Origin of the sequence: Actinophytocola gossypii, from assembly GCF_025165815.1 — a bacterium.
In the GTDB taxonomy this organism is placed as follows: domain Bacteria; phylum Actinomycetota; class Actinomycetes; order Mycobacteriales; family Pseudonocardiaceae; genus Actinophytocola; species Actinophytocola gossypii.
The window spans coordinates 1-101,889 of the sequence record NZ_JAFFZE010000002.1 but is presented as its reverse complement, the minus strand read 5'-3'; the positions used below and the strand labels follow the sequence as shown (position 1 = coordinate 101,889).

The following is a 101,889-nucleotide window of genomic DNA, read 5'->3' as shown; positions in this document are numbered from 1 at the left end:
GGGGGCGGGCTGCGGGTGGGTCGGTTGCGGGGGCCCGCCGGCACCGGGGTAACCGTCGGCCAAAGACAGCGTGGACCCGGGTCTGCGCCGTCGCGTACCCGTCCATGACACAGGCCCGGTATCTGCCCGGCATCCCTTGCGCCCCGCCGTGCCCCGCGACGGGGTGAACCGGTGCTCGCCGTTCGCCGTGGTGGGGTTCAGCCGGGGTCGAGCAGGGTGGTCAGTAGGCGGGTGCGGAGGTCCTCGTCCGGCGCCGGGTCGAGGAGGGCCTCGCGGAGCCGGGTGGTGTGGCGGGCGAGTTCGGCGGCGTGCCGGGCGGCGGCGTCGGCGAGTCGCTGGTCGTGGGCGGCTTGTTGGGTGCGGAGCTGGGTGGCGAGGTCACGGGTGTGGTCGGTGGCGGCGGCCAGCTCGTCGCGGAGGCGTTCGGTGTCGGCGCGGGCGGCGGCCAGTTCGGCGGTGCGGGTGGCGAGGGTGGCGGTGGCGTCGTTGAGGGCGCGGATCGCCTCGTCGGCCCGGTGGCGTTCGTCGTCGGCGCGGGCATCGGCGGCGATGGTGCGCGTGTCGGCGGCCTCGGCGCGGGACCGTTCGTCGGCGGCCCGGGACCGTTCTTCGGTGGCGCGTTGTTCGGCCGCGTCGGCCCGGGCGCCTTCCTGGGTGGCGCGTTGTTCGGCGGCGTCGGCCCTGGCCCGTTCCTGTTCGGCCTGACGGATGGCGTCCTCGGCGCGGGTGCGTTCGGTGGCGGCGATGCCTTCGGCGCGGGCGGTGGCGAGGTCGGCCTGACGGGCGGTGTCGCGGGCGGCCCGCGCGTCGGCGACGGCCTGGTCGCGGGCGGCGACGTGCCGGCGTAGGTCGGCCTTGGCTTCGGCGATGGTGTCGGCGGCCTTGGCCTCGGCGGCTTCCGCCGCGAGGCGGGCGGCGTGTGCGTCGGCTTCGGCGGCTTCGCGGAGTCCCTGGTCGGTGGCGGCGGCCGTTTCGGCGCGGTCGGCGCGGTCGGCGGCGGCCCGTACCTCTTCGGCCAGGGCGCCTCGCAGGGCGGTGGCGAGGTCCAGCACCTCCCGGACCGGTTCGGCGAGCCGGCCGGCGGCGTCGACGAACGCTGCGGTGGCCTCGGTGATGGTCCCGGTGTGGGGGGTGCCGTCGGTGCCGAGCGCTTCGGTGAGGGCGTCCTGGGCGGCGGCCAGTTGTTTGCAGGTCTTGCCGCCGGGCCAGGCGCGGTCGGGGCAGTAGGCGTACGGGCGGCCGCCTTTCGGGCCCGGGCCGGGCAGCGGGGCTCGGCACCTGCTGAATCCGCAGAGTCCTGACGTTTCGACCTGCACTTCAATCATGATCACTATCGTACTAGACAGTTATATTTCCCATAACCGAGGTTGTGCTTACACAACACGCAAGTGTTCTTAGCTACAGAACTGTGCTTTTGTAGCTAAGATGGTTGGCATGAGGATGGAGGGCCGGAACGCACCGGCGATCGCCGGTGACCAGGGGCCATGGCCGGGTGTCGCGGAGCCACACCGGCTGCTGGACGAGATCACCGACTGGCTCAGTGGCTATGGCAACGCCGGCACTCGACGGACCTATGCGGAAGGGCTCGGTCTACCGACGAGCCTCGCCGACCTTCGCGAGTGGATCACCGCTCCGGTTGAGCGTGGGGCGGAGACTGGAGTCCCAGAGAGCGGACGTCCATACGCCGCACGACCAGGCGCCGGGTCAGGAGCCGGGCGGCCAGGACCTGAGCATCGAGAGACCTGGCGAGGGGGAACAGGACAGCAGGAGGCCACGCACGGGGAAACTGGACGCTGGTACAGCGGGCACCGGGACAGCGGGCACCGGGAGGCCGGGCGCCGGGAGACTCGGCAAGCAGAAGCTGGGCGCCGAGAATCCGGGCCGTCGGCAACCGGGCACCGTGAGGCTGGGCACCGTGAGGCTGGGCAGTGGGTGGCCGGGCAGTGGGTGGCCGGGGAGGTCGAGACCGCGTGGGTCGAGGCTGTCGGTCGGTACGCGGTGCTGCTCGGTGCCGTCCCCGCGGCCGCGTCGACAGGCATGTCCGGTGGGGCTTCGTGGTCACCGGCGTGGCGGGTGGGGAACGGTGACGTGTCGCCGGGCGGTGCCACTTCGTCCGGTGGTTCGTCCGGTGGTTCATCGAGTGGGTCGTCCGCGGGTGGAGTGCCGGGCGGGGTGTCGGCTGGGGTGCGCACTCCTCCCCCGGCCGCGCGTGGGCGGTTCCGGGCTCTGCACTGGTTCCGCTGGTGTGCGAACCGGGGCATCGACCCGCTTGCCGCGACCTCTGCCCACGTCAAGGCCTGGCTCGCCGACCTCGACACCGCCGGGGCCGCGCCGGCCACCCGGGATCGCATGCTCGCCACGGTGAAGGCGCTCTACACGCACCTCGCCGACGTCGGGCTCGCGGCGGGGAACCCGGCGGCGTTGAACCGGCGCCGGCTGGGGCTCGCCACCCCTGCCGGCAACACCACGGGCACCGTCGTGCTCACTACCGCGCAGGTTCGTGCGCTGTTCACGGCGGCGGCGCGGGCTCGGCGGGGGGCGAGCCTGGTGGACACCGCCCGCGCGGCGGCGGTGGTCGGGTTGTTCACGCTGGGGCTGCGGGTCGGGGAGCTCTGCGACCTCGACCGGGGCGACCTGCATGTGACTCGTGGTCGTCGGGCGTTGCGGGTGCGCGGTAAGGGCGGGAAGACCCGGGTGGTGTACCTGCACGAATCCGCCGAGCGGGCGTTGCTCGACTATCTGCGGATTCGGGACAGCGGCGGCACCACGGAGACCAGGCCGGCCAAGCCCGACCCGAACGGCCCGCTGCTGGTGACCCGAACCGGCGGGCGGTACCGCCGGCAGGCTGTCTGGCAACTGCTGCGCCGGCTCGCGACCGCCGCCGGCGAGCCCTTGCGGGACGTCGCCGGGGCGATGCACCCGCACGCTCTGCGGCACTTCTACGTCACCACCGCCGTCGAGGCTGGGGCGCAGCTCGTGCACGTCCAGGCCGACGTCGGGCACACCAGCGTCGACACCACCGAGCAGGTCTACAACAACGCCGCCCGCGATCCCGGTCGCAGCGCGGTCGACCTGGTCGGGGACGCCCTCAGGACGTGACCGGGACCCGCGCGACCGCGTCCAGCTCCACCTCGCACCCGTACGGCAGCTCCGCCACACCGACCACGGTGCGCGCGGGCCTCGGTTCCGGCCACAGGTCCAGGAACTGCTCGTTCGCGGCGTCCCGCAGGCCGATGTCGGTGACGAAGTAGGTCAGCTTCACCACGTCGTCGAGGGTCGCGCCGACGTGCGCCATCCGCTCCCTGAGGCTGTCCACGGCGGCGTCCATGGCCGCGCGCCCACCGGTGACCACGGTGCCGTCGGCGCGCACAGGTAGCGACCCGGACACGAACACCAACCCGCCGGCGACCACCGCGGGACTGTACGGATGTTTGGGATCGTTCACGTCCGACACGGTAACCCGGTCGGTCGGCACCCGCGGACGGCGACACCTCGTTACGCTGCCGGTGTGACGCTCGACAATGAGCTCGCGACGCGGGCCAGGCGCGGTGAGGCGCGGGCCGCCGCCGAGCTGCTCGCCCGCATCCGCCCCGGCGTGCTCCGCTACTGCTGGGCGCACCTGCGCTCCCTCGGCCGCGGGGACGTCTCCCCCGACGACGTCGCCCAGGACATCTGCCTGGCCGTGTTCGAGGCGCTGCCCCGCTACCAGGACCGCGGGCTGCCGTTCACCGCGTTCGTGTACCGGATCGCGGCGAACAAGGTCGCGGACGCGCACCGGGCGCCGGCGTTCCGGCCGATCGACTGCGTGCCGGAACGCGCCGACGACGGCGGGTTCGACCCGGCCGAGCAGGCGGTCCTCGCCGACCTGTCGCGTCGGCTGCTGCCGCTGCTCAACGATCTCACCGACGCCCAGCGCGAGATCATCGTGTTGCGGGTGGCGGCCGGGCTGTCCGCGGAGGAGACCGGCGCGGTGCTCGGCAAGTCCGCGGCCGCGGTGCGGATGGCGCAGTCCAGGGCGCTGGCCCGGCTGCGGGAGTGGGCGCGCGCCGTCGACGGGGTGATCGCATGAGTGTCCGCGGGCCCTTCGGCGACTCCCGGTGGGAGGACGACGAGCTGTTGGACCGGATCGGCCGCGGCGAGCACGGCGACCTCCAGGCCGAGGGTGAGGTGGCGCGGATGCTGGCCGGCTGGCGGGCCGGCATGCCCACGGCGGGCGCCACCGACGAGCGGCTGCTGAACGCGGTCACCGCGGCCGTCGCCCGCCCGCCGCGGCGTCGGCGGTCGACGAAGGTGACGGCGGTCGCGGCCGCGGCGGCCGTGCTCGCCGCGGGCGGGGTCACGGTCGCGGCCGCGCAGGCCCGACCGGGCAGCCCGCTGTGGCCGGTCACCGAGGTGGTGTTCGCCGGGCGGGCGGAGTCCAGGGCCGCGGTCGAGGACGCCGACGACGTGCTCGCCGACGCCCGCACCGCCGTCGACCAGGGCCGCATCCCGGAGGCCACCCGGCTGCTCGACCGCGCGGACGAGTACGCGGCCAAGGTCGACGAGCCCGCCGCCGCGGACCGGCTCCGAGACGACATCGAGTCGATCCGCGACCTGCTCCGCCAGGACAGCGCGCAGACCCGCTCGCACGCGACCCCGCAGCACGCCCCGGCATCGGAAGCCACCCCGGAACCGACGACCGAACCCGTCGAGACCGGGGAACCGACCGAGAAGCTGGCGCCGATCCCGGACACGTCCATCGACACGCCGGCGGACCTGCCACCCAGGTCCGGGCCGGAGCTGCCGGTCGACCCGGGAACCGTGACCGACCGGCAACGGTCCGGCAAGCCGGTCGACCTCCCCGGCCGCGGTGAACCACTGGACCGGATCACTCGCGGGGCGCCCCGTTGACCCGAAAGGGTTAACGGCCTCACCCGGTTGCCGGAACTTTCGGCCGCACCCGTTGCGGACAGCAGGCCCCGGAAGATCCACGTGCGTCCGGCGACCTGGTGACTCCCCCCGCACCGGAGAGCCGGCTGTCGAGCCGCGCGTCCCCATTGCCCCGGCGGGACGGGCTCGACGCCGTGGTGTCCTTCCCGGCCCCCTCCCGGGAAGGACACCACATCTTTTTTCGGCGGACCTGTCGATCCCGGCGCCGGCCGTTCGTGTGAAGGGCGGAACACCCCGCACGAAAGGGAATCGACAGTGAGCAGGATCGTGACCGTGAACAGCGTCTCGCTCGACGGCGTGATGCAGGCACCGGGCCGCCCGGACGAGGACCCCCGCGACGGGTTCGGCCACGGCGGCTGGGCGGTGCCCTACAGCGACGAGACCATCGCCAGGACGATGGGCCCCAGGATGGCCGAGACCGGGTCGCTGCTGCTGGGGCGACGCACCTACGAGGACTTCCACGGCTACTGGCCGCACCAGCCTGCCGACAACCCGTACGTGCCGCTGCTCAACGAGACCATGAAGTACGTCGCCTCCACCACCCTCACCGAGCCGCTGCCGTGGCGGAACTCCACCCTGCTCGCCGGTGACCTCCCCCGCGCGGTCACCGCGCTGAAGGAACGACCCGGCAAGGACATCGTCGTGCTGGGCAGCGGTGACCTGCTGCGCACGCTGATGCGCCACGACCTGGTCGACGAGTACGTGCTGCTCATCCACCCGCTGGTGTTCGGCAGCGGGCGGCGGCTGCTCGGCGACGGTGTCCCACCGGCCCGGTTGCGGCTGGTCGATAGCGTGACGACGGGCACCGGCGTGGTGCTCGCCACCTACCGGCGGGAGGTGACCGGATGACCCAGTACCTGTTGAGCATCTACCAGCCCGACGGCGACCCACCGCCCCCGGAGGTCCTCGACCCGCTGATGCGTGAGCTGGACCGGCTGAACGACGACCTGCGGGCCGAGGACGCGTGGGTGTTCGGCGCGGGACTGCACCCGCCGCACACCGCGACGGTGCTGCGCGCCGCGGACGACGGGGTACTCACCACGGACGGGCCGTTCGTGGAGGGCAGGGAACACCTCGGCGGGTTCACCGTCATCGAGGCCGCCGACCTGGACGAGGCGCTGCGGTGGGGACGTCGACTCGCCGAGGTCACCACGCTCCCGATCGAGGTGCGGCCGCTCCACGGATGACCGAGATCGAGCGGGTGTTCCGGGCCGAGCACGGGCGTGCGGTGGCCGTCCTGGCCCGCGTGTTCGGCGACCTCGACATCGCCGAGGAGGCGGTCCAGGACGCGTTCGCCGAGGCGCTGCGGCGCTGGCCGGAGACAGGGGTGCCGCCGAGCCCGGCCGGATGGATCATCACCACCGCCCGCAACCGGGCGATCGACCGGGTGCGGCGCGAGTCGAGACGCGCCGGCCGGCACGCGGAGGCGGCGCTGCTGCACGCACCCACCGGCCCCGAGGACGAAGACGATGCGGTGCCCGACGTGGTTCCCGATGACCGGCTGCGGCTCGTGTTCACCTGCTGTCATCCGGCGCTCGCGCCGCAGGCGCGGGTCGCGTTGACGTTGCGGCTGCTGGGCGGGTTGACCACCGCGGAGATCGCCCGGGCGTTCCTGGTGCCGGAGCCGACCATGGCGCAGCGGCTGGTGCGGGCGAAGGCGAAGATCCGGGCCGCGCGGATACCCTACCGGGTGCCGCGCGCTGCGGACCTGCCCGAGCGGGTGCGGGCGGTGCTGGCCGTCGTGTACCTGATCTTCACCGAGGGCCACAGCGCGGTGCGGGCGGACCTGTGCGCGGAGGCGGTGCGGCTGGGCAGGCTGCTGGTGGCGCTGCTGCCGGACGAACCGGAGGCGTGGGGCCTGCTGGCGTTGATGCTGCTGACCGAGTCGCGGCGGGCGACCCGCACCGGGCCGGGCGGGGAGTTGGTGCTGCTCGCCGACCAGGACCGCGCCCGGTGGGACCGCCGGCTGATCGTGGAGGGGCAGACGATCGTGCGGGCGTGCCTGCGCCGCGACCGGCCGGGCCCGTACCAGGTGCAGGCGGCGATCAACGCCGTGCACAGCGACGCCCGCACCGCCGCCGACACCGACTGGGCGCAGATCGTGCGGCTGTACGACCAGCTGTACGCGCTGACCCCGACACCGGTGGTGGCGGTGCACCGGGCGGTGGCGGTGGCCGAGACAGCGGGCCCGGCCGCGGCCCTGGACGCGATCGAGGGCCTGGACCTGGCCGGATATCCCCCGTTCCACGCCGCGCGCGCGGACCTGCTGCGGCGGCTGGGTCGCCGCGCGGACGCGGTCGCGGAGTACCGGGCGGCGGCGTCGGCGACGACGAACCCCGCGGAGCGGGCGTTCCTGGAGTCCAGGGCGGCGGACCTGACCTGACCCGCTACCAGCGGGGTGGGGTGGGGTCGAAGTGCGGATGGTGGCGGCGGTAGTAGGCGGTGTCGTCGCGGGCGGTGATCCCGCAGGTCAGGTACTGCTCGTGCAGGCGGGCGAGCGCGTCGCGGTCCAGGTCGACACCGAGACCGGGCGCGGTGGGCACGGTGACCGCGCCGCCGGTGAACCGGAGCGTGCCGGGCTGGACGATGTCGACGACGTCGTCGGCGGGGTCCTTCCACGGCCAGTGCGTGTCGCACGCGTAGGTCAGGTTCGGGGTGGCGGCGGCGAGGTGGGTCATCGCGGCGAGGCTGATGCCGAGGTGGGAGTTGGAGTGCATGGACAGCCCCAGCCCGAACGTCTCGCACGTCGACGCGAGCGCCCTGGACCGGCCGAGGCCGCCCCAGAAGTGGTGGTCGGACAGCACGACCCGCACCGCGTCGGCGGCGACCGCGGGGCGGAGGTGGTCGAACGCGACCACGCACATGTTCGTGGCCAGCGGCATCGGCACCGCACGCGCCACCCGCGCCATGCCGTCGATGCCGGCGACGGGATCCTCCAGGTACTCGAGGATCCCGTCGAGGTCGGCGCCGACCCGGACCGCGGTGGGCACCGACCAGGCGGCGTTGGGGTCGATCCGCAGCGGGTGGCCGGGGAACTCGGCGCGCAGCGCGCGGATCGCCGCGACCTCCTCCTCCGGAGGGAACACACCGGCCTTGAGCTTGATCGCGGTGAACCCGTACTCGTCGACCATCCACCTGGCCTGCGCGACGATCGCGTCCGGGTCCAGCGCCGCGCCCCACCGGTCGTGGTCGGAACCGGGGTGGCCGGGCCATTTGTAGAACAGGTAGGCGCTGTAGTCGACGCGGTCCCGGACGGCACCGCCGAGCAGGTCGGTGACCGGGCGGCCGAGCGCGCGGCCCTGGATGTCCAGACACGCCACCTCGAACGGCGACAGCACCCGGTCGGCGGTACTGGCGGCGACCATGCCACTGGTGCCGTCCCCACCCGCGGAGTCGTCGCGCAGGGCACCGACGCGGCGGGCCAGTTCGTGGGTGTGCCACACGTCGACCCCGACGATCGAGTCGGCGGCACGACGCAGCCGGGTCAGGTGGGTGGCGTCACCGTAGGTCTCGCCGAGGCCGGTGATCCCGCTGTCGGCGACGACCTCGACGATCGCACGCAGCGCGAACGGCTGGTGCACGCCCACCGCGTTGAGCAGCGGCGGGTCCCGGAACGCCACCGGCGTGATCCGCACCTCCCGGACACGATCCCCGTCACTGGGCATGGCGGGGTGCCCTCGCCGGTTCCGACCGCGACACCAGCCGCCAGGCCAGCCAGAACGACCCCACCAACGACACCGCCGCGACCAGCGGCGCCTTCACCTCGGCCGGCGCGGCGATCGGCCGCATCGCGAGCGCCAGCAGGATCAGCACCGGCCCCTGGATGACGAACGCCGGGAACGCGGCCCGCGCGCAACCCTCAGCGAACTTCCCGTCCTGGGTGAGGTGCCGCTGCGCGAGCCCGAGCAGCCACAACGACCCGGACACCACCAGGATCCCCTCGACCAACGCCGTCGCGGCCGCCTGCCAGGTCCAGCCGCCGAGGAACGGGCCGAGGTCGGCGGCCAGGTCGGTGATCCCGACCGCGATCCCCAGGATCGGCACCGCGCAGATCGTGATCACCGCCACCGTCGTCGCGCGCCTGCGGATCCGTTCCGGGACCTCGGCGGCCCAGCCGTGCCGGGCACAGATCAGGCCCAGCACGAACATGAACACGCACTGCGGCCACTGCCACAGGTGCAGGTCGAACACCTGCCCGCTCTTGGCCGGGAACCACAGCCGCACCAGGAACGAGGTGACCGCGATCCCGAGCGCGAGCACCACCAGCAGCCCCATCCCCGGCTCCACCGCGTCCTCGTCCGGCGGCGACACGGTCCGCCACACCGCGTACACCACGGAGAAGATCAGCAACACGAACGCGAACCACAACGACCCGGCGTCGAACAGCGGAGTGCGGTGGGTCATCACCCACCAGATCGAACCGTCGTGCCCGGCCGCGCGGTACGCGAGCCACATGGTCAGCGGCCACACCACGAACGCCGACGCCGCCCACGGCAACCCCAGCCGGTACAGCCGGTCGACGCTGAACCGCCGTAGCCCCTTGCGCCGCAGCGAACCCGGCGTGAACAGCCCGGCGAGGAAGAAGAACCCGCCGATGACGAACAGCCCGGACGGTCCGATGAGCGCGGCGAGCACGAGCTCGACACCGGGCGCGAACGACACCTCGTTGATCTCGTCGTAGGGCCACCCGCCGACCGCGGTGTAGCCGAGCAGGGCATGCGCCCCGATGACCCAGGCCACCAACGCCGTCTTCACGTTGTCGACCTGCGGGAGTCTGCTTCCGTTCACGTTCGCAGCCTCGCCGACGGTGCCCGATCTTGTCCAGACGCCGAGCCGCACCGACTTCACCTGATCGTGTCGGTTCGTGACCCGACTGGCCAATTGTGCCCGTCGCGTCGCTCGGTGAGGCTGGACGCGTTGCGCCCCACCGAAAGGATGAGCCGTGGCGAGTGAGTTGCAGCGACGGAAGGTCACCCGGGTGTTCCGGGCCATGGACGTCAACGGCGACGGGCTGCTGGAGGAAGCCGACTTCGCCGCGCTCACCGAGCGGTGGGCCGGAGTCCGCGGCGCCACACCCGGATCGGCCGACCACAACCGCCTCACCGACATCATGATGGGCTGGTGGCGGACCCTGCTCGCCACCAGCCACCACGGCCCACGCGACACCGTCACCCTCGACGACGTACTCGCGGTCGTCGACCGGCTCGGCGAGCTGCGGCAGCCCGTCGCGGCCACCGCGATGACGATGTTCGAGGCGATCGACGAGGACGCCGACGGGATGATCTCCGCGCCGGAGTACCGGCGCCTCATCGAGAGCTGGAGCGGCCGCCGCACCGACACCGACGAGGTGTTCCCGCTGCTGGACGGCGACGGCGACGGCTACCTTTCCCGCGCCGAGTTCACCGAGCTGTGGACGGAGTTCTGGGCGGGCGACGACCAGGACTCGCCCGGCACCTGGGTGTTCGGCCGGTTCGAACCACCCGCGACGGTGAACGGGTAGCGTCGACGACATGGTCAGCCGTGTGCTCGCCGTCACCGTGGACTGCCGGGACACCGCCGGAATGGTCGCGTTCTGGTGCGCCGCGCTCGGCTACACCGAGACAGCCAGGTGGCGCGACGCCCGCGACGTCGAATACGTGGAGATCGGCCGCGACGGCGAACCGCCCCTGCTGTTCCAGCCGGTCGACGACCCGAAAACCGGCAAGAACCGGCTGCACCTCGACCTCGCACCCACCACCGGCACCCAGGCCGAGGAAGTCGAGCGGCTCACCGGGCTCGGCGCCCGCGTGGTGTCCGACGAACCGGAGTTCCCCTGGGTCGTGCTGACCGACCCGCAGGGCAACGAGTTCTGCGTACTACCGCCCCGCTAGTCCCCCGCGCGGCGAGGTCCGCGGTTGAGCGCGGACGCCACCCGATGCAGATTGCGGCCCATCAGCCCCGCCGTCTGCTCCGCCCAGTCGTGCCCGTGGTCGGTGTCGGTGTAGTTCGGCCCCGGCCCTGGACCCATGTTCCAGTACACCCACGCCTGCCCGGGAATCGTGTACCCCACATCGACCAACGCGCCACTCACCTCGCTGATCACATGATGCGCGCCGTCCTCGTTACCCGTCACCACCACCCCGGCCACCCGGTCGTAGGCCACCGGCCGGTCGTCGTCACCGGTCTCGGACAACATGGCGTCCATCCGCTCCAGGACACGCTGCGCCACCGACGACGGCCGACCCAACCACGTCGGCGTCGCGATGATCAGGATCTCCGACTCGAGCAGCTGGCCGTGGATCGTGGGCCAGTAGTCGGTGGGATCACCCAGGTCGGTCTGCACCCCAGGAGCGATCGTGTGGTCGACGATACGGACCGTGTCGACGGTGACGTCGTGGTTCCGCAACTCGGTGGCGACGATGTCGGCGAGCAGCTGGGTGTTCGACCGCTCCGGCGACTTCTTCAGGCTGCAGTTCAGGATCAACGCTCGCATAGGGGAGGCATAGCCGCGCCACCCCACCCCAAACAGCGGTTCTCCCGCCGGTTTTCGTGCTGGTCGCCATGGGTAGCCCCCGCACAAGGAGGAACACCGATGAGCTCGATAACCGACGTCGGCGCCGACGAGCCGAGCGGGCAGAAGTCGACCGCCGAACTCGTGCACGACCTGACCAACCAGTTCAGCCACCTCGCCCGCACCGAGATCCGGCTCGCCGTACGCGAAGTGCAACACAAGGCCAAACACGCCGGCATCGGCGCCGCCGGATTCGGCGCGGCCGGCGTCCTCGCGCACTTCGGCCTCGGCGTACTGCTCGCCGGCCTCGTACTGCTGCTCGCCATGGCACTGCCCGCCTGGATCGCCGCGATGATCGTCGCCGGCGCCGTGTTCGTCGCCGCCGGAATCGCCGCGCTCGTCGGCCGCCAGCAGCTCCGCAAGGGCGCACCGATGCCCTCGGACGCCGTGGACAGCGCCAAGGAGGACGTGCACACCGTCAAGGAGGCGGCGAAACGATGACCGACCACACCGACCGGATGGTGATGCCCGGCGGCGAGCCGACCGACGAGGACCTTCGCCACGACGTCGAACTGACCCGCGAGGAACTCGCCCACACCGTCGCCGCGCTCGGCGAGAAAGCCGACGTCAAGGGCCGGGTCCGGGCCGAGGCACACCGCCGCGCCGAACACGCCCGCACAAAGGGCGACGAACTGGTCGGCAAACTACCCGACCCCGTCGCCACCAAGGTCGCACCCGCCTGGCACACCGCCTCCCACCGGCCGGCGATCCCACTGGGCACCCTGGCCGCACTGATCGCGGCGCTACTGGTGTGGCTCAAGATCCGCAAACACTGAACCGGGTCAGCGCGCCACCAGCTCGGGGTGCGCGCGCAACCACCGCTTCCCCGCGCGCGCCGCACGCTTGAGCGCCGACCGCTCACCCAGGTAGTCCCCGGCCAACCCCACGACCGGGAGCATCCCCAACGCCTGGTGGTAGAACCGGCCGTGCGGCCGCTTCTCCAACTCCTCGTACACCGCGAACAGCATGCGGCCCTGCCGCCACAACCACCGCGCCGCCTGCTTCAACCCCAGCCGCCCGGACGACACCCGCTCCGCCGACCGCGCCGACTCCGCAGCCGACTCCGCACCGGTCAACCGCGCCACCTCAGCGGCATCGGCGGCGTCACCGGCCGCACCGCCCGGACCGGCCGCGACCACCGGATCCAACTCCCGGTCGAACAACACCGACGCCAGCAGCCGCACCTGCGCCCCCCGGTCCACCACACCATGCTCGGTCGCGATCGCGCACAACAGCAAACCCTGCCCAGCCGACCCCAACACGTCCTGCAACGGCAACCGGTCACCCAACGCCCCGGCCAGCCCGGTGACCGACGCAGCCAACGCCGTCACCCGACCCACCCGGCTCACCCACCAGTGCGTCCGCTCGTCCACATCCAACCGCGACCACCGCGCCGAACCCGGCCACCGCACCTGCTCCAACCGCGCCCGCACCCGAGCCAACACCCCGTGATCGATCTCGCCGTCGTCACCAGCGACGTCCAGGTCGACAGGCTCGTCACCGTCCCGCAACCGACCCAACACCGGCGCACAACCAGCCACGAACCGCCGCAACACCGCCGCGACCCGCTCATCCCCGATCGCCTCACCCACGACACCAACGGTGGCACCGAACCACGCCGGCCGCTCAACGGAACAACTCGGCCACCGGATCCCGCCGCAACCGCTGCGCGTGCTCGAAATCCCGCAACCGCCCCGACGTCAACGTCCGCACCGTGAACCCCGGCCCCAGCCGAGGCGCCTTCACGAACACCCGCGAACCCGCCACCAACACCACCGTCCTCGGCACCAGCACCGCCCGCGCCAACGCCACCACCGCCACCGGATCCACCCCAGCCCCGGCCGGACACCGACGCCGCCACCACCGCCGCCACGGCGACCTCCCCGCCGCCAACCGCTCCACCCCACCCGCGGCATCCGCGAACGCCCGCTCGAACGCCCCCACCACCCCCGGATCCGCCGAGTCGAGAAAGTAGAACCCACGCTCCGCCGCCCCCACCGCCACAACCGCGTCCCGCACCGACTCCAACTCACCGAGCGACCCACCCGCATCCAACAACCCCGACACCGCCGACACCGCCGCCGGCACCCCACCCACCACCCGCACCACCACGTCCACGTCCCCGGCCGGCAACTCCGGCAACACCACCCGCACCAACCGCTCCGCCGCCACCCCCACCAACGGCGCCACCCCCACCACCCGGAACGGCGACGGCCAATCCCCACTCGGCGACGTCACCAGCACGTGCACCAGATCCCGATCCAACAACGCGGGCCACAACGCGTCCCGCACCGACCGGTAGTCCACCGCCCCGTCCACCACCAACAACGACGGACCACGCGGCCGCGTCAACACCGTCAACTGGTCCTCCGCGAACCGCGCGGGCGACGACCACCGCACATGCGTCCATCGCTCCCGATACCGCCGCACGAACCACGCCGCCAACGCCGACGTCCCCACCCCCGACCGACCCGCCACCACCACCGCGGGCCGAGGCACCTCGAACGCGGCCGCCAACCCGGCCAACTCCGCGTCCCGCCCCACCAACTCCACCGGGACCGGCGGCCGGTGCCGCACCCGGTTCGCCCGCACCCGATGCTCCTCCGAGCCGTCCGCCGCGGCCACCAGCCGCCGCTCCGCCTCCTCCAGCGACACCCCCACCAGCTCCACCGCCGCCAGATGCGCCAACACCGCCGGATACGGCACCGGACGCGGATCCACGTGCACCGGCACAACCCGCCTACCGAGCGCGTTCGCCACCGACACCGCCACCCGCAGAAACCCCACCCCCGACCGGGACAGCAGCACCACCACCTGCCCCGCCGCCCGCACCTCCCGCTCGAGCACCTGCCGCACGTCGAGCAGGTCACCCAACCCGTCCTGCAACGCCGCCACCGACCGGCCCGAGCCGCGCAGCACCCCCGCGCACCACACCGCCCACGCCTCGTCCACCCGCGCGTTCACGACCAGCACGTCGTGCCGCCCGGCCGCTGGGTACCCGGGCTCGCTCACGCACGGATCGTGCCACGCGACACGTTCCAGGTGGCCGCCGGAGTGTCCGCCTTGCCGTGCACGCCCCGTTCCGTTTGGGTATCACCCGATCGTGTAAACCCGGTCAGGTGGGAGCGGAACGCGCGAATGAACGTTGACGACCTCGTCGCCGGGCGATACCGGCTGACCGAACGGCTCGGCGCCGGCGGCATGGGCGTGGTCTGGCGAGCCCACGACGAACGCCTCCGCCGCACCGTCGCCATCAAGGAAGTCCTGCTGCCACCCGCACTCGACGACACCCGGCTCGACGAGATCCGCCGCCGCACCATGCGCGAAGGCCGCATCGCCGCCAAACTCCACCACCCACAACTCATCGCCGTCTACGACGTCATCGAGGACGACGGGCGTCCATTCATCGTGATGGAGCACCTGCCCTCCACCAGCCTCTCCCGCGTCCTCGACGACAAAGGCGCCCTCCCACCCCAGGAAGTCGCCCGCATCGGCGCCGAAGCTGCCGCCGCACTCGCCTCCGCACACGCCGCCGGCGTCGTACACCGCGACGTCAAACCCGCCAACATCCTCGTCGGCGACAACGGAACCGTGAAGATCACCGACTTCGGCGTCTCCCGCGTCGTCGAGGACGTCACCGGCACCAGCACCGGCACCTTCGTCGGCAGCCCCGCCTACCTGGCCCCCGAAGTCGCCCAAGGCCGCGACGTCACCTTCCCCGGCGACGTCTACTCCCTCGGCGCCACCCTCTACACCGCCGTCGAAGGCAACCCACCCGCCGGCAAGAGCGACAATCCCATGCTCCTGCTGCACCGCATCGCCTCCGGCTCGGTGGAACCACCCACCAAAGCCGGCCCCCTCACCGACATCCTCCTGCGCCTGCTCCACGCCGACCCCGACCAACGCCCCACCATGGAACAGGCCAGAACCACCCTCGCCGCCATCGCCGACGGCCGCACCGCCGAACCCCCACCCCCGACCGCACCCGTCCCACCACCCGCACCCGCACGGGAAGCGAACCGGCGCCGCGGCCCGCTCGCGCTCGCCGCCCTGTTCGTCGTCGTCGCCGTCGCCACCACCCTCATCGTGCTCGCCACCACCGGCGACGACACCGACAACCCCGCCGCACCCCCCGACCCATCCCCCACCGAGTCCACACCGGACACCAACACGAACACCCAGACCGAGACGACCACCGACTCCGAGACCACGACCACGACCACGACTCAACCCACCCAGAGCAGCCCCACCACCGAGGAACCCCCCGACCAGAACACTCCCCCACCGAACCCCGCGGCCACCCCGGCCGCCGCCGTCAGCAGCTACTACGCCCTGATGCCCGGCAACCCCGAAGAAGGCTGGACCCGGCTCACCCCCAACTTCCAGCAGAACCAGGCCCTCGGCTACGCCAACTACGTCGACTACTGGAGCGGCATCGACGCCGCCCCCGCATCGCAGATCTCCGCCCAGGGCAGCACCGTCGAGGTCACCATCGACTACGACTTCAGCGACGGCCGCCAGGTCCGCGAACGACACCGCTACCAGCTGGTCAACCAGAACGGCCGCTGGCTCTTCGACAGCGTCGCCGTACTCAGCAGTACCGGCTGACCCGTTCCCGTAAGCCTGCCAGCGGCCGGCCACCCCCGCTGGATCGCACCTGACGTTGGCCTGGCAGTGCGTTTTGCCGAGACCGTCGAACCCCGCGACGCGGCGGACCCCTCTCTTCCAGGCCTTCTTTGGTCCGGCAGGCGGCGGGTGGACGGCGCAGCGTCCGTGCGCTATAATCGGACATCAATATAGTTAATAGTAAATTTTTGTGGTCGGAAGGTAGGGTAGAGGTTGTGCTGGACACGGATGAGATTGGGCGGTTGCTGTTCGGTCGTCCGTGTCGGCTGCGCGTCGCGCTGTGGATCAACGCGCGCGGCGGCCGGCGGTTCTACCAGTCCGAGCCGCCGGACGAGGTCATCCCCCAGAGCGCGGCGGGTACCGAGCTACGCCGCTTCGTCCACCTGGGCATGCTGACCGAACACCGGGAGACCGGGAGCCGGCGCGTCTACTACGAGACCACGAGCAGTCCACTGTGGAGCGTTATCGTCGCCGCGGCGCGGGTGATCGGGCCGCCGAAGTAACCCCCGGACATGCGGAAGCCCCGGGCCGGTGGCAAGCCGGCCCGGGGCTCGGGGGCGGACCGGCATCCGCCCCCGTCTCGGGTTACCGCAGGTCGCTGATCACCGCGGCGGCGTCGGAACGGAGCACCGACCGCGCGTCGGCATCGGTCACCAGCAGCGACGTGGTCGCGCGGAACGTGGTGAGCAACCGGATCGCCCGGTCGGTCCGGTCCCGCTGGATCTCCCGGCGCGCCTGGTCGAGCTGGGCCTCCAGCACCAGCCCGGCCAGCCAGCCGACCTTGTTCTCCGCCTCGAACCGGTCGAGCATCGCCTGCAGGTCGGTGATCGACGTGCCGATCGTGAAGACCACCGTCCGCTCCGTCACGTGCCCCGCCACGTCCGGCGCCCGGACCACCAGCGTGTGCTCGCCGAGCGCCATGCCGGGCAGCTCCAGCCGGGTGCCCTTCGCCAGCGGCTCGCCGTCGAGTGTGGCCGTGACCTCGCCCAGGCCGGAGGCCGCGTCGGACGCCGTCCAGTCGACCACCCGGTCCTCGCTGTGGCCGTACGTGACGCCGTCGGCCAGGCCGGTCACCGCCAGCTCGGGTGCCGTGACATCGACCCGAACCTCGACCGAACCGGTCTCGGAGACGTTGCCGGCCCGGTCGGTTGCCCGGTACTCGACGGTGTGCGTGCCATCCTCGCCGACCGTGAACGGCTCGGCGTAGGCGGTCCACTCGCCGTCCCCGACGCGATACTCGGTGGCCGCGACACCCGAACCGTCACCGTCACCGGAGGTGAGGGTCACGGTCGGCGCCTCGGTGTGCCACCCCGACTCCCCCGGCTCGGGCGAGACGGCCGCGGCCACCTCGGGCGCGGTGCTGTCGACACCGGACACCCGGAACCAGTCGAAGTCGACGGTCACCGGGCCCTCGGTCTGCTGCGGGCCGATCGCCATCAGCCCGAACCGCGGATCCGGCACGTCGTTGGTGACCGGCTCACCGAGCGAGACCCACTCGCCGCCGCCGTCGGAGACCCAGCCCGCATAGGAGTTCCCGGTCTTGACCAGCCGCAGGTGCCACCAGCCGGACTCGGGACCGGCGCCCAGGGTCACCGACCGGTTGCCGCCGTTGCCGAACTGACCGTCGTTCTCCGACACCAGCTCCGCCCGCAGGTCCACGGTGGAACCCGGCCCGTTGAACGCGACCACGTCGAACTTCACGTAGTCGTCGTCGTTGCCGTGGACCATGAAGCCGGCCAGCTGGTACCGCTCGGCGAGCGGGGCCCGCATCCGGGTCTCCAGGGTCCAGTCGCCGCCGGGGGCGGTCTGCAGGACGAAGTTCCTCGGGTCGTCGTTCGCGGAGCCGTTGATGTCGCCGGGCAGGGTGTCGATGCTGAGCACCCCGTCGGCCATCCGCATCCCGGTGAGCTCGGGCCGGACCACGGCGTCCCACCGGCAGCCGTCGAGCCGGTCGGACTCGAACTCGTCGTTGCGGTCGACCGCCGCGTCCGGGTCGGCGCACTCGATCGGCGGCATCGGCGGGATCGTGACGACCACCGGCACCGAGGCCGCCTTCGACCGGCCGGTCGCGTCGGTGACCGTCACCTCCGCGGTGTAGGTGCCGGGCTCGGTGTAGGTGTGCGTCGGGTTCGCCTCGGTGGAGGTCGTCCCGTCACCGAGGTCCCAGGCGTAGGTGAACGGCTCGTCGCCCTCCGGATCGGTCACCGTGGTGGTGAACGAGACGTCGAGCGGCGCGCCGCCGCCTGCCGGGTCGGCGTTCACCGCGACGTACGGCGCCGCGTTGACCGACACGCCCTTGCCGACGAAGTGGAACGCGTCCACGGTGAACTGCCCGTCGGTGGTCGGCTTGAACACCGCGTGCAGGTTCGTCGTGCCGCCCGGGTCGGTGACCTCGGCCGGCGGGACCGTCACGTAACTGCCGCCGCCACCGGTGTCCGGCACCGGGATGGTGGCCACCAGGTCACCGGTCGGCGACCCGGCGCGCAGCTCGATCGCTCCCCCGGCACCGTTCGACGACACCCGCGCGGCGACCCCGTCGATCTGGTGCAGGTTCACCGGGTCGAACGCGATCCAGTCGCCGTCGGAGATGTCGCCGACGCGCTTGCCGGACTCCGCGCCCGCCTGCTCCTGCACCGCGATCCCGGACGCCGAGTCGTGGTACTCGGCCTGCTTGTGCTTGGGCTGGAGCTCCGCGAGGTCACGGCCGACCAGTCCGGGCTGGCCGTTCGCACCGCCGTCGGTGTAGCTCGCCTCGGCCGTGTAGAACACGTCCGCGCCGGCGTGACCGTCGTCGGTGATCGTGGTGAACTCGCCCGAGCAGGCGTTGATCGTGTCGGTCAGGTGGTCGTGCGCGTCGTGGCCGAGCGACACCCGGAGCACGGCGTTGGCGCAGTCGGTCTCCTCCTCCGGGTCGGTGATGGTCGTGTCGAACGCGACCTGGTCGCCGAAGTCGAAGAACCCGCCGTTCACCGGGCTGGTCAGCTCCACCGACGGCGCGGTGTTGCCGACGGTGACCGACACGTTCGCCACGCCGGTCTTGCCGGCCGGGTCGGTGACGGTGAGCTGGACGTTGTAGACGCCGTTCTCGGTGAACACGTGGCTCGGCGCCGGCTCGTCGGAGGTGGAGCCGTCACCGAAGTCCCACGAGTAGGTGACGTCCTCGCCCTCCGGGTCCTCGGAGCCCTCGGCCGAGAAGGACACCGACAGGGGTGCGATGCCGCTGGACGGCGTGGCCGACGCGTGGGCGATCGGCCGCCGGTCGCCCTGGGTGTAGTCGATGCGGTAGACGCCGGAGTCCGGGTTGTCCCGGCCGTAGCCGCCGCCCCACTCGACCATGTACATCGCGCCGTCCGGGCCGAACTTCATGTCCATCGGCGCGAGCGGGGTGTTCGAGACGTACCACGGGTCGATGGTCAGCAGGCCGCCCTCGGAGTCCTGGTTGAACAGGAACATCCGGTTGCGCGCCCACTCGTAGAAGAACGGCTTGCCGTCGTAGAACTCGGGGAACTTGGTGTCCGACTCGAGGTTCGGGTCGAACTCGTAGACCGGTCCGGCCATCGGGGCCTCGCCGCCGGTGCCCATCTCCGGGAACTCGTTGCCGTTCGCGCCGTTGCCGTACCAGACCGTCGCCTTCTTCGCGGGCGGCAGTTCGGTGAGGCCGGTGTTGTTCGGCGAGGTGTTGACCGGGTTCTCGCAGTCGAACTTCGGGCCGGAGGTCCCGGCGGCGAAGTCGTAGTCGTTGAACGGGATCCCGTCGGCCACGCAGTACGGCCAGCCGTAGAAGCCGGGTTCGGTGACCACGTTCCACTCGACCAGGCCGGCCGGGCCGCGGTTCGCGTTGTCCGCGCCCGCGTCCGGGCCGTAGTCGGCCATGTAGATCGTGCCGTCCGAGGTGATGGAGAACCGGAACGGGTTCCGGAAACCCATCGCGTAGATCTCCGGGCGGGTCAGCTCGGTGCCCGGAGCGAACATGTTGCCCTCGGGGATCGTGTACGAGCCGTCCGCCTCGGGGTGGATCCGCAGGATCTTGCCGCGCAGGTCGTTGGTGTTGGCGGAGGTCTTCTGCGCGTCGTACAGGTCGCGGCCCTCGCGCTCGTCGATCGGGCTGTACCCGCTCGACTCGAACGGGTTGGTGTCGTCGCCGACGCCGATGTAGAGGTTGCCGTTCGGACCGAACTCGAGGTAACCGCCGGTGTGGCCCGGCTCCTCGCGGCGGGACGCGGGGATGTCCAGCAGCGGGACCTCGCTGTCGGGGAGCACGACGTCGCCCTCGACGGTGAAGCGGGAGACGCGGTTGATCTCCTCGTCACCCGGTGGCGAGTAGTAGAGGTACAGGTGGCCGGTCTCGGCGAAGTCCGGGGAGAGCACCACCGAGGTCAGGCCGTCCTCGCCGCCGGCGTACACCGGCAGGTCCAGCGCGGTGGTGACGGCCCTGGTCTCCGGGTCCCACAGGCGGAGCTGGCCGAGGATCTCGGTGTAGAACACCCGCCCGTCCGGCGCGATGTCCAGTGAGGTCGGGGCCTTGGTGGTGTCGTCGAGGATGATCTTCTCGAAGCCGGCGTCCATGGTGGCGGTGCAGTCGGCGGGGATGGCGCCGGCCGCGGTCTGGATGCCGCCGAGCACGTGCTGCCGGAACAGCGGCTCGGAGTAGGAGGAGATGGAGTGGCCCATGCCGGTGGCCCAGACGCGGCCGCCCTCGGCGTCGCGGCACCAGGAGATCGGGTGGTCGGTGCCCATCGCCTCGGGGCCGGGGTCGTAGGTGTCCTCGTCGACCTCGAGCAGCGAGTGCACGTGCCCGCGCATCGTCGGGTGGAAGTTGTACCACTCCTCCGGCCGCTCCCAGCGGTCCGGCAGGTCCTTGGTGGACGCGTGCACGTCGTCGATGCGGTGCGTGGTGGCGTCGAGTCCGCCGGCGGAGTGCGCGGTCATGTGCGCGCCGCCGTTGACGAAGTCGTCCCACCAGGGGAACTCGGACTCGATGTTCATGTCGGTGGCGTTGTGCACCGCGGCGATGCCGCCGCCGTTGTTGACGTAGGTCTTCACGGCCTGCCGCTGGGCGTCGGTGTCCCAGACCATGCCGCCGTTCTGCATCATGATCACGACGTCGAAGGTGGCGAGGTCGTCGTCGTTGAAGACGGTGGCGTCCTCGCTGTGCACGACCTCGAAGTTGTGCTCGGCGGCGAGGTCGTTGACCATGTCGATGGCCGCGGGGATGGAGTCGTGGCGGTAGGCGCCCTCGGCGACCTTGGTGAACAGCAGGGCGCGGAACTCGGGTTCGGGCTGCGCCGCGGCGGCCGGGACGAGCCCGACCGCCATCGCGCCGGCGGTCAGCACACTGAGGGCAGTTCGCAAAAGGGGTCTGTGCATCGTTGCTTCCGTTTCGCGCAAGAAGTCCGCTTACGGCGTGCCGGCGCCGTGTGTTCTCCGAGCGGGTTCAGCTGCCGCGCATCACCTCCCGCAGGTGGGCCAGCCCGGTGCGGGCGAGGTCGTCCTGGGTCGGGGCCAGCGGCCGCCAGATCGACGCGGCGGTCGCGATGGTGGCGTTCTCACCGGTGAACGACTCGATGCACAGCGGGCCGAGGTACCCGGCGTCGTCGACGGCGGCGAGGATGCCCGGCCAGTCGAGGTGGTCGGCGCCGGGTGCGCCTCGGTCGTTGCCGCACACCTGGACGTGCGCGATCCGGCCGGCCGAGGCGCGGATGGCTCCGGTGAGGTCGGCCTCCTCGATGTTCTGGTGGTAGACGTCGATCGCGACCCCGCAGTGCGGCAGGTCGGCGATCGCCTCGATGGTCTGGCCGAGCGTGTTGAGCACGCTGGTCTCGTACCGGTTCAGCGGCTCCACGGCGATCGTGACCCCCGCGGTGCCGGCGTACGCGGCGACCGGGGCGAGGTTCTCCCGCAGCTCCGCGTAGGCCGACGCCCGCTCGACGTCCGACATCCGCCAGGTCCGCCCGACCGACGCGTACGCCGGCCCGGCGATCACACCCGAGCCGACCGCCGCGGCGGCGTCGACCACCCGGTACAGGTAGTCCTGGGTGGACTTGACGGTGGCCGCGTCCGCCCGGACCAGCTCCCGCCCCGGTGGCATCACCAGGCACACGGTGGCGCCCAGGCCGAGGTCACGCAGCACCCGCGCGGCCTCGGCCGGCGTCCAGTCCCCCGGGTTCTCCATCGGGAGTTCGAGCACGTCGAACCCCCACCCCTTGACCCGGACGGCCAGTTCCGCAAGCACCGCGTCGGTGAGCGGCGAGGTCCACACCCACGTGTTGACCCCGACCGGATGAACGCTCACTTCCACGGCTCCGGGTAGCCGGGCATGTCCTCGCAGCCGCACATGGCGTAGTGCAGGGGCGGCATGTCCTCGGCGACGTACTGGTCGACGTCGGACTGGGTGACGACCGGCTGGGGCAGCACCCACTCGCTGGGCACCTCCTCGCCGTTGAGGATCTTGAGCGCCGCGATGACCGGGGTGCGCCACTGGTAGGTCGGGTACGTCGGCGCGACCGCGGTCAGGCCCTCGTCGACCCACATGCGCAGGAAGTCCTGCTGGTCCTCGCCGACGAACGCAGGGACCTCGACGCCGTTGTCCTGGAACGCCTCGACCGCGGCTACCGCGGTGGCGCCGGCGTCCATCCACACGCCGTCGATCTGGCCCTCGCGCTGGATGTAGTCGGCGACGATGCTCTTGGTCTTGGCGGCGTCGCCGTCGGTGAACTCCACGCCGACGATGTCCAGGTCGCTCTCGGAGAAGATCTCGTTCGCGGCGGCCCAGCGCTGCTCGAGCACGTCCACGCCGGGCAGGATGCGCAGTGCGAGGATCTTGCCGCCGGCGTCGACCTCCTCGGTGAGGAACTCGGCGCCGTTGGCCCCGAACGCGAAGCCGCCGATCGGGTGGATGAACGTCACCGGGCAGTCGGTGTTCACGCCCCGGTCGAACACGATCACCGGCGCTCCGGCCTCGCACGCGGCCTCGACCGCCGGGGTGAGCGTCGCGGTGGTGTTCGGCGAGATGATGATCGCGTCGCAGTTCTGTCCGGCCAACGACTGGATGTCGCTGATCTGCTTGTCGTCCTTGGCCTCCGCGTCGAGCACGGTGAACTTCGTGATCTCCGGGTGCAGCTTCACCTCCTCCTGCATGGTGGTGAACCCGACCTGCCGCCACGGGTTGTTCACCGCGGCGTTGGAGAAGCAGAGGTGGTAGTTCCCGCCCGCCTTCTTGTACTGGGTGGTGTCGACCATCTCCGGCTGGATCATCTGCTCCCACGGCTTGTCCGCCGGTCCCAGCGGCTGCGCGTCGCGGAAGCCGAGCTGGCGCTCGTACTCGGCCTGGTCGAAGAACTCCGACTGGGTCGCGTCCGGTGCCGAGGTGTCGCCGCCCGCCGGCGGGTCCTCCGCGGGCAGCTCGCTGGAGCAGCCGGCGAGCACGAGCGCGGCCGCCGCCACGGCCGCGGCTAGTTTCCTGGTGATCGTCATTGATACCTCTACTGGGTCGGTGCTGGCTGTCTGGACGTGCGGAATCGGGTTCGGGGGCCGAGCGCGGCGTAGGCGACGGCGGCGATGATGATCACGCCCTGCACGGCCGACTCCAGCGCGCCGGCCACGCCGAGCAGGTTGAGCAGGGTGAACAGCGCCTCCAGCGACAGCGCGCCCGCGGTGGCGGCGACCACCGAGCCGCGGCCGCCGCCGAGCAGCACGCCGCCGAGTACGACGGCGGTGATCGCGCGGAACTCCAGCCCCTCGCCGACCTGGGCGGACACGCCGGCGAACCCGCCGAGCAGGATCGCGGCGACCGCGGCGAGCACGCCGGAGAGCACGAACGCCAGCAGCCGCAGCCGGTCGACCCGGCCGCCGGAGAGGCTGACGGCCTGGTCGTTGTCGCCGGTCGCGACCAGCGCCCGCCCGGTGCCGCTGCGCATGAACAGCGCGGCGGCGACGAGGATCACCAGCAGGATCAGCACCGAGTACGGCACCTCGCCGAGCACCGGCACGTCCACCGAGCCGCGACCGAACTGGCGGAAACCCTCGGACAGCGCGCCGCGCGGGGCGCCGCCGGTCCACAGGAACACCGCGCCGTCGAGTACCAGCAGCATGCCGAGGGTGACGATGAACGACGGCACCAGCAGCTTCGTCGCGATCAGCCCGTTGACCAGGCCGACCAGCAGACCGAACGCGAGCACGAGCAGGATCACCCAGGCGGTCGCGGACTCCTGGCCGTCGATCATCCTGGCCGCGATCACCACGCCGGCGGTGACCAGCGCGCCCACCGACAGGTCGAACCCGCCGGAGACGATCACGAAGTACTGCCCGATCGCGAGGATCATCAGCGGCGCGGCCCGTTTGAGCAGCGCCAGGTACCCCTCGACCGAGTCGTACGCGGGCCCGGCGATCGCCAGCCCGACCAGCAGCGCGACGAGCACGACCAGCACCGGCGCCGTGCCCTCGGCGAGGCGGAGCCTCATGGCGACCTCCCAACCATGCGCCGGGCGTAGAGCGCGACCGCGGTGATCAGCACGACGCCGCGGACCACGTCCTTGAAGAACGGGTCGACCGCGAGCGCGTCGAAGGTCGTGTCCAGCGTGGCCAGGATGAACACGCCGCCGATCGTGCCGACGACGCCGCCGCGCCCGCCGGCGAGCAGGGTGCCGCCGAGCACCACCGCGGCGATCGACTCCAGGTCGAACACGGCGTCCGTGCCGACGTAGGGGGCGCCGGAGCCGAGCCGGCTGGCCAGGTAGATCCCGGCGAACCCGGCGGCCACCGAGCACAGCACGTGGGCGGTGAGGATGGTCCGCCGGGTCCGTACCCCCGAAAGGCGGGCGACCTCGATGTCGCCGCCCACGGCGTAGACGTGGTACCCGGGCCGGGAACGGGTGAGGAACCACCAGCAGGCCGCGGCGATCGCGAGCATGAGCAGCGCGGCGACCGGGATCGGCCCGATCCGGTCGTAGCCGAGGTGCTGGAACGTGCGCGGCACGTCGCCGGCCGGGCCGGTGTAGTTGTGCTCGAGGTAGCCGCGCAGGATCAGCGCGACGCCGAGGGTCGCGATGAACGCGTTGGCCTTGAGCACGGTGATGACCAGGCCGTTGACCAGCCCGACGACCGCGGCCACGGCGAGCGCGAGCAGCACGCCGGGCACGATCATGCCGTCCTGCCCGGCCATCGTCTCGGCGGCGACCAGCGAGGTGAGGCCGACCAGGTAGGCCACCGACAGGTCCAGCGAGCCGGTGAGGATCACGATGGTCTGACCGATCGCGACCAGGCCGAGCGCGGTGGCGCGGGTGAAGATGTTCAGCAGGCCCGCCTGGTCGAGCAGCACTCCCCCGCGCAGGCCGACCAGCACGCTGCCGACGATCAGCAGCACCACGAGCGCGAGGTAGACGATCACCGTCGGGGTGAGCGCGAACCGGCGGGTGCGCGGCTCGGGCGGCGTCGCCCGGACCGGTAAGGGCTTCTCCTGCACCGTCACGCGACCTCGCCCACCTCGTGCCCGGTGGCCAGACCCATCACGGCGGCCTCGCTCGCGCCGGCCGGGAGTTCGCCAGCGGGGGTGCCGTCGTGCATGACGACGATCCGGTCGCTCATGCCGATCAGCTCGGGGAGTTCGGAGGAGATCATCAGGATCGCGACGCCGCGGCGGGCGAGCTCGCGCAGCAGGTGGTGCACGGCCTGTTTGGCGCCGACGTCGATGCCCCGGGTCGGCTCGTCGACGATCAGCACCTTCGGGTCGACCGCGAGCCACTTGGCCAGCACGACCTTCTGCTGGTTGCCGCCGGAGAGGAACCGGACCTCCTGGTGTTCACCCCGGGAGACGACGTTGACCGAGTCGAGCAGCGCCCGCAGGTCGTCGGCGACGCGGGACCGTCGCCCGCGGAGCGCGGAGCGGCGCACCAGCAACGCGTTGTCCCGTACCGACTGGCGCAACGCGAGCCCCTCGCCCTTGCGGTCCTCGGTGACGAACGCGATCCCGTGGCGCACCGCCCCGCGCGGGCTGGTGATCCGCCGTGGCACGCCGTCGATCGCGAGCGTGCCCCGGGTGAACGGCTGGACGCCGAACACCGCGCGGGCGATCGCCGAGCGGCCGGCGCCCTGGAGTCCGGCGAGGCCCACGATCTCGCCCGCGCGGACCGCGAGGGTCACGTCGCGGACGCGGGCGTTGCCGGCGTCGGTGAGGTCGAGCCGGACCGCGCCGAGCTCGTCGGGGGCGGCCCGGTCCGGGTAGAGGGTGCTCAGCTCGCGGCCGACCATGTGCCGGACCAGGTCCTCGGAGGTGAGGTCGGCGGTCGGGGCGGAGGCGACGAACGCGCCGTCCTTGAGCACGGTGATCCGGTCGGACAGGTCGAACACCTCCCGCATCCGGTGGGAGACGTAGAGGATCGCGATGCCGCGCTCCCGCAGGCGACGCACCAGGTCGTAGAGCAGTTCGACCTCGTGGTCGGCGAGTGCGGCGGTCGGCTCGTCCATGGCGAGCACGCGGGCGTCGGTGGCGAGCGCCTTGACGATCTCGACGACCTGGCGTTGCGCGACCGAGAGGGTGGACACCGCGGCGGTCGGGTCGATGCCGTCCTCGCCGAGCCAGTCGAGCAGCTCCCGGGTCTCGCGGACCATGCGGCGCCGGTCGACCCGCAGCCGCCGGACCGGCTCGCGGCCGAGGTGGACGTTCTCGGCGACGCTGCGGTGCGGCAGGAGCGTGAACTCCTGGTGGATGATCGCGATGCCGGCGCGCTGGGCGTCGGCGGGGCCGGCGAAGGTGTGCGCGACCCCGTCGATCTCGACGGTGCCCGCGTCCTGGCGGTGCACGCCGGCGAGCACCTTGAGCAGGGTGGACTTGCCGGCGCCGTTCTCCCCCATCAGCGCGTGCACCTCGCCGGCACGCAGCTCGAGGTCGACGTCGCGCAGGACGGTGACCCCGAGGAACGACTTGGTGATGCCGGCAAGCCGAACCGCACTGGTCACCCGCTCACCTCCCGCGCGCACAGGTCCGACCAGTGGTGGCCACAGCCTGTTAGGTGGGTCACAGACATACGGCGAACGTAAACCGTACTTATGGCGAATGTCAATCAAAAGCCGGGTAGTGGTCCGACCATTTGCGACGGTCAACCCGTGGAACAGCGGTTTCGGATGGCAGAAGTGCGCGAGTTGGGTTTAATTGGTGGATGCAGGACGGGCAGATCACCACCGCACCGCTTGGTTCAACGTCGCCAGGCGAGCTGCTTCGCCTGCTTCGGGACGGCCAGGCCCGCACCCGCGCTGAGCTGGCCCTCGAGACCGGACTGGCCCGCTCGACCGTGCGGTCCCGGCTCGACGCGCTGATGGACGCCGGGCTCGTCTCCGACGGGGGCAACGCCGCCACCACCGGCGGGCGGCCGGCCAGCCGGTTCGTGTTCAACGCCGGTGCGCGGCTGGCGCTGGCCGCCGACGTCGGCGCCACGCACGCGACGGTCGCGGTCACCGACCTCACCGGCGAGCCGCTGGTCACCGAGAAACTGGCCCTGGACATCGACGACGGCCCGGACGCCGTGCTCGGGTTGCTCACCGAGACCTGGCGGCGGCTGGTGACCGAACACGGGCTGACCGCACCGGTCGCCGGAGCCGGGATCGGCCTGCCCGGCCCGGTCGAGCACTCGACCGGCAAGCCGACCCATCCGCCGATCATGCCCGGCTGGAACGGCTACGACGTGCCGGCGAAAGTGCGTACGGAGTTCCCGGTGTCGGTGCTGGTCGACAACGAGGTCAACCTGATGGCGCTCGGCGAGCACGCGCGGGGCTTCCCGGCCGAGCAGAACATGATCTTCGTCAAGGTCGCCACCGGCATCGGCTCCGGCCTGATCAGCAACGGCAGGCTGCACCGCGGCGACGTCGGCGCGGCCGGCGACCTCGGCCACATCCTGGCGCCGAGCGCGGGCGACGTGCCCTGCCGCTGCGGCAACAGCGGCTGCCTGGAGGCGGTGGCCAGCGGAACCGCCGTGGCCGCGAAGCTCCGCTCGGCCGGCATCGAGGCCACCACCAGCGCCGACGTGGTCGCGCTCGTGCACGCCGGCAACCTCGCCGCCGGCCAGCAGGTGCGGCAGGCCGGCCGGGACATCGGCGAGGTGCTGGCCGCGAGCGTGAGCCTGTTCAACCCCTCGCTGATCGTCGTCGGCGGCTCACTGGCCCAGGCGGGCGAGATGCTGCTCGCCGGTGTCCGCGAGGCGATCTACCGCCGCTCGCTCCCGCTGGCGACCGAACACCTGCGCATCGTCCCGTCCCAGGCCGGGGCGAACGCGGGCGTGCTCGGTGCGGCCGCGATGGTCGTGCGGCACGCCCTGTCCCCCACCGTGCTGGACCGCGAACTGGCGTGAGGGTCAGCGCCCGCTGAACGCCCCCGCCAGCCGGGGCCGGTTGCCGGCGGCCGGACGCGGCCGGCGGGGCCGCGCGCTCGGGCTCGACACCGCGGCACGGGTACGGCGCCACCGGTCCGACTCCTCGCCCCGGTCGAGTTCCCTGGCCCGGTGCGCCGGCTCGGGCCGGTCGCCGACGACGCAGGCGAGCGCGATCATGCTCGCCGCGAACCAGAGATTCAGCCAGTCGTTCGTGGTGTTCAGCGCGCCGGCCGACCCGCTGGACAGGACGGTGACCGCGCCGTAGTGCCACAGCACGTAGAGCACGCCGCCGCCGATGAGGTACCGCCGCGAACCGCGCGCGCTGCGCACGACCGCGAGCCCGGCCAGCCCGAAACCCAGGTGCACCACGTGGTTCAGGCCGAAGCCGACACCCCGCGCCAGCCCGAACACCCCCGCCACCACGAACACCACCGCGATCACCGCGACCACGAGCCGTCCGGTCTGCTCCCTCATCGGCTACCTCCCCACTCCGGTTGATCATCGGTGCGGCGGGCTTCCCCGTCAGGGCCTTGATCAAACCAGCTCCACGGCCCCCGCCCGGGGCACCACGCCCACCCATACCGACGTTTCGGGGGCCTGCACCGTTCCAGAAGCGCTCAGAGTGATTCGCGGAGCTCCCGGAACGCCGCCGCGAGCGCGGCCGGTTGGTAGTGGGCGTTGAGACCGCTCGGGTTCGGCAGTACCCACAGGCGGGCGGCGGCGATCCGCTCCGGCTGCGGACCGATCACGGCCTTGGGGCGGTCGAACGCCGTGCGGTACGCGGTGATCCCGACGACCGCGACGACCCGGGGCGCGTACCGCTCCACCAGCGCGGTCAGCGTCGCCGCGCCGGTGCGGAGCTCGTCGCGGGTCAGCTCGTCGGCGCGGGCTGTGGCGCGGGCGGCGATGTTGGTGACGCCGAGCCCCAGCGGCAGCAGGGCCTCCTGCTCGGACGGGTGGAACAGCCTCGGCGTGAAGCCGGAGCGGTGCAGGGCGGGCCAGAACCGGTTGCCCGGGCGGGCGAAGTGGTGCCCGGTGGCCGCCGAGTACAGGCCGGGGTTGATTCCGCAGAACAGCACGTCCAGGCCCGGCCCGACGACGTCCGGGATGGTCCGGTCGCGGGCCCACTCGAGATCCGTCACCTCGGCCCCAGCTGGCGGTCGTGTACGCGGCGCAGGAGCAGCTGGGCCGCCAGCGCGCCGCACAGGCACAGGAACATGTCCCACTGGGTGTCCCACTGGTCGCCCTGCATGCCGAGGAAGTCGTCCGCGCCCGCACCGAGGACGAGCGCGGCCGCCCACTCCACCAGCTCGAAGCCGACGCTGACCGACACGCACACCGTCGTGGTCAGCGTGAACGTCCAGCCGCCTTGGCGCAGCGGGGTGAGCCGCAGCAGCAGCTCGCGCACCAGCAGCGCCGGCACGAACCCCTGGACGACGTGCGCGAACCGGTCGTAGTTGTTGCGGTCGGTGTCGAGCAGGTCCTGGAACCACTCGCCGAGCGGGGTCTCGGCGTAGGTGTACTGGCCGCCGTAGCAGAGCACGATCGCGTGTCCGACCAGCAGCCAGCACACCAGGCGGGTCAGCGGGAACCGCCGTCGGTACGCCAGCACGAGCGCCAGGCCCGCGAACACCCAGACCACCTCGAGCGCCCAGGTGCCGAGGCTCCGCGACGCGATCCCGGTCCACGCCAGCACCACGACGACCGCCGCGACGAGCAGGGAGCCCTCACGGCGGGAGACGGTGGTCACCCTGATCAGCGTAGGGCTCTTCGTGCGTGCGCACCTCGTTCGCGGGCGTTGTCCCGTGCCGGCGGCGGTGGTTACCGTCGACGGTGTGGAGCCGACCATCTCGCGCGGTGTGGACGTGGCCGCCGACCAGGACACGGTCTGGGCGCTCGTCACCGACCTGCCGCGGATGGGTGAGCTGAGTCCGGAGAACGTCGGCGGCGAGTGGGTCGGCGGCGCGACCGGGCCCGCGCTCGGCGCCCGGTTCCGCGGCACCAACCGCAACGGCGAGCGGCAGTGGTGGACCAGGGTCCGGGTGGTGGGGTGCGAACCGGGGCGGTGGTTCGCGTTCGACGTGCGCACGCCGTTCGGGGTTCGGGTGTCGCGGTGGGCCTACGAGATCACCCCGACCGCGGCCGGCTGCCGGCTCACCGAGCACTGGTACCGCGTCGGGAACTGGTTCATCCGGCGGTTCATGGGCCCGAGGGTCACCGGCCGGCAGGACCGCCCCGGCTACAACGCCCACTCGATCGAGCACACGCTCGCCGCGGTCAAGGCGCGCGCCGAGACCGCCGTGGCCGCCTGACTCCGCACGATCGGACCGTACAATCGGCACGTGTATGCCGAGGAACGTCAGCAGGTGATCCTCGAACGCGCGCGTGCCCGCGGTCGGGTCGACGTCACCGCGCTGGCCGACGAGTTCGCCGTCACCACCGAGACCATCCGCCGGGACCTCACGATCCTGGAGCGGCACGGTGTGCTGCGCCGGGTGCACGGCGGCGCGATCCCGGTGGAGCGGCTCGGGTTCGAGCCGGCGCTCGCCACCCGCGAGAGCGTGATGACGGCCGAGAAGACCCGGATCGCCAAGGCCGCGCTCGCCGAGCTGCCGGACGAGGGCAGCATCCTGCTCGACGCCGGCTCCACCACCGCCCGGCTCGCCGACGAGCTGCCGACCGACCGCGAGCTGACCGTCGTCACGCACTCGGTGAACATCGCGCTGAGCCTGTCCGCCCGGCCCAACCTGACGATCATGCTGGTCGGCGGCCGGCTGCGCAGCCGCACGCTCGCCACCGTCGACTCGTGGGCCCTGCAGGCACTGCACGAGACGTTCGTGGACGTCGCGTTCATCGCAACCAACGGCATCTCCGCCGAGCGCGGTCTGACCACACCGGACACCGCGGAGGCGATGATCAAGCGCGCGGCGATCGCGAGCAGCAGGCGCGTCGTGCTGCTCGCCGACCACACCAAGGTCGGCAACGACTACTTCACCCGTTTCGCCGAACTGCGCGACATCGACACGGTGATCGTCGACAACGGCGTGGACAGCAAGACGATGGACGAGATCGCCGCCGCCGGACCCCGCGTGGTGCTCGCCTGATGACGCGGACCGAACAGCGGGCGCGGGCCCGCCGCGGGTTCGTCGGGGTCCTGGTCGCAGCGGTACTGCTGCTGTTCGGCGTGCCGTGGGCCACGCTCGTGGCGTTCGGCCCCGGCTGGCCCGGCGGCGTGGTCGCGGCCGGCACGGTGCTGTTCGCCGCCTGCGTGGTCGCGCTGCCGTGGCTGATGATGCTCGGCCACGGCCGAGGCGACGACCGCGCGGCCCGCGTCGGCGACGCGATGCTCGGCGTGGCCTGGGTGCTGTTCGCCTGGTCGGTGCTCGGGCTGCTGGCGCGGGGCGTGCTCGCGCTCGCCGGCGTCGACGGCGCGGCCCGGCCGGTGACGATCGCGGTGGTCGCCGTGACCGCCGTGCTCGTCGCCTGGGGCGTCACCGAGGCGATGCGGGTGCCCCGGGTGCGGCGGGTGGACGTGCGGATCCCGCGCCTCGGGCCCGGCCTGGACGGCACGCGCGTCGTGCTGCTGGCCGACACCCACTACGGCCCGATCGACCGGACGCGCTGGTCGCGGCGGACCGCCGCGTCGGTCACCGCGCTCGACCCGGACATCGTCTGCCACGCCGGCGACATCGCCGACGGGACCGTGGAGCAGCGGCGTGCGCAGGCGGCACCGCTCGGCGAGATCCGCGCAAGGCTCGCCCGCGTGTACGTCACCGGCAACCACGAGTACTTCGGCGAGGCCCAGGGCTGGCTCGACCACATGCGCGAGCTGGGCTGGGAGCCGCTGCACAACCGGCACGTCACCGTCGAACGCGGCGGCGACCGGCTCGTCGTGGCCGGCATCGACGACGACACCGCCCGCGCGTCCGGCGAACCGGGCCACGACGCCGACCTGACCGCCGCGCTCACCGGCGCCGACGAGGACCTGCCGGTGCTGCTGCTGGCCCACCAGCCCCGCCAGGTCGCCCAGACCGCGGGCCGGGTCGACCTGCAGGTGTCCGGGCACACCCACGGCGGCCAGATCTGGCCGTTCCACTACCTGGTCCGCGTCGACCAGCCCACGGTCCACGGCCTCACCCGGCACGGCGACCGCACCCAGCTGTACACCACCCGCGGCGCCGGGTTCTGGGGTCCGCCGCTCCGGGTCTTCGCACCGAGCGAGATCAGCCTGCTGACCCTGCGCTCCGGCTGACGTCCACCAAGCTCAGCCCAACCTCACCTGCCCGTCGAACGTCTTGCCGGGGTACCACGGTCGCGACTGGAGCTCGCGGAACCCGTCCACCAGCTCCATCTCCCGGATCATGTCCCGTCGCGCCCGGCGGTCCGGCAGCGGTCCGCGCATGGCGCCCAGGTTGTCGACCACGTGGTCGGGGTTGGTGGTGGCCGGCAGGACCGCGGTCACCGCGGGATGCGCGAGCACGTACTTGAGGAAGAACTGCGCCCACGACTCGGCCCCGATCTCCTCGGCCACCTTGGGCAGCCGGCGGCCGTGGACGATGTCGTGCAACCGGGCCTTCTCCAGGGGCATGTTCACCAGGACCGCGGTGCCGTGGTCGGCGGCGAGCGGCAGCAGTCGCTTCTCGGCCTCCCGCATCTGGATCGAGTAGTGCACCTGGACGAAGTCGAGGTCGCCGGTGCGGATCCAGTGCTCGAGGATCGGGAAGTACATCGGGTCGTGGTGGGTGACGCCCAGCATCCGGATCCTCCCCTCGGCCTTCCACCGCCGCAGGATCGGGAGGTGCATCTCCACGGCGGTCAGGCTGTGCACCTGCACGACGTCGAGCCGCTCGCGGTCCAGCCGGGTGAACGACTGGTCCCGCTGCGCGACGGCGTGGCTGTCGTCGTTCAGGAAGGGCCCGGTCGTCCACAGCTTGTTCGCGCAGAACATGGCGCGGTTGACGCCGAGGTCCCGGCTGAACTCGCCGATGTTCCCCTCCGACAGCCCGTACAGCGGCGAGGTGTCGACGACCCGTCCGCCGCCGGTCCAGAACCGGCGGAACACCTCCCGGATCGCCGTCCGAGGCTCGGACGGCCACTGGTCGAACGTCATGAACGTGCCGAGTCCGACCGCCGGCACCCGCTCGCCGGTGCTCGGGATCCTCCTGGTGAGCAGCCTGCCGTGCGGGGTGGCGGCGGCGGGTGTGGTGCTCGCCGCGGCCGTCGCCGCGAGCACCGCGCCCGCTCCGGCCGCCTTGATCACCGTGCGGCGGGCCGGCCGGGCCGGTTGGTTGTGGTCGGACATCGTCGACTCCCTCGGTCTCGATCTCGGAACGCCGTGATCGTCGCGAGGGAGTGCGCGGAACGTCTTCCAGATTCGTGGCCGCCGTTGCGGAATCGTGCGTCAGCCCCGCCGCGCCTTCCGGTACGCCAGCGGGGTGTCGCCGACCGTGCGGCGGAACACCGTGGTCAGGTGGCTCTGGCTGGACATCCCGACGGCGACCGCGATCTCCGCGATCGGCAGGTCGGTGCGCGCGAGGAGTTCGGTGGCGCGGTGCACCCGACGCTCGACCACGTACCGGTGCGGCGCGGTCCCCGTCGCCTGTTTGAACGCGCGGCTGAACTGGTACCGGTCCATTCCGGCCACCTCCGCGAGCCGCACGAGCCGCAGATCGCCGGCGAGGTGGGCGGCGATGTGCTCGATCACCCGGTGCAGCCGCGCACCGGCGAGTCCCGGTGCCGACGCTGGGGGGTGGTCGGCGAGGTTGGAGTAACGGCGGACCAGGTGCAGTGCGAGGGTGGCGGCGACGTTGTCGACGAACAGCTGCCCGGCGACGCCGCCGTCGGCCGCCTCGGCCCGCAGCGCCAGCGCGAGCTGGCGGACCAGCGGATCGGGGCCGTTGGTGAACCCGGTGAACTCGACCCGCTCCGGCTCGACCTCGGCCGGCAGCCCGGCCGGATCGAGCCGGATGGTCACGTAGTCGATCACCCCGCGCCCGTGCCACGCCACCCGGCGCCGGTCGGCCGGGATGAACGTGACCGCTCCGGGGAAGTCGGCGCCGGCGTACCGGTGACCGTTCTCGATCCGCGCCTCCGTACGCGCCGTGTGGCCGCCGAGGGTGACGAACAACAGGTGCTCCGGCACGTGGCACAGACCCTCGGTCGCCGGCCCCGCCCGCCACCGCGCCAGCTCCAGTCCGAGACCGGGCCACCGGTGCTCCCGATGCCGCAGATAGCGCCCACCCGGTTCCCGCACCGCCACTCCGCCAGTATTCGACCGCCCTCGTGCGGTCCCCGTGAGGCGCGGCACTCGCCAGGAGGTGCCGGTCGGGCCATAGTCGACGACCATGACCGACTACCTGCTGCCCACCGCCACCTCAGTCGAGGAGCGGGTGCGGGACGCCGAGATCGCGCTGTTGCCCGTCGGGAGCTTCGAGCAGCACGGGGCGATCCTGCCGCTGGCCACCGACACCGTGATCGCGGTGACGGTGGCGCGGGCGGTCGCGGAGCGCCATGACGTGTTGCAGCTGCCGCCGGTGACGATCTCGTGCTCGCACGAGCACGCGGCCTGGCGGGGCACGGTGAGCATCTCGGCGACCACGCTGCACGCGATCGTCACCGAGGTCGCGGAGTCGTTGCGCACGCAGGGGATTCGCAAGCTCGTGGTGGTCAGCGGGCACGGCGGGAACTACGTGCTCGGCAACGTCGTGCAGGAGGCGAGCGCGCGCGGGCACAAGATGGCGCTGTTCCCCACCGAGAACGACTGGGCAGCCGCGCGCCGGGACGGCGGGGTCGAACTGACCTCGGTCAGCGACATGCACGCGGGCGAGCTGGAGACCTCGATCCTGCTGCACGCGCACCCGTCGCTGGTCCGGCCCGACTACGCCGAGCACGACCACCTCGCCGACGACCGGGAGCGGTTCCTGACCCGCGGGCTGGCCGCCTACACCGCGTCCGGCGTGATCGGGCGGCCGTCCCTCGCGTCGGCGGCGAAGGGCAGGGGTGCGCTGACGAGTCTGGCCGCCTCCTTCGCGGACGTGGTGGCGGCGCTGGACAGCTGAGGCAGGTGGTGGCCGAGGCGCTCCCGCTTCGTCGACAGGTAGGCGAGGTTCTCCTGGCACGGCTCGACCAGCAGGGGAACCCGTTCGGTGATGCGGATGCCCTTGGCCCGCAACGACTCCACCTTCCTCGGGTTGTTCGACAGGAGGCGGATCTCGGCCACTCCGAGGTCGTCGAGGATCTCGGCGGCGGCGTCGAAGCTGCGTGCGTCGACGGGCAGACCGAGCGCCACGTTCGCCTCGACGGTGTCCAGGCCCTCCTCCTGCAGGCGCATGGCCTTGAGCTTGGCGACCAGGCCGATGCCGCGGCCCTCGTGGCCCTTGAGGTAGATCACCAGGCCGGCGCCGGCCGTCGCGATCTCGCGCAGCGCGGCGGAGAGCTGCTCGCCGCACTCGCAGCGGGTGGAGGCGAACACGTCGCCGGTCAGGCACTCCGAGTGCACCCGGGTGAGCGGGGCGAACCCGGTCACGTCGCCGTGCACCACCGCCAGGTGCTCGTCGCCGTGCCGGTCGAGGTAGCCGACCGCACGGAACTCCCCGTACCTGGTCGGCAACCGGGTCTCACCGGCCCGAACGATCGTGTTCTGCCGCCCGATGTCGGCCAGTCCAGTCATGCGACCATCTCCCGTGAACCCGTCGAACCCCGTCGAACCAGCAGCAGCGCGCCCGGCAGGCTGGCGACCAGCCCGAGCAGCCCGTACGCCACCGCGGCGGTCAGGCCCTGCGCGGCGCCGAGCCCGGCCGCGGCGAACATCAGCGCGGTCACGCCCTCGCGCGGACCCCAGCCTCCGACGTTGACCGGCAGGCCCATCGCGAGCAGCGCGACCACGACGATCGGCAGCAGCTGCTCCAGCGACTGGGTGGCGCCGGCCGCGCGCATCGCGATCACGAACAGCGTCCCGTGCCCGGCGAGCGCCAGCGCGGACAGCAGCGCCACGCCTGGCCACGCGTCGCGCGCCAGCAGCCCCGTGCGCACGTCGTCGATGGTGCGGCGCCAGCGGGAGCCGGTGCCGGTCCAGCGGCGGGCGGCGAGGTAGCCGGCCACGACCACCGCGGCCGCGGCCAGCACGACCAGGCCGACGTCGCGGGCCGGGGACATCAGCAGGACCACCACGCCGGCGGCGATCACCACGGCCTGGCCGGCCATCCGTTCGAGGACGACCGCGCGCACGCCGGCGCCCAGGTCGCCCGACTCCCGGCCGTGCCGCACCGCGCGCTGCACGTCGCCGAGTACGCCGGCGGGCAGCACGGAGTTCAGGAACAGCGCGCGGTAGTAGTCGCCGACCGCGCGGGGCAGTGGCAGCCGAAGGCCGAGCCGGCGGGCGACCAGGGACCAGCGCCACGCGCAGAGCACGGTGGTGGCGAGCCCGATCGCGAGCGCGGCGGCCACCTCGGCGGCGGAGATCACCCGCAGGCCGTCGACGAACCCGTCGGCGCCGACCTTCCAGACCAGCGCGGCGACGATCCCGACGCCGACGAGCAGTTTCGCCCACGCCCACAGGCGTTTCGGGTCGGCGGCGGGGGCCTCGACGACCGGTACGAGCCGGTCAAGGACGGCGGTCACCAGGGCTCACCCCGCATCCGGTCGAGCACGTCGGCCAGCCGGGTGGCGGCGGTGTCCCAGTCGTCGAGCTCGCGTTTGAGCGCGCGTTCGCGGAGCCGGTCGCGCAGCCGGGGCTCGGTGAGCCAGCGGCGCAGCGCCTCGGCGAGGGCGGGGGCGTCGCCCGGCGGGACGAGGATGCCGGGGACGCCGCCGCCGGGTGCCTGGCCGAGGGTGTCCGGGAGCGCGTCGACGGCGGTGGTCAGCACCGGGATGCCGCGGGCCAGGGCCTCGGTGACGACCATGCCGTAGGTCTCGCGGCGGGAGGGCAGCACGAGCAGGTCGGTCTCGCTGAACGACCGCTCCAGCTCGGCGTCGGGGAGCGGGCCGGTGAGGGTCATCCGGCCGGTGAGGCCGTGCCGGTCGATGAGGGCGCGGACCTCGTCGACGTGCGCGGGGTCGCGGCGCACCGAGCCGACGCATGCGCAGGTCCACGGCAGGTCGGCGACCTCGGCGAGAGCCTCGGCGAGCAGGTCGTGACCCTTGCGCGGGGTGACCGAGGCCAGGCAGAGGAGCCTCGAGCCGTCACCGCCGGCGGCGCGCGGGGCCGGGTCGGTGCCGGGCTCGACGACGTGCACGCGGTCGGGATCGAGCCGGTGCAGGCCGATCAGCCTGCGGCGGGCCCACGGGCTGGTCGCGACCACGGCGAACGCTTCGCGCAGCGTCTCCCGCTCCAGCGCGTCCAGTTCGGCGGCGCGGTCGGAGGTGAGCCCGGTCTCGTCGCCGAGCGGGAGGTGCAGCAGGACCGCGAGCCGCAGCCGCCGCGCGTGCGGGACGACGACCGCCGGGACCCCGCAGGCGACGAGGCCGTCGACCAGCACGACGTCGCCGTCCGGCACGTCGGCGAGGGCCCGGTCCAGCGCGGCGCTGGCGGCCGTGTCGGGAGTGGGCCAGGTGCCGGCGACCGGGACCTGGCGCAGGCCGAGGACCGCGCACATCCGCCGGTCGTAGGTGTTGCCGCCGCTGGCGAACGACACGTCGTCCACGTCGGCGGGCAGGAGGAAGTCGGTCACAACAGCCGCCGGTAGCTCGCGGAGGCGACGTGCGACTCGTGCAGCGTCACCTCGATCTCCGCCAGCCCGCGGGCGCCGTCGCCCAGCTGTCCGTCGTGGACCCGCTCGGCGAGCCGGTCGGCGACGTGCTTGGCGAGGAACTCGGTGGAGGTGTTGACGCCCGCGAACTCCGGCAGCTCGTCGAGGTTGCGGTAGTTGAGGGCACCGAGGACCTCCCCCAGCCGCGCGGTCGCGAGTCCGATGTCGACGACGAGGTTGTCCCGGTCGAGTTCGGCCCGGCGGAACGTGGCGTCGACGACGAAGGTGGCGCCGTGCAGCCGTTGCGCGGGGCCGAACACCTCGCCGGTGAAGCTGTGCGCGACCATCATGTGGTCCCGGACGGTGAGGCTGAACACCCGGCGCCTCCCTGGTGTCGGTCAGGTGCTGTCGTAGCTAACACGCACGCAGAGGGCACTCAGTTCAATCTTGTTCAGCCGGGGCAGCAGGTCCGGGAGCTCGGTGAAGCGGCACTCGCCGGTGACCAGTGCGTCGAAGGTGTCGTCGGCGAGCAGGTCCATGGCGACGGCCAGCCGCTCGGCGTACCCGCGGCGGCCGCGCTGGTTCGGCGAGACGGTGCCGACCTGGCTGGCGCGCAGGGTGAGCCGGTGGGAGTGGAACCACTCCCCCAGCGGCACCCGCACCCGCCGGTCGCCGTACCAGCTCAGCTCGACCAGGACACCCTCTGGCGCGAGCAGGTCGAGCGAGCGGGCGAGCCCGGCCTCCGACGCGCTGGCGTGCACGACGAGGTCACAGCCGTCCCGGGCCTGGTCGGGGGTGGCGAACTCGACGCCAAGGGCGGCGGCGAGCGCGGCCCGGCCCGGGTCGACGTCGACCAGTTGGACCCGCGCTGCCGGCATTCCGGCGAGCACGGCAGCGACCGACGCGCCGACCATCCCGGCACCGACGACCGCGATCCGGTCCCCGACCAGCGGCGCGGCGTCCCAGGCGGCGTTGACGGCGGTCTCCACCGTGCCGGCGAGCACGGCGCGTTCGGCCGGCACGGTGTCCGGCACGACGGTGACCGCGGTGGCCGGGACGACGTAGCGGGTCTGGTGCGGGTACAGGCAGAAGACGGTGCGCCCGCGCAGTTCGGCCGGTCCGTCCTCGACGACGCCGACGTTGAGGTAGCCGTACTTGACCGGGGCGGGGAAGTCGCCGTCCTGGAAGGGGGCGCGCATGATCCCGTGCTGGCTCTCCGGGACGTCGCCGCGGAACACGAGGGTCTCGGTGCCTCGGCTGACCGCGGAGTACCGGGTACGGACGAGGACCTCGCCGGGGCCGGGTGGCGGCACGTCGACCGGTCGGATCTCCCCCCGGCCCGGTTCGGCCAGCCAGAACGCGTGGTCCGCCATGGAACTCCCTCCGCCTCGTGGATCTAGAATCGCACCTCATGCGAGCCGTACGTGGTGCCGGCGCCATGGTCGTCCTGGCCCTGTTCGGCGTGGTCCTGTGGGGCGGACCCGTGACGACCCTGTGGGCACGCACCTTCGCGCAACCGTGCCCGGCGGCGAGTCCCGCCCCGGATTGTCTCCGAACAGCCGAGGTCCGGGTCGACAGGTTCGACGACCGTGCCGAGGGAGACGTCGTGCTTTCGCTGACGTTGTCGGGTACCGGCGACGCGGTTCTCACTCCCGAGGCCGCCGACCGGATCGGCGTCCCCTGGGGCGGCCACGACGTGCCGGCGACGGTGACGCTGTTCGACAACGAGGTCACGGCGATCACCGGGCCCACCGGGGTGACGGAGGAGCCGAGGGCGGGGGTGGCCCAGGCGTTCCTCATGGTCCTGGTGACGAGCGCGGCGGCGGTCCTCGTGGTCGCCGGCGCGGGCCTGCTGTGGCGGCGGGCCCGGGGCGGTGAGCCCGGCTGGATCCGGCGGGCGGCGGTGTGCGCGACGGTCGGCACGCTGGTCGGGGTCGGCGCCGGTAGCGCCTTCGGAGCGCTGGGCGTCGCCTGGATCATGCCCGCCACGTTCGCCGCCACGGTCCTCGTGAGCCTGGCCGCCGCGTTCGTGCGGCTGCCCCGCGCGTGGACACCGCGACCTGTCGGCGGTGAGGCGTTGCCCAGCGCGGGGCGCACCGGCTAGCATCCGTCGAAGCGGTTCGACACTTCGGCCAGAAGGCGGCGACGTGGCGAAGATCGAGGACGTGGCGCGACACGCGGGGGTGGCCCCGAGCACCGTCTCGTACGTCCTCAGTGGCAAGCGGTCGATCACCGAGCGGACCCGTCAGCGGGTCCTGCGCAGCATCGAGGTTCTCGGCTACCAGCCGCACGCCGGCGCCCGTGCGCTCGCCAGCAACCGCTCCAACGTGGTCGCGCTCGTCGTGCCGCTGCGGACCGGGATCCACGTTCCGGTCATCATGCGGTTCGCCACCTCGGTGGTCATCGCGGCCCGGGAGCACGACCACGACGTGTTGCTGCTGACCCAGAACGAGGGGGTCGGCGGGTTGCGGCGGGTCGCCGGTACCTCGTTGGTCGACGCGATCATCGTGATGGACGTGGAGCTGCGGGACGAGCGGGTGCCCGTGCTGCGGGAGCTGCGGCTGCCGTCCGTGCTGATCGGGTTCCCGGCCGACGCGGACGGGCTCACCTGCATCGACCTGGACTTCACCGCCGCCGGTGCGGCCTGTGTGGACCACCTGGCGGAGCTGGGGCACCGGCGGGTCGCGTTGATCGGGTCGCCACCGGAGGTGTACGCGCGGGGCACCGGGTTCGCCACCCGCACCACCGCCGGGTTCACCGACGCCGCCGCCCGGCACGGGGTCGCGGCGAGCGTGCACCCGTGCGAGGCGACCTCGGCGGCGGCGCACCGGGTGGTGTCCGAGTTGCTGCGGGAGCACCCGGACCTCACCGGCGTCGTCGTGCACAACGAACCGCTGATCGGGCCGGTGCTCGCCGCGTTCCGGGAGGCCGGGCGCTCGGTTCCCGACGACCTGTCCGTCGTGGCGATCTGCCCGGACGAACTCGCCGAGCACGCCATGCCAGCACTCACGTCCGTCTCGATCCCCGCCGAGGAGGTCGGCCGGCAGGCGGTCGGCCTGCTGATGGCCAAGCTCGCCGGCGACCCCGTCCCCGACGCCACCCTGATCGACGCCCGACTCACCGTCCGGGACTCCACCCGCTCCCGGTAGTCCGACAACTCAACAACGCACCTCCCAGCGGCACATCGTCGAAGCGATTCGATGATCGACCGAATCCCCACTGGTTGGAGGAACAACGATGTTCAAGCCAGCACGACTCGTGGCGGCCCTGGTCGCCGGCGCGACGGTCCTCACCGCCTGCGGTGGCGACGACGACGCGGGCGCGGGCAACGTGCTCACGCTCTGGCACTACGAGGGCCCGGACAGCGCGATGGGCGTCGCCTGGGCCAAGGCCATCGAGGAGTTCGAACGCACGCACGAGGGCATCACGGTGGAGTTCGAGGAGAAGGGCTTCGAACAGATCCAGCAGAACGCCCAGATGGTGCTCAACTCCGACGAGGCACCCGACCTCATGGAGTACAACAAGGGCAACGCCACCGCCGGCCTGCTGTCCAGGCAGGGCCTGCTCACCGACATCTCCGCCGAGGTCGCCGAACGCGGCTGGGACGACCTGCTCTCCCCCGGCCTGCGCACCACCTGCCAGTACGACGAGCGCGGCGTGATGGGCGGCGACCGCTGGTACGGCGTGCCGAACTACGCCGAGTACACGATGGTCTACTACAACGCCGACCTGTTCGCCGCGCACGGAATCGCGGTGCCGACGACGTTCGGCGAGCTGACCGCCGCCATGGACGCGTTCGTCCGAAAAGGAGTGACGCCGCTCGCGGTGGGCGGCAAGGAGTACCCGGCCCAACAGCTGCTCTACCAGCTGGCGCTGACCGAGGCGGACACCGAGTGGGTCCGGGACTTCCAGCAGTACACCGGTGACGTCGACTTCCACGACGAAGCGTGGACCCACGGCGCGGAGACCTTCGCCGACTGGGTGGCGAAGGGCTACCTCGACTCCGACGCCGCCGGCATCGACGCCGAGAGCATGGGGACGTCGTTCATGGCCGGCGAGTTCCCGATGATGGTGTCCGGCAGCTGGTGGTACGGCCGCGTCCAGTCCACGGTCACCGACTTCGAGTGGGGCACGTTCCTGTTCCCCGGCAGCGACCTGACGCTCGGCTCCAGCGGAAACCTCTGGGTCGTGCCGGAGAACTCGCCGAACAAGGAGCTCGCCTACGACTTCATCGACATCACCATGCGGCAGGCGAACCAGGAGCTGCTCGGCAACTCCGGCGGCATCCCGGTGGCCGCCGACCCGGAGGCGATCACCGACCCGAAGAGCAGGACGCTGATCGAGGACTACCAGACCCTCGTCGAGCGCGACGGTCTCGCCTACTACCCGGACTGGCCGGTGCCCGGCTACTACGACGTACTGGTCTCCGCGACGCAGAAGCTGATCAACGGCAGCGCGTCCCCGGACGAGGTCCTCGACGAGCTGGCCGACCCCTACCAGCAGCACGTCGACGGCATCGGCTCCTGAGATGGCGTTGCTGACGAAGGCGCCGCCGAGGCCACCGGCCGCGCCACCGGGCCGGGCGCGGCGACGGGACCGCGGGTACCTGCCGTACCTGATCCCCGGGGTGCTGCTGTTCGTGGTGGTGATCGCGATCCCGCTGGGGATGAACGTCGCGATCAGCTTCACCGAGTGGCAGGGCGTCGGGTCGCCGGACTGGGTCGGGCTGGAGCAGTACCGGACGCTGTTCGCCGACGAGACGTTCTGGATCTCGTTCCGCAACAACCTGGCGCTGATCGTGGCCATGGCGGTCGTCCCGACGTTCCTCGGGCTGCTGCTCGCCACCGCGCTGTTCGACGTGGTGTCCAAGCGGCATCCACGCACGACCAGCACACTGCGCGCGGCGTTCTACCTGCCGCAGGTGCTGCCCGCGGTGGTGGCGGGAGTGGTGTGGGGGTGGATCCTGCATCCCGAGTACGGCTCGGCGAACGCGCTGCTGCGGTTCCTCGGGTTGGACTCGTGGACGCAGAACTGGCTCGGCGACGAGAACACCGCGCTGCTGTCGGTGATGGCGGTGCTGGTGTGGATCCAGCTCGGCTACCCGCTGGTGATCTTCATGGCCGGCCTGCAGCGGGTCGACCCGGAGCTGTACGAGGCGGCCGAGCTGGACGGGGCGTCGTGGTGGCAGCGGCTGTGGTCGGTGACCGTGCCGCAGATCCGGCCCGAGGTGTTCGTGGTGCTGCTGACGTGCACGATCGCCGCGCTGAAGTCGTTCGACAAGATCTTCGTGCTGACCAGGGGCGGGCCAGGTGGGTCGACGAACACGCCGTCGTACTTCTCGTTCCAGAACTTCTTCGAGAAGGCCAACGTGGGCTACGGCGCGGCCATCGCGACGGTGCTGACCGCGATCATCGTGGGCCTCACGTTCCTGTTCCTGCGCGCCCAGAGCAGGAGGGAACCGTGACCCTGCGCCGGAACCTGGTGCTGGCCCTGCTGGTGGTGCTCGCGCTGGTGACGCTGTTCCCGTTCCTGCTGGTGGCGCTGAACGCGGTGAAGTCGCCGGCCGACTACGCCGCGAACGGGCCGCTGGGGCTGCCGGAAAGCCTGCACCTGCAAGGGATCGTGGACTTCTGGAACCGGGTGGACTTCGGGCTCAAGCTCGCGAACAGCACGGTCATCGCCGGCTCGGTGGCCGTGCTCGCGGTCGGGGTGTCGATCGTGACCGCCTACGCGCTCGGCATCGGGCGGATCCGGGGGCGGCTGTGGATCGTCGCGGTGTTCCTGCTGGCGAACCTGATGCCGCAGGAGGTGCTGGTCTACCCGTTGTACTACCTGGCCAAGGAGGTCGGCCTGTACGACACGAAGCTCGCGGTGATCATCATCTTCACCGCGGTCCAGAGCGCGTTCGGGACCTACCTGCTGGCCTCGGTGCTCGCCACGTTCCCGCGCGAGATCCTGGAGGCGGCGCGGATCGACGGCGCGAGCCGGTGGCAGGTGCTGTGGCGGGTGGTGGTGCCGATCAGCTGGCCGACGCTGTCGGTGCTGCTGGTCTTCTTCTTCATCTGGACGTGGAACGAGTTCTTCATCCCGATGATCATGCTGATCTCCAACGACAACCAGACGGTCCCGGTCGCGCTCGGCGTGCTCCAGGGCCAGCGGTTGATGGACGCCACCGCGCAGAGCGCGTCGGCGCTGCTCGGCATCCTGCCGGCGGTGGTGTTCTTCCTGATCTTCCAACGGACACTGACCCGGGGCATCGCGGTGGGAGCGATCAGATGAAGTTCACCGACGGTCACTGGCTGATGCGCGAGGGCGTCGTCCCGGCCTATCCGGCCGAGGTACTGGACGCCGCCGCGACCGCGGAGGGCCTGCGGGTCCTCGCGCCGACCTTCCCGATCCACGAACGGGTCGACCTGCAACGCGGTCCGGTGCTCACCGTGGACCTGACCGCACCGATGCCGGGCGTGATCGGGGTGCGGCTCACGCACTTCGCCGGTGCGGCGAACCCCGGGCCGCGGTTCGAGGTCGCCGAGGAGAACGGCGGCGGGACGGTGTCGGTCGACGAGGACGTCGCGGTACTGACGTCGGGTGCGCTGTCGGTGCGGGTCGCGCGCGGACGGCCGTGGCGGGTGGAGTTCGTCGCGGACGGCCGGGTGCTGACCACGAGCGGGCCGGAGGACATGGCCATCATGTCCACTCCGGACGGTCACTTCCTGCGTGAGCGGCTCGCGCTCGGCGTCGGGGACGCGGTGTACGGGCTGGGCGAGCGGTTCGGCCCGCTGGTCCGCAACGGCCAGGTGGTCGACGTCTGGAACGCCGACGGCGGCTCGAGCAGCGAGCAGGCGTACAAGAACGTGCCGTTCTTCCTGACCAACGCCGGCTACGGGGTGTTCGTCGATCATCCGGGGCTGGTGTCGTACGAGGTCGGCTCGGAGGACGTGTCCAGGGTGCAGTTCTCGGTGCGGGCGCAGTCGATGCGGTACTTCCTGATCCACGGGCCGTCGCCGAAGGAGATCCTGGCCAGGTACACCGCGCTGACCGGGCGGCCCGCGCTGCCGCCGGCGTGGTCGTTCGGCCTGTGGCTGTCGACGTCGTGGAACACCGACTACGACGAGCGGACCGTGACCTCGTTCGTGGAGGGCATGGCCGAGCGGGACCTGCCGCTGTCGGTGTTCCACTTCGACTGCTTCTGGATGCGGGAGATCAGCTGGTGCGACTTCGAGTGGGATCCTCGGGTGTTCCCCGACCCGCGCGGGATGCTCGCCCGGCTCAAGGCCCGCGGGCTGCGGGTGTGCGTGTGGATCAACCCGTACATCGCGCAGCGGTCGCCGCTGTTCGCCGAGGGGATGGCGCGCGGGTACCTGCTGCGCCGGCCCAACGGGGACGTGTGGCAGTGGGACCGCTGGCAACCGGGGATGGGGATCGTCGACTTCACCAACCCGGAGGCCAGGGAGTGGTACGCGGCGAAGCTGGACGCGCTGCTCGACCTGGGGGTGGACTGCTTCAAGTCCGACTTCGGCGAGCGGATCCCGACCGACGTGGCCTACTTCGACGGCTCGGACCCGGAGCTGATGCACAACTACTACACGTTCCTCTACAACCGCACGGTGTTCGACCTGCTGCGCAAGCGGCGCGGCGAACGGGACGCGGTGGTGTTCGCCCGCTCGGCGACCGTGGGCAGCCAGCGGTTCCCGGTGCACTGGGGCGGGGACAACCTGTCCACGTTCCCGTCGATGGCCGAGACGCTGCGCGGCGGGCTGTCGCTGGCGATGTCCGGGTTCGGGTTCTGGAGCCACGACATCGGCGGGTTCGAGGGCACCCCGGACCCGGCGCTGTTCAAGCGGTGGATCCCGTTCGGGCTGCTGTCCTCGCACAGCCGGCTGCACGGCAACCACTCCTACCGGGTGCCGTGGGCGTTCGACGAGGAGTCCGTGGACGTGCTGCGGCGGTTCACGAAGCTCAAGGCGTCGCTGATGCCGTACCTGTACCAGGCGGCGCGGGTCGCGCACCTGGACGGGGTGCCGACGTTGCGCGCGATGGTCGTCGAGTTCCCGGACGACCCGGCCTGCACGTACCTGGACCGGCAGTACCTGCTCGGCGGCGACCTGCTGGTGGCGCCGGTGTTCACCGCGGACGGCACGGTGGAGTTCTACGTGCCCGACGGCGTCTGGACACACGTGCTGACCGGCGAGCGGGTCACCGGGCCGCGGTGGGTGCGGGAGCGGCACGGGTTCGACAGCGTGCCGCTGCTCGCGCGGCCCGGCTCGGTGGTCCCGGTCGGCGCGGTCGACGACCGGCCGGAGTACGACTACGCCGACGGCGTCACGCTGCGGATCTTCGAGCCGGTGGACGGCGACACGGTCACCACGGTGATCCCGACCGTGGCCGGCGAGGTCGCCTGCGTGTTCACCACCACCCGGCGCGGCGACACCGTCCGCGTCGAGGTCGACCACCCGCCCGCGCGCTGGCGGGTCCAGCTGAACGGCGCCCAGCCCGTGGACGCCACCGGATCGTCCATCACCGTCCCCGCCTGACGAGGAGTCCCCTCATGTCGATCAGCAGACGCGTGTTCCTCACCGCCGCCGGCGCGGTCACCGCGATCAGCGCCGCCCCCGGCATCGCCACCGCCACCCGGCACCGGTTCCGCGACCCGCGGTTGCCGCTGGAGCGGCGGATCGACGACCTGCTCGGCCGGCTCACCCTGGACGAGAAGGTGTCCCTGCTGCACCAGTACCAGCCGCCGGTCCCCCGGCTCGGCATCGGCCGGTTCAAGACCGGCACCGAGGCCCTGCACGGCCTCGCCTGGTCCACCGACATCCACTCCACACCGGAACCGGGCGCCGTGCGGACCGCGACGGCGACCGTGTTCCCGCAGGCGGTCGGGCTCGGGTCGACGTGGGACCGGGAGCTGATCCGCGAGGTCGGCACCGCGGTGGGCGTCGAGGCAAGGGGCTACCACTCGGCGAACCCGGACGTGTGGGGGCTGAACCTGTGGGCGCCGGTGGTGAACCTGCTGCGCGACCCGAGGTGGGGCCGCAACGAGGAAGGCTACGCCGAGGACCCGCACCTCACGGGCGTGATCTCCACCGCGTACGCGCGCGGGATGCGCGGCGACCACCCGCACCACCTGCGGACCGCGCCCACGCTGAAGCACTACCTGGCCAACAACAACGAGATCCGCCGCGACCGCACCTCGTCGAACCTGCGGCCGCGCGTGAAGCACGAGTACGACGAGCTGGCGTTCCGCCCGGCGATCGCGAGCGACGCGGCGACCGGGGTGATGGCGGCCTACAACCTGGTCAACGGCCGCCCGATGACCGCGCACGCCGACCACGACGACGTGGTCCGCTCGTGGACCGACCAGACGCTGATGAACGTGACCGACGCGGGCGGACCCAACAACCTGATCGGCTCGCAGGCCTACTACCCCACGCTCACCGAGGGCAACGCGGCCACGCTCAAGGCCGGGCTGGACAGCTTCACCGTCGACAACACCGACGCCGGGCCGACGACCGCGTCGGTGCGCGCCGCGCTCGCCGCCGGCCTGCTCGCCGAGTCCGACGTGGACCGGGCGGTGCGCCGCATCCTGTCGATCCGGTTCCGGCTCGGCGAGTTCGACCCGGACGGCGGCCCGTACGCGGGGATCACGATGGACGCGGTGGACAGCCCGGCACACCGGCGGCTCGCGCGCCGGGCCGCGGGGGCGGCGGCGGTGCTGCTGAAGAACGACGGGGTGCTGCCGCTGCCCGCGCACGGACGGGTCGCGGTGGTGGGCCCGCTCGCGGACACGCTCTACACCGACTGGTACTCCGGCGGGATGCCGTACCGGGTCACGCCGCGGGCCGGGATCGCGGCCCGGCTGGGCGAGCACGGCACGGTGACCGGTGGCGAGGCGGTGGACCGGGTCGCGCTCCGGTCGGTCGACACCGGGCGGTACGTGACCGCCGGCGTCGGGGAGGGCGCGCCGCTGGCGGTGACCGGGGCGTCGGCCGGGACCACCGAGTGGTTCGACGTGTTCGGCTGGGGCCAGGGCGTGGTGACGCTGCGCAGTGCCGCCAACGGCAGGTACGTAGAACGCGACGGGTTCGGCGCCACCAGCGGGTTCGTGAACCGGGCGCCGCAGCCGAGGGACTGGTTCGTGCACCAGCAGTTCACGTTCGAGGACGTCGGTGCCGCGGTCGTGGTGAAGTACGTCGGCTACGAGACGGTGAACGACTGGGAGGGCCCGAACAACTACCTGACCGTCGCCGCCGACGGCACGCTCGTCCTCGGCTCCCCCGACGCGGCCGGCGCCGCGCGGTTCGTGGTGGAGACGGTCAGCAGCGGCGTGGACGGCGCGGTGGCCGCCGCGAGCGACGCCGACGCCGCGGTGGTGGTGGTCGGGAGCATGCCGTTCATCAACGGCCGCGAGGACCACGACCGCACCACGATGGCGCTCGCGGAGAGCCAGTCCGCGCTGGTCCGGGCGGTGCACGCGGCGAACCCGAACACGGTCGTGGTGGTGGAGAACAGCTACCCGACCACGCTGACCTGGGAGCAGGAGCACGTGCCGGCGATCCTGTGGACCAGCCACGCGGGCCAGGAGACCGGCAACGCGATCGCCGACGTGCTGTTCGGCGACGTCAACCCGGCCGGGCGGCTCACCCAGACCTGGTACCGGTCCGACGACGACCTGCCGAGCATCCTCGACTACGACATCATCAAGGCCAGGCGGACCTACCTGTACTTCGACGGCGACCCGCTCTACCCGTTCGGTCACGGCCTGTCCTACAGCACGTTCGACTACGGCCGGCCGAGGGTGACCGAACACGTCGGCCCGCACGGGACGGTCCGGGTCACGGTCGAGGTCACGAACACGAGCGGGGTCGACGGCGACGAGGTCGTGCAGGTCTACACCCGCCAGCGCGAGTCGAGGAACCCGCAGCCGAGGCGCCGGCTGCGGGCGTTCGAGCGGGTGCACGTGCCCGCGGGGCGGACCAGGACCGTGCGGCTGTCGTTCCCGGCGCGCGACCTCGGGCACTGGGACGTGACCAGGGGCCGGTGGGTGGTCGAGCGGGCCACGCACGACGTGCTGGTCGGCGCGTCGTCGGCCGACGTGCGCCGCCGGGAGTCGGTGCGGGTGCACGGCGAAACGATTCCGGCGCGGGACCTGTCCCGGCCCACCCGGGGCGTGGACTTCGACGACTACGCCGGGGTCGAGCTGGTCGACACCTCGAAGGAACGCGGGGACGCCGTCGGCGCGGGTGCCGGCGACTGGCTCCGGTTCGCCGACTGCGACCTCGACCGGGCCGAGACGTTCACCGCGCGGGTGGCCAGGGCCGAGCCGGGTACGGCGGGCATCGAGGTCCGGCTGGACGACCCGGCCGGGCAGTTGGCCGGCACCGCGGTGGTCGAGTCCACTGGCGACGTCTACGCGTACGCCACGACCACCGCCCGGGTGCGGGGCGTGCGGGGCAGGCGGGACGTGTACCTGGTGTTCACCGGCCAGGTTCGGCTCGATTCGTTCACGCTGCGTTGATCGTTACCCCGCTCGGCTTCCTACTTTAGTCGGATCCGATCGTCCGAACGGATGCACGTGATCACGGGGTGAAACGACAGGACATCCCGGATCGAACCTCTCAGGTACGGAAACACGCACGACCCGCGCTCGCATGCGCGTCTCCCTGCGATGCGGCGCTCGGAGCGAAAGGGATTCAATGCGAAGAAGCCGATTAGCCTCGGCCGCAGTGGCGGTGCTGCTCGTTCCCCTGGTGCAGGTCCTGCCGGCGTCCACCGCGGGCGCCGCCCCGGAGGCCGCGCCGGCGACGCCGGTCGACGACACCAGGGAGCTGACCCGCAAGAGCTTCAGTCTGGACGGCGAGCCCGTCCAGACGCCGTCGAGCTACCAGCCGAAGGCCGCCAAGAGCCGCACCGCGGCCGCGGCGACGCCTCCGGTCGGCACCGTCCGGCAGTGGTTGGGCCTGGACGACCTCAACGGCACGCTCTACCGCAAGGACTACACGCTGCGGGGCGTCGGCGAGCACATCGAGGTCTGGGTCGCGAACGACATCGCGTTCCCGGAAGGGGACTGCCGACGGCAGATCCCGAACTCCACCGAGGTCACCGACGCGCAGGTCGCCGACCTCGTCAACGAGTTCGACAACAACATGTACCCGAAGGAGACGGCGACCTTCTCGACCCCGCCGGATCGCGACGGGACCAACGCGCAGCTCGACGGCGACTACACCGGCGACGGCGACAACACCGTCGCGCTCATCGACAACGTCCGGGACGACAACTACTACGACTTCCCGGCCGCGCCGACCTACATCGCCGGTTTCTTCTCCGGGCAGTTCAACGAGCTGTTCGACCGCAACGTGATGACCATCGACGCGTACGACTGGGCGCACCGCACGGGGGCCGCTCCCCCGGACGAGCCCACGGACGACCTGTGCACCAGCCGCCCGGGCCGGCCGCGCCTGTACGAGGGCACGTTCGCGCACGAGTGGCAGCACCTGCTGATGTACTACACCGACCCGTTCGAGGGGAACTGGATCAACGAGGGCCTGTCCGACTTCGCCCAGACGCTCGTGGGCTACGTCGACACCCGGTTGACCGTGTTCGACGAGGGCGGCGACAGTCACCTGTACTGCTTCCAGGGCTTCGGCACGGTGGAGACGCCGTTCAACCAGAACCCGAGGGACTGCGGCGGTCCGGAGAACTCGCTCACCCTGTGGGGTGACGGGGACAGCCCGAACGCCGTGCTCGCGGACTACGGCAACGCGTACTCGATCATGCAGTTCCTGTACGACCGGTACGGCGCGGACTTCATGTCCAGGCTGCACCAGGACGGCGAGCACCAGGGGCTGGCCAGCCTCGACGCCGCGCTGGAGGCCGAGGGCGTGTCGGACATGTGGCAGGTGCTGCACGACCACCAGTCGATGGTGTTGCTGGACAAGGTCGTCGGTGAGCGGCGGGGCATCATGCTCGGCACGCGCAAGAGCAGGGTGACCACGCCGAGCCTGCGCTCGACGGTGAACCTGGACAACCCGCAGTCCTACGACGACCCGGGCGCCGCGCCGAACGGCGCGGACTACGTGCGGCTCCAGCGTGCCAACGGCACGCAGCTGCGCGGCCACGACCTGCGGTCGCTGAGGTTCGAGGGTGCCGCGCAGCTGCCCGCGCAACCCCTCGAGTGGACGACGGTGTCGGACGATCCGGACAGCCCGGGCGACTCGGTGCTGTGGTCGGGCAACGGCAACAACATCAACGCCACCGCGGTGGCCGAGGTGGCGGTGCCGTCGGCCGACCCGACGCTGCGTTTCGACGCGAAGTACGGCGCCGAGCTGGGTTACGACTACGGCTACGTCGTCGTGTCGACCGACGGTGGGGAGACCTACACCGCGGTCGCCGGCGACAAGACCGTCGCGGGTCCCGGTGGCCCGAGCCTGAACGGCACCACCGACGGGTTCGAGCCGCATGCGTTCGACCTGTCGGCGTACGCGGGGCAGACCGTGCTGGTGGGTCTGCGGTACGTGAGCGACGGCGGCGTCAACGAGGGCGGCATCCTGGTGGATGACGTCACCGTGGGCGGCGACGTGCTCAGCGACGGTTCGAGCCTGGAGCCGTTCGACTCGCCGACCGAGATCAACCCGGTCGAGGTCGACAACTGGAACGTCAAGATCGTCGGTTTCGACGAGCGCAACCGGATCGGCCTGCAGGCCGAGTTCGACGGCCGGGAGTCGTTGCGGCTCGGCACCCTGCAGCTGATCCCGTTCATGCTCTTCAAGACCGTCGTCGTGACGGTCGCCTACGACGAGCCGACGGAGACGGTGCAGCAGTACGCCCCGTACACCCTGACGGCGAACGGCGTGACCCAACCGGGCGGCGCGTAACCCGGTGCGACAGCCCCCGCGCCCACGCGCGTCGGGGGCTGTCGCGTGTCGGCATGCGAACGAGCCGGCCCTGACGAGCTGCTGGCGACTTACCGCATCACGTTCGTCTTGCTTCTTCTCATGTTCGCGCTCGTCGTGCTCGATCTGATCTTCGACTTCGCGTGACGTACCCGGCGCGAGCGTCCCCGGGTTCAGACCAGGAAGGTGAACAGCGGGCTGTCCGGCGGCACCCGCTCGATCCGGTGCGGGGCGGCCGCCATCCGCTTGAGGATGGGTTCCAGGCCGTCCGGGGTGCCGAGTTCGATGCCGACCAGCGCGGGGCCGGTCTCGCGGTTGTTGCGCTTGACGTACTCGAACAGCGTGATGTCGTCGTCCGGGCCGAGGACGTCGTCGAGGAAGCGGCGCAGGGCTCCGGGCTCCTGGGGGAACTCGACCAGGAAGTAGTGCTTGCGGCCCTCGAACACCAGCGCCCGCTCGACGATCTCCGCGTACCGGCTGACGTCGTTGTTGCCGCCGGACAGCACGCACACGACGGTCGAGCCCGCGGGTAGGTCGAGGTCGCCGAGGGCGGCGGGAGCCAGGGCGCCCGCCGGCTCGCTGATGATGCCGTCGGACTGGTACAGGTCGAGCATCTCGACGCAGATCCGTCCCTCCGGTACCGCCGTGAGCCGGGGGTGGTGCTCGGCGACCAGTGCGAACGTGTGCCGACCGACCGTGCGCACGGCGGCGCCGTCGACGAACGGGTCCAGGTGCTCCAGCGGCACCGGGCGGCCCGCGGTCAGTGCGGCTGCCATGCTGGCGGCGCCGTGGGGCTCGGCGCCGATGACGTTCACGGTGTCGCCGAGCCAGGCCAGGGTGCCGGCGAGCAGACCACCGCCGCCGACCGGCACGACGAGTGTGTCCGGTGCGCGGCCCAGTTGCTCGACGATCTCCTTGGCGACCGTTCCCTGGCCGGCGATCGTGCGCGGGTCGTCGAACGCGGGGATCAGGGTCATGCCGGTGGCTTCGGCGTGCGCGCGGGCGGCGGCGGCCGCGTCGTCGTAGGTGTCGCCCTCGACGACGATCTCGACATGCCGGCCGCCGAGGTGGGCGACGCGGTCGCGTTTCTGGCGGGGGGTCGTGCGCGGGAGGTAGACCCGTGCCCGGACGCCGAGCGCGGCGCAGGCGAAGGCGACGCCCTGGCCGTGGTTGCCGGCGCTGGCGCACACGACCCCACGGGCTCGCTGGTCGTCGGCGAGCGTGTGGACGAAGGTGAACGCGCCTCGGCCCTTGTAGGAGCGGACGGCGTTCAGGTCCTCACGTTTGAGCCAGACGTCGAGGTCGTGCCGCGCGGACAACCGGTCGTTGCGCTGCAACGGGCTCGGCGGGATCACCCCGGCGAACCGCTCCCCCGCCGCGGCGACGTCCGCGTCGGTCACCATTCCCGCACACGCTCCACAAAGGCCGTCCACTGCGGACCGGGGACACCGATCACAAGCCGTCCGTCCGCACGGTTCTTGCTGTCCCGCACCAGAACCACGTCGTGGTCGAACCTGACCTCGACACAGCTTCCCGCCGCACTCGAGTAGCTACTGGTGAACCAATCACGTCGGGTCCTGACGCTCAAGCTAGCTCCTTTGTAGATCGATGTATGAGACTCAACGAATCCTCACGGTTGAGGGTATGCCTACGAGCCTCGTCGAACGAGATCGCGATGTCGCGCACCTGAGTCACACTGTCGATGATTCCCCACGACGACACGGTTTCCTGCCACACCACGGTCGGCAGGTTGACGTTGGCGAAGTCGAGCAAATGTATCGTCGCCGCCCCGAACAATCCACAGGAGACCGCGGTGAACGGGATCACCAGGACTTCGATGTTGTCCGCGCGCTCTTCGATCGTCCGAGCGAGATGGTCGAGCTGCGCACGGAGGACGACCGGGCCACCGATCTGTTGCCGGAGCGCCGCCTCGCTGATGATCGCCGTCAATCGCAACGGATTCTCGCCGGTGAGGCGTTCCTGACGGCGCAGGCGAACCTCGACCCGCTGGTCGACCTCGACCCTCCGCACGGTGACGCTGGGCGTCATGATCGCGCGTGCGTAGTCCGCGGTCTGCAGGAGGCCGGGGATCAGGAGGCTTTCGTAGCCGCGGATGCTCTCGGCGCCGTGTTCCAGACCGAACAGGCGCTGCAGGTCCGTGTCGAACAGGCTCGAGTACCGGGTCCACCAGCCCCGCTGCCTGGACGCGTCCCGGAGCGCCAGCAGCTCCCGCGTGTCGTCCTCGTCGAACTCCAGTAGTTCGAGTAGCCGGACGAGACTCTCCTCCGACAGCGTCTTGCGCTCGTTCTCGACCGCGGACCAGTAGTTCCGGGAGAAGCCGAGGGCGTCGGTAATCTTCCTGACCTCGACGCCCAGCTGCTCCCGGCGTTCCCGCAGCCGGAGCACGAGTTCCCAGCCGGCGACCGTTGGCGATGACGATGGCACCGGTGCATCTAACCATAGATGCACGAGTGATATAACCAGGACCGTTGACTGGTTACGGTAACCGATTTATGGTTCAGGCATGTGACCGAGGAGGTGCCCGCCATGAACCCCGCCTTCGCCGTCAGCATCGGCGACAGTTGCCGGATCAGCTCCCGGGTCAGCTGTGGTGCCGAGATCGACATCTCGTGTGACGGGCTCACGTTGACCTTCCACCCCGACGCGCTGCGCGAGGTGCTGCGCCACGGCATCGCTGCTCTGAACGAGGTCGAGTCGAGGCATGCGGCCATCCGGACCCGGACCACCTGAGGGGTTGCTAGCGTTCCCCCGTGGAACCGGGTGAGATCGTCGGCGGCCGCTACCGGCTCGTGTCGTTGGTCGGCCGTGGGGCCATGGGGATCGTGTGGCTCGCGCGGGACCAGCGGCTCGACCGGGACGTCGCGGTGAAGCAGCTGCTCATCGATGGTTCGGCGTGGGCACAGGAGGCCACCGCGCGGGCGATGCGGGAGGGACGCATCGCCGGGCGGCTGCGGCACCCGAACGCGATCGCCGTGTACGACGTGGTGGAGCATCAGGGCTGGCCGTGCCTGGTGATGGAGTACCTGCCGTCGGAGAGCCTGGCCAACCGGGTCGGACTGCGGCCGAGGCAACTCGCCGCGATCGGTGCGCAGCTGGCGTCGGCGCTGGCCGCCGCGCACGAGGCCGGCATCGTGCACCGGGACGTCAAGCCGGACAACGTGCTGATCACCCCCGACGGCACCGCCAAGATCACCGACTTCGGCGTGTCCCGCGCCAAGGGCGACACGTCGGTCACCGCGACCGGGATCCTGGCCGGCACCCCGGCCTACCTGGCCCCCGAGGTCGCCCGCGGCGCCGAGGCGGACTCCCGCTCCGACGTGTTCTCCCTCGGCGCCACGCTCTACGCGATGCTGGAGGGCGAACCCCCGTTCGGCGTCGACGGCAACGCGATCGCCCTGCTGCACAAGGTCGCCAAGGGCACGATGAACCCGCCGCGCCGCGCGGGCGAGCTGACCGGCGCGCTGCTGTGGCTGTTGCACCGCGACCCGACGGCCCGCCCGACGATGGCCCAGGCCGAGGAGATCCTGGCCGCGGCCGCCGACGGCCGGTCGGTGGCGCCGCCGTCGCCGAAGACGCCGACGCTGATGCTGCCCGCTCCACGCCGGTTCTCCCGGCGGGCGGTGGTGGCCGGGGTGTCGGCCGCGGCCCTGGTCGCGGCCGGGATCGTGGTGGGCGTACTGGTCAGCGACTCCGGCGAAACGACCGGGTCGCTGGGGACGCCCTTACCAGCGACGTCGGTGCCCACCTCGGCACCGCCGCCGGCGGCGCCCGCGTGCACGGCGGCGTTCGCGGTGGGCAACACCTGGCCGGACGGTTACGAGGCGGCGGTGACCGTGCGCAACGAGAGCGACCAGGACGTGACCGGCTGGGAGCTGACCTGGACCATGCCCGAGGGTCACGAGATCAACAACCTGTGGGGTGGCAAGGACACCCAGGACGGCACCTCCGTCACCGTCACCAACGACGACTACAACGTCACCATCGCGCCGGGTGCGTCGGCCGAGGTCGGCATGACCGTCGACGCGTCCGACGAGTCGAGGAACGCGCCGACTGTCGAGTGTCGGGAGCAGTGACCATGCGGACAGTCCGATCCGGACTGTCCAGACGGGATCACAGATTCCACGCTAGGTGACCGCGGGGTTACCGTGGTAGGAACAGTTGTATGCGATCTCGGACGGCACGCGGGTGGCAGGCCCTGGCGCTGGGTGCGACGCTGGTGGCGACGATGGTCTCGATTCCCGAACCCGGCGCGGCGGCGCCGGGCGAGGACCGGGCCTACACGGTCGACGGACTGAACGAACCGGTCGACATCCTGGTCGACGACAACGGCGTCCCGCACATCTACGCGGACGAGCACTACGACGCCTTCTTCGCGCAGGGTTTCAACGCGGCACGGGACCGCCTGTGGCAGATCGACCTGTGGCGGCGCAAGGGCCTCGGCCAGCTGTCCGAGGTGCTGGGACCGGCCTACGTCGCACAGGACCGGGCCAACCGGATGTTCTCCTACCGAGGCGACATCGAGGCCGAGTGGCGCTCCTACGGCCGCGACGCCAAGCGGCTCACCGAGTCCTACACCGCCGGCATCAACGCCTACATCGAGCTCGCCAGGGAGAACGACGAGCTGATGCCGTGGGAGTTCGAGTTCCTGCGGTACCAACCGGACGAGTGGGCGGCGGAGGACGTGGTCCGGCTGCGCACGCACGCGCTGGTCGGGAACCTGACCAGCGAGGTCGACCGCGCCTACATGGCCCGTGACTTCGGGCTGCGGTACGAGAACATCCGCCAGCCGCTCGACGCGGGCTGGAAGACCAAGGTCCCGAAGGGCCTCGACCTCGACCTGCTGCCGGAGGACCCCGAGGAGCTGCTGGAGGTCTACGACCTGGCGACCCAGGGCGTGACGTTCTCCCAGGAGAACCTGGCGGCGCTCGGCGGTTTCGGCAGCCCGACGCTCGACGGGCAGGCAGTCCGGCCGGCGGCCGACGGTGACCGGCCGGGTGACCGGGCGTACCACGGCGAGAGCGAGGAGGGCTCCAACTCGTTCGCGGTGGCACCGGGGCGGACGGCGGTCGACGGGCCGCTGATCGCCAGCGACCCGCACCGGACGCAGGCGGTGCCGTCGCTGCGCTACGTCGCCCACCTCAACGCGCCGGGGATGGACGTGATCGGCGCGGGCGAGCCGGGGCTGCCCGGGGTCTCGCTCGGTCACAACCAGGACATCGCGTTCGGACTGACGGTCTTCGACATCGACCAGGAGGACCTCTACGTCTACCGCACCCGGCCGGGTCACCCGAACGAGTACCGCTACCGGGGCCGCTGGGTTCCGATGGACGTGCGGACCGAGGAGATCCCGGTCCGGGGCGGCGGGTCGGAGACGGCCGCGATGAAGTTCACCAAGCACGGACCGGTGATCTACGAGGACCCGGAGCGGAACGTCGCGTTCGGCGTCCGGACGGTGTGGAGCGGGCCGGGGACGAGCGCCTACTTCGCCAGCATCGGCTACATCCGCGAGGACGACTGGGGCGGCTTCCTCGACGCGCTGGACCGTTGGGGCACGCCGGGCGAGAACCAGCAGTACGCCGACGCCGCCGGCAACATCGGTTGGAAGCCGGCCGGCCGCACGCCGGTGCGCCGGAACTGGGACGGGCTGCTGCCGGTGCCCGGCGACGGCCGGTACGAATGGAAGGGCTTCTACGACGCGGACAAGCTGCCGGTCAGCTACAACCCCGACCGCGGGTGGCTGCAGACCAACAACGAGTCGCGGCTGTTCGACGAACACGAGACCGGACCGCTGCCGAAGTACGTCAACCGCAAGATCGGCTTCGAGGCCGCCAACCCGTGGCGCTCGCTGCGTACCCGCGAGGTGCTCGCCGAGATGGACGAGGCGACGCAGGAGTCGATGCTGGAGCTGCAGACCGACCACGTGTCGATCCCCGGGCGGCGGATCACCGCCGCCATCGAGAACGTGCGCTCCGACGACCCGGCCGTGCGCCAGGCACTCGACATCCTGCGGAAGTGGGACCACGAGATGTCGCTCGACTCGTCAGCGGCCGCGATCTTCGACGTGTGGACCGACCTGCACGGCGCCCCGGGCACCGACGACGGGTTCCTCGGGCAGGCGTTGCTGGCGGCGGCGGTCGACGACCGCGCGGCCGTGGAGGCGATCGGCAAACCGGCGAGCACCACGACCGTGGACATGGTCGAGCACCCCGACCGGTGGTTCGGCGGGAAGGCGGTCGCGGTCCGGGACGCGGCGATCGAGTCGAGCCTGGCGGCCGCGGTGCGGAAGCTGACCGAGGACCAGGGCGCGGACCCGAACGCCTGGCGCTACGGGTTCTACAACCGGCAGGAGCTGATCCATCCGCTCTCCGAGCTGGTCGACCCGCACACCAGGGGCGTCATCGACATCGAGCCGAGGGAGAAGGGCCCGGTCAACGAGACGGTCGGCGACGAGGGCGCGTCGTGGCGCTACATCGCCGAACCGGGCAACTGGGACGAGGCGCTGGCCATGAACAACCCCGGCCAGTCCGGCGACCCGGAGAGCCCGTTCTACGAGAACCTGTTCGTGCCGTGGTCCGAGGACCAGATGTTCACGCTCCACTACAGCCGGGAGGACGTCGAGGCGAACACCGCGCTGCGGATCCGGCTCGAGCCGTCGAGCTGAGACCGCACGTGACCGGTGGGCGGCCGGGGCCGGACCGGCGATGATCGGTGCATGTACGTTCGGGTGAACGCCGGAACCGCGTCGGTCGAGGACGTCCGGAACCTGCGCCAGCTGCACGTCGAGCTGGCCGGTATCGACGACCGAGCCGCGGCCGAGGCACTCGCCGGCGCCGGGCTGGGCGAACTGGACGGCGACCACGCGTGGCTGCGGATCGCGGCGCTGCGGGCGGCCGGCGAGGACGCCTGGCGGGCCGAGTTCGACGCGATGATCGAATACGCGCGGACCAAGGGCTGGGTGGACGGCGAGCGCGTGCGCGCGCACGTGGTGCGGGCGTGATGTGATCTCCGCCGAGCCGGGATGGGCGGGGCGACGGGTGGCGTTGTGCCGGGTATGGGGCACGCGGACGTCGTGGTGATCGGGGCCGGGCAGGCTGGGCTGTCCAGCGCGTACTTCCTGCGCCGCAGCGGGTTCGACTTCGTCGTGCTCGACGCGAACCCGGGCCCCGGTGGGGCGTGGCGACACCGGTGGCCGACCCTGCGGATGGCCACCGTGCACGGGATCTTCGACCTGCCGGGGATGCGGTTCGCCCCGCCCGCGCCGGAGGAGCGCGCGTCGGACGCCGTGCCGGCCTACTTCGCGGCCCACGAGCGGGAGTTCGGGTTCGACGTGCGCCGGCCGGTGCGGGTCGACGCCGTCCGGTACGGGCCGGACGACCTGCTCACCGTGGCGACCGCCGAGGAGGACTGGACGGCGCGCGCGGTGGTCAACGCGACCGGGACCTGGACCAGGCCGTTCCGGCCGTACTACCCGGGCCAGGGCGAGTTCCGCGGGTGGCAGCCGCACACGGTCGACTACCGGGGGCCGGCGGACTTCCGAGGGCGCCGGGTGGTCGTGGTCGGCGGCGGGACGTCGGCCGTGCAGTTGTTGCTGGAGATCGCCGGTGTCGCCGAGGAGACGACCTGGGTGACCCGGCGGCCGCCGGTGTTCCGCTCGGGGCCGTTCACCGAGGACTACGGGCGGCAGGTCGTCGCGCGGGTCGACGAGCGGGTCCGGGCCGGTCTGCCGCCGGAGTCCGTGGCGCGGGCGACCGAGCTGCAGCTCACCCCGGAGGTCGCGGCGGCCCGGTCGGCGGGGGTGCTGGACCGGCTGCCGATGTTCGAGCGGATCACGCCGGACGGGGTGGCGTGGGCGGACGGCACCGAGCGGCCGGCCGACGTGATCCTGTGGTGCACCGGCTGGCGCGCGGCGCTCGACCACCTGGCACCCCTGGAGCTGCGCGGCCCTGGCGGAGGGATCACCATGGACGGCACCCGGGTCGTCGCCGAACCCCGGGTCCACCTGGTCGGCTACGGCCCGTCGGCGAGCACCGTCGGGGCGAACCGGGCCGGCCGGGCCGCCGTGCGGGACCTGCGGGAGCTGCTGGGAGAGGAACGCCTTGAAGATCGACGAGTTGCTAGCCGGGGCGCGTGAGGCTCTCACCGCGCGGCTGGTCTACGCCGAACCGTACGAGAAGGACGGGGTCGCCGTGATCCCCGCCGCCCGCGTCGTCGGTGGCGGGGGCGGCGGGGCGGGACGGGACAAGGCGGGCCGGCGGGGCGACGGCGGCGGCCTCGGGCTGGTCGCCAGGCCCGTCGGCGCGTTCGTGGTGAAGGACGGCGACGTGCGGTGGGTGCCGGCGGTGGACGTGCGGGGCGTGCTGGCCACGGTCGCCGGGGTGGCGCTCGGGGCGCTGGTCATCCGGCGTGGTCGAGGATCGGGATCAGCTGTTCCTCCTCGTAGCGCAGGTGCGCCTCCAGCTCGTCGACGAGCCGTTCGACCCTGGGCTGGGCGTCGGTTCCCTGTTTGACGGCGTCGTTCAGCTCATCGATCAGGGCCGCGATGGTCTCGTGCTCGGCGCGCAGCCGGGTCAGCACCGGCTCCAGCTCGGGGTGGCTCTCGTCGAGTTGGGGGAACAGGCCGCTGTCCTCCATCCGGTGGTGGTGGTGCAGGCCCTGGCAGACGCTCAGGCAGTTCACCCGGAGCTGGACGCCGATCCCTGGCCCGGACGCGGCGAACTCGGTGCGGATGATGGCCAGTTCGCGGCGGAACGCGTCGTGGATCATCCGCAGCATCTGGCCGAACGAGGTGCTCTCCGACGGGGCGAAGGCCACCTGGCGGAGCGCGACCACGGGCAGGATGCGGCCGGACCTGGTCTCGTAGTCGGCCCAGCCGGGGTCGGCCTCGACCGCGCGGGCGAAGACGTCGTCGCGCTCGGTGCCGGTGAGGACGTTGGCCTCGGCCTCGTAGGTGAAGGGTCCGTTCTCGACGGTGACCTTCGGGTTGGCGACGAGGTTGTGGAACCACGCGGGGTGTCGCGGCGAGCCGCCTGCCGAGGCGATGACGATGATGCGCTCGGCGTCCTCGTCGGGCAGGTAGCCGAGTGGGGTGGTGTGCTCGGCGCCGGTGCGGGCGCCGGTGGTGGTGAGCAGGATCAGCCTGGCGTTCTCGAACGGGCCGCCGACACGGCCGGTGTTCGCGCGGAACTCGTCGATGACCTGCTGGTTGAAGTCGTGCAACTAACTCTCCCAAAGTTCTTCGGTGACAACGAAAGCTGAAGAACGGGAGAGCGGGCGGGGCGCGGGCCCGCCGGGCGGTCACGCCACCGCCGGAAACCTCACTCGTGCGTGGCCCATGGCCGACCCGGCAGTCACGGAACAGACCCTAACAGGAAAACGGTCGCCCGAGGCATGCCCCGCCCCGGGCGACCGCGTCCCTAGCCGACGGTGATCGTCCCGTCGGACCCCCTGGTGCAGGCGACCGAACGCGCGCCGGTCGTCGCGGCGCCGGCCAGGCACCGACCGAGCACCGCGTAGCCGTCGGCGTTCGGGTGCCAGGACTCCTGACACGTCTGGAAGTAGTCCACGCAGGTGTCGGCGATCCGCTTGATCGCGATCTTGTCGCGGCCGGACAGGCTCGTCACCGGAACACCGCTCGGCCCGTCCTGCAGCCGGATCGGGGTCGCCAGGGCGTTGCCGGGGCTGCCGTCGGCCTCGCACAGCCGGGCGCCGTCGAAGGCGTGCTGCACGTTCAGGTACACGAGGTCCGCGCCGGGGAACTCCGCGGACAGGGTCGAGTGCGCGGAGGAGACGAGCCGGCCGAGGCCCTGGGAGAACAGGTGGCCGGCGGCGAGGCTCGCGCGGTGCGCCGGGCAGCCGGCCGCGTACCGCTCGGCGCCGAGCGCGCGGAACTTGTCGCGGTCGTCGGCCCGGTTGTCCTCCTCGTGGTAGCGGGCGGCGTAGTCCTGCGGGAGGGGGTTCGTGTAGTCCTGGAACACCACCCGGTGCTGGCCGTCGGCGTCGACCTCGGCGAGCGTGGTCAGCAGCACGCGGAGCGCGTTCGTGGTCTCCGTGGTGCCGGCCGCCAGCTCGGCGTCGGTGGCGAGGTCGGAGATGGTGCACGGGTCCTGCGGCGGGTCACCCGCCCAGAACTCCCACCAGCCGGTCCACGCGTCCGCGATGAACCGGTTGGCGCACACCGACGCGGCGTCGCCGAAGGTGAACGAGGCGTTGTTGGAGCCGAGGCCGACGAGTACGAGGTCGATGTCGTGGGTGGCGGCGACGTTCCGGAGCTGGTCGAGCTGCGCGGGGACTTCGCGGCCCTTCTCCCTGGCGGCCGACGGGTTCAGCAGGTCGTGCGGTTGGCCGCCGGAGCAGGCGAGGTTGAACCGGTCCTGGATGCCCGGCAGCGTGGCCTGGAACAGGGACGCGTTGGGCGAGCGGTGACAGAAGAACGCGTTGCTGTTCGGCGCCGACCAGCCGGGGAAGCCCTGGCTGACCCCGTTGAGGTCGGTGACCGGCTGGTAGTCGCCGCCGCCCTCGCCGCTGACGAAGCTGTCGCCGAGCGCGACGGCGGCAGTGGGCAGGGCTGTGGTTTCGGCTGTGGTTTCGGCGGTGGGTTCGGCGGCGGAGGCCGGTAGGGCGACGGCGGTGCCGACGGTCGCCGCCACGGACAGCGCGGCGATCAGGGTTCGACGGAGCAGGGACATCACGGCCTCCCGACTGGCCACGACAACGGAACATGAAATTGTTTCGCGATGATGACAGCACGTCGGGAGGCACGCGTCAAGGCGTCACACCCGGCGGACGACGTGCAGCAGGTACTCCCTCCGGTTGAGCGGATCGTGGTCGGTGCGCGCTCGGGACGGGACCGCACCGCGCACCGGCGCGTGGTGGTCGAAGGCGGCCTCCAGCACCCCTTCTCCCCTGGTCAGGCCCGGCAGCCGCTGTTCGAGCCCGTGCACGCCGGCGGCCGGGATCTCGCCGGTCAGCACGGCCGTCGCGCCACGCACGTCGGTGCCGCGGGGCACCGCGCGCAGCCGGGCCAGCACGGGCAGCACCGCGCCGACCGTGTCGGCCGGCAGCTCGAGGGTGAAGCGGTGCAGAGGCTCGTGCACCACGGTGCCGGCCCGGCGCAGGGCGGTCATCAGCACCAGCGGGGTCAGGTTGCGGAAGTCGCCCGCGGTGCTGGACATGCTCTTGTCGAACGTGCCGTGGGAGTGGCTCTGCCGCGCCCAGTACCCGGAGTGGGTCATGGTGACCGCGCAGTCCAGCACCGCCCAGCCGTGCAGGCCCTGCCGCAGGGTCTCGGTGACCGTCTCCTCGACGGCGGCGAAGAACGCGTACGGCATCGACCCGAGCTCCACGCCGAGCCGGAACGAGCTGCCGGCACCCACCGGCGCCGGCTCGACCCGCAGGCCGACGGTGGCGAGGAACGGGTTGGGCTCCACGCCGATCAGCTCGACCGCCTCGCCCACGCCGGCCGGCCGTTCCACGTGGACGGTCGTGGTCTCCCGGAACGTGACGTCGAGGCCGAACTCGGCGGCCAGGGTGGCCTGGATGACCTCCTTCTGCACCTCCCCGTACAGCGAGACCAGGATCTCCCGGCGCGTCTGGTCCTGCCGCAGGTCGATCAACGGGTCCTGCTCGGCGAGCCGGGTGAGCGCCGCGTGCATCGCGCCGACGTCCGCCGGGTCGACCGGCTCGACGACGGTCTCCAGCGTCGGCGGGGCGAAGTGGTGCGCGACGCCTTCGCGCGGGATGCCGACGGCGTCGCCGATCCGGACGTCCGGGAGGCCCCACAGCTTGCCGATCCGGCCTGCGGTGACCTCGCCGGTCCGCTGCGCACCGCCGTGGTCGATGGTCTCGACGGCGGTGACCTTGCGTTCGGTGGCGCCGACGCGCACCCGGTCGCGGACGCGGACGGTGCCGGAGAACATCCGGACGTAGGCGACCTTCTCGCCGGCCGGCCCGCGCTCGATGGTGAACACGGTGCCGGAGACCGGCCCGTCCGGGTCGCCGCCCGCGGCGGGCAGCAGGTCCACCAGGCCTTCGGTCAGCTCGGCGACGCCGGCGCCGGTGACCGCGGATCCGAAGTAGACCGGGTGCACCAGCCCGCGCCGGCTCTGCGTGACGAGCGCGTCCCGCAGGGGAACGTCGGCGCCGTCGACGTAGGCGGCGAGCAGGGCGTCGTCGTGCTCGGCGAGGACTTCCACGGCGGCATCGTCCACACCGGACACGAACGAGGCGGCCCGGGTGCCGAGCGCGGTCACCGTGCCCATCGGCACGATCGCCGGGGTGAGCTTCGCCGCGAGGTCGGCGAGCAGGCCGGCGTGCCGGGCGCCGGCGCGGTCGACCTTGTTGACGAAGACCAGCGCCGGGATCCGCAGCCGGCGCAGGGTGCGCATCAGCAGGCGGGTCTGCGCCTGCACGCCCTCGACCGCGGAGACCACCAGGACCGCGCCGTCGAGCACGCCAAGGACGCGTTCCACCTCGGCGATGAAGTCCGGATGGCCGGGGGTGTCGATCAGGTTGACCGCGACGTCGCCCACGCGGAACGAGGCCACCGCGGAACGGATCGTGATGCCGCGCTGGCGTTCGAGCGCGAGCGTGTCGGTGCGGGTGCTGCCGGCGTCGACGCTGCCGAGTTCGTCGATGACGCCGGCCTCGAACAGGAGCCGTTCGGTGAGGCTGGTCTTACCGGCGTCGACGTGTGCCAGGATCCCGAGGTTGAGCGTGCGCAAGCGTCATGTCCTTCGGCTGGGTGAACGTGCCTTCCTGGTTGGACATGAACGCTGCTCGCATCGGGGCTCCTTCGGCTTGGGGTCGTGCACAGAACAGCAGGCGGGCGCGCGGACCGGCAACCGAATATCGCTCCGAGCGGTTCTCGAGCGCCCTTCGACCCGCGCGACCGAGTCTGTGGCCGTCCACGAGCCGAAGGGGAGCCAGATGGCCAAGCGTGCGCGGATCCTCGTGCTGACCGACGACGAGCGCAACCACCGCCACGCGCGGCGGCTGGTGGACACGGGTGTGCTGCCGCTGCGCGGTCCGTGGCTGCTCGGCCCGGCCGACCTGGAGTCGCTGGCCGTGTCGCCGGACCTGGTGGTGGCGCTCGGTCCGTCGGCGGTGCTGCCGGCGGCCAGGCTGCGCGAGCGGCTCGGCCTGCCCGGACCGCGCCCGGCGGACGTGTTTCCGTTGCTGGACCGGGAGGTCATGCACCACCGGGCACGCGCGGCCGGGCTGCTGACGACCCGGCGGGTGTCGGCGATCGGCGTCAGGAACTGGGACTTCCGCGTTCCGCTCGCGGTTCGCTCGGACGGCGAGGTGCGCAAGGTGACCGCCGCGGCCGACCTGCCGACCGGCGAAGCGCGCTACGAGGCGTGGGTCGACGCCGACGTGTGCCATGTGGACGGTGTGGTGGTCGGCGGTCGGGTGGTGTTCGCCGTGGCGTCCCGCTACCTGCGCACCCGCCACGACTTCGCCACCGGCAGCGGCATGGGCGGCATCACGCTGGACGGCCCCGAGGCGGACCCGCTGCTGGCCGCCGCGGCCGCCGCGGTCTCCCGGCTGGGGGTGCCGGACGGCGCGTTCCACGTCGAGCTGTTCGACACCCGGCCGGTGCCGGTGCTGCTCGCCGTGGCGCCGCATCCGCCGCCCGCGCTGCAACGCGCGACCGTCCAGGCCGCGACCGGCGTCGACCTGCTGGCCGAGCACATCCGCGCCGGCGTCGGCCAGCCCACGTTCCCGCGCCGGACCCGCGGTGGGGTGGCCGGCTACTGGCGGGTGCCGCCGGAGAAGGCGCCCCGGCCCCGGCCGGCGCTGCCGGCGGTGCACAGCGCCGTGGTGCTGGCAGACCTGCCCGGGCCGGACCGCCACGCGCCGACGGAGGTCGTGGTGCGCGGCGACCACGCGCCGGTGGTGCTGACCGATCTGATCGCGCTGCGCGAGCGCCTCGACGAGTCGGTCAGTCCTCGATCGTGACGTGCACGGGGGTGCCGAGCTCGACCGTGCGGCTCACCGTGCACAGGCGGTCGTGGGAGAGCGCGACCGCGCGGGGCAGGACCGTGCGGGCGTGGTCGCCTTCTGGTCCGTCCGGGACGCGGACCTGAAAGGTGACGGCGAGGTTCTCCATCCGGTTGCCGTCCTCGTCCTGGATCTTGTCGCCGCTCACGGTGACCGTGAAGGACTCCGGCTCGACCCGCCGGCTGACGACGACGTCCGCGTCGGTGGCCGTACAGCCCCCGATCGCGGCGAGCAGTAGTTCGACCGGGGTGAAGTCGTCTCCGCCGATGGGCAGGGTGCCGCCGCGCGCGTTCCGGGCGAGGTAACGCCCGGTGTCGACCCGCTCGACCTGGACCGATCTGTGTGTGTCCTCAGCCATGGCGGTGACCTTAGCGGTGACCGCCGCGACGGCAGTTACATAAGCAAGTGATATACATGTCTTATGCATCTTCCGGCTGCCGAGGTGTCGGTCGTGATCGAGGAGCTGACCAGGGTTCTGCTCCGCCAGGTCGCCCCGGTTCGCGGGTTGTCCCTCACCGCGGCGGCCACGCTCGCGCGGCTGGACCGGGACGGGCCGGCCCGGCTGACCGAGCTCGCCGCCAGTGAGGGGGTCAGCCAGCCGGCGATGTCGCAGCTGGTCAACCGCCTGCAGGAGCTCGGGCTGGCCGAGCGCCGCCCCGACCCGGACGACGGGCGGGTGGTGCTCGTGCACGTCACCGACGACGGGCGGGCCCAGGTCGCCCACCGGCGGGCGGTGCGCGCCGAACGGCTCGCCGCGCTGCTCGACCGGCTCGGCGACGACGACCGGCGTGCGCTCGCCGACGCCCTGCCCGCGCTCACCGCCCTCACCCGGCTGGCCGCCGAACCACCAGAGAACACCCGGAGCGAGCCATGAGCCAAGCCGCCGCGACCAGTCCCTTCAAGCAGCCGAAGGCCGTGTTCGCCGTGGCGTTCGCCTGTGTCGTGTCCTTCATGGGCATCGGCCTGGTCGACCCGATCCTGCCCGCGATCTCCGAGGACCTGAACGCGACGCCCAGCCAGGTCACGCTGCTGTTCACCAGCTACCTGGTCATCACCGCGGTGGCGATGCTGATCACCGGGTGGGTGTCCAGCCGGATCGGGGCCAAGCGCACGCTGCTCGCCGGGCTCGCGATCATCGTGGTGTTCAGCGCCCTCGCCGGCGCCTCGGACAGCATCGGCGGGATCGTCGGGTTCCGGGCCGGTTGGGGCGTGGGGAACGCGCTGTTCATCGCGACCTCGCTCGCGGTCATCGTGGCGTCGGCGTCCGGCGGGTTCGTCGGGGCGATCGTGCTGTACGAGACCGCACTGGGGCTCGGCATCGCGGTCGGGCCACTGCTGGGCGGGCTGCTGGGCGACATCAGCTGGCGCGGGCCGTTCTTCGGGGTGGCCGCACTGATGGCGGTCGCGCTGATCGCGACCTGGGTGTTGGTCGAGCCGCTGCCCAGACCGGACCACCGGACGAGCATCGCCGAGCCGTTGCGGGCGCTGCGGCACCGCGGGCTGGCCACGATGTCGCTGACCGCGCTCTGCTACAACTGGGCCTTCTTCACGGTCCTGGGGTACGCGCCGTTCCCGATGGGGCTCGGCGCGATCCAGCTGGGCCTGGTGTTCACCGCGTGGGGCGCGCTGGTGGCGCTCTTCTCGGTGTTCGGCGCGCCGTGGCTGCAGGCCCGGCTGGGGATCGCGCGGACGCTGTACCTGAACCTGTTCCTGTTCGCGATGGTCGTGCTGGTCATCGCGATCTGGACCACGACGACGGCGGTGCTCGTCACCGCGGTGATCGTCGCGGGGGTGTTCATCGGGGTGAACAACACGGTGACCACGCAGGCGGTGATGACGATCGCGCCGGTGGAACGGCCGGTGGCGTCGGCTGCGTACGGGTTCGTCCGGTTCATCGGCGGCGGGCTCGCACCGTTCGCGGCGGGCAAGCTGGTCGAGGCGACGAACGTGCACGTGCCGTTCTTCATCGGCGCCGGGGCGCTGCTGCTGGGCATCCTCATCCTGCGCACCGCGCACGCCGAGTTGGGCGAGGCCGAGCGGGTGCAGGCGGAGAGCGTGCGCGGCACCGAGCCGTCGCTGTCGGCGGTGGAGATCGGGCCGGCCGGTGACGGCGTGATCGTGGCCGCGGTCGACGACTCCCCCGCCGCCGCGCTGGTCGCCGACACGGCCGGCCGGCTGGCGACGATCAACGGCCGGGCCGTGCACGTGCTGCACGCCCGGGAACACGCGAACAGCAGCGAGTCCTCCGCCGGCGGCGAGAACCTCGACGCCGCGCGGCACGTGGTCCGCGGGCACCTGCGGCGGCTCGCGGAGGCGGGTGTGCCGGCGACCGGGTACGTCGTACTCAACGCCGCCGACCACGGAGCCGCCGGTCGGATGATCAGCCAGCACACCAACGACACCGGCGCGCGGGCCGTGATCATCGGCGCGCCCACCCACGGCGGTCTCCCCGCACTGATGGACGCCAGCGCGAGCCGCGAGATCCTGCGCGGTGTGCGCTGCGACGTGGTACTGGTGAACCCGGCGTCTAGGGTGTCGGCTGGTCAGGGCGGTCCAGGCGGAGCATCCTCGTGAGGTCGCGCAGGCATTCCTCGAAGACCGGTTCCAGGTCGGTGTAGGCGAAGTCCAGTTGGTGCAGGACTTCCATGCACAGCAAGCCGTACAGCCGGATCCAGCAGGACAGGAAGACGTGGGCGGCCGCTGGGGGCAGTACGCCGTCGATGGCGTCGGAGTAGGCGGTCGACTGCTCGCGTAGCGCCGGGGGCAGATCGGCCACGTCGGGCACCGGGAACGGCTGGGTTCGTCCAGCAGGACCTGCTCGAAACGTTGCCCGGCCTGATGACGCGGCGAGTCGGGCTGTCGGTCGCGCGGGGGGATCGGGCTGGCGAAGATCAAGCCGAACTCGGCCGGATGGGCGACCGCCCAGGCACGCATGGCCCGGCAGGCGGCCAGGATGCGCTCCCCGACCGGGCGTCGGCGCGGGCGTCGCGGGCCTGTTCCATCGCGGCGGTCAGCTCACGGAAACGGTCGGTGCGTGCTCGCCGACCTGGTCGTCCCCGGCACCGCCACCTACGACCCGGAGTTCGCCGACCAGACCCTGTTCGTCCTCGGCCTGCACGGCCAGGTCTTCCTGGCGATCGTCCTGCTCCTCACCCTGTCGGGCGCGGTAGTGGCGACCCTGCGCATGCCCGCGGCTCCGCTCGTCGGCACCACGGCGTCAGGACCCGGTCCGGACGCGGCCGAGCACCTCCCGGGCGGCGCGCACCACGGCGGGGTCGAGTAGCCGGCCGTCGTCGTCGACCGCGACGCCGTTGTCGCCGAGGCGGGCCAGGGCGCGGTGGGCGGCGGCGATCTCCTCCTCGGTGGGGGTGAAGACCGCGTTGATCGTGGGGAGCTGGGCCGGGGTGATCGCGGTGCGGGCGCGGAAGCCCTGGCGCAGCAACCGTTCGGTGGTGTCGGCCAGGGCGCTCAGGTCGCGGACGGCGGTGTGCACCGGACCGACCGGCGGGAGCAGGCCGGCCGCGGCGGAGGCCACGACGACGTCCGAGCGGATCGGCCACAGTTCCTCGCGGTCCGGGCCCGGGCGGAGGTTCAGTTCGCCGGCCAGGTCGGCCTCGCCGATGCCGAGGCGGACCACGCGAGGGGAATCGGCAACGGCGTCGAGGCGGCGCAGGCCGCGGGCGGTCTCCAGGAGGGCCAGGACCGGGACGTCGACGCCCGCGAGGGCGTGGTCGACCTCGGCCAGGAGTTCCGGCTCGGCCTTGGGCACCACGATGCCGGCCAGGCCGGGAGTGCCGGCGACCGCGGCCAGGTCGTCGGCGACCGCGTCGGCGTTGATCCGGACCCAGGCGGTACCGGTCGCCAGGTGGGCGGCGACCGCGGCGCGGGCGGCCGGCCTGTGCCGGGGCGCGACGGCGTCCTCGAGGTCGGCGATCAGCGCGTCGGCGCCTCGGCCGGCCGCGCGGGCGAGCTTGTCCGGTTGGTCGCCCGGAACATAGAGGTAGCTGCGCGGGATCATGTGCCGGTCGGGCGCTTCAGGTACTGGCCGACCGGGTCGCCGACGACCTTGCCGGAGTCCAGTACACGGTGGCCGCGGACGAACGTGTCGGTGACCGCGGCGGTCATCGCGAAGCCCTCGAACGGGGTGTACTCCTGGGTGGACTCCGAGTCGGCGGCGCGGACGGTCCAGTCGGCGCCGGGATCGACGAGGGCGAAGTCGGCGTCGAAGCCGACACCGACGGCGCCCTTGGTGCGCAGGCCGAAGCGGACGGCCGGGTTCCACGCGGTGAGCCGGGCGATCTCGCCGAGCGGCAGGCCGCGCTTCGTGCCCTCGGTGACCATGCCGGGCAGCAGGTACTCGGCGCCACCGAACCCGGACTTGGCCAGGAACACGTCCTCGCGCGGGTCGCCGAACTTCTGCTCGTCGCGGCAGCAGGCGTGGTCGGACACGACCCAGTCGACGTCGCCGGCGAGCAGGTGGCCCCACAGGGCCTCGACGTCCTCGCGCGGGCGGATCGGGGGGTTGACCTTGCCACCGATGCCGGACGCGGTGTCGATGTCGGCGAGCAGGTGCCCGACGGTCACCTCGCGGCGGAACCTGATGTGCGGGAACGCCTTCGCCATCCGCAGCGCTGCGTCCAGGGCCTTCGCCGAGGACAGGTGCAACAGGTTGATCGTCGGCAGGCCGGTCTCGTGCGCCAGGTAGGAGGCGATCGAGACGGCGAGGCCCTCGGAGTGCTGCGGGCGGGACGCGCTGTAGGCGGCGAGGCCGGTGAGCGTGCCGTCCTGCTCGACGAGCTTGGTGTAGGCGGTCATGATCTCGGCGGTCTCGCAGTGCAGGGACAGCGAGATCTCGTCGGCCAGCTCGGGGAACCTCTCGCGGGCGGCCTGGATGCCGCGCATCACGAACTCGAAGTGCGCGTAGTCGTAGCGCTCGCCCTCGGGGATCATCAGGAACGAGTTCTGGTCGGCCGAACGACCGTGCAGGCCGTGGCTGCCGTAGAACATGAACACCTTGAACGAGGTCACGCCGTGGTCGCGGACCAGGGACGGGATCTCGTCGATGTGCTCGCGCATCATCGGCGCAAGGTGGTAGGCGTAGTCCACATAGGAGCGGCCGGCGCTCTGCGCGAGGACCTCGGGGAAGACCTCGGCGTACGGGCCGCCTCGGTTCAGGTAGTACTGGCCGGTGCGCATGTAGTTGAGCGCGGTGGTGACGCCGCCCTGCGCGCACGCGCGGCTCTCGGTGCCGGTGTCGACCGGTAGCGGGTTGTAGATGCCCCAGTGCTGGTGGGCGTCCACCACGCCGGGGAAGGCGAGCTTGCCGCCGCCGTCGACGACCGCGGCGTCGCCGGGGTCGATGCCGGGCGCGACCCGGACGATCTTCCCTCCCGCCACGGCGATGTCGGCGCGCACGGGCTCCGGGCGGTCGTGGTGGACGACGCGGACTCCGGTGACGAGCAGGTCGAACGGTTCGGTCATCGGTCGTCTCCTGTCGACTCGAGGCGGGTGAGGGGGCGCAGCAGGGCGCCGACGTCGGTGACGGTGTCGAGGGTGAGCGCGTGTTCGCGGACCGAGGCGGCGTCGTCGGGCGTCAGGCGGCCGGTGACGTTGTCGGCGAACTTGGCGGCCAGTTCCGGTTCGGAGAGCGGGCGCTCCGGGCCGCCCCGGTTGGCGAGCACCTCGGCCGTCCACTCGCGACCGTCGGCGCCGCGGACGGCGACGATCGCCGGGAACTGGTAGGGGAAGATGGCGTCGCAGCGCTGGTCGGGGACGACGGTCACCTTGGCCATCAGTGCGCGGCGGTGCGGGTCGGTGGCGAGGGCGTCGGTGAAGTCGGCGAGGCCCGCGCCGAGGCCCGAGCCGCCGAGCAGGCCGGTCACCACGGCGTAGGGGCCGGAGAACTGGGCCTGGTAGCCGGTGTCCGGGGCGCGTTTGGTCTCGATGGGCTGGCCGATGGTGCGGATGACGGCGCTCGGCACGCGCAGTTCGATCGCGTCGATCTTGGCCGGGTCGGCCGGCACGCCGTCGGCGCGCAGCCGCAGGCCGGCGTCGATGGCGGTGTGGGTGAAGTGGTTGGCCGGGTAGGGCTTGAAGAAGATGCCCGGCACCGCCCAGGTGTCACCGAGGCCGGTGACGACCTGGTCCAGGTCGGTCTGGTCGCGCAGGAACGCCTGGAAGAAGCCGAACCGGCCCTCCAGGACGGTCGGCGGGCCGGTGAAGCCGCGGCGCACCAGGCCGGCGGCGGTGACCGCGGACTGGGCGGCCCAGCCGCAGTGCAGCCGCTTGACCGTGCCGCCGGTGCGGTTGGCCTCGATGACCCCGGACGCGAACGACGCGGTGACGCCGAGCGCGTGCAGCACGCCCTCCTCCCCCAGCCCGTGCAGGAGAGCGGTGGAGGCGGCGGCGCCCATCGCACCGCAGATGGAGGTGGCGTGCTGGCCGTGTTCGAAGTAGACGGAGTTGCCGAGGTCGCGGTCGTAGCCGGCCATGCCGAGCCGGACGGCGACCTCCAGGCCGACGGCGATCGCGGCGACGGTGTCCCGGCCGGTGGCGCCGGCGGCCTCGGCGGCGGCGAGCGCGGCGGGGACGACGCTCGCGCTGGGGTGCAGAACCGAGGGCAGGTGGGTGTCGTCGTAGTCGAGGGAGTGCGCGAGCACGCCGTTGACGAGCGCGGCGCCGGCGGCCGGCACGGGTTCGGCGAGGCCGACGGCGGTGGACTCGGGGCGGCCGCCCTGGTCGGCGACGTGGTCGGCGATGGCGCGGCTGGTCGGCAGCGAACGGGCGGCGACGCAGAGGCCGAGGATGTCGAGGACGCGCTGCCGGACGCTGGCGGCGACGTCCTCGGGGACACCGTCGGCGAGGGTGCCGGCGGCGAAGGCGGCGAGCCGTTGGGCGAGAGTCATCCGCCGACCACCGCCAGGGGGCGTACCGGGGAGCCGGTGGCGCCGAACAGGGGCAGTGGGGAGAGCACGAAGAGGAACTCGTGCACGCCGGCGGCCGCGACGCCTTCGAGGTTCAGTGCCTCGATGATGTAGACGCCGCGTTCGACCAGGAGGACCCGGTGCGCGGGCAGGACCGAGTGTCCGCTGCCGGGGGCGAGGCGTTCGAACGCGATGGTGTCGGCGCCGGCGGCGTGCACGTCGCGGTCGGCGAGCCAGGTCGCGCCCGGGGCGCCGACTCCTGGCACGCCGGAGTCCTTGCCCTGGTATACGGCCGGGTCGGGATCGTCGAACAGGCGACCCCAGCCGCTGCGGACCAGGACCACGTCGCCGGGGCGGATCTCGGTGTCCTGGCGGGACTCGGTGGCGGCCAGGTCGTCGGGGGTGATCTCGTAGCCGGGCGGGCAGCCATCCGGAGTGCCGAGGGCGGCCGGGACGTCGAGCAGTACGCCTCGGCGCACCATGGGCGCGATGGTGTGGGCGCCGAGCTCGACGAACTTGCCGCCCCGGCCAGCGGCGACCGCGTCGGAGCCGTCGAGGAGGCGGCCGTCGTGGGAGACGTGGGCGAACGCGTCGATGTGCGTGCCGACGTGGGTGCCCATGGTGATCATGTCGTTGGCGGCCGAGCCGCCGTCGGCGCGGACCACGTCGCCGTGCCGGCGAGGCAGCGCGTGCCAGAACGCCGGGTGGTTGGGCGACTGGGGCATGCCGACCTTCAGCTCCCGGCCCAGGTCGTGCACGGTGAGGCCGTCGGCGACTGCGGTGAGGAGGGCTTTGGTCGTCATCAGGCCACGACCCGTTCCGCGCGCAGCCGCGCCACCTCGTGTTCGTCCACGCCGAGTTCGGCCAGCACCTCGTCGGTGTCGGCGCCGAGGGCGCGGCCGGTGAACCGGATGCGGCCGGGGGCGCCGGTGGACCGCCACATGACGTTGTGCATGAGCAGTGGGCCGAAGTCGTCGTCGGGGACGGTGGTGAGCATGCCGGTGGAGCGCACGTGCTCGTCCTCGACGAGGTCGCGGGCGCTGTAGACCGGGGCGACGGCGGCGCCCGCCGTCTCGAACGCGGCGGTCACCTCGGCCTCGGTGCGCTCGCCGATCCAGCCGCCGACGTACGCGTCGAGCAGGTCGGCGTGCGCGGCGCGACCGTGGCCGGTGGCGAACCAGGGCTCGGCGACCACCTCTGGGTGGCCGACGAGCTCCATCACCCGTTCGGCGATGCGCTGGGCGCTGGTGGAGACGGCTACCCAGCGGCCGTCCTTGGTGCGGTAGGTGTTGCGCGGCGCGTTGTTGGTGGACCGGTTGCCGTGCCGCTCCCCCACGATCCCGAGCTGGTCGTAGACCATCGGGCCGGGGCCGACCGCGTCCATGATCGGCTCCAGCAGGTTCATGTCGACGATCTCGCCGCGGCCGCCGTTGCGCTCGCGGGCGTAGAGGGCCATGGTCGCCGCGCTGGAGGCGGCGATGCCGCAGATGCTGTCGGCGAGCCCGAACGCGGGCAGGGTCGGCGGCCCGCCCGCCTCGCCGGTGAGGTGCGCGAAGCCGCTCATCGCCTCGGCGAGGGTGCCGAAGCCGGCGCGGGCGGCGTACGGCCCGGTCTGGCCGAAGCCGGTGATGCGCACGATCACCAGGCCGGGGTTGACCTCGTGCAGGCGTTCCGGGCCGATCCCCCAGCGTTCCAGGGTGCCGGGGCGGAAGTTCTCCACGAGCACGTCGGCGTCGGCGGCCAGGCGCAGCAACAGGTCCGCACCGTCCGGTGTGGACAGCTTGAGCCCGACGGCGCGCTTGTTCCGGGAGATCTCCTTCCACCACAACGGGACGCCGTCCTTGGCGGCGCCGTGCCCGCGCATCCCGTCGCCCGCCTCCGGGTGCTCGATCTTGATCACGTCGGCGCCGTGGTCGCCGAGGATCCGGCAGCACAGCGGGCCGGCGAGGATCGTCGAGACGTCCAGTACCCGTATCCCGGTCAGCGGTCCGTTCTCCACCGCAACCCCCTTGGTTGTTCCGCTATAGCTAACGCCGGTCCGCTCAGAGGTTAGGCTTGTGCCTGTCCGAGGGTCAACACCCTGTGAGATCCACCGCCAGATGCCGCCGTTCGCTGCCGCCACCAGGCCCGCGAGCGCGGCGAGTCCGGCCAGCACGAGCCAGCCGGCCGGATAGCCGGCGTGCTCGACGAGCGCACCCATCAGCAGCGGACCGGCGATCCCACCGGCACAACCGCCGGCCTGCACGAGCGCGGTCGACGCGCCGGGAGCGTCCGGATGGGACTGCACGACCGCGAGCCCGAGCACACCGGTCCAGCCCCAGCCGGCCGCGCCGGCGAGCAGCGCCCCGGCCCACGCGGCGGCGGCCGACGGCACGGCGAGCAGCGCGAACCCGGCCGCTCCGACGAGCAGCAGGGCCGCCGACGTGGCCCGGCCCGGCACCCGGACCCCGAGCAGGCCCAACGTCATCCGCACGGCGATGGTGGCCGCGCTGGTGGCCGCGAGCGCGATCCCGGCGGTGCCCGCGCCGAGGCCGATGCCGGCGCCGTAGCCGACCAGGAACGTGCTCAGCGCGGTCGCCGCCGCCGATCCGAGCACGAACATCGCGGTCACCAGGAGCAGCGGGGTCAGCGGCCGCAGCGGTGCCCGGTCCTGGCGCGCCACCACCTCGGCCAGGCGGGGCACCGGGACGAGCAAAATCGCCGCGACCAGCACCGCGCCGACCGCGAACACGACCCGCCAGTGCACCACCGCGGCCAGGGTCGGCACGGAAGCGCCGGCCAGCAGGGTGGCGGCCGGGATCGACGAGCGTTCCATGGCGAACGCGAGCGGGCGCCGTCCCGGTGGCACCGCGCGGGCGATCAGCATGCCGCCGACCGGGGCCGCGACCGTCGAGCCGACGCCGCCGATCGCCATCGCCGCCAGCAGGCCCGGGTAGGAGCCGCCGAGGACCGCGACCGCGAGCAGGCACGCCGCGGCGCCGGCCACCGCGAGCCGGGCCGAGAGACGCGGCCCGATCCGGTCCACGACCCGGCCACCGACCGGCAGCAGCACCGCGCCGACCGCGAAGAACGTGGACACGACCGCGCCGAGCTGGGTCCCGGTCAGGCCGAGGTCGGCCCGTATCGCGACCCCGACCGCGCCGGCCAGGTACAGCGGGAACATGTAGCCCGCGCCGACCAGGACGGCGAGGAACACCGCCCGGCGGGCCGGGTCCCGCGTCACCCCCAGATCTCGTCGGCATAGGTGATGTTGACGTCGGTGCGCCAGCCGGTCTCCGGGTCCGAACCCCACTTCGCCCGCCAGTTCGCGGCGTGGTCGAGCACGGCCGGGTCGCCGTGGTGCAGCTTGCCGTCGGCGTGGAAGGCGTCCAGGTCGTCGACGAACATCAGGTCGAGGTGGCGGAACCACTCCTGGCCACGCGCGTTCTGCCGGACGACGTAGTTGGCGTAGTTCTGGATGCCGGGGTGGCGGCGGAACACCGGGTAGTCGACGGTGCGCGTGTACTCGGCGTACTCCTCCAGCGGGACACCGGGCTTGATGTTGTAGGTCAGCAGCACGAGCTTGCGGGCCACGTTCTCTCCTCTCTACAGGGCACGACCGACGGCATGGGCCTCGGCCATCGCCTCCAGCAGGGTTCTCGGTGCCACCGCGTCCCCGATGACGTGCACGGCGAGCCCGGCGTCGGCGAGCGGGGCGGCCAGGGCGTCCTGGGCGGTGGGCGGGTCGAGGGCGACGACGTCGGTCACGCCCGGAACGATCGTGGTGGTGTCGACGAGGGTGCTGGCGATCCGCGCGGTGCCGGCGGCCAGCTCGGCGCGCGCGGAGGTCCAGAGCTGGACGCCGAGGTCGCGGAGGCGTTCCACGGCCGTCATCCGGCTGTACTCCGTGACGCCCCACAGCGGGGTGCCGGCCGCGGCGACCAGGTGCACGGCGCCGCCGCCGCGGGCGACCGTCTCGGCGACCGACGCGGAGGTCCAGCCGCCGTCGTCGTCCAGGACGAGCACCGTTCGGCCGGTCCAGGAGCGGCCGGCGAGGACGTCGGCAGCGGCCAGTGCCGGGCCCCAACCGGGGACGTCGCGGGTCGCGTGGGTGGCGCCGGTGGCGAGGACGACGGTGTCGGGGGTCTCGGCGAGGACGTCGTCGGCGGTGGCGGTGCGGTTGACGCGTACCGGGACGGCCAGCTCGGTGAGGCGGCGCTGCTGGTGGGCACGTAGCCGGTCGAGGTGGCCACGGCCCGCGCCGCGGCGGCCGGTGCGGAGCTGTCCGCCGGGTTCGGCGGCGCGCTCCCAGACCTCGACGGTGTGGCCACGTTCGGCGGCGAGACGGGCGGTCTCCAGGCCGGCCGGGCCCGCGCCGACGACCAGGACGCGGCCGGGGTCGGGGGCCGCGGCGGGGTGTTCCGGCCACTCGGCCTCGCGGCCGACGGTGGGGTTCATCATGCAGGTGATCGGGCGGTGGCCGGCGATCTCGCCGATGCAGAAGTTGCAGGACACGCAGGGGCGGATGCGTTCCGGTTCGCCGGCGGCGGCCTTGGCGAGCAGGTGCGGGTCGGCGATGTGCGCGCGGGTCATCGCGACCGCGGCGAGCAGGCCGGTGGCCAGGCCGCGTTCGGCGTCGTCGAGGTCGACGAAGCGGCACGCGGCGAGCACCGGGACGCGGGTGCACTCGCGGGCGACCGCGAGGGTCTGGGCGAGGTAGGGGGTGTGGCCCTCGCTCATGTCGGCGACGTGGTGGCCGATCGAGGGCACGGTGTAGGAGGCGAGGGAGACGTTGAGGAAGCCGATCGGGCGCGTGCTGTCGAGCAGGTGCGCGATGCGGCGGCCGGCGTCGAGGTCCTGACCGCCGGGAACGAGCTCCTCGGCGCTCAGCCGGACGCCGACGACGAGCTGGTCGCCGACGGCGTCGAGGACGGCGTCGAGCACCTCCAGCGGGTACCGGAGGCGGTTGGTCTCGCTGCCGCCGTAGGCGTCGGCGCGGTCGTTGGACGCGGGCGAGATGAACTGGTGCAACAGGTGCCCGTGGCCGAAGTGGATCTCGACGCCCTGGAAGCCGGCGGCGACCGCGAGCCGGGCGGCGCCGGCATAGGCGTCGCGGACCTCGGTCAGGTCGCGGCGGGTCATGGCGTGCGGGACGGCGCCGGAAGCGGTCCAGCGGCGGGTGGTGGGTCCCCAGGCGGCGGCGCGGCGGAACACGTTCTCGCTGTGCCGGCCGGCGTGCGTGATCTGGGTGAACACGGCGGCGCCCTCGGCGCGGACGGCGGCGGTGATCTTCTCCAGGCCGGGCAGGGCGGCCGGGTCGGCGGCGAGCCCGCCGGCGCGGCCGAGACTGGTGGGGTGCACGCGCAGCGGCTCGGTGACGATCAGGCCGGCGCCGCCGCGGGCGCGTTCGGCGTGGTAGGCGACGTGCCGGTCGGTGGGCAGGAAGTCGACGCCGAAGTTGGTGGTGTGGGCGGACACGAACACGCGGTTGCGCAGGGTGATCCCGCCGAGGTCGACCGGGGAGAAGACGCGGGGGTAGGCGCTCATGGGCGCCACTCCCGCGCCAGGTCGGCGGGGGTGCGGGCGGTGAGCACGCCGGTCTCGGCGAGGTCGTTCCACACCCACTGCTCGACGATCCGGTCGTCGCGCAGGCGGAACCGGTCGACGTAGCGGACGCCGTCGAACCGCACGCCGTGCGCGTTCTCGCCGAACAGGCGGCCGATCGAGTAGACCACCACGTCGCCGTCCGGTGTGGACAGTGTCTCGTAGCTGTCCCGGTGCTTGTCGACGAACCGGTACCGGCCGGCCGACGCCTCGGTCAGCTCGACGAGCCCGTGGTAGCGGCGGCCGCCGGGGAAGACCAACTCCGGTTCGGGTGCGAGGTGCCGGGTGGCGTCGTCGATGCGGCCGGCGCCCATCGCGGCGAGGAAGTCCTCGACGACGGCGATCGCGGTGGCGGTGTTCACGCCGGCTCCTGGGCGGCGCGGCGGACGGCGGCGACGATCGTGTTGTAGCCGGTGCAGCGGCACAGGTTCCCGTTGAGCGCGCGGAGGATCTCCTCGTCGTCGGGGTCCGGGGTGGACTCCAGCAGTTCCCTGGCGGTGAGCAGCATGCCGGGCAGGCAGAACCCGCACTGGAACGCGAACTCGTCCCAGAACGCGCGCTGTACCGGGTGCAGGTCGTCGCCGTCGGCGAGGGACTCGACGGTCTCGACGCGGGCACCGTCGGCGCTGTGGGCGAGCACGGAGCAGGACTTGGTGGTCCGCCCGTCGACGACGACCGTGCAGGCACCGCAGTCGCCGGTGAGGCAGCCGACGTGGGTGCCGGTGAGGCCGGCCTGTTCGCGGATGGCGTGCACGAGCAGGGTGCGCGGGTCAACGTCGACCGCGTGCTCGACGCCGTTGACGGTCAACCGGATCTCGGTCATCGGCTCTCCTCGTCCAGTGCGCGGGCCACGGAGCGCGCGGCGATCACGGGTGCGATCCGCGCCCGGTACTCCCCCGGCGCGAGTACGTCGTCCCACGGGCCGCCGGCGATCTCGATTCCCTCGGTGACGGCGGTTCGGACGTGGTCGCGCCAGGCCGGATCGGCGGTGCCGGCCGAAGGGAGGTCGAGCGTGACGGCGGCCGGGACGGGCGCGGCGCCGCCGAGCACGACCCGCAGCGAGTCCGCGCGGACGACCGTGGCGGCGGTGACGATCGGCCAGCTTCCCTCGACGAGCTTGAACTTCACGTAGCCGAAGGTGGTCACGTCGGGCACCGTGATCGCGGCCAGGACCTCGTCCGGCTCGCGGACGGTGCGGAACGCGCCGAGGAAGAAGTCGGCCGCGGCGACCTCGCGCACTCCCCCGGCCCAGGCCAGCAGGAGCCGCGCGTCGAGGGCGACCAGGCAGGCCGGCACGTCGGACGACGGGTTGGCGTAGCTCGCCGAGCCGCCGACCGTGCCCCGGTGGCGGATCTGCGGGCCGCCCGTGATGCCGTGGGCCATCGTGGCCAGCAGCGGCACGGCCGAGTGTTCCAGCTCGGTGTACGTGGTCATCGCGCCGACCACGGTGGTGCCGGCGGCGGTCGTGACGCCGGCGAGCCCGGCGCGACCGAGGTCGACCAGCGCCGAGGGCCGGATCCGGCCATGGGTCAGCTCCGGCACGACCATGGTGCCGCCGCCGACGATCAGGGCGTCCCCGTCGGAGAGGGCGGCGGTGACGCCGTCCAGGTCGGCCGGGCGGATGAACGTGGGGGCCGTGCTCACGATGACCCCTTGCGAGCCTCGTCGATCAGCGCGAGCACGGCCGGTGGGGTCAACGGCACCCCGCGAACCGTGACCCCGAGCGGCGCCAGCGCGTCCTCCACCGCGTTGGCGACCGCGGCCTGCGCGCCCCCGACCCCGGCCTCACCGGCGCCCTTGTTGCCGTGCATGGTGAACGGGCTCGGCGTGACCTGGTGCACCATCCGCAGCAGCGGGACGTCGCCGGCCCGGGGCAGCAGGTAGGACTTGAAGCGGTCGGTGGCCAGCCGGCCGTCGGCGTCGAACCGCAGGCGTTCGGACAGAGCGCTGCCCAGCCCCATGGTGACCGCGCCACGGGCCTGGCCCTCCACCAGCGACGGGTTGATCATCGTGCCGCAGTCGTGCGCCATCACGTAGTCGACCAGGGTGACCTTGCCGGTCTCGGCGTCGACGTCCACGACGGCGGCGTGCAGGCTCGACGAGTAGGTCGGGTACGGCTGGATGCGGCCGAACTCGTCCGGCACGTGGTCGATGTTGCCCGGCTTGTAGGCACGGGTGGACTCCAGCACCGGTTCGATGTCGCCGATCGCGAACGCCCTGGTGAGCAGTGCCCGCGCGACCTCGGGCACCGGCAGCTCCCGCCCACCGCCGGTCGCGACGCCGTCGCGGAGTTCGACGTCGTCGGTGTCGAGCAGGCGGGCGGCGACCGCGAGGAGCTTGGCCCGGACGTCCCGGGCGGCGAGCGTCGCGGAGCCGCCGCCGACGACCATGCTGCGGCCGCTGAAGTTGCCGAACCCGTTGGGGCAGCGGTCGGTGTCGCCCTGCACCAGCTCCACCCAGGCCAGCGGCACGCCCAGCTCGGCGGCGACGATCTGGGCGATCCCGGTGTCGTTGCCGCCGCCCGGCGAGGTGACGCCGGTGAGCACGGTGACCATGCCGGTGACGCTCATCCGCACGGTCGTGGTGTCGAAGCCGGACACGAACGTGCCCGGGCTGTCCGACGACTCGGGGGTCAGCTCGAAGCCGAGGCCGACACCGAGGTAGCGGCCACGCTCACGCAGCTCGGCCTGCCGGCGGCGGACGCCGGGATGGTCGACCGCGTCGAGGGTCTTGTCCAGTAGGCCCTCGAAGTCGCCGCTGTCGATGTTGAGGCCGGTGGACGTGCGGTACGGGAACGCGTCCGAGGGGACGAAGTTGCGCCGGCGCACCTCGGCGGGGTCCAGGCCGAGGTCGCGGGCCACCAGGTCCACCGCGCGCTCCATCACGAAGTGCGCGGCGTCCTTGCCGAAGCCGCGCGCGGCGGCCAGCGGTGGCTTGTTGGTGACGACGATGTCCAGCTCGATCCGGCAGTCCGGGATCGCGTAGCCGGACGGCAGCGTGGTGGCCGACATGTTCGGCATCGCCCAACCGGCCTGCGCGGTCAGCGCGCCGATGTCGGCGACGATCTCGTCGACCAGGGCCACGATGCGGCCGTCGGCCATCGCGCCGACGCGGAAGCGGTGCGTCTGCTCGCGGGCGCCGGCGAGCAGGGCCTCGCGGCGGTCCTCGACCCATTTGACCGGGGCGCCGGCGAGCCTGCTGAGCAGGGCGACGAGGGTCTCCTCGGGGTGGCCCTGCATCTTGAGGCCGAACGAGCCGCCGACCTTGGCGGTGACGATCCGGATGCGACCCTCGTCGACGCCGAGGGTGGTGGCGAGCATCCAGCGCAGCTGGTGCGGGTTCTGACAGGACGCGTGCACGGTCAGCGTGTCGCCGTGCCAGGACGCGAGGTAGCCGCGCGGCTCCATCGGCGCGGTGGTGGTGCGCGCGATCCGGATCTCGCCGGAGACCACGGTGTCGGCCTCGGCGAGCCGGGCGTCCGGGTCGCCGGTGCCGTAGCGGTTGTGCATGACGACGTTGCCGGGCCAGTCCTCGTACAGGCGGGGCGCGTCCTGCGCCAGCGCGGCCTCGGCGTCGAGTACGTGCGGGAGTACCTCGTAGTCCACGCGGACCAGGTCGGCGGCGTCGTGCGCCTCGTGCCGGGTGCGGGCGACGACGGCGGCGACCGGCTGGCCGGCGTGGGTGACCTTGCCGACCGCGAGGCAGCGGAGGTCGGCGCGGTTGCCGCCGCGGGCGGCGGGGTCGATGAAGTACGGCACCGGGCCGGCGTGCCGTGCGGCCTGCTCGCCGGTCAGTACGAGGGCCACGCCGGGTGCGGACTCGGCGGCGGTGGTGTCGATCGAGCGGATCCGTCCGTGCGCGACCTCGCTGCGCACGACGACCGCGTGCAGCATCCCCTCGGGACGGTGGTCGTCGAGGAACGTCGCGCGGCCGGTCAGCAGCTCGGCGCCGTCACGGCGGCGCGGCGAGGAGCCGATCCCGGTGGCGGCCGCTGTCATCGGGGCATCTCCACGCGGAGGCGGCGGCCGGTGCGGTACACCGGGTTTCGCTTGTCCACGTCGAGCTTGTGCACCTCGCCGTTGTCGTCGACCGAGGTCTGGAGGCCGCCGGTGACCCCGGGAGTGCTGGTGATGAAGAACTTCTGGCCGTCGCGGGTCGGGAACGGCGGCTCGTGCCAGGTGCCCCGGTGGATGTTCAGGATGACGTCGCCGGGGACCAGGAACGCGCGGATCGCGGCGAAGTCGGGGAAGCCGTCGACCAGTGGGACGTCCGGCGGGGCGACGACGGAGACGTACGGGTCGCCGTTGAGCGGGATGAACGTCTGGGTCATCCCGTGGTGGCGCTCCAGGTAGCGGATGTCGCCGCCTCGGTAGCCGACGCGGAACAGGATGAACTCGGGCGGCTCGTCGACCTGGAGGACGACCGGGCCGTGCACGGCGTTCAGGCCGGAGTACAGGTTGATCGGCAGCTTCGGGGTGTCCTCGAGCGACACCACCTCGCCGAACGGTGCGAACGCCTCGGCGGTGACCGGCTCGGGGACGATGGTGTGCACCATGGTGTCTACGTCGGACATGCGTGCTCCTGCGGTCGGGTGGCCAGCTGGCCGGTGAGGTCGCGGACGGGCGCGCCGGCCGGCGGGGCGAGCAGCAGCTCGGCGGTACCGGCGGCGATCCGTTCGCCGAAGGCGGATCCCACGTAGCCGGCGAACTTGGCCAGCAGCTGGTCGCGGGTGAGCGGGGCGCGGCTGTCGCCGGCGGGGACGTCGACGGTGCGGGTGTGCGCGGCGCCGTCGTCGGTGGTGATGGTGACGCGGGTGGCGGTGTACTCGGGGTACCGGGCCTCCAGGTCGGCGGCGGGCCGCAGCCGGACGAGGTCGGCGACGCGCAGGACGCGGGGGTCCGTGCGGGTGGCCTGGCCGTACTGGGCGCCGCCGACGTCCCGGTCGGCGACCGCGGCGCCGACGACGTACGGGAGGCTCAGCGTGCAGGCGACCGTGGACGGGTCGGGGCCGACCGGGCGGTCCACGAGCAGCAGGGCGATGTCGTAGGTCTCCACGTCGACGGCGGTGATCCGCTCGGGGTCCAGGTCGTGTTCGACGGCGAGTTCCACGGCGGCCTGGGCGGCGCCGTGGGTGTGCCGGCAGCCGGCGAACCGCTTCTGGTGCACGTCCAGGATCGTCCACTCGGAACCGAGGCCGTCGAGGCCGTCGTCGGTCGCGGCCGGCGGGGTGCCGCCGAGCACGGCGACCAGACCACGCGGGTGCTCGACGACCTCGCGCCAGCCGGTGAGCCCGGCGGCGGCGTGCTGGGCGCCCTCGACGCCGGCGCGGGCGAGCTGTCCGGCGAACGCGGGCTTGGCCGACGGACCGGCGAAGATGGACTCGATGAGCACGGCCGGCGCGAAGAACGCGGCCGCGCCGACGGCGTCGGCGATCCGTTCCTCGGGCAGGCCGAGGAGCTTCGCGCAGCCGGCGGCCGCGCCGAACGTCGCCGCGATCGGGAACCAGCCGGCCCGGGTGGCGTTCGGGTGCACCGCGCGGCCGATCCGGTCGGACACCTCGTAGGCGACGACCGCGGCGGTCAGCAGGGCGCGCAGGTCGGCGTCGGTCTCCTCGGCGACCGCGAGCAGCGCCGGCAGCGTGTGCGAGGGGTGGAAGCCGCCGAAGCGGTAGCCGTCCTGGTGCTCGAACACGTCGGCGGCGGCGCCGTTGCAGTAGGCCGCGTCGGCGGCCGGCGCGGCGAACCCGGCGCCGAGCACGGTCGCCGTCGGTGCGCCGCCTCTGGCACGGACCAGGTCGGTGAGCGTGGACACCTCGGCGGTGGTTGCGCCGCCGACGGCCGCACCGACGAAGTCCACGAGCAGCGCGCCGGCCTTGGCGACGACGGCGTCCGGGAGGTCCGGGTAGGACAGTCCGGCGGCGAACGCGGCGAGCGCGCGGGTGGTCGGGGTTGCTGTCACGCGTGGCCGCCGAGCTGCTTGCGCAGGCCGCCGACCATGTCCGCGAACCGGGTGTCGCCGGAGACGGCCAGGTCGCGCGGGCGTTCGAAGTCGACCTCGACGACGTCCTGCACCCGGCCGGGGCGCTGGGACAGCAGCACCACGCGGTCGGCGAGGAACACCGCCTCGGAGATCGAGTGGGTGACCAGGACGACGGTCTTGCCGGTGTCCAGCCAGAGCCGCTGCAGCAGCAGGTTCATGGTGTCGCGGGTCATCGCGTCCAGGGCGCCGAACGGCTCGTCCATCAGCAGGATCGACGGGCGGTGGATCAGTGCGCGGGCGATCGCGACCCGCTGCTGCATGCCGCCGGAGAGCGCCTTGGGGTAGTGGTCGAGGAACTCGCCGAGCCCGACCAGCTCGGCCAGCTCGACCGCCCGCCGCTTGCGTTCGGCGCGGCCGATCCCCTTGGCCTCCAGGGGAAGCGCGATGTTGCGCCAGACCTTGCGCCACGGCATCAGGTTCGGCGCCTGGAACACGAAGCCCAGCGAGCCGAGCGTGTCCCTGGCGGGCTTGTTGTCCTTGCCGGTGAACAGCGGGCGGCCGCCGATCTCGATGGTGCCCTCGGTCGGCGAGATCAGCCCGGCGAGCATCCGCAGCAGCGTGGTCTTGCCGCAGCCGGACGGGCCGAGCAGCACCACGAACTCGCCCGGCCTGACCTCCAGGTCGGTGGGCATGAGCGCGCGCACCGGCCCGGCGGCCGCGTCGTAGGTCTTGCCGACGCCGCGGACGGAGATCGCCTCGCCGGACAGCTCCGGTGCGGTGCCGTGGTCGGTGGTCTCGGTCATCGCACTCTCCCGGATGGTGCTCTCAGTCGACATAGGCCTGCCTCGCCAGCTCGTGCCACGCACCGCCGGGCGCGGGGTCTCGGTACTCGGTGGTGGTGGCCGCGTCGGACCGGATGAACGACATGGTTCCGCCGCGCGAGTACAGCGGCCCGTGGAAGACGCCGGGCGAGCGGAAGAAGTACGCGCCCTCGCGCATCACGCCGCGGGCGCCCATCAGGACGTCGCCGTAGACCTTGAACGACTCCTCGTAGACCGGGTGCGCCTCCTCGGACTCCGAGCGCCAGCCCGGCATCATCGCGGCGAGGTAGATGTAGGCGCGGTCGTCGGCACGCAGGGTCTTGAGCATCGCCCCCGGCTTGAGCTCGACGTCGCCGCTCCAGGTCGCGGGCGTCCAGTCCAGGCGTTCGGTGTCGGTGACCGTCACGACGTCCTGGCCGTCACCGGCGGCGAAGGCCGGGGTGGACCAGAAGCCGCAGTACAGCACGAGGCCGCGCACGCCGGGCCGCAGGTCGAGTGCGGTGCCGGCGGGGACGTGCAGGTAGTGGTTGACGTCGATGGGCCGGCCGTTGAGGACGCCGCCACCGGAGAGCACGTACAGGTCGGCCTCGGCGGCGAGCACGCCGACCTGCGGGTCGACCACGCGGTGCACGGCGGTCTCCGCGCCGTCGCCGGGGTCGCGGCTGAGCAGCCGTTTGCGGCCGCCGCCGGCGAAGCCGAACTCACCGTCGTTCGGGCGTTCCCACGGCAGGTCGCCGCTGTGCACGAAGTCGACGTCGGGCCGGTTCCACATCAGGCATCCTCCTCGACGCCAGCGAGCCGGCGGCCGAGCAGGCGACCGAACGACAACGCGGGCGTGACGCTCATGCCGCTGACGAACGACTTGCCCGACAGCGTGCTGCCGCCGAGCACCTCCCCCGCGGCGTACAGGTTCTCGATGGGACCGCCGGCGCCGACCACCCGCAGGTGCTCGTCGACGACCAGGCCGGCCGGGCTCTTCAGGGTCGTGCCGTGGTTGCGGATCGCGTAGAACGGCGGCCGCTCGATCGGCAGCGGCAGGTGCGTGCGGCCGAGGTGGTCGCGGCCGGCGGTGACGGCGGCGTTGTACTCGTCGACCGTGCGGCGCAGGCCGGCCGGGTCGACGCCGGCGTGTTCGGCGAGCGCCTCGACGGTGTCGGCGACGCTGAACGACGGGTGGGTGGCGAACGCGTCCGCGAGGTCGTCTTCGGCCCAGGTCGGCAGGAGCGCGGGGGCCTTCTGCCGGACGGCGTCGTCGTAGACCACCCAGAACGTCAGGTCCGGCTGGTCGAGCAGGGCGTTCTCCCGGACGTCCACGCTGTCCGCGTCCTCGGCGACGAACCGCTCGCCGCGCGCGTTGACGTGGATCTCCCACGGCGGGCGGGACTGCGGGGTCAGCTGGGGGTAGTCGTCGAGCGCGATCGTCCTGGAGGGACTGTCCGGGAGCAGGACGCCGCCGTAGGTTGGCAGGAACTTGTCGCCGCCGTGGGTCCGGGCGCCGACGTCCAGCGCGGCCAGCAGGCCGGTGCCGGTCGAGGTTGGCGCACCGGGGCCGGCGAGCGGGGCGCCGCCGGTCAGCTCACCGAACAGGTCCGCGTTGCCGGAGTAGCCGCCGCTGGTGAGGACGACGGCGTCGGCGTCGACGTCGAGGCGGACGCCGTCGGGGCCGAGCGCGCTCACGCCGGTCACCCGGTTCCCGTCGGTGCGCAGGGCGGTCATCGTGGTGTTCAGGTGCGCGGTGACCGTGCCGTCCTCGCGGGCCCGGTCGAAACGGGGCAGCAGGACCTCCAGCACGGACCGGCCACCGCGCCTGCCCCAGTAGGTGCGCGGCAGCGAGTACGGCTCGTGGAAGTACAGGATCGCCGGTGCCTCGGGGTCCATGTCGAACCCGGCGGACATCAGCCAGTCGACGGTCTCCGGCGCGTGCCGGACCGCCAGGCGGACCAGGGCCGGGTCGGCGGTGCCCTTGCTGATCCGCATCACGTCGTCGTAGTGCAGTTCGGGGCTGTCGTGGATGCCGCGCGAGCGCTGCAGGGCGGTGCCACCGGCGGACAGCTGGGCCCAGGACCGCCAGAGGGTGCCGCCGACCTGGTCGGCCTGTTCGAGCACGGTCACCCGCAGGCCGTGCCGGGCGGCCTCGATGGCGGCCGGCAGACCGGCGGTGCCCGCGCCGACGATGACGACGTCGGTCCGTTCCGGTGCGGCCACGTCAGATCTGGTCCACGAACTCGGTGGTGACGAAGTCCTCGACCGGGCGCTTGGTGTCCTTCATGATCCCGGACTTGCGCATCAGCTCCACGGCGGACTCCCAGGCGGCCAGGTCGATCGCGAGGTAGTCGCCGGAGGCCGGCTTGCACAAGTCGGCCTGCGCCTCGACCTTGAGCGTGGCCAGTTCCTCGTCGCTGACCTCGACCTCGTTGTAGGCGCCGACCGCGCTGAGCACCTTGTCGAGGTTGGCCGGGTCCTCCAGGAACTGGTAACCCTTGCGGGACGCGCGGAGGAAGCCGGTGATCGCCTCGCCCTCCTGCTGGGCGTCCTTGGCCTTCACGAAGTAGGAGTCGCCCGGCATCGGGGCGAACTCGTCGGTGTTGAGGTAGTTCAGCTCGATGCCGCGCTGCTCGAACGCGGTCTCCGAGCCGAGGTAGGTGATGAACCCGTCGACCTCGCCGCGCTTGAGGAACTCCAGCGAGCCGACGTCGCCGCCGGTGACGACCTTGCGCACCTTCTTCGGGTCGAGTCCTCCGCGACGGACATGGCGTCGAGCAGCAGTTCGGTCGTGCCGCCCTTGGAGATGACGCCGATCGTCTTGTTCTGCCACTGGTCCGGGTGGGTGAGCGGGTTGTCCGGCATGGACGCGACGCTGTACTGGCTCTTCTGGTCACCCTGCGCGACGGTGACGATCGTGGCGCCGGTGTCGGCGATCAGCGGGCAGGTGATCACCGCGGCGGCCTTGCCGAACATGCCCTGTCCGGCGGAGACCTGGGAGACCGAGCTGGCCGTGCCGCTGCCGCCGATCGGTTCGATCCGCAGGCCCTCCTCCTCGAAGAAGCCCTCCTGGATCGCCACGTACACGTCGGCGTAGTTGATGATGTGCTGGAACGGCGTGACGAACACCAGGTTCCGCAGGCTGGGGTCGGACGGGTTGTTGCTGGCCGCGTCGTTCCCGGTCGACGGCGCGCAGGCCATCAGGAACGAGCTGCCGGCGGCGGTGGTGACCGCGAACAGGCCGCCGGTGCGGAGGAAAGAGCGTCGGTCCATCTTCTTGCAGCTCCTGGTGTTCCGGGGGATCAGAGGGAGGTGGCACGCCCCGACGACTCGTGCCAGGGGATCGCGAACCGCCGGATGGTGGCCACCACGGCGTAGAGCAGGAAGCCGAGCACGGTCATGATGATCACGACGGCGAACAGCTGGTCGGTGCGCAGCGCGGCGAGCATGACCGTGGCCAGCGCGCCGAGTCCTTCGTCGCCGCCGAGGTACTCACCGACGATGGCGCCGGTGATGGCGAAGACGATGCCCAGTTCGATGCCGGTGAGCACGGCCGGCAGGGACGAGGGGATGTCCAGGGAGATGACCCGCTTCCACCACGGCGCCTGGATCACCCGCATCAGGTCGCGGTGGCCCGGCTCGATGGAGCGGATGCCGAGGATCGTGTTCTGCATCATCACGAAGAACGAGATGATCGCCGCCATGAAGATCTTCGACGAGATGCCGAAACCGAACCACAGCAACAACAACGGCACGATCGCGACCTTCGGCACGACCTGGGTGGCGACCAGGAACGGGGACAGCACCCGCTCCACCGACCGCATCTTGCCGAGCACGATGCCGAGCACCACGCCGACCACGACGGCGATGCCGAAGCCGACGATCGTCTCGTAGAACGTGACGTAGGTGGCCTCGTAGATCATCGAGTCGCCGAGCAGGTCGACCAGCGCGGTCCACACCATCTCCGGCGGCGGCAGGATCAGCTCGCCGACGCCGAACACCACCGTGTAGAGCTTCCAGGCGCCGATGAGGGCGGCCAGGATCAGCGGCGTCGTCACCCACAGCAGCCACCGCGGCCCCGATCGCCGCTTGGCGGTCGACGACTCGGGCGCGGGCTGGGGCGGGGCTGGGGCCTGGGTCGCACTCACCATGTGGCGTCCTCCACGGGTGCCCTGGAACGTTCCGTGTAACGCTTAGCGGAACGCCGTACCGGATTTCGGTATGCTAGGCAGGCGTTCGAGTGACGGTCAAGGCATCGGCGGACTGAATCGAGGGTGAATTCGCGGCTCGCTGCACACCGTCACGAGCCGGACCGGTTCGGTGGCCTGTGGACAGTCCGGATCGGACTGTTGAAGCGTGAACGAAACCTGACCGTTACCCGAAGCGGTTGCGGGACAGGGATCAGGCGCCGGCGGCGCGGTATCCGAGTCCGGTTGAGACGGCGGCGGCGGCCTCGGTGATGAGCGCGCCGTACTCGTCGATCTTGTCGTCGCTGATCCTGGCCACCGGGCCGCAGATCGACAACGCTCCGTACACGCGGCCGGTCGCGTCGAACACCGGGGCGGCGACCGAGCCCGCGTCGACCTGACGCTCGCCCCGGCTGACCGCGTACCCGCGGCGGCGGATCCGGCGCAGTTCGTCCGCCAGCTCCTCCCGGCTGGTCACCGACACCGTTCCGGTGAGCGTGCGGTCGAGGTAGCCGGCCAGCTCGTCGGCGTCGAGCGAGGCGAGGATGGCCTTGGACGACCCGCCGACGTGCAGCGGGAACAGCTGCCCGAGCGGCACGGCCATCCGGATCTCCTGCGGCGAGAGCACCTGGGTGAGGTACATCCGCTGGTCGCCGTAGCGGGCCGAGAGCGTCGCGGTCTCCGCGGTACGCGCGACCAGCCGCTCCATGTGCGGCTGCGCGATCCGCGGCACCTCCATCCTGGCCAGCGCGGCCAGGCCGACACTCACCGCGCCCGGGCCGAGCCGGTAGCGCCGGGTGCGCTCGTCGACCACGAAGAACCCGGCGGCGACGAGCGTGCGAACCACGCGGTGCACGACGGTCTTGCTGAACCCGAGGATGCGCGCGAGTTCGGAGACGCCGAGGTCGGGCTCCGGCGACTCGGCGACCGCGAAGATGACCCGCAGCGCGCGGGTGATGCCGCTGCTGGTCTCACCCTCCTCGGACTCAGGCCCCCGCGTGGTCATGGCGCGAAATACTAGTGCCCCGTCAAGGCGGGCGTTCCGCGTGCTAGAAAGCGGACATGGCCCGAACCGCACTGGTCGTCGGCGGCGCCGGCGGGATCGGCGCCGCCTGCGCCGACTGGTTCCGCGCGAACGGGGACGACGTGCTCGTCCTGGACCGGGCGCACGGCCACGACGCCACCGACCCGGACGCCGTGGCCGAGGCACTGGCCGGCACGCCGGTGCTCGACGCCGTGGTGCACGCGGCCGGCTCGGTCGGCAGCGGCGGCATCGAGGACCTGGACCTGGCCGAGTGGCACCGGGTCATCGACGACAACCTGACCTCCGCGGCCGTGGTGACCAGCCAGGCGCTGCCTCGGGTCGCCGAGGGCGGCTCGGTCGTGCTGTTCAGCTCGGTCAACGGCCGGCACGGCGGCAACGAGCTGTCCGGGCCGGCGTACGCGGTGGCCAAGGCCGGGATCATCGGTCTGACCCGGCACCTGGCCAAACACCAGGCGCGCCGGCGGGTCCGGGTGAACTGCCTGGCGCCCGGGCCGGTCGCCACGCCGATGCTCGACCGGCTGAGCGACGAGGAGCTGACCACGCTGCGCGCCGGCGTTCCGCTCGACCACATCACCGCCCCGGCCGAGATCGCCGGAACCGTCGGCTGGCTCTGCTCCCCCGCCGCCGCGTCCGTCACCGGCGCCACGATCGACGTCAACGGCGGGATGTGGATGGGATGAGGAGATGACGTGTTGCTCGCCGTCCGGCCCTGGACGGACCACGGCCGTGGACGACGAACCCCTGCCACAGGACGGGGACACCGAGGGCATGGTGCGGCTGCCGGGCGGCGAGTTCCTGATGGGCACCGACGACGCCGAGGGCTTCCCCGCGGACGGGGAGGGGCCGGTGCGGCGCGTGACGGTGGACCCGTTCTGGGTCGACGCCACGGCCGTGTCCAACGCGCGGTTCGCCGCGTTCGCCGAGGCCACCGGGTACGTCACCGAGGCGGAGCGGTTCGGCTGGTCGTACGTGTTCGCGTCGTTCCTGCCGGCGGCGCTGCGGCGCGGAGCACCCCGGCCGGAGGGGGCGCCGTGGTGGTGCGGGGTGCGCGGCGCGTACTGGCGGGCACCGGAGGGTCCGGGCAGCGACCTCGACGGCCGGGACGACCACCCGGCGGTGCACGTGTCCTGGCACGACGCGCTCGCCTACTGCCGGTGGGCGGGCGTCCGGCTGCCGACCGAGGCGGAGTGGGAGTACGCCGCGCGCGGCGGGCTGGAGCGGCGGCGCTACCCGTGGGGCGACGAGCTGACGCCGGGCGGCGAGCACCGGGCGAACATCTGGCAGGGCCGCTTCCCGACGAGCAACACCGTCGAGGACGGGTTCCGCGGCACGGCGCCGGTCGACGCGTTCGCGCCGAACGGGTTCGGCCTGTTCAACGTCGCGGGCAACGTGTGGGAGTGGTGCTCGGACGCCTGGCGCGTCGACCACACCGCGCCGGCGCCGGAGGGGGCGCCGAAGGTCCAGCGCGGCGGGTCGTACCTGTGCCACCACTCGTACTGCAACCGGTACCGGGTCGCCGCGCGCACGTCGAACACCCCGGACAGCACCGCGGGCAACGTCGGGTTCCGGTGCGTGCGGGACGCCTGATTATTTTTCCGGGACGTTGACATAAATGAGTGCCGGTCGTCACACTGACCGGCATGCAGCGTCGTTCCGGTCCCCTGTCGCAGCTCCGACGCGGGCACGAGGAGCTCGTGCTCGGGCTGCTGCGCCGGCACGGACCACTCAGCCGAGGCGCGCTCGGCACCCGCTCCGGCCTCTCCCGCACGACTCTGCACGACATCCTCGGCGCGCTGCAGGCCAGCGGCGCCGTGGTCACCGTCGCCCAGGACGGGACGGCGCCGCGCGGTCGCGGCCGGCCGGCGGAGACCCTCACCCTCAACCCGGACGCCGGGCAGGCCATCGGCATCGACTTCGCCCGGCGCGCGGTGCACGTGGCGATCGTCAACGTCGCGCACGAGGTCGTCGGTTCGGCCAGTGAGCCGCACGGCGCCGACCTGGCCTTGGCCGACCGGGTGGAGCTGGCCGAGCGGCTGGTCGGCTCGCTGGTCGAGGGCACGCTGCGGCTCGGGGCGCTCAGCGCGGTCGGGGTCGGGATCGTCGGCCCGGTGGCCGACTCGGGTGCGGACCGGGAGGACCTGCCGAGGCTGCTGCGCAAGCGGTTCGGGGTGCCGGTACTGCTGGACAACAACACCCGCCTCGCCGCGCTCGCCGAGTCGATCTGGGGCGCGGCCGCGGGCGGACAGGACGTGCTGTACCTGCGCCTGTCGCACGGGGTCGGCGGCGGGCTCGTCGTCGGCGGCGCCCTGCACCGGGGCGCGCACGGGCTGTCCGGCGAGTTCGGGCACATCACCGTCGACGAGAACGGCGCCCGCTGCGGCTGCGGCGGCACCGGATGTCTGGAGACGGTGGCGTCGGTCCGGGCGGTGCTCGACGCGCACCGGACGGCGGGCGGGCACGCCGAGGACGTGGCCGGGCTGGTGGCCGCCCTGGAGGCGGGTGAGCCGGCGGCGCGGGACGTGCTGCGCTCGGTCGGCACCCGCGTCGGCGCGGTGCTGGCGGCGCTGTGCAACGCGGTCGGTCCTGGCGTGATCGTGGTCGGCGGTGAGCTGGCGGAGACCGGGCCGGCACTGCTCGGCCCGATCGAGGCGGCGCTGTCCGCGCACATCCTGCCGATCTCCCGGCACAAGGTCAGCCTGCGCCGGGCGACGCTCGGCGATGTCGGCGGCGCGCTCGGCGGCATCGCCCTGGTTCTGCACGAGTCCCCGCTGCTGTCCCACTACCCCGCCGAACCGGAACCCGGGGAGGAGTCGCCATGACTGTCGTCGCGGCACCGGAGAACGCCGTGCCAGCGCGGTCCACGCCAAGGCGCGCGCGGCGCCGGGGGGTCCGGCCGCTCGTGCTGAACCTGGTCGCCGTCGCGCTCGGCATCGGCGTGTGGTCGCTGCTGTCGGCGATCGGCGTGCAGGGCCTGCCCGGCCCGGTCACGGTGGCCGACCGGGCAGGCGAGCTGATCGCGGACGGGACGCTCGCCGAGGACGTGCTGGCGAGCCTGCGACGGGTCCTGATCGGGTTCGCGCTCGGCACCGCGCTCGCCGTTCCGGTGGGATTCCTGATGGGGTGGTACGCCACCGCGCGCGGCCTGCTGGAGCCCTACATCCAGTTCTTCCGCACGATCCCGCCGCTGGCGATCATCCCGCTGGCGATCGTGCTGCTGGGCATCGGCGAGGTGCCGAAGGTCTTCGTGATCTTCCTGGCCGCGTTCCTGTCCAGCGTGGTGGCCGCCTTCCAGGGCGTGGTCGACGTCGACCGCACGCTGATCAACGCCGCCCGGGTGCTCGGCGCGTCGGACCGGACGATCTTCGCCAAGGTCGTGGTGCCGGCGTCGACGCCGTTCATCCTGGTCGGCATGCGGATCGGGCTCGGCTCGGCGTGGGCGACGCTGGTCGCCGCCGAGCTGATCGCCGCCCAGGAGGGACTGGGCTACCGGATGCAGCAGGCCCAGCTCTACTACGACCTGCCGACCATCTTCGTCGGCCTCATCACGATCGGCGTGCTCGGCCTGCTGATGGACCGCCTGCTGCTGCTCGCCGACCGCCGCCTCACCAGCTGGCAGGAGCGCCGATGATTCCCAAGATCACCTTCCGGGACGTGGTCCGGACGTTCCCGGTGAAGGGCGGCACGTTCACCGCGCTCGACGGGGTGTCGCTGGACATCGCCGACGAGGAGTTCGTGACCGTGGTCGGACCGTCCGGGTGCGGCAAGAGCACCCTGCTCGGCATGGCCGCCGGGCTCGACGAGCCGACCGGGGGCGAGGTGCTGGTGGACGGTGCGCCGGTGACCGGGCCGGGGCCGGAGCGCGGGGTGATCTTCCAGCAGTACGCGCTGTTCCCGTGGCTGACCGTGCGCCGCAACGTCGAGTTCGGGCTCCGGCTCGCCGACCTGCCGGCCGAGGAACGCCGCACGCGGGCACAGCGCGCGATCGACCTGGTCGGGCTCACCGACTTCGCCGACGCCCTGCCCAAGACCCTGTCCGGCGGGATGAAACAGCGGTGCGCGATCGCCCGCGCCTACGCGGTCGACCCGACCGTGCTGCTGATGGACGAGCCGTTCGGCGCGCTGGACGCGCTGACCCGCGTACAGCTGCAGGACCAGCTGCTCGACACCTGGAGCCAGGACCGGCGCACGGTCCTGTTCATCACCCACGACGTCGACGAAGCGGTGTACCTGGCCCGGCGGGTGGTCGTGATGGCCGCCCGGCCAGGCCGGATCCACAAGATCGTCGATGTGGACCTGCCCTATCCGCGCACCGAGGAGATCCGGCTCTCCCCCGAGTTCAGCCGGATCCGCAACGAGGTCTGGCACTCCGTCTACCACCAGTCCCCCGCCGCTGTCTGATCACCCGGAAGGACGTTCGCATGCGTGTGTTCCGTCGCGCCCTGTTGGCCGCACTGTCCGCGATCGTGTTGACACTGTCCGTGACATCCTGTTCGGACTCCGGGGACGGGTCGACGGTCCGCTTCGGCTACATCGGCGACTACAACGGCGTCAGCCTGCTGGCCATCGCCAACGAGCAGGGTTTGTGGGCCGAGGAGGGCCTGACCCCGGAGCTGAAGGTGTTCACCAACGGCCCGCTGCAGATCCAGGCGCTCGGCGCGGGCGACCTCGACTTCGGCTACATCGGCCCGGGCGCGTTCTGGCTGCCCGCCTCCGGGCAGTCGAAGATCGTCGCGATCAACACGCTGACCTTCGCCGACCGGGTCATCGCCCAGCCCGGGATCGACTCGGTCGCCGACCTGAAGGGCAGGCGGGTCGGCGTGCCGGAGGGCACCTCCGGCGACATGGTGCTGAACCTGGCGCTGCGCGAGGCCGGGATGAGCCAGGACGACGTGGAGAAGGTGCCGATGGACCCGGCGACCGTGGTGTCCGCGTTCGTGTCCGGGCAGATCGACGCGGCCGGCATCTGGTACCCGCTGATCGGCACCTCGATCAAGCCGAAGGTGCCGGACCTGGTGGAGGTGGCGAGCACCCGGGACTTCGCCGACAGCTCCTTCCCCACCGCGTTCGTCGGCGGTCGCCAGGTGGACGACGAGCTGACCCGCAAGGTCCTCGCCGTGCTGCGCAAGGCCAACGACTGGCGAGTCGAGCATCCCGATGAGACGATCGGCCTGTCCGCGAAGATGCTGAAGATCGACGAGGAGACCGTCCGGGCCGACGCGGCGAACGTGGAGACGATGACCACCAACGACCTGGTGGCCGGGACCGAGGACGGCACCGTCGACGGCTGGCTGAACGGGCTCGCCGACTTCTTCGTCAGCACCGGACAGCTCGAGTCCACACCGGACCCGGCGAGCTACTACACCGGTGACCTCTACACGGAGGCGTCCGGCACGTGAACCTGCTGTTCCTGATGACCGACCAGCACCGGGTGGACACCCTTGGCTGCTACGGCAACCCGCACGTGGCCACGCCGAACCTGGACCGGCTCGCCGCCACCGGCACCCGCTTCGACCGGTTCTACACCCCGACCGCGATCTGCACGCCGGCCAGGGCGAGCCTGCTCACCGGGCAGGCACCGTTCCGGCACCGGCTGCTCGCCAACTACGAGCGCAACGTCGGCTACCTGGAGGACCTGCGCGACGACGCGTTCACGTTCTCCGCCGCGCTCGCCGAGCGGGACTACCGGCTCGGCCTGATCGGCAAGTGGCACGGCGGGGTGGCACGCAACGCGGCGTCCTACGGCTTCGAGGGACCGGACCTGCCCGGCTGGCACAACCCGGTCGACCACCCGGACTACCTGGCCTACCTGGACGAGCGCGGGCTGCCGCCGTACCGGATCTCCGAGCCGATCCGCGGCACCACGCCCAACGGCAACCCGGGCAACCTGCTCGCCGCGCGGCTGCACCAGCCGGTGGCGGCGACGTTCGAGCACTACCTGGCCACCCGGGCGATCGAGCACCTGGACCGGTACGCCGATCGGTACCGCACGGAGGGGAAGCCGTTCTTCCTGGCCACCCACTTCTTCGGCCCGCACCTGCCCTACCTGCTGCCGGACGCCTACTTCGACCGGTACGACCCGGACCTGGTGGAGCTGCCGCCGTCGGTGGCGGAGACGTTCGAGGGCAAGCCGCCGGTACAGCGCAACTACAGCGACCACTGGACGTTCGACACGATCCCGATCGAGGTCACGCGCAAGCTGATCGCGGTGTACTGGGGCTACGTCACCCTGGTCGACGAGCAGATCGGGCGGATCCTCGACCGGCTCGACGAGCTGGGCCTGACCGACGAGACCTCGGTCCTCTTCACCGCCGACCACGGGGAGTTCACCGGGGCGCACCGGTTGCACGACAAGGGCCCGGCGATGTACGAGGACATCTACCGGATCCCCGGCATCGTGCGGGTGCCCGGCGAGGCGCCCGGGGTGCGGCACGAGTTCGCCACGCTGACCGACTGCACGGCGACCATCCTGGAGCTGGCCGGCTGTGACCCGACACCCGCGGTGGACAGCGCGAGCCTGCTGCCGCTGGTCCGGGGCGAGCACCCGGAGTGGCGGGCGGAGCTGGTCGCGGAGTTCCACGGGCACCACTTCCCGTACCCGCAGCGGATGATCCGGGACGAGCGGTACAAGCTCGTGGTCAACCCGGAGTCGGTCAACGAGCTGTACGACCTGTTCGACGACCCGCACGAGCTGCACAACCGGTACCCCCATCCGGAGCTGGCCCCCGTACGCCGGCGGCTGATGCGCCGGCTGTACGACCTGCTCCGCGAGCGGGGCGACAACTTCTACCACTGGATGACGCCGATGTACGACATCGGTGCGTCCGACCACGATCCGAGCCTGAGCGTGTTCGAACTGGAGGAGTCGCAGTGAGACCGACAGTCCTGGCCGCCGCCGTCGCCGTCCTGAGTGGACTCGTCCTGGCGCCGGCACCCGCCGTCGCCGAGGCACCCGCGCCGGCCACCTACACGAACCCGGTCGCCGGCGACGTGGTCGACACGTTCCCGGACCCCGTCACGATCCGCGCCAGGGACGGCTTCTGGTACGCCTACGGCACGCAGAACCCGGTGTTCCAGTCGCGCGGCGAGACCGGCGAGCGGATGCTGCCGATCCTGCGCTCGGCCGACCTGGTGAACTGGGAGTACGCCGGGGAGGTGTTCACCCAGGAGACGCAACCCGCGTGGCACGACGGATCGCGGCTGTGGGCGCCGGACGTCCGGTACGTCGACGGCCGGTACTACCTGTACTACTCGGTGCCCGGGCGGAACACCGTCGGCCTCGCCACCGCGCCGACCCCGACCGGCCCGTGGACCGACGAGGGCCCGACGCTGCCCGAACCGAGCGGCTGCCCCACCGGCGGCATCGACCAGGCCCTGTTCACCGACACCGACGGCACCCACTGGCTCTACTGGGGCAGCTACGACACCATCTGCGTGGCCAGGACCAACGCCGACGCCACGCACATCGAGGGCCCGGTCACCCAGGTCGCCCGGGGCAGGCGGATGGAGGGCGCGTTCGTCGTCCGGCACGAGGAGTTCTACTACCTGTTCTACTCCGACGCCGGCTGCTGCGACGGCGCCTACAGCGGGTACCAGGTCAAGGCGGGCCGCTCGACCAGCCCGACCGGGCCGTTCACCGACGACGAGGGCGTCGACCTGATGGCGCTCACCAGCAAGGGCGCGATCGTCGCCGGGGCGAACGGGAACCGGTGGATCGGGCCGGGGCACAACGGGTTCCTCACCGACCTCGCCGGCCAGGACTGGCTGGTGTACCACGGCATTCCGGCGCGGGACCCGGACCTGGCACGGGTGCCCGGCATCGACCGGCAGCTGACCAGGCGGCCGATGCTGCTGGACCGGCTCGACTGGATCGACGGCTGGCCGGTGCTGCGGGCGGGCGCCGGGCCGTCGGAGGGTCCGCAGCGCGCACCCGTGACCGCGCCGGTCGCCGGGAGCACGTTCAACGAGAACGGTCTGGCCGGCATGCACCCGGTCGGCCGCGGCTGGTCGGTCGAGCACGAGCCGGACGCACGCGGGTACGCCACCCACGCGGGCGGGCACCGGACGTCGTACCTGCTGTCCACCGGGCGCGCGCCGGCGGACGTGCGGGCCGAGGCCGACCTGCGGGTGACCGACGGGGCCGCCGGGCTGGTGGTCGGCCACCGCGACCGGAACCACCAGGTGGTCGCCTGGCTGGACCGCGACCGGCACGCGCTGGTCACCGAGCTGGGGCGCGGGCACGCCGAGGAGGTCACGCCGCTGCCGGCCGGGTTCCGGTTCGACAGCTGGCACAACGTCGCGGTCGAGGTGCGCGGCACCCGGCTGACCGTCGAGGTGACCGAGGACCGGATGGGTGACCCGGTCGCGCTGCAGGAGCGCCATGTCCCCCGGTCGGCCGCGCGGCGCGGTGCCGTCGGGGTCGCCGCGCGGGGCGCCGGGGTCGACGCGGACAACGTGAGCGCGGTGCCGCTGTACCGGCCGGTCACCGAGCGGGTGCCGGAGCCGGAGGTCGGCGAGCTGCTGTTCGGTGACGAGTTCGACGGGGCCGAGGTGCCGGGCACCACGCCGGACTCGCCGTGGCGGTGGGTGCGCGGGCCGGCGGCCGGGCTGACGATGACCGGCGACGAGTTGTCCTGGCCGACTGGGAACAACGAGCTGCACCTGGGGAACAACACCGCGCCGGTGCTGCTGCGGGACGCGCCGGCGGGTGACTTCACCGTCGAGACCAGGATCGAGTTCGCGCCGGACCAGGTCGCCCAGCAGGCCGGGATCCTGCTGTACGAGAACGACGACCGGTACTTCAAGCTGGTGCACTCGGTGCTCCCGCTGCACCGGGGCGGCGGTGCGCTGTTGCACGTCAGCGAGTTCGGCAAGGAGGGCGAGCGGCCGACCACCACGCCGCCGACCCCGGTGGCGAACGCCCCGATGTTCGGCGGGCCGGCGGCGGACACCATGTGGCTGCGGCTCAGCTTCCACGCCGACACCGAGCACGGCGAGAACGAGGTGCGCGCGGCGACGAGCCGGGACGGCCGGCACTGGGTGCACAACGGCGTGTGGACGTTGCCGACCCGCGACGACCTGGACATCGGACTGGTCTCGATGAACCGGACCGGGGCCGTCGCGGAGTTCGACTACGTCCGCGTGTACCGGGCCGGGTTCAGCCACACACGTTGAGGCTCGAGTTCACCAGGGTGTTGTTCCGGAAGGTGGTGTTCACCCCGCACGGGTTCTCGGTGATCGCCGAGTCGGTCACGGTGAGGTTCTGGATGGTGATGTCGGAGCTGTTCGCGAACTCCGACCGCGCGGCGAGGCGGATGTCGCCCGGGCCGGCGACCCTGCCGGTCTGGGCGGCGATGGTCACGTTGTGGCAGTTCTCCACCAGGATCGCGTTGTTGCCGGTGTCGGCGATGTCGACCCGGTCGATCACCGCTCCCCCGCTCTCCGAGACGCAGAAGATCCCTCGGCCGCCGCCCCGGGCGATCACCTCGCCGACGCGGATGTTGGTCGGGTAGCCGCCGCCGACCCGGCCGTTGCGGTTGGCCATCCGGAACGCGGCGTAGCCGGTGCCCGCGCCGGTGTTCCAGCCGTCCACCTTGGACACGGTGGCGTTGGTGGTGTCGTTGAGCAGCAGGCCGGAGTGGCCGGTGTCGCGGGCGGTGACGGTGCCGATGGTCAGGTTGTCGACGCCGTAGGTCTCGACGCCGTGGGTGCTGGTGCCGGACACGTAGACGTCGTCGATGCGGATGTCGCGGCTGCGCTGGCTGGTGTCGCCGTGGTTGTCGATCCGGACGCCGAGACCGCCGGACAGGCGCAGGTCGAGCTGCCCGAGGACCACGTTCGAGACGTTGCGCAGGAAGACGCCGTAGAGCGGGGAGCCGGCGAGGGACAGGTGCTGCACCTCGATGTCGGTGGTGCCCCGGGAGTAGACCGGGGCCTGGTCGCCCGAGCCCGACCCGGTGACGGTGATGGTGCCGCACGCGTCGAGCACGGTGTGGCTGGGCAGGGAGATCCGAGAACCGGCGCTGATCGTGCCGGCGCTCCACACCACGACCCGTTCCTTCCAGGTGCGGCCGGGGGTGAGGCTGTTCACCGCGGCCTGCACGGCGGCGCGCATGTCGGATCCGGTGTAGACGGTGGAGCCGTCGCGGCGGGCGGTCCAGGTGCCGCCGTTGGCGTAGGCCTCCGCGTGGAAGGTGCCGCTGCCGCACTCGGCGGCGTTCGCGGTGGCGGGCGCGACGAGGAGACCGGCCAGGACGGCGATGGTGGCGAGGAGCGCTCTCATGCTCGTGACCTTCCGACGTAGACGTTGCGGGCGCGGTAGAGCGTCTCGCCCGACGGTCCCGGGGAGCCGGACGAGCCCTCCATCTGGAGGTTGCAGATGATCCACATCGGACGGCCGACGAAGTCCGCGCCGCGGTGCTGACCGACCCAGCGGCCGTCCAGGTAGTAGTGGATGTCGACGTCGGTGGCGCCGGCCTTGGTGATCCAGGCGCGGTACTCGTGCCAGGCACCCGGATCGGGGACGCCGACGATCGTGTTCGACCAGCCGCCGCTCGCGTTCCGATAGGTGTTGAACCAGTTCCTGTTGTCTCCCTTGAACTCCAGGATGTCGCTCTCCGGCGGCCAGGAGTTGACGCCGGTGAGCCAGAAGGCCGGCCAGGCGCCGCGCGTGGCCGGGGCCTGGAACTCGCCCTTGACCTCCCAGTTGGGGAACTGGTCGCTGACCACGACGTGCTGGCGGGCGTGCACCGCGCCGGAGTGGTAGCGGATCGGCAGGTGCGGATCGCTGCCGCTGTTGCCCTCGTCCCAGTCGATCCTGGTCGCCCTGATCGCCAGGACGCCGGGGCGTTCCAGGAAGACGTGGTTGTGGTCGGACGCGCTCGCGTACATCCTGGCGCTGCCGTTGTGGTCCGAACCCCACGGGTACCGGTAGCCCCAGGCCGCCTCGAGCGTCGAATAGCTGTCGAACGAGCCGCTGACGACGGTCTCCCAGGCCGCCGCCCTGGCCGGGGTGGCGATCGCCGCGGCCGTCACCCCGGCGCCGGCGGTCAGGAAGAACCTTCGCGTTCGCTTCATCGCAGGGACCCTCTTTCGTCGGGAGCATCGCGCTCGACCAGGAAAGCGGTTGCCTTCGACGTTAGAACCGCTTTCGCGCTTCGTCAACCGGTTCAGAAAAGGGAAAGTTGACAGGTTCGCGGTAGGGGTGCCACCATTTCCGTGCGGGAATTGGGAGCGCTCCCATAGTAGCGGGGGCGCGCGGCCCGGACCCGCCACCCGGGCGCGCGGCCCCCCGCGAAACGCAGGAACGAAC

Annotated in this window: 94 protein-coding genes and 2 pseudogenes; 42 read left to right on the top strand and 54 right to left on the bottom strand. The window is 72.2% G+C overall.

What is annotated here, in order from left to right:
- Positions 1-197: 197 nt before the first annotated feature.
- Complete coding sequence (locus JT362_RS00800; RefSeq protein ID WP_260189012.1) at positions 198-1,325, bottom strand: coiled-coil domain-containing protein; 1,128 nt, start codon at positions 1,323-1,325, stop codon at positions 198-200.
- Between the two features lie 859 nt (positions 1,326-2,184).
- On the opposite strand from JT362_RS00800, the gene JT362_RS00795 reads away from it, so the two are divergent.
- Positions 2,185-3,099 (top strand): tyrosine-type recombinase/integrase, encoded by a 915-nt coding sequence (locus JT362_RS00795; protein WP_260189011.1) that lies wholly within the window; start codon positions 2,185-2,187, stop codon positions 3,097-3,099.
- On the opposite strand, the gene JT362_RS00790 is transcribed toward JT362_RS00795, so the two are convergent.
- Complete coding sequence (locus JT362_RS00790; RefSeq protein ID WP_260189010.1) at positions 3,089-3,445, bottom strand: RidA family protein; 357 nt, start codon at positions 3,443-3,445, stop codon at positions 3,089-3,091. The two genes, JT362_RS00795 and JT362_RS00790, sit on opposite strands and share 11 nt — an antisense overlap.
- 63 nt (positions 3,446-3,508) lie before the next feature.
- Here JT362_RS00790 and JT362_RS00785 point away from each other — a divergent pair, with 63 nt between their 5' ends.
- The 5 genes from JT362_RS00785 to JT362_RS00765 all read left to right on the top strand — a co-directional run bounded on the left by JT362_RS00785 (position 3,509) and on the right by JT362_RS00765 (position 7,312).
- Positions 3,509-4,069, top strand: a complete 561-nt coding sequence (locus JT362_RS00785; protein WP_260189009.1) for a sigma-70 family RNA polymerase sigma factor — start codon at positions 3,509-3,511, stop codon at positions 4,067-4,069.
- Positions 4,066-4,890: a hypothetical protein gene (locus tag JT362_RS00780; protein WP_260189008.1), complete on the top strand. Its 825-nt coding sequence runs from the start codon at positions 4,066-4,068 to the stop codon at positions 4,888-4,890. The genes JT362_RS00785 and JT362_RS00780 overlap by 4 nt, the downstream gene beginning before the upstream one ends.
- A gap of 294 nt (positions 4,891-5,184) precedes the next feature.
- Complete coding sequence (locus tag JT362_RS00775) at positions 5,185-5,778, top strand: dihydrofolate reductase family protein (RefSeq protein ID WP_260189007.1); 594 nt, start codon at positions 5,185-5,187, stop codon at positions 5,776-5,778.
- The gene (locus JT362_RS00770; protein WP_260189006.1) at positions 5,775-6,116 is read left to right on the top strand and encodes a YciI family protein; all 342 of its coding nucleotides are present in this window, start codon (positions 5,775-5,777) and stop codon (positions 6,114-6,116) included. The genes JT362_RS00775 and JT362_RS00770 overlap by 4 nt, the downstream gene beginning before the upstream one ends.
- On the top strand, positions 6,113-7,312 hold the full coding sequence (locus tag JT362_RS00765; protein ID WP_260189005.1) for an RNA polymerase sigma factor: 1,200 nt from the start codon (positions 6,113-6,115) through the stop codon (positions 7,310-7,312). The genes JT362_RS00770 and JT362_RS00765 overlap by 4 nt, the downstream gene beginning before the upstream one ends.
- A 4-nt stretch (positions 7,313-7,316) precedes the next feature.
- Here JT362_RS00765 and JT362_RS00760 read toward each other — a convergent pair whose 3' ends face one another.
- Positions 7,317-8,594 (bottom strand): glucarate dehydratase family protein, encoded by a 1,278-nt coding sequence (locus JT362_RS00760; RefSeq protein ID WP_260189004.1) that lies wholly within the window; start codon positions 8,592-8,594, stop codon positions 7,317-7,319.
- Positions 8,584-9,717 carry an acyltransferase family protein gene (locus tag JT362_RS00755; RefSeq protein ID WP_260189003.1) on the bottom strand — a complete coding sequence of 378 codons (1,134 nt, stop codon included), beginning with the start codon at positions 9,715-9,717 and terminating at the stop codon, positions 8,584-8,586. The genes JT362_RS00760 and JT362_RS00755 overlap by 11 nt, the downstream gene beginning before the upstream one ends.
- A gap of 154 nt (positions 9,718-9,871) precedes the next feature.
- Here JT362_RS00755 and JT362_RS00750 point away from each other — a divergent pair, with 154 nt between their 5' ends.
- Positions 9,872-10,429, top strand: coding sequence for an EF-hand domain-containing protein (locus JT362_RS00750; protein ID WP_260189002.1), 558 nt, complete (start codon positions 9,872-9,874; stop codon positions 10,427-10,429).
- 10 nt (positions 10,430-10,439) lie between these two features.
- Positions 10,440-10,799: a VOC family protein gene (locus JT362_RS00745; RefSeq protein WP_260189001.1), complete on the top strand. Its 360-nt coding sequence runs from the start codon at positions 10,440-10,442 to the stop codon at positions 10,797-10,799.
- Here the strand turns inward: JT362_RS00745 and JT362_RS00740 are convergent.
- A complete protein-coding gene (locus JT362_RS00740) occupies positions 10,796-11,401 on the bottom strand; it encodes a flavodoxin family protein (RefSeq protein ID WP_260189000.1) in 606 nt (201 codons plus the stop codon). The genes JT362_RS00745 and JT362_RS00740 overlap by 4 nt on opposite strands.
- Before the next feature lie 99 nt (positions 11,402-11,500).
- Here JT362_RS00740 and JT362_RS00735 point away from each other — a divergent pair, with 99 nt between their 5' ends.
- Entirely contained in the window at positions 11,501-11,920 is a 420-nt protein-coding gene (locus JT362_RS00735) for a phage holin family protein (protein ID WP_260188999.1), read from the top strand.
- Positions 11,917-12,255, top strand: a complete 339-nt coding sequence (locus tag JT362_RS00730; RefSeq protein WP_260188998.1) for a DUF3618 domain-containing protein — start codon at positions 11,917-11,919, stop codon at positions 12,253-12,255. Before JT362_RS00735 ends, JT362_RS00730 begins: the two co-directional genes overlap by 4 nt.
- 6 nt (positions 12,256-12,261) lie before the next feature.
- On the opposite strand, the gene JT362_RS00725 is transcribed toward JT362_RS00730, so the two are convergent.
- The gene (locus JT362_RS00725; RefSeq protein WP_260188997.1) at positions 12,262-13,071 is read right to left on the bottom strand and encodes a hypothetical protein; all 810 of its coding nucleotides are present in this window, start codon (positions 13,069-13,071) and stop codon (positions 12,262-12,264) included.
- A 34-nt stretch (positions 13,072-13,105) separates the two neighbouring features.
- Positions 13,106-14,491: a TIR domain-containing protein gene (locus JT362_RS00720; protein WP_260188996.1), complete on the bottom strand. Its 1,386-nt coding sequence runs from the start codon at positions 14,489-14,491 to the stop codon at positions 13,106-13,108.
- Positions 14,492-14,617: 126 nt separating this feature from the next.
- On the opposite strand from JT362_RS00720, the gene JT362_RS00715 reads away from it, so the two are divergent.
- Positions 14,618-16,087 carry a serine/threonine-protein kinase gene (locus JT362_RS00715; protein ID WP_260188995.1) on the top strand — a complete coding sequence of 490 codons (1,470 nt, stop codon included), beginning with the start codon at positions 14,618-14,620 and terminating at the stop codon, positions 16,085-16,087.
- A gap of 233 nt (positions 16,088-16,320) precedes the next feature.
- Positions 16,321-16,608 carry a hypothetical protein gene (locus JT362_RS00710; protein WP_260188994.1) on the top strand — a complete coding sequence of 96 codons (288 nt, stop codon included), beginning with the start codon at positions 16,321-16,323 and terminating at the stop codon, positions 16,606-16,608.
- Positions 16,609-16,690: 82 nt separating this feature from the next.
- Here JT362_RS00710 and JT362_RS00700 read toward each other — a convergent pair whose 3' ends face one another.
- From JT362_RS00700 to JT362_RS00675, 6 genes are all read right to left on the bottom strand, one after another.
- Positions 16,691-21,457, bottom strand: coding sequence for a ThuA domain-containing protein (locus JT362_RS00700; RefSeq protein ID WP_375546424.1), 4,767 nt, complete (start codon positions 21,455-21,457; stop codon positions 16,691-16,693).
- Between the two features lie 82 nt (positions 21,458-21,539).
- The gene (locus JT362_RS00695) at positions 21,540-22,397 is read right to left on the bottom strand and encodes a sugar phosphate isomerase/epimerase family protein (RefSeq protein WP_260188993.1); all 858 of its coding nucleotides are present in this window, start codon (positions 22,395-22,397) and stop codon (positions 21,540-21,542) included.
- A complete protein-coding gene (locus JT362_RS00690; RefSeq protein ID WP_260188992.1) occupies positions 22,394-23,578 on the bottom strand; it encodes an ABC transporter substrate-binding protein in 1,185 nt (394 codons plus the stop codon). Before JT362_RS00690 ends, JT362_RS00695 begins: the two co-directional genes overlap by 4 nt.
- An 8-nt stretch (positions 23,579-23,586) precedes the next feature.
- Complete coding sequence (locus JT362_RS00685) at positions 23,587-24,564, bottom strand: ABC transporter permease (RefSeq protein ID WP_260188991.1); 978 nt, start codon at positions 24,562-24,564, stop codon at positions 23,587-23,589.
- Positions 24,561-25,490: an ABC transporter permease gene (locus tag JT362_RS00680; RefSeq protein ID WP_260189015.1), complete on the bottom strand. Its 930-nt coding sequence runs from the start codon at positions 25,488-25,490 to the stop codon at positions 24,561-24,563. Before JT362_RS00680 ends, JT362_RS00685 begins: the two co-directional genes overlap by 4 nt.
- Positions 25,491-25,567: 77 nt before the next feature.
- Positions 25,568-27,058, bottom strand: a complete 1,491-nt coding sequence (locus tag JT362_RS00675) for a sugar ABC transporter ATP-binding protein (protein WP_260188990.1) — start codon at positions 27,056-27,058, stop codon at positions 25,568-25,570.
- 200 nt (positions 27,059-27,258) lie between these two features.
- Between JT362_RS00675 and JT362_RS00670 the strand changes: the two genes are divergently transcribed.
- Entirely contained in the window at positions 27,259-28,443 is a 1,185-nt protein-coding gene (locus JT362_RS00670; protein ID WP_260188989.1) for an ROK family transcriptional regulator, read from the top strand.
- A 3-nt stretch (positions 28,444-28,446) separates the two neighbouring features.
- Here JT362_RS00670 and JT362_RS00665 read toward each other — a convergent pair whose 3' ends face one another.
- The 3 genes from JT362_RS00665 to JT362_RS00655 all read right to left on the bottom strand — a co-directional run bounded on the left by JT362_RS00665 (position 28,447) and on the right by JT362_RS00655 (position 30,214).
- Complete coding sequence (locus JT362_RS00665) at positions 28,447-28,938, bottom strand: DUF4383 domain-containing protein (RefSeq protein WP_260188988.1); 492 nt, start codon at positions 28,936-28,938, stop codon at positions 28,447-28,449.
- A 143-nt stretch (positions 28,939-29,081) separates the two neighbouring features.
- Positions 29,082-29,606 carry a G/U mismatch-specific DNA glycosylase gene (gene mug, locus JT362_RS00660; RefSeq protein WP_260188987.1) on the bottom strand — a complete coding sequence of 175 codons (525 nt, stop codon included), beginning with the start codon at positions 29,604-29,606 and terminating at the stop codon, positions 29,082-29,084.
- Positions 29,603-30,214, bottom strand: coding sequence for a DUF2238 domain-containing protein (locus tag JT362_RS00655; RefSeq protein WP_260188986.1), 612 nt, complete (start codon positions 30,212-30,214; stop codon positions 29,603-29,605). The genes mug and JT362_RS00655 overlap by 4 nt, the downstream gene beginning before the upstream one ends.
- Before the next feature lie 85 nt (positions 30,215-30,299).
- Here JT362_RS00655 and JT362_RS00650 point away from each other — a divergent pair, with 85 nt between their 5' ends.
- Genes JT362_RS00650 through JT362_RS00640 form a run of 3 tightly spaced genes read left to right on the top strand, consistent with a single transcriptional unit; the run spans position 30,300 to position 32,716 of the window.
- Complete coding sequence (locus JT362_RS00650) at positions 30,300-30,776, top strand: SRPBCC family protein (RefSeq protein WP_260188985.1); 477 nt, start codon at positions 30,300-30,302, stop codon at positions 30,774-30,776.
- 30 nt (positions 30,777-30,806) lie between these two features.
- On the top strand, positions 30,807-31,568 hold the full coding sequence (locus JT362_RS00645; RefSeq protein WP_260188984.1) for a DeoR/GlpR family DNA-binding transcription regulator: 762 nt from the start codon (positions 30,807-30,809) through the stop codon (positions 31,566-31,568).
- A complete protein-coding gene (locus tag JT362_RS00640) occupies positions 31,568-32,716 on the top strand; it encodes a metallophosphoesterase (RefSeq protein ID WP_260188983.1) in 1,149 nt (382 codons plus the stop codon). The genes JT362_RS00645 and JT362_RS00640 overlap by 1 nt, the downstream gene beginning before the upstream one ends.
- 12 nt (positions 32,717-32,728) lie before the next feature.
- Here JT362_RS00640 and JT362_RS00635 read toward each other — a convergent pair whose 3' ends face one another.
- Together JT362_RS00635 and JT362_RS00630 are read right to left on the bottom strand one after the other, a co-directional pair.
- A complete protein-coding gene (locus tag JT362_RS00635) occupies positions 32,729-33,766 on the bottom strand; it encodes an aldo/keto reductase (protein WP_260188982.1) in 1,038 nt (345 codons plus the stop codon).
- 99 nt (positions 33,767-33,865) lie between these two features.
- Complete coding sequence (locus tag JT362_RS00630; protein WP_260188981.1) at positions 33,866-34,717, bottom strand: helix-turn-helix domain-containing protein; 852 nt, start codon at positions 34,715-34,717, stop codon at positions 33,866-33,868.
- 91 nt (positions 34,718-34,808) lie between these two features.
- Between JT362_RS00630 and JT362_RS00625 the strand changes: the two genes are divergently transcribed.
- Positions 34,809-35,522, top strand: coding sequence for a creatininase family protein (locus JT362_RS00625; RefSeq protein ID WP_260188980.1), 714 nt, complete (start codon positions 34,809-34,811; stop codon positions 35,520-35,522).
- On the opposite strand, the gene ribA is transcribed toward JT362_RS00625, so the two are convergent.
- From ribA to JT362_RS00600, 5 genes are read right to left on the bottom strand one after another with little or no spacing between them, the layout of a single operon-like run.
- On the bottom strand, positions 35,405-36,133 hold the full coding sequence (gene ribA, locus JT362_RS00620) for a GTP cyclohydrolase II (protein WP_260188979.1): 729 nt from the start codon (positions 36,131-36,133) through the stop codon (positions 35,405-35,407). The two genes, JT362_RS00625 and ribA, sit on opposite strands and share 118 nt — an antisense overlap.
- A complete protein-coding gene (locus tag JT362_RS00615; protein ID WP_260188978.1) occupies positions 36,130-37,083 on the bottom strand; it encodes a lysylphosphatidylglycerol synthase transmembrane domain-containing protein in 954 nt (317 codons plus the stop codon). Before JT362_RS00615 ends, ribA begins: the two co-directional genes overlap by 4 nt.
- A complete protein-coding gene (locus tag JT362_RS00610) occupies positions 37,080-38,132 on the bottom strand; it encodes a glycosyltransferase family 4 protein (protein ID WP_260188977.1) in 1,053 nt (350 codons plus the stop codon). Before JT362_RS00610 ends, JT362_RS00615 begins: the two co-directional genes overlap by 4 nt.
- A complete protein-coding gene (locus JT362_RS00605; protein ID WP_260188976.1) occupies positions 38,129-38,527 on the bottom strand; it encodes a 6-pyruvoyl trahydropterin synthase family protein in 399 nt (132 codons plus the stop codon). Before JT362_RS00605 ends, JT362_RS00610 begins: the two co-directional genes overlap by 4 nt.
- Positions 38,528-38,548: 21 nt before the next feature.
- Entirely contained in the window at positions 38,549-39,523 is a 975-nt protein-coding gene (locus JT362_RS00600) for a zinc-dependent alcohol dehydrogenase (protein WP_260188975.1), read from the bottom strand.
- Between the two features lie 38 nt (positions 39,524-39,561).
- On the opposite strand from JT362_RS00600, the gene JT362_RS00595 reads away from it, so the two are divergent.
- The 8 genes from JT362_RS00595 to JT362_RS00560 all read left to right on the top strand — a co-directional run bounded on the left by JT362_RS00595 (position 39,562) and on the right by JT362_RS00560 (position 52,024).
- Positions 39,562-40,254, top strand: coding sequence for a hypothetical protein (locus tag JT362_RS00595; RefSeq protein WP_260188974.1), 693 nt, complete (start codon positions 39,562-39,564; stop codon positions 40,252-40,254).
- A 43-nt stretch (positions 40,255-40,297) separates the two neighbouring features.
- The gene (locus JT362_RS00590) at positions 40,298-41,299 is read left to right on the top strand and encodes a LacI family DNA-binding transcriptional regulator (RefSeq protein WP_260188973.1); all 1,002 of its coding nucleotides are present in this window, start codon (positions 40,298-40,300) and stop codon (positions 41,297-41,299) included.
- Between the two features lie 88 nt (positions 41,300-41,387).
- A complete protein-coding gene (locus JT362_RS00585) occupies positions 41,388-42,677 on the top strand; it encodes an ABC transporter substrate-binding protein (RefSeq protein ID WP_260188972.1) in 1,290 nt (429 codons plus the stop codon).
- A gap of 1 nt (position 42,678) precedes the next feature.
- The gene (locus JT362_RS00580) at positions 42,679-43,614 is read left to right on the top strand and encodes a carbohydrate ABC transporter permease (protein ID WP_260188971.1); all 936 of its coding nucleotides are present in this window, start codon (positions 42,679-42,681) and stop codon (positions 43,612-43,614) included.
- Complete coding sequence (locus tag JT362_RS00575) at positions 43,611-44,429, top strand: carbohydrate ABC transporter permease (RefSeq protein ID WP_260188970.1); 819 nt, start codon at positions 43,611-43,613, stop codon at positions 44,427-44,429. The genes JT362_RS00580 and JT362_RS00575 overlap by 4 nt, the downstream gene beginning before the upstream one ends.
- On the top strand, positions 44,426-46,684 hold the full coding sequence (yicI, locus tag JT362_RS00570) for an alpha-xylosidase (protein ID WP_260188969.1): 2,259 nt from the start codon (positions 44,426-44,428) through the stop codon (positions 46,682-46,684). The genes JT362_RS00575 and yicI overlap by 4 nt, the downstream gene beginning before the upstream one ends.
- Before the next feature lie 14 nt (positions 46,685-46,698).
- Complete coding sequence (locus JT362_RS00565) at positions 46,699-49,668, top strand: glycoside hydrolase family 3 protein (protein ID WP_260188968.1); 2,970 nt, start codon at positions 46,699-46,701, stop codon at positions 49,666-49,668.
- A 208-nt stretch (positions 49,669-49,876) separates the two neighbouring features.
- Positions 49,877-52,024 carry an immune inhibitor A domain-containing protein gene (locus tag JT362_RS00560; RefSeq protein ID WP_260188967.1) on the top strand — a complete coding sequence of 716 codons (2,148 nt, stop codon included), beginning with the start codon at positions 49,877-49,879 and terminating at the stop codon, positions 52,022-52,024.
- Positions 52,025-52,215: 191 nt separating this feature from the next.
- Here the strand turns inward: JT362_RS00560 and ilvA are convergent, their stop codons facing one another.
- The 3 genes from ilvA to JT362_RS00545 are packed head-to-tail and all read right to left on the bottom strand — an operon-like array spanning position 52,216 to position 54,487.
- Positions 52,216-53,445 carry a threonine ammonia-lyase IlvA gene (ilvA, locus tag JT362_RS00555; protein WP_260188966.1) on the bottom strand — a complete coding sequence of 410 codons (1,230 nt, stop codon included), beginning with the start codon at positions 53,443-53,445 and terminating at the stop codon, positions 52,216-52,218.
- Positions 53,439-53,630 (bottom strand): DUF397 domain-containing protein, encoded by a 192-nt coding sequence (locus tag JT362_RS00550; RefSeq protein WP_260188965.1) that lies wholly within the window; start codon positions 53,628-53,630, stop codon positions 53,439-53,441. The genes ilvA and JT362_RS00550 overlap by 7 nt, the downstream gene beginning before the upstream one ends.
- A complete protein-coding gene (locus JT362_RS00545) occupies positions 53,627-54,487 on the bottom strand; it encodes a Scr1 family TA system antitoxin-like transcriptional regulator (protein ID WP_260188964.1) in 861 nt (286 codons plus the stop codon). Before JT362_RS00545 ends, JT362_RS00550 begins: the two co-directional genes overlap by 4 nt.
- Before the next feature lie 81 nt (positions 54,488-54,568).
- Here JT362_RS00545 and JT362_RS00540 point away from each other — a divergent pair, with 81 nt between their 5' ends.
- The 5 genes from JT362_RS00540 (at position 54,569) to JT362_RS00520 (ending at position 60,194) form a co-directional block, all read left to right on the top strand.
- Complete coding sequence (locus tag JT362_RS00540) at positions 54,569-54,793, top strand: hypothetical protein (protein WP_260188963.1); 225 nt, start codon at positions 54,569-54,571, stop codon at positions 54,791-54,793.
- 20 nt (positions 54,794-54,813) lie between these two features.
- Positions 54,814-56,136, top strand: a complete 1,323-nt coding sequence (locus tag JT362_RS00535) for a protein kinase domain-containing protein (RefSeq protein ID WP_260188962.1) — start codon at positions 54,814-54,816, stop codon at positions 56,134-56,136.
- 89 nt (positions 56,137-56,225) lie between these two features.
- On the top strand, positions 56,226-58,724 hold the full coding sequence (locus JT362_RS00530; RefSeq protein WP_260188961.1) for a penicillin acylase family protein: 2,499 nt from the start codon (positions 56,226-56,228) through the stop codon (positions 58,722-58,724).
- 51 nt (positions 58,725-58,775) lie between these two features.
- Complete coding sequence (locus JT362_RS00525) at positions 58,776-59,060, top strand: hypothetical protein (protein ID WP_260188960.1); 285 nt, start codon at positions 58,776-58,778, stop codon at positions 59,058-59,060.
- A gap of 54 nt (positions 59,061-59,114) precedes the next feature.
- On the top strand, positions 59,115-60,194 hold the full coding sequence (locus JT362_RS00520) for a flavin-containing monooxygenase (protein WP_260188959.1): 1,080 nt from the start codon (positions 59,115-59,117) through the stop codon (positions 60,192-60,194).
- Positions 60,195-60,215: 21 nt separating this feature from the next.
- Here the strand turns inward: JT362_RS00520 and JT362_RS35335 are convergent, their stop codons facing one another.
- From JT362_RS35335 to JT362_RS00500, 4 genes are all read right to left on the bottom strand, one after another.
- Positions 60,216-60,461: a hypothetical protein gene (locus JT362_RS35335; RefSeq protein ID WP_311202649.1), complete on the bottom strand. Its 246-nt coding sequence runs from the start codon at positions 60,459-60,461 to the stop codon at positions 60,216-60,218.
- Entirely contained in the window at positions 60,458-61,279 is an 822-nt protein-coding gene (locus JT362_RS00510) for a nitroreductase/quinone reductase family protein (RefSeq protein ID WP_260188957.1), read from the bottom strand. Before JT362_RS00510 ends, JT362_RS35335 begins: the two co-directional genes overlap by 4 nt.
- A gap of 197 nt (positions 61,280-61,476) precedes the next feature.
- Positions 61,477-62,748: an SGNH/GDSL hydrolase family protein gene (locus JT362_RS00505; protein ID WP_260188956.1), complete on the bottom strand. Its 1,272-nt coding sequence runs from the start codon at positions 62,746-62,748 to the stop codon at positions 61,477-61,479.
- An 84-nt stretch (positions 62,749-62,832) separates the two neighbouring features.
- On the bottom strand, positions 62,833-64,782 hold the full coding sequence (locus JT362_RS00500) for an elongation factor G (RefSeq protein ID WP_260188955.1): 1,950 nt from the start codon (positions 64,780-64,782) through the stop codon (positions 62,833-62,835).
- A gap of 205 nt (positions 64,783-64,987) precedes the next feature.
- On the opposite strand from JT362_RS00500, the gene JT362_RS00495 reads away from it, so the two are divergent.
- Positions 64,988-66,019 carry an ATP-grasp domain-containing protein gene (locus tag JT362_RS00495; protein WP_260188954.1) on the top strand — a complete coding sequence of 344 codons (1,032 nt, stop codon included), beginning with the start codon at positions 64,988-64,990 and terminating at the stop codon, positions 66,017-66,019.
- Here the strand turns inward: JT362_RS00495 and JT362_RS00490 are convergent.
- Positions 66,003-66,419 carry an OsmC family protein gene (locus tag JT362_RS00490; RefSeq protein ID WP_260188953.1) on the bottom strand — a complete coding sequence of 139 codons (417 nt, stop codon included), beginning with the start codon at positions 66,417-66,419 and terminating at the stop codon, positions 66,003-66,005. The two genes, JT362_RS00495 and JT362_RS00490, sit on opposite strands and share 17 nt — an antisense overlap.
- Before the next feature lie 63 nt (positions 66,420-66,482).
- On the opposite strand from JT362_RS00490, the gene JT362_RS00485 reads away from it, so the two are divergent.
- Both JT362_RS00485 and JT362_RS00480 read left to right on the top strand, forming a co-directional pair.
- Positions 66,483-66,935: a MarR family winged helix-turn-helix transcriptional regulator gene (locus JT362_RS00485; RefSeq protein WP_260188952.1), complete on the top strand. Its 453-nt coding sequence runs from the start codon at positions 66,483-66,485 to the stop codon at positions 66,933-66,935.
- A complete protein-coding gene (locus JT362_RS00480) occupies positions 66,932-68,635 on the top strand; it encodes an MFS transporter (protein WP_260188951.1) in 1,704 nt (567 codons plus the stop codon). The genes JT362_RS00485 and JT362_RS00480 overlap by 4 nt, the downstream gene beginning before the upstream one ends.
- On the opposite strand, the gene JT362_RS00475 is transcribed toward JT362_RS00480, so the two are convergent.
- Together JT362_RS00475 and JT362_RS35520 are read right to left on the bottom strand one after the other, a co-directional pair.
- On the bottom strand, positions 68,589-68,837 hold the full coding sequence (locus JT362_RS00475; protein WP_260188950.1) for a hypothetical protein: 249 nt from the start codon (positions 68,835-68,837) through the stop codon (positions 68,589-68,591). The genes JT362_RS00480 and JT362_RS00475 overlap by 47 nt on opposite strands.
- Before the next feature lie 86 nt (positions 68,838-68,923).
- Positions 68,924-68,995: pseudogene (locus JT362_RS35520) on the bottom strand (TetR/AcrR family transcriptional regulator); the annotation flags it as partial.
- A gap of 100 nt (positions 68,996-69,095) precedes the next feature.
- Between JT362_RS35520 and JT362_RS00470 the strand changes: the two are divergent.
- Positions 69,096-69,344: a hypothetical protein gene (locus JT362_RS00470; protein ID WP_260188949.1), complete on the top strand. Its 249-nt coding sequence runs from the start codon at positions 69,096-69,098 to the stop codon at positions 69,342-69,344.
- On the opposite strand, the gene JT362_RS00465 is transcribed toward JT362_RS00470, so the two are convergent.
- From JT362_RS00465 to JT362_RS00370, 19 genes and pseudogenes are all read right to left on the bottom strand, one after another.
- Positions 69,279-70,079, bottom strand: coding sequence for an HpcH/HpaI aldolase/citrate lyase family protein (locus tag JT362_RS00465; RefSeq protein ID WP_260188948.1), 801 nt, complete (start codon positions 70,077-70,079; stop codon positions 69,279-69,281). The two genes, JT362_RS00470 and JT362_RS00465, sit on opposite strands and share 66 nt — an antisense overlap.
- Entirely contained in the window at positions 70,076-71,542 is a 1,467-nt protein-coding gene (locus JT362_RS00460; RefSeq protein WP_260188947.1) for a dihydroorotase, read from the bottom strand. The genes JT362_RS00465 and JT362_RS00460 overlap by 4 nt, the downstream gene beginning before the upstream one ends.
- Entirely contained in the window at positions 71,539-72,966 is a 1,428-nt protein-coding gene (locus JT362_RS00455) for an MmgE/PrpD family protein (RefSeq protein ID WP_260188946.1), read from the bottom strand. The genes JT362_RS00460 and JT362_RS00455 overlap by 4 nt, the downstream gene beginning before the upstream one ends.
- Entirely contained in the window at positions 72,963-73,787 is an 825-nt protein-coding gene (locus JT362_RS00450; protein ID WP_260188945.1) for a cyclase family protein, read from the bottom strand. The genes JT362_RS00455 and JT362_RS00450 overlap by 4 nt, the downstream gene beginning before the upstream one ends.
- Positions 73,787-76,207 carry an MFS transporter gene (locus JT362_RS35330; RefSeq protein ID WP_311202648.1) on the bottom strand — a complete coding sequence of 807 codons (2,421 nt, stop codon included), beginning with the start codon at positions 76,205-76,207 and terminating at the stop codon, positions 73,787-73,789. Before JT362_RS35330 ends, JT362_RS00450 begins: the two co-directional genes overlap by 1 nt.
- Entirely contained in the window at positions 76,204-76,557 is a 354-nt protein-coding gene (locus tag JT362_RS00435; protein ID WP_260188944.1) for a RedY/HapK family protein, read from the bottom strand. Before JT362_RS00435 ends, JT362_RS35330 begins: the two co-directional genes overlap by 4 nt.
- 12 nt (positions 76,558-76,569) lie before the next feature.
- Positions 76,570-78,510, bottom strand: coding sequence for an oxidoreductase (locus tag JT362_RS00430; RefSeq protein WP_260188943.1), 1,941 nt, complete (start codon positions 78,508-78,510; stop codon positions 76,570-76,572).
- Positions 78,507-78,929 carry a nuclear transport factor 2 family protein gene (locus JT362_RS00425; RefSeq protein WP_260188942.1) on the bottom strand — a complete coding sequence of 141 codons (423 nt, stop codon included), beginning with the start codon at positions 78,927-78,929 and terminating at the stop codon, positions 78,507-78,509. The genes JT362_RS00430 and JT362_RS00425 overlap by 4 nt, the downstream gene beginning before the upstream one ends.
- Positions 78,926-79,390 carry a (2Fe-2S)-binding protein gene (locus JT362_RS00420; protein WP_260188941.1) on the bottom strand — a complete coding sequence of 155 codons (465 nt, stop codon included), beginning with the start codon at positions 79,388-79,390 and terminating at the stop codon, positions 78,926-78,928. The genes JT362_RS00425 and JT362_RS00420 overlap by 4 nt, the downstream gene beginning before the upstream one ends.
- Positions 79,387-80,211: an FAD binding domain-containing protein gene (locus tag JT362_RS00415; protein ID WP_260188940.1), complete on the bottom strand. Its 825-nt coding sequence runs from the start codon at positions 80,209-80,211 to the stop codon at positions 79,387-79,389. The genes JT362_RS00420 and JT362_RS00415 overlap by 4 nt, the downstream gene beginning before the upstream one ends.
- On the bottom strand, positions 80,208-82,565 hold the full coding sequence (locus JT362_RS00410; RefSeq protein WP_260188939.1) for a xanthine dehydrogenase family protein molybdopterin-binding subunit: 2,358 nt from the start codon (positions 82,563-82,565) through the stop codon (positions 80,208-80,210). The genes JT362_RS00415 and JT362_RS00410 overlap by 4 nt, the downstream gene beginning before the upstream one ends.
- Complete coding sequence (locus JT362_RS00405) at positions 82,562-83,140, bottom strand: ureidoglycolate lyase (RefSeq protein ID WP_260188938.1); 579 nt, start codon at positions 83,138-83,140, stop codon at positions 82,562-82,564. Before JT362_RS00405 ends, JT362_RS00410 begins: the two co-directional genes overlap by 4 nt.
- The gene (locus JT362_RS00400; RefSeq protein ID WP_260188937.1) at positions 83,128-84,525 is read right to left on the bottom strand and encodes an MmgE/PrpD family protein; all 1,398 of its coding nucleotides are present in this window, start codon (positions 84,523-84,525) and stop codon (positions 83,128-83,130) included. The genes JT362_RS00405 and JT362_RS00400 overlap by 13 nt, the downstream gene beginning before the upstream one ends.
- The gene (locus JT362_RS00395) at positions 84,522-85,349 is read right to left on the bottom strand and encodes an ABC transporter ATP-binding protein (protein WP_260188936.1); all 828 of its coding nucleotides are present in this window, start codon (positions 85,347-85,349) and stop codon (positions 84,522-84,524) included. The genes JT362_RS00400 and JT362_RS00395 overlap by 4 nt, the downstream gene beginning before the upstream one ends.
- A gap of 22 nt (positions 85,350-85,371) precedes the next feature.
- A complete protein-coding gene (locus JT362_RS00390) occupies positions 85,372-86,139 on the bottom strand; it encodes a DUF4437 domain-containing protein (RefSeq protein WP_260188935.1) in 768 nt (255 codons plus the stop codon).
- Positions 86,139-87,572 carry an FAD-dependent oxidoreductase gene (locus JT362_RS00385; RefSeq protein WP_260188934.1) on the bottom strand — a complete coding sequence of 478 codons (1,434 nt, stop codon included), beginning with the start codon at positions 87,570-87,572 and terminating at the stop codon, positions 86,139-86,141. The genes JT362_RS00390 and JT362_RS00385 overlap by 1 nt, the downstream gene beginning before the upstream one ends.
- A gap of 1 nt (position 87,573) precedes the next feature.
- A pseudogene (locus tag JT362_RS00380) lies at positions 87,574-88,550 on the bottom strand (ABC transporter substrate-binding protein).
- Between the two features lie 101 nt (positions 88,551-88,651).
- The gene (locus JT362_RS00375) at positions 88,652-89,500 is read right to left on the bottom strand and encodes an ABC transporter permease (protein WP_260188933.1); all 849 of its coding nucleotides are present in this window, start codon (positions 89,498-89,500) and stop codon (positions 88,652-88,654) included.
- A gap of 250 nt (positions 89,501-89,750) precedes the next feature.
- Positions 89,751-90,542 carry an IclR family transcriptional regulator gene (locus JT362_RS00370; RefSeq protein WP_260188932.1) on the bottom strand — a complete coding sequence of 264 codons (792 nt, stop codon included), beginning with the start codon at positions 90,540-90,542 and terminating at the stop codon, positions 89,751-89,753.
- 56 nt (positions 90,543-90,598) lie between these two features.
- Between JT362_RS00370 and JT362_RS00365 the strand changes: the two genes are divergently transcribed.
- Genes JT362_RS00365 through JT362_RS00330 form a run of 8 tightly spaced genes read left to right on the top strand, consistent with a single transcriptional unit; the run spans position 90,599 to position 99,752 of the window.
- Entirely contained in the window at positions 90,599-91,261 is a 663-nt protein-coding gene (locus JT362_RS00365) for an SDR family NAD(P)-dependent oxidoreductase (protein ID WP_260188931.1), read from the top strand.
- Positions 91,262-91,265: 4 nt separating this feature from the next.
- Positions 91,266-92,168, top strand: coding sequence for a formylglycine-generating enzyme family protein (locus tag JT362_RS00360; RefSeq protein ID WP_375546423.1), 903 nt, complete (start codon positions 91,266-91,268; stop codon positions 92,166-92,168).
- A gap of 53 nt (positions 92,169-92,221) precedes the next feature.
- Positions 92,222-93,400 (top strand): ROK family transcriptional regulator, encoded by a 1,179-nt coding sequence (locus JT362_RS00355; protein WP_260188930.1) that lies wholly within the window; start codon positions 92,222-92,224, stop codon positions 93,398-93,400.
- Entirely contained in the window at positions 93,397-94,209 is an 813-nt protein-coding gene (locus JT362_RS00350) for an ABC transporter permease (protein WP_260188929.1), read from the top strand. The genes JT362_RS00355 and JT362_RS00350 overlap by 4 nt, the downstream gene beginning before the upstream one ends.
- Positions 94,206-94,979, top strand: coding sequence for an ABC transporter ATP-binding protein (locus tag JT362_RS00345; RefSeq protein ID WP_260188928.1), 774 nt, complete (start codon positions 94,206-94,208; stop codon positions 94,977-94,979). The genes JT362_RS00350 and JT362_RS00345 overlap by 4 nt, the downstream gene beginning before the upstream one ends.
- A gap of 20 nt (positions 94,980-94,999) precedes the next feature.
- Entirely contained in the window at positions 95,000-95,977 is a 978-nt protein-coding gene (locus tag JT362_RS00340) for an aliphatic sulfonate ABC transporter substrate-binding protein (protein ID WP_260188927.1), read from the top strand.
- Positions 95,974-97,452 (top strand): sulfatase family protein, encoded by a 1,479-nt coding sequence (locus JT362_RS00335; protein ID WP_260188926.1) that lies wholly within the window; start codon positions 95,974-95,976, stop codon positions 97,450-97,452. Before JT362_RS00340 ends, JT362_RS00335 begins: the two co-directional genes overlap by 4 nt.
- Entirely contained in the window at positions 97,449-99,752 is a 2,304-nt protein-coding gene (locus JT362_RS00330) for a glycoside hydrolase family 43 protein (protein ID WP_260188925.1), read from the top strand. Before JT362_RS00335 ends, JT362_RS00330 begins: the two co-directional genes overlap by 4 nt.
- Here JT362_RS00330 and JT362_RS00325 read toward each other — a convergent pair.
- Together JT362_RS00325 and JT362_RS00320 are read right to left on the bottom strand one after the other, a co-directional pair.
- The gene (locus JT362_RS00325; protein ID WP_260188924.1) at positions 99,736-100,860 is read right to left on the bottom strand and encodes a right-handed parallel beta-helix repeat-containing protein; all 1,125 of its coding nucleotides are present in this window, start codon (positions 100,858-100,860) and stop codon (positions 99,736-99,738) included. The two genes, JT362_RS00330 and JT362_RS00325, sit on opposite strands and share 17 nt — an antisense overlap.
- Positions 100,857-101,654 (bottom strand): glycoside hydrolase family 16 protein, encoded by a 798-nt coding sequence (locus JT362_RS00320; RefSeq protein WP_260188923.1) that lies wholly within the window; start codon positions 101,652-101,654, stop codon positions 100,857-100,859. The genes JT362_RS00325 and JT362_RS00320 overlap by 4 nt, the downstream gene beginning before the upstream one ends.
- Positions 101,655-101,889 lie beyond the last annotated feature (235 nt).

Excerpts from the sequence above, each read along its gene's own strand:
- JT362_RS00625 (WP_260188980.1), top strand. The coding sequence starts at position 34,809 with ATGACCGACTACCTGCTGCCCACCGCCACCTCAGTCGAGGAGCGGGTG.
- JT362_RS00740 (WP_260189000.1), bottom strand. The coding sequence starts at position 11,401 with ATGCGAGCGTTGATCCTGAACTGCAGCCTGAAGAAGTCGCCGGAGCGG.
- JT362_RS00420 (WP_260188941.1), bottom strand. The coding sequence starts at position 79,390 with ATGACCGAGATCCGGTTGACCGTCAACGGCGTCGAGCACGCGGTCGAC.
- JT362_RS00405 (WP_260188938.1), bottom strand. The coding sequence starts at position 83,140 with ATGTCCGACGTAGACACCATGGTGCACACCATCGTCCCCGAGCCGGTC.
- JT362_RS35335 (WP_311202649.1), bottom strand. The coding sequence starts at position 60,461 with ATGACCAGCGCCCCGAGCGCCACCCCGGCGACCGTGGCCAGCACGCCC.
- JT362_RS00340 (WP_260188927.1), top strand. The coding sequence starts at position 95,000 with ATGCGTGTGTTCCGTCGCGCCCTGTTGGCCGCACTGTCCGCGATCGTG.
- JT362_RS00525 (WP_260188960.1), top strand. The coding sequence starts at position 58,776 with ATGTACGTTCGGGTGAACGCCGGAACCGCGTCGGTCGAGGACGTCCGG.
- JT362_RS00735 (WP_260188999.1), top strand. The coding sequence starts at position 11,501 with ATGAGCTCGATAACCGACGTCGGCGCCGACGAGCCGAGCGGGCAGAAG.
- JT362_RS00530 (WP_260188961.1), top strand. The coding sequence starts at position 56,226 with ATGCGATCTCGGACGGCACGCGGGTGGCAGGCCCTGGCGCTGGGTGCG.
- JT362_RS00665 (WP_260188988.1), bottom strand. The coding sequence starts at position 28,938 with ATGAGGGAGCAGACCGGACGGCTCGTGGTCGCGGTGATCGCGGTGGTG.
- JT362_RS00520 (WP_260188959.1), top strand. The coding sequence starts at position 59,115 with ATGGGGCACGCGGACGTCGTGGTGATCGGGGCCGGGCAGGCTGGGCTG.
- JT362_RS00325 (WP_260188924.1), bottom strand. The coding sequence starts at position 100,860 with ATGAGAGCGCTCCTCGCCACCATCGCCGTCCTGGCCGGTCTCCTCGTC.
- JT362_RS00370 (WP_260188932.1), bottom strand. The coding sequence starts at position 90,542 with ATGACCACGCGGGGGCCTGAGTCCGAGGAGGGTGAGACCAGCAGCGGC.
- JT362_RS00345 (WP_260188928.1), top strand. The coding sequence starts at position 94,206 with ATGATTCCCAAGATCACCTTCCGGGACGTGGTCCGGACGTTCCCGGTG.
- JT362_RS00360 (WP_375546423.1), top strand. The coding sequence starts at position 91,266 with ATGACGTGTTGCTCGCCGTCCGGCCCTGGACGGACCACGGCCGTGGAC.
- JT362_RS00350 (WP_260188929.1), top strand. The coding sequence starts at position 93,397 with ATGACTGTCGTCGCGGCACCGGAGAACGCCGTGCCAGCGCGGTCCACG.
- JT362_RS00670 (WP_260188989.1), top strand. The coding sequence starts at position 27,259 with ATGCAGGACGGGCAGATCACCACCGCACCGCTTGGTTCAACGTCGCCA.
- JT362_RS00395 (WP_260188936.1), bottom strand. The coding sequence starts at position 85,349 with ATGACCGAGACCACCGACCACGGCACCGCACCGGAGCTGTCCGGCGAG.
- JT362_RS00390 (WP_260188935.1), bottom strand. The coding sequence starts at position 86,139 with ATGTGGAACCGGCCCGACGTCGACTTCGTGCACAGCGGCGACCTGCCG.
- JT362_RS00690 (WP_260188992.1), bottom strand. The coding sequence starts at position 23,578 with ATGACGATCACCAGGAAACTAGCCGCGGCCGTGGCGGCGGCCGCGCTC.
- JT362_RS00600 (WP_260188975.1), bottom strand. The coding sequence starts at position 39,523 with ATGGCGGACCACGCGTTCTGGCTGGCCGAACCGGGCCGGGGGGAGATC.
- JT362_RS00685 (WP_260188991.1), bottom strand. The coding sequence starts at position 24,564 with ATGAGGCTCCGCCTCGCCGAGGGCACGGCGCCGGTGCTGGTCGTGCTC.
- JT362_RS00490 (WP_260188953.1), bottom strand. The coding sequence starts at position 66,419 with ATGGCTGAGGACACACACAGATCGGTCCAGGTCGAGCGGGTCGACACC.
- JT362_RS00580 (WP_260188971.1), top strand. The coding sequence starts at position 42,679 with ATGGCGTTGCTGACGAAGGCGCCGCCGAGGCCACCGGCCGCGCCACCG.
- JT362_RS00450 (WP_260188945.1), bottom strand. The coding sequence starts at position 73,787 with ATGACGACCAAAGCCCTCCTCACCGCAGTCGCCGACGGCCTCACCGTG.
- JT362_RS00460 (WP_260188947.1), bottom strand. The coding sequence starts at position 71,542 with ATGACCGAACCGTTCGACCTGCTCGTCACCGGAGTCCGCGTCGTCCAC.
- JT362_RS00765 (WP_260189005.1), top strand. The coding sequence starts at position 6,113 with ATGACCGAGATCGAGCGGGTGTTCCGGGCCGAGCACGGGCGTGCGGTG.
- JT362_RS00480 (WP_260188951.1), top strand. The coding sequence starts at position 66,932 with ATGAGCCAAGCCGCCGCGACCAGTCCCTTCAAGCAGCCGAAGGCCGTG.
- JT362_RS00800 (WP_260189012.1), bottom strand. The coding sequence starts at position 1,325 with ATGATTGAAGTGCAGGTCGAAACGTCAGGACTCTGCGGATTCAGCAGG.
- JT362_RS00320 (WP_260188923.1), bottom strand. The coding sequence starts at position 101,654 with ATGAAGCGAACGCGAAGGTTCTTCCTGACCGCCGGCGCCGGGGTGACG.
- JT362_RS00455 (WP_260188946.1), bottom strand. The coding sequence starts at position 72,966 with ATGACTCTCGCCCAACGGCTCGCCGCCTTCGCCGCCGGCACCCTCGCC.
- JT362_RS00780 (WP_260189008.1), top strand. The coding sequence starts at position 4,066 with ATGAGTGTCCGCGGGCCCTTCGGCGACTCCCGGTGGGAGGACGACGAG.
- ilvA (WP_260188966.1), bottom strand. The coding sequence starts at position 53,445 with ATGGTGACCGACGCGGACGTCGCCGCGGCGGGGGAGCGGTTCGCCGGG.
- yicI (WP_260188969.1), top strand. The coding sequence starts at position 44,426 with ATGAAGTTCACCGACGGTCACTGGCTGATGCGCGAGGGCGTCGTCCCG.
- JT362_RS00585 (WP_260188972.1), top strand. The coding sequence starts at position 41,388 with ATGTTCAAGCCAGCACGACTCGTGGCGGCCCTGGTCGCCGGCGCGACG.
- JT362_RS00715 (WP_260188995.1), top strand. The coding sequence starts at position 14,618 with ATGAACGTTGACGACCTCGTCGCCGGGCGATACCGGCTGACCGAACGG.
- JT362_RS00485 (WP_260188952.1), top strand. The coding sequence starts at position 66,483 with ATGCATCTTCCGGCTGCCGAGGTGTCGGTCGTGATCGAGGAGCTGACC.
- JT362_RS00565 (WP_260188968.1), top strand. The coding sequence starts at position 46,699 with ATGTCGATCAGCAGACGCGTGTTCCTCACCGCCGCCGGCGCGGTCACC.
- JT362_RS00770 (WP_260189006.1), top strand. The coding sequence starts at position 5,775 with ATGACCCAGTACCTGTTGAGCATCTACCAGCCCGACGGCGACCCACCG.
- JT362_RS00495 (WP_260188954.1), top strand. The coding sequence starts at position 64,988 with ATGGCCAAGCGTGCGCGGATCCTCGTGCTGACCGACGACGAGCGCAAC.
- JT362_RS00430 (WP_260188943.1), bottom strand. The coding sequence starts at position 78,510 with ATGAGCGCCTACCCCCGCGTCTTCTCCCCGGTCGACCTCGGCGGGATC.
- JT362_RS00365 (WP_260188931.1), top strand. The coding sequence starts at position 90,599 with ATGGCCCGAACCGCACTGGTCGTCGGCGGCGCCGGCGGGATCGGCGCC.
- JT362_RS00505 (WP_260188956.1), bottom strand. The coding sequence starts at position 62,748 with ATGTCCCTGCTCCGTCGAACCCTGATCGCCGCGCTGTCCGTGGCGGCG.
- JT362_RS00465 (WP_260188948.1), bottom strand. The coding sequence starts at position 70,079 with ATGATCCCGCGCAGCTACCTCTATGTTCCGGGCGACCAACCGGACAAG.
- JT362_RS00375 (WP_260188933.1), bottom strand. The coding sequence starts at position 89,500 with ATGGTGAGTGCGACCCAGGCCCCAGCCCCGCCCCAGCCCGCGCCCGAG.
- JT362_RS00595 (WP_260188974.1), top strand. The coding sequence starts at position 39,562 with ATGCGAGCCGTACGTGGTGCCGGCGCCATGGTCGTCCTGGCCCTGTTC.
- JT362_RS00730 (WP_260188998.1), top strand. The coding sequence starts at position 11,917 with ATGACCGACCACACCGACCGGATGGTGATGCCCGGCGGCGAGCCGACC.
- JT362_RS00355 (WP_260188930.1), top strand. The coding sequence starts at position 92,222 with ATGCAGCGTCGTTCCGGTCCCCTGTCGCAGCTCCGACGCGGGCACGAG.
- ribA (WP_260188979.1), bottom strand. The coding sequence starts at position 36,133 with ATGACTGGACTGGCCGACATCGGGCGGCAGAACACGATCGTTCGGGCC.
- JT362_RS00635 (WP_260188982.1), bottom strand. The coding sequence starts at position 33,766 with ATGTCCGACCACAACCAACCGGCCCGGCCGGCCCGCCGCACGGTGATC.
- JT362_RS00760 (WP_260189004.1), bottom strand. The coding sequence starts at position 8,594 with ATGCCCAGTGACGGGGATCGTGTCCGGGAGGTGCGGATCACGCCGGTG.
- JT362_RS00410 (WP_260188939.1), bottom strand. The coding sequence starts at position 82,565 with ATGACAGCGGCCGCCACCGGGATCGGCTCCTCGCCGCGCCGCCGTGAC.
- JT362_RS00640 (WP_260188983.1), top strand. The coding sequence starts at position 31,568 with ATGACGCGGACCGAACAGCGGGCGCGGGCCCGCCGCGGGTTCGTCGGG.
- JT362_RS00745 (WP_260189001.1), top strand. The coding sequence starts at position 10,440 with ATGGTCAGCCGTGTGCTCGCCGTCACCGTGGACTGCCGGGACACCGCC.